Source organism: Pseudomonas izuensis (assembly GCF_002356535.2).
In the GTDB taxonomy this organism is placed as follows: Bacteria; Pseudomonadota; Gammaproteobacteria; order Pseudomonadales; family Pseudomonadaceae; genus Aquipseudomonas; species Aquipseudomonas izuensis.
Window position 1 is genome coordinate 1,429,587 of the sequence record NZ_AP017423.2, and the last position, 111,860, is coordinate 1,541,446.

At 59.9% G+C, this 111,860-nt stretch carries 112 protein-coding genes, 5 tRNA genes and 1 pseudogene (2 of these 118 cut by a window edge); 84 read left to right on the top strand and 34 right to left on the bottom strand.

Annotated features, from left to right (window positions below):
- Positions 1–1,328: the 3' portion of a DegQ family serine endoprotease gene (locus LAB08_RS06420; RefSeq protein WP_096512998.1), read on the top strand. 100 nt of this gene lie to the left of the window's left edge; the window shows 1,328 of its 1,428 coding nt (coding positions 101–1,428); the start codon falls outside the window, past its left edge; it ends in the stop codon at positions 1,326–1,328.
- A gap of 81 nt (positions 1,329–1,409) precedes the next feature.
- Here the strand turns inward: LAB08_RS06420 and LAB08_RS06425 are convergent, their stop codons facing one another.
- A complete protein-coding gene (locus tag LAB08_RS06425; RefSeq protein WP_096512997.1) occupies positions 1,410–2,843 on the bottom strand; it encodes a M48 family metalloprotease in 1,434 nt (477 codons plus the stop codon).
- A 98-nt stretch (positions 2,844–2,941) separates the two neighbouring features.
- Between LAB08_RS06425 and LAB08_RS06430 the strand changes: the two genes are divergently transcribed.
- Positions 2,942–3,181 (top strand): sulfurtransferase TusA family protein, encoded by a 240-nt coding sequence (locus LAB08_RS06430; protein WP_096512996.1) that lies wholly within the window; start codon positions 2,942–2,944, stop codon positions 3,179–3,181.
- Positions 3,182–3,212: 31 nt separating this feature from the next.
- Positions 3,213–4,283 carry an AI-2E family transporter gene (locus LAB08_RS06435; protein WP_096512995.1) on the top strand — a complete coding sequence of 357 codons (1,071 nt, stop codon included), beginning with the start codon at positions 3,213–3,215 and terminating at the stop codon, positions 4,281–4,283.
- 140 nt (positions 4,284–4,423) lie between these two features.
- On the opposite strand, the gene LAB08_RS06440 is transcribed toward LAB08_RS06435, so the two are convergent.
- Complete coding sequence (locus tag LAB08_RS06440) at positions 4,424–4,897, bottom strand: peroxiredoxin (protein WP_096512994.1); 474 nt, start codon at positions 4,895–4,897, stop codon at positions 4,424–4,426.
- An 11-nt stretch (positions 4,898–4,908) separates the two neighbouring features.
- Positions 4,909–5,469, bottom strand: a complete 561-nt coding sequence (locus LAB08_RS06445; protein ID WP_056856013.1) for a glycine cleavage system transcriptional repressor — start codon at positions 5,467–5,469, stop codon at positions 4,909–4,911.
- Positions 5,470–5,798: 329 nt separating this feature from the next.
- Here LAB08_RS06445 and dapA point away from each other — a divergent pair, with 329 nt between their 5' ends.
- From dapA to LAB08_RS06475, 6 genes are all read left to right on the top strand, one after another.
- The gene (gene dapA, locus LAB08_RS06450) at positions 5,799–6,677 is read left to right on the top strand and encodes a 4-hydroxy-tetrahydrodipicolinate synthase (protein ID WP_096512992.1); all 879 of its coding nucleotides are present in this window, start codon (positions 5,799–5,801) and stop codon (positions 6,675–6,677) included.
- Positions 6,678–6,694: 17 nt separating this feature from the next.
- Positions 6,695–7,810 carry an NlpB/DapX family lipoprotein gene (gene bamC / locus LAB08_RS06455; protein WP_096512991.1) on the top strand — a complete coding sequence of 372 codons (1,116 nt, stop codon included), beginning with the start codon at positions 6,695–6,697 and terminating at the stop codon, positions 7,808–7,810.
- Between the two features lie 4 nt (positions 7,811–7,814).
- Positions 7,815–8,573, top strand: a complete 759-nt coding sequence (locus LAB08_RS06460; RefSeq protein WP_096512990.1) for an MBL fold metallo-hydrolase — start codon at positions 7,815–7,817, stop codon at positions 8,571–8,573.
- A 28-nt stretch (positions 8,574–8,601) separates the two neighbouring features.
- On the top strand, positions 8,602–9,315 hold the full coding sequence (gene purC / locus LAB08_RS06465) for a phosphoribosylaminoimidazolesuccinocarboxamide synthase (RefSeq protein ID WP_060541247.1): 714 nt from the start codon (positions 8,602–8,604) through the stop codon (positions 9,313–9,315).
- Positions 9,316–9,399: 84 nt separating this feature from the next.
- Positions 9,400–9,489, top strand: a tRNA-Ser gene (locus LAB08_RS06470).
- Between the two features lie 310 nt (positions 9,490–9,799).
- Positions 9,800–9,991 carry a YegP family protein gene (locus LAB08_RS06475; RefSeq protein ID WP_096512989.1) on the top strand — a complete coding sequence of 64 codons (192 nt, stop codon included), beginning with the start codon at positions 9,800–9,802 and terminating at the stop codon, positions 9,989–9,991.
- Positions 9,992–10,045: 54 nt separating this feature from the next.
- On the opposite strand, the gene LAB08_RS06480 is transcribed toward LAB08_RS06475, so the two are convergent.
- Positions 10,046–10,252 (bottom strand): hypothetical protein, encoded by a 207-nt coding sequence (locus LAB08_RS06480; RefSeq protein WP_096512988.1) that lies wholly within the window; start codon positions 10,250–10,252, stop codon positions 10,046–10,048.
- Positions 10,253–10,485: 233 nt separating this feature from the next.
- On the opposite strand from LAB08_RS06480, the gene LAB08_RS06485 reads away from it, so the two are divergent.
- Positions 10,486–11,412: a LysR substrate-binding domain-containing protein gene (locus LAB08_RS06485; protein ID WP_096512987.1), complete on the top strand. Its 927-nt coding sequence runs from the start codon at positions 10,486–10,488 to the stop codon at positions 11,410–11,412.
- 57 nt (positions 11,413–11,469) lie between these two features.
- Entirely contained in the window at positions 11,470–11,835 is a 366-nt protein-coding gene (locus LAB08_RS06490; RefSeq protein ID WP_096512986.1) for a 5-carboxymethyl-2-hydroxymuconate Delta-isomerase, read from the top strand.
- Positions 11,836–11,843: 8 nt separating this feature from the next.
- On the opposite strand, the gene LAB08_RS06495 is transcribed toward LAB08_RS06490, so the two are convergent.
- The 3 genes from LAB08_RS06495 to LAB08_RS06505 form a co-directional block, all read right to left on the bottom strand.
- Positions 11,844–12,773 carry a LysR family transcriptional regulator gene (locus LAB08_RS06495; protein ID WP_096512985.1) on the bottom strand — a complete coding sequence of 310 codons (930 nt, stop codon included), beginning with the start codon at positions 12,771–12,773 and terminating at the stop codon, positions 11,844–11,846.
- Positions 12,774–12,870: 97 nt separating this feature from the next.
- Positions 12,871–13,788 (bottom strand): DMT family transporter, encoded by a 918-nt coding sequence (locus tag LAB08_RS06500; protein ID WP_096512984.1) that lies wholly within the window; start codon positions 13,786–13,788, stop codon positions 12,871–12,873.
- 14 nt (positions 13,789–13,802) lie between these two features.
- A complete protein-coding gene (locus LAB08_RS06505) occupies positions 13,803–14,987 on the bottom strand; it encodes a cyanate transporter (RefSeq protein WP_096512983.1) in 1,185 nt (394 codons plus the stop codon).
- A gap of 337 nt (positions 14,988–15,324) precedes the next feature.
- On the opposite strand from LAB08_RS06505, the gene LAB08_RS06510 reads away from it, so the two are divergent.
- From LAB08_RS06510 to LAB08_RS06530, 5 genes are all read left to right on the top strand, one after another.
- Positions 15,325–16,974, top strand: coding sequence for a phosphoethanolamine transferase (locus LAB08_RS06510; RefSeq protein ID WP_096512982.1), 1,650 nt, complete (start codon positions 15,325–15,327; stop codon positions 16,972–16,974).
- 72 nt (positions 16,975–17,046) lie between these two features.
- Entirely contained in the window at positions 17,047–17,709 is a 663-nt protein-coding gene (locus tag LAB08_RS06515) for a class I SAM-dependent methyltransferase (RefSeq protein WP_096512981.1), read from the top strand.
- A 123-nt stretch (positions 17,710–17,832) separates the two neighbouring features.
- Entirely contained in the window at positions 17,833–18,966 is a 1,134-nt protein-coding gene (gene rnd, locus LAB08_RS06520; protein ID WP_096512980.1) for a ribonuclease D, read from the top strand.
- On the top strand, positions 18,963–19,256 hold the full coding sequence (locus LAB08_RS06525) for a YcgL domain-containing protein (RefSeq protein ID WP_096512979.1): 294 nt from the start codon (positions 18,963–18,965) through the stop codon (positions 19,254–19,256). Before rnd ends, LAB08_RS06525 begins: the two co-directional genes overlap by 4 nt.
- 121 nt (positions 19,257–19,377) lie before the next feature.
- Entirely contained in the window at positions 19,378–20,310 is a 933-nt protein-coding gene (locus tag LAB08_RS06530) for a D-2-hydroxyacid dehydrogenase (protein ID WP_096512978.1), read from the top strand.
- Between the two features lie 116 nt (positions 20,311–20,426).
- Here the strand turns inward: LAB08_RS06530 and LAB08_RS06535 are convergent, their stop codons facing one another.
- Entirely contained in the window at positions 20,427–21,020 is a 594-nt protein-coding gene (locus tag LAB08_RS06535) for a nitroreductase family protein (protein ID WP_096512977.1), read from the bottom strand.
- 280 nt (positions 21,021–21,300) lie between these two features.
- Between LAB08_RS06535 and LAB08_RS06540 the strand changes: the two genes are divergently transcribed.
- Entirely contained in the window at positions 21,301–21,750 is a 450-nt protein-coding gene (locus LAB08_RS06540) for a YcgN family cysteine cluster protein (protein ID WP_095195502.1), read from the top strand.
- 19 nt (positions 21,751–21,769) lie between these two features.
- Positions 21,770–22,999 (top strand): hypothetical protein, encoded by a 1,230-nt coding sequence (locus LAB08_RS06545; RefSeq protein ID WP_096512976.1) that lies wholly within the window; start codon positions 21,770–21,772, stop codon positions 22,997–22,999.
- 111 nt (positions 23,000–23,110) lie between these two features.
- Here the strand turns inward: LAB08_RS06545 and LAB08_RS06550 are convergent, their stop codons facing one another.
- The 4 genes from LAB08_RS06550 to LAB08_RS06565 form a co-directional block, all read right to left on the bottom strand.
- Entirely contained in the window at positions 23,111–23,488 is a 378-nt protein-coding gene (locus LAB08_RS06550; protein ID WP_096512975.1) for a YgaP family membrane protein, read from the bottom strand.
- 91 nt (positions 23,489–23,579) lie between these two features.
- Positions 23,580–24,050, bottom strand: a complete 471-nt coding sequence (locus tag LAB08_RS06555) for an RNA methyltransferase (protein ID WP_046816778.1) — start codon at positions 24,048–24,050, stop codon at positions 23,580–23,582.
- A 233-nt stretch (positions 24,051–24,283) separates the two neighbouring features.
- Positions 24,284–24,655 carry a YajD family HNH nuclease gene (locus LAB08_RS06560; RefSeq protein ID WP_053156205.1) on the bottom strand — a complete coding sequence of 124 codons (372 nt, stop codon included), beginning with the start codon at positions 24,653–24,655 and terminating at the stop codon, positions 24,284–24,286.
- A gap of 48 nt (positions 24,656–24,703) precedes the next feature.
- A complete protein-coding gene (locus LAB08_RS06565) occupies positions 24,704–25,390 on the bottom strand; it encodes a spermidine synthase (protein ID WP_007898703.1) in 687 nt (228 codons plus the stop codon).
- A gap of 96 nt (positions 25,391–25,486) precedes the next feature.
- Between LAB08_RS06565 and LAB08_RS06570 the strand changes: the two genes are divergently transcribed.
- A complete protein-coding gene (locus LAB08_RS06570) occupies positions 25,487–25,777 on the top strand; it encodes a hypothetical protein (RefSeq protein ID WP_096512974.1) in 291 nt (96 codons plus the stop codon).
- Here LAB08_RS06570 and LAB08_RS06575 read toward each other — a convergent pair.
- Together LAB08_RS06575 and LAB08_RS06580 are read right to left on the bottom strand one after the other, a co-directional pair.
- A complete protein-coding gene (locus LAB08_RS06575) occupies positions 25,774–26,247 on the bottom strand; it encodes a cyclic nucleotide-binding domain-containing protein (protein ID WP_096512973.1) in 474 nt (157 codons plus the stop codon). The two genes, LAB08_RS06570 and LAB08_RS06575, sit on opposite strands and share 4 nt — an antisense overlap.
- Before the next feature lie 203 nt (positions 26,248–26,450).
- Entirely contained in the window at positions 26,451–28,505 is a 2,055-nt protein-coding gene (locus tag LAB08_RS06580; RefSeq protein ID WP_096512972.1) for a S9 family peptidase, read from the bottom strand.
- 200 nt (positions 28,506–28,705) lie between these two features.
- On the opposite strand from LAB08_RS06580, the gene LAB08_RS06585 reads away from it, so the two are divergent.
- The 3 genes from LAB08_RS06585 to LAB08_RS06595 are packed head-to-tail and all read left to right on the top strand — an operon-like array spanning position 28,706 to position 30,569.
- Positions 28,706–29,203, top strand: coding sequence for an MFS transporter (locus LAB08_RS06585; protein WP_096512971.1), 498 nt, complete (start codon positions 28,706–28,708; stop codon positions 29,201–29,203).
- Between the two features lie 33 nt (positions 29,204–29,236).
- A complete protein-coding gene (locus tag LAB08_RS06590) occupies positions 29,237–30,013 on the top strand; it encodes a class II glutamine amidotransferase (protein ID WP_096512970.1) in 777 nt (258 codons plus the stop codon).
- Between the two features lie 13 nt (positions 30,014–30,026).
- Positions 30,027–30,569, top strand: a complete 543-nt coding sequence (locus LAB08_RS06595) for a DUF2937 family protein (protein ID WP_096512969.1) — start codon at positions 30,027–30,029, stop codon at positions 30,567–30,569.
- 95 nt (positions 30,570–30,664) lie between these two features.
- On the opposite strand, the gene LAB08_RS06600 is transcribed toward LAB08_RS06595, so the two are convergent.
- On the bottom strand, positions 30,665–31,579 hold the full coding sequence (locus LAB08_RS06600) for a LysR family transcriptional regulator (RefSeq protein WP_096512968.1): 915 nt from the start codon (positions 31,577–31,579) through the stop codon (positions 30,665–30,667).
- 146 nt (positions 31,580–31,725) lie between these two features.
- Here LAB08_RS06600 and LAB08_RS06605 point away from each other — a divergent pair, with 146 nt between their 5' ends.
- The 4 genes from LAB08_RS06605 to LAB08_RS06620 all read left to right on the top strand — a co-directional run bounded on the left by LAB08_RS06605 (position 31,726) and on the right by LAB08_RS06620 (position 35,462).
- Positions 31,726–33,012, top strand: a complete 1,287-nt coding sequence (locus LAB08_RS06605) for an MFS transporter (RefSeq protein ID WP_096512967.1) — start codon at positions 31,726–31,728, stop codon at positions 33,010–33,012.
- A gap of 73 nt (positions 33,013–33,085) precedes the next feature.
- Positions 33,086–33,838 (top strand): 5-oxoprolinase subunit PxpA, encoded by a 753-nt coding sequence (locus tag LAB08_RS06610; protein ID WP_096512966.1) that lies wholly within the window; start codon positions 33,086–33,088, stop codon positions 33,836–33,838.
- Positions 33,835–34,539, top strand: coding sequence for a 5-oxoprolinase subunit PxpB (gene pxpB / locus LAB08_RS06615; RefSeq protein ID WP_096512965.1), 705 nt, complete (start codon positions 33,835–33,837; stop codon positions 34,537–34,539). Before LAB08_RS06610 ends, pxpB begins: the two co-directional genes overlap by 4 nt.
- Positions 34,536–35,462 (top strand): 5-oxoprolinase subunit C family protein, encoded by a 927-nt coding sequence (locus tag LAB08_RS06620; protein ID WP_096512964.1) that lies wholly within the window; start codon positions 34,536–34,538, stop codon positions 35,460–35,462. The genes pxpB and LAB08_RS06620 overlap by 4 nt, the downstream gene beginning before the upstream one ends.
- 93 nt (positions 35,463–35,555) lie before the next feature.
- On the opposite strand, the gene LAB08_RS06625 is transcribed toward LAB08_RS06620, so the two are convergent.
- The gene (locus LAB08_RS06625) at positions 35,556–36,734 is read right to left on the bottom strand and encodes a vWA domain-containing protein (RefSeq protein ID WP_096512963.1); all 1,179 of its coding nucleotides are present in this window, start codon (positions 36,732–36,734) and stop codon (positions 35,556–35,558) included.
- A gap of 25 nt (positions 36,735–36,759) precedes the next feature.
- Positions 36,760–37,605, bottom strand: coding sequence for an AAA family ATPase (locus LAB08_RS06630; RefSeq protein ID WP_096512962.1), 846 nt, complete (start codon positions 37,603–37,605; stop codon positions 36,760–36,762).
- A gap of 203 nt (positions 37,606–37,808) precedes the next feature.
- On the opposite strand from LAB08_RS06630, the gene LAB08_RS06635 reads away from it, so the two are divergent.
- On the top strand, positions 37,809–38,039 hold the full coding sequence (locus LAB08_RS06635) for a DUF4160 domain-containing protein (RefSeq protein ID WP_172901628.1): 231 nt from the start codon (positions 37,809–37,811) through the stop codon (positions 38,037–38,039).
- Positions 38,027–38,527, top strand: a complete 501-nt coding sequence (locus LAB08_RS06640; RefSeq protein ID WP_096512960.1) for a DUF2442 domain-containing protein — start codon at positions 38,027–38,029, stop codon at positions 38,525–38,527. Before LAB08_RS06635 ends, LAB08_RS06640 begins: the two co-directional genes overlap by 13 nt.
- Here the strand turns inward: LAB08_RS06640 and LAB08_RS06645 are convergent.
- Positions 38,524–39,600 carry a DUF748 domain-containing protein gene (locus LAB08_RS06645; protein ID WP_096512959.1) on the bottom strand — a complete coding sequence of 359 codons (1,077 nt, stop codon included), beginning with the start codon at positions 39,598–39,600 and terminating at the stop codon, positions 38,524–38,526. The genes LAB08_RS06640 and LAB08_RS06645 overlap by 4 nt on opposite strands.
- 128 nt (positions 39,601–39,728) lie before the next feature.
- Between LAB08_RS06645 and cysK the strand changes: the two genes are divergently transcribed.
- The 3 genes from cysK (at position 39,729) to LAB08_RS06660 (ending at position 43,213) form a co-directional block, all read left to right on the top strand.
- Positions 39,729–40,703: a cysteine synthase A gene (gene cysK, locus LAB08_RS06650; protein ID WP_096512958.1), complete on the top strand. Its 975-nt coding sequence runs from the start codon at positions 39,729–39,731 to the stop codon at positions 40,701–40,703.
- Positions 40,704–40,920: 217 nt separating this feature from the next.
- Entirely contained in the window at positions 40,921–41,859 is a 939-nt protein-coding gene (locus LAB08_RS06655) for an aspartyl/asparaginyl beta-hydroxylase domain-containing protein (RefSeq protein WP_096512957.1), read from the top strand.
- 490 nt (positions 41,860–42,349) lie between these two features.
- Complete coding sequence (locus LAB08_RS06660) at positions 42,350–43,213, top strand: DMT family transporter (RefSeq protein WP_096512956.1); 864 nt, start codon at positions 42,350–42,352, stop codon at positions 43,211–43,213.
- A gap of 123 nt (positions 43,214–43,336) precedes the next feature.
- Here the strand turns inward: LAB08_RS06660 and LAB08_RS06665 are convergent, their stop codons facing one another.
- On the bottom strand, positions 43,337–44,245 hold the full coding sequence (locus tag LAB08_RS06665; RefSeq protein WP_096512955.1) for a DMT family transporter: 909 nt from the start codon (positions 44,243–44,245) through the stop codon (positions 43,337–43,339).
- A gap of 158 nt (positions 44,246–44,403) precedes the next feature.
- Here LAB08_RS06665 and aceK point away from each other — a divergent pair, with 158 nt between their 5' ends.
- The 3 genes from aceK (at position 44,404) to LAB08_RS06680 (ending at position 51,554) form a co-directional block, all read left to right on the top strand.
- Complete coding sequence (aceK, locus tag LAB08_RS06670) at positions 44,404–46,122, top strand: bifunctional isocitrate dehydrogenase kinase/phosphatase (RefSeq protein ID WP_096512954.1); 1,719 nt, start codon at positions 44,404–44,406, stop codon at positions 46,120–46,122.
- Positions 46,123–46,228: 106 nt separating this feature from the next.
- Complete coding sequence (hrpA, locus tag LAB08_RS06675) at positions 46,229–50,140, top strand: ATP-dependent RNA helicase HrpA (protein ID WP_096512953.1); 3,912 nt, start codon at positions 46,229–46,231, stop codon at positions 50,138–50,140.
- A 292-nt stretch (positions 50,141–50,432) separates the two neighbouring features.
- Entirely contained in the window at positions 50,433–51,554 is a 1,122-nt protein-coding gene (locus LAB08_RS06680) for a beta-ketoacyl-ACP synthase III (RefSeq protein WP_096512952.1), read from the top strand.
- Between the two features lie 129 nt (positions 51,555–51,683).
- Here LAB08_RS06680 and LAB08_RS06685 read toward each other — a convergent pair whose 3' ends face one another.
- The gene (locus LAB08_RS06685) at positions 51,684–52,733 is read right to left on the bottom strand and encodes a sensor histidine kinase (RefSeq protein WP_096512951.1); all 1,050 of its coding nucleotides are present in this window, start codon (positions 52,731–52,733) and stop codon (positions 51,684–51,686) included.
- Positions 52,733–53,491 carry a response regulator gene (locus LAB08_RS06690; RefSeq protein WP_096512950.1) on the bottom strand — a complete coding sequence of 253 codons (759 nt, stop codon included), beginning with the start codon at positions 53,489–53,491 and terminating at the stop codon, positions 52,733–52,735. Before LAB08_RS06690 ends, LAB08_RS06685 begins: the two co-directional genes overlap by 1 nt.
- 296 nt (positions 53,492–53,787) lie before the next feature.
- Between LAB08_RS06690 and pyrF the strand changes: the two genes are divergently transcribed.
- Positions 53,788–54,486 carry an orotidine-5'-phosphate decarboxylase gene (gene pyrF, locus LAB08_RS06695; protein ID WP_172901627.1) on the top strand — a complete coding sequence of 233 codons (699 nt, stop codon included), beginning with the start codon at positions 53,788–53,790 and terminating at the stop codon, positions 54,484–54,486.
- 139 nt (positions 54,487–54,625) lie between these two features.
- On the opposite strand, the gene LAB08_RS06700 is transcribed toward pyrF, so the two are convergent.
- On the bottom strand, positions 54,626–55,630 hold the full coding sequence (locus tag LAB08_RS06700) for an NADP-dependent oxidoreductase (protein ID WP_096512948.1): 1,005 nt from the start codon (positions 55,628–55,630) through the stop codon (positions 54,626–54,628).
- A gap of 236 nt (positions 55,631–55,866) precedes the next feature.
- Between LAB08_RS06700 and LAB08_RS06705 the strand changes: the two genes are divergently transcribed.
- From LAB08_RS06705 to LAB08_RS30730, 4 genes and pseudogenes are all read left to right on the top strand, one after another.
- Positions 55,867–56,628 (top strand): SDR family oxidoreductase, encoded by a 762-nt coding sequence (locus LAB08_RS06705; protein ID WP_096512947.1) that lies wholly within the window; start codon positions 55,867–55,869, stop codon positions 56,626–56,628.
- 286 nt (positions 56,629–56,914) lie between these two features.
- Entirely contained in the window at positions 56,915–58,264 is a 1,350-nt protein-coding gene (locus LAB08_RS06710) for an aminotransferase-like domain-containing protein (RefSeq protein WP_096512946.1), read from the top strand.
- Between the two features lie 987 nt (positions 58,265–59,251).
- Positions 59,252–59,428: pseudogene (locus LAB08_RS30725) on the top strand (HAMP domain-containing protein); the annotation flags it as partial.
- A 204-nt stretch (positions 59,429–59,632) separates the two neighbouring features.
- A complete protein-coding gene (locus tag LAB08_RS30730) occupies positions 59,633–60,337 on the top strand; it encodes a methyl-accepting chemotaxis protein (RefSeq protein WP_372237725.1) in 705 nt (234 codons plus the stop codon).
- Positions 60,338–60,512: 175 nt separating this feature from the next.
- Here the strand turns inward: LAB08_RS30730 and LAB08_RS06720 are convergent, their stop codons facing one another.
- A complete protein-coding gene (locus LAB08_RS06720; protein WP_172901626.1) occupies positions 60,513–61,271 on the bottom strand; it encodes a hypothetical protein in 759 nt (252 codons plus the stop codon).
- Positions 61,272–61,654: 383 nt separating this feature from the next.
- Between LAB08_RS06720 and LAB08_RS06725 the strand changes: the two genes are divergently transcribed.
- The 4 genes from LAB08_RS06725 (at position 61,655) to LAB08_RS06740 (ending at position 62,067) form a co-directional block, all read left to right on the top strand.
- Positions 61,655–61,730, top strand: a tRNA-Glu gene (locus LAB08_RS06725).
- Positions 61,731–61,732: 2 nt separating this feature from the next.
- Positions 61,733–61,808: transfer RNA gene (locus LAB08_RS06730), tRNA-Gly, on the top strand.
- Between the two features lie 104 nt (positions 61,809–61,912).
- Positions 61,913–61,988 (top strand) — tRNA-Glu (locus LAB08_RS06735).
- Between the two features lie 3 nt (positions 61,989–61,991).
- Positions 61,992–62,067: transfer RNA gene (locus LAB08_RS06740), tRNA-Gly, on the top strand.
- A 116-nt stretch (positions 62,068–62,183) separates the two neighbouring features.
- On the opposite strand, the gene LAB08_RS06745 is transcribed toward LAB08_RS06740, so the two are convergent.
- The 3 genes from LAB08_RS06745 to LAB08_RS06755 form a co-directional block, all read right to left on the bottom strand.
- The gene (locus LAB08_RS06745) at positions 62,184–62,825 is read right to left on the bottom strand and encodes a LysE family translocator (protein WP_096512943.1); all 642 of its coding nucleotides are present in this window, start codon (positions 62,823–62,825) and stop codon (positions 62,184–62,186) included.
- 1 nt (position 62,826) lies between these two features.
- On the bottom strand, positions 62,827–63,597 hold the full coding sequence (locus tag LAB08_RS06750) for a 2OG-Fe(II) oxygenase (protein ID WP_096512942.1): 771 nt from the start codon (positions 63,595–63,597) through the stop codon (positions 62,827–62,829).
- A gap of 92 nt (positions 63,598–63,689) precedes the next feature.
- Positions 63,690–64,316 carry an alanyl-tRNA editing protein gene (locus tag LAB08_RS06755; protein ID WP_096512941.1) on the bottom strand — a complete coding sequence of 209 codons (627 nt, stop codon included), beginning with the start codon at positions 64,314–64,316 and terminating at the stop codon, positions 63,690–63,692.
- 91 nt (positions 64,317–64,407) lie between these two features.
- Between LAB08_RS06755 and LAB08_RS06760 the strand changes: the two genes are divergently transcribed.
- Complete coding sequence (locus LAB08_RS06760) at positions 64,408–65,406, top strand: LysR family transcriptional regulator (protein ID WP_096512940.1); 999 nt, start codon at positions 64,408–64,410, stop codon at positions 65,404–65,406.
- Positions 65,407–65,591: 185 nt separating this feature from the next.
- Here LAB08_RS06760 and LAB08_RS06765 read toward each other — a convergent pair whose 3' ends face one another.
- Together LAB08_RS06765 and LAB08_RS06770 are read right to left on the bottom strand one after the other, a co-directional pair.
- Positions 65,592–65,999, bottom strand: coding sequence for a PA2817 family protein (locus tag LAB08_RS06765; protein ID WP_007972361.1), 408 nt, complete (start codon positions 65,997–65,999; stop codon positions 65,592–65,594).
- Positions 66,000–66,082: 83 nt separating this feature from the next.
- Positions 66,083–68,530, bottom strand: a complete 2,448-nt coding sequence (locus LAB08_RS06770; protein WP_096512939.1) for an acyl-CoA dehydrogenase — start codon at positions 68,528–68,530, stop codon at positions 66,083–66,085.
- Between the two features lie 249 nt (positions 68,531–68,779).
- On the opposite strand from LAB08_RS06770, the gene LAB08_RS06775 reads away from it, so the two are divergent.
- The 4 genes from LAB08_RS06775 to LAB08_RS06790 all read left to right on the top strand — a co-directional run bounded on the left by LAB08_RS06775 (position 68,780) and on the right by LAB08_RS06790 (position 71,948).
- Positions 68,780–69,439, top strand: coding sequence for a transglutaminase-like domain-containing protein (locus LAB08_RS06775; protein WP_096512938.1), 660 nt, complete (start codon positions 68,780–68,782; stop codon positions 69,437–69,439).
- 43 nt (positions 69,440–69,482) lie between these two features.
- The gene (locus LAB08_RS06780) at positions 69,483–70,106 is read left to right on the top strand and encodes a glutathione S-transferase family protein (protein ID WP_096512937.1); all 624 of its coding nucleotides are present in this window, start codon (positions 69,483–69,485) and stop codon (positions 70,104–70,106) included.
- A 133-nt stretch (positions 70,107–70,239) separates the two neighbouring features.
- Positions 70,240–71,172 carry an ABC transporter ATP-binding protein gene (locus LAB08_RS06785; protein ID WP_096512936.1) on the top strand — a complete coding sequence of 311 codons (933 nt, stop codon included), beginning with the start codon at positions 70,240–70,242 and terminating at the stop codon, positions 71,170–71,172.
- Complete coding sequence (locus tag LAB08_RS06790) at positions 71,169–71,948, top strand: ABC transporter permease (protein WP_096512935.1); 780 nt, start codon at positions 71,169–71,171, stop codon at positions 71,946–71,948. The genes LAB08_RS06785 and LAB08_RS06790 overlap by 4 nt, the downstream gene beginning before the upstream one ends.
- A gap of 167 nt (positions 71,949–72,115) precedes the next feature.
- Here the strand turns inward: LAB08_RS06790 and LAB08_RS06795 are convergent, their stop codons facing one another.
- Positions 72,116–72,631: a DUF2062 domain-containing protein gene (locus tag LAB08_RS06795; RefSeq protein WP_096512934.1), complete on the bottom strand. Its 516-nt coding sequence runs from the start codon at positions 72,629–72,631 to the stop codon at positions 72,116–72,118.
- Between the two features lie 136 nt (positions 72,632–72,767).
- On the opposite strand from LAB08_RS06795, the gene LAB08_RS06800 reads away from it, so the two are divergent.
- The 12 genes from LAB08_RS06800 (at position 72,768) to LAB08_RS06855 (ending at position 84,213) form a co-directional block, all read left to right on the top strand.
- Positions 72,768–74,990 (top strand): DNA internalization-related competence protein ComEC/Rec2, encoded by a 2,223-nt coding sequence (locus tag LAB08_RS06800; RefSeq protein ID WP_096512933.1) that lies wholly within the window; start codon positions 72,768–72,770, stop codon positions 74,988–74,990.
- A 98-nt stretch (positions 74,991–75,088) separates the two neighbouring features.
- Positions 75,089–75,724: a MotA/TolQ/ExbB proton channel family protein gene (locus tag LAB08_RS06805; protein WP_172901686.1), complete on the top strand. Its 636-nt coding sequence runs from the start codon at positions 75,089–75,091 to the stop codon at positions 75,722–75,724.
- A complete protein-coding gene (locus tag LAB08_RS06810) occupies positions 75,721–76,149 on the top strand; it encodes an ExbD/TolR family protein (RefSeq protein ID WP_096512932.1) in 429 nt (142 codons plus the stop codon). The genes LAB08_RS06805 and LAB08_RS06810 overlap by 4 nt, the downstream gene beginning before the upstream one ends.
- On the top strand, positions 76,149–77,159 hold the full coding sequence (lpxK, locus tag LAB08_RS06815; protein ID WP_096512931.1) for a tetraacyldisaccharide 4'-kinase: 1,011 nt from the start codon (positions 76,149–76,151) through the stop codon (positions 77,157–77,159). Before LAB08_RS06810 ends, lpxK begins: the two co-directional genes overlap by 1 nt.
- Before the next feature lie 25 nt (positions 77,160–77,184).
- Positions 77,185–77,370, top strand: coding sequence for a Trm112 family protein (locus LAB08_RS06820; protein WP_007945752.1), 186 nt, complete (start codon positions 77,185–77,187; stop codon positions 77,368–77,370).
- Complete coding sequence (kdsB, locus tag LAB08_RS06825; RefSeq protein ID WP_096512930.1) at positions 77,367–78,131, top strand: 3-deoxy-manno-octulosonate cytidylyltransferase; 765 nt, start codon at positions 77,367–77,369, stop codon at positions 78,129–78,131. The genes LAB08_RS06820 and kdsB overlap by 4 nt, the downstream gene beginning before the upstream one ends.
- Entirely contained in the window at positions 78,131–78,595 is a 465-nt protein-coding gene (locus LAB08_RS06830) for a low molecular weight protein-tyrosine-phosphatase (protein ID WP_096512929.1), read from the top strand. Before kdsB ends, LAB08_RS06830 begins: the two co-directional genes overlap by 1 nt.
- Positions 78,592–79,611: a UDP-N-acetylmuramate dehydrogenase gene (gene murB, locus LAB08_RS06835; RefSeq protein WP_096512928.1), complete on the top strand. Its 1,020-nt coding sequence runs from the start codon at positions 78,592–78,594 to the stop codon at positions 79,609–79,611. The genes LAB08_RS06830 and murB overlap by 4 nt, the downstream gene beginning before the upstream one ends.
- A 243-nt stretch (positions 79,612–79,854) precedes the next feature.
- On the top strand, positions 79,855–80,325 hold the full coding sequence (locus tag LAB08_RS06840; protein WP_096512927.1) for a (2Fe-2S)-binding protein: 471 nt from the start codon (positions 79,855–79,857) through the stop codon (positions 80,323–80,325).
- Positions 80,322–82,643, top strand: coding sequence for a xanthine dehydrogenase family protein molybdopterin-binding subunit (locus LAB08_RS06845; protein WP_096512926.1), 2,322 nt, complete (start codon positions 80,322–80,324; stop codon positions 82,641–82,643). Before LAB08_RS06840 ends, LAB08_RS06845 begins: the two co-directional genes overlap by 4 nt.
- Positions 82,643–83,626, top strand: a complete 984-nt coding sequence (locus LAB08_RS06850; protein ID WP_096512925.1) for an XdhC family protein — start codon at positions 82,643–82,645, stop codon at positions 83,624–83,626. The genes LAB08_RS06845 and LAB08_RS06850 overlap by 1 nt, the downstream gene beginning before the upstream one ends.
- The gene (locus LAB08_RS06855) at positions 83,623–84,213 is read left to right on the top strand and encodes a nucleotidyltransferase family protein (protein WP_096512924.1); all 591 of its coding nucleotides are present in this window, start codon (positions 83,623–83,625) and stop codon (positions 84,211–84,213) included. Before LAB08_RS06850 ends, LAB08_RS06855 begins: the two co-directional genes overlap by 4 nt.
- Before the next feature lie 177 nt (positions 84,214–84,390).
- On the opposite strand, the gene rne is transcribed toward LAB08_RS06855, so the two are convergent.
- Positions 84,391–87,612 carry a ribonuclease E gene (gene rne / locus LAB08_RS06860; RefSeq protein WP_096512923.1) on the bottom strand — a complete coding sequence of 1,074 codons (3,222 nt, stop codon included), beginning with the start codon at positions 87,610–87,612 and terminating at the stop codon, positions 84,391–84,393.
- A gap of 701 nt (positions 87,613–88,313) precedes the next feature.
- Here rne and rluC point away from each other — a divergent pair.
- The 3 genes from rluC to LAB08_RS06875 are packed head-to-tail and all read left to right on the top strand — an operon-like array spanning position 88,314 to position 90,939.
- Positions 88,314–89,276: a 23S rRNA pseudouridine(955/2504/2580) synthase RluC gene (gene rluC, locus LAB08_RS06865; protein WP_096512922.1), complete on the top strand. Its 963-nt coding sequence runs from the start codon at positions 88,314–88,316 to the stop codon at positions 89,274–89,276.
- Positions 89,263–89,925: an HAD-IA family hydrolase gene (locus tag LAB08_RS06870; protein WP_096512921.1), complete on the top strand. Its 663-nt coding sequence runs from the start codon at positions 89,263–89,265 to the stop codon at positions 89,923–89,925. Before rluC ends, LAB08_RS06870 begins: the two co-directional genes overlap by 14 nt.
- Positions 89,926–89,949: 24 nt before the next feature.
- On the top strand, positions 89,950–90,939 hold the full coding sequence (locus LAB08_RS06875) for a S49 family peptidase (protein ID WP_096512920.1): 990 nt from the start codon (positions 89,950–89,952) through the stop codon (positions 90,937–90,939).
- Positions 90,940–91,033: 94 nt separating this feature from the next.
- Here LAB08_RS06875 and LAB08_RS06880 read toward each other — a convergent pair whose 3' ends face one another.
- Positions 91,034–91,612: a Maf family protein gene (locus tag LAB08_RS06880; protein ID WP_096512919.1), complete on the bottom strand. Its 579-nt coding sequence runs from the start codon at positions 91,610–91,612 to the stop codon at positions 91,034–91,036.
- A 106-nt stretch (positions 91,613–91,718) separates the two neighbouring features.
- On the opposite strand from LAB08_RS06880, the gene LAB08_RS06885 reads away from it, so the two are divergent.
- The 21 genes from LAB08_RS06885 (at position 91,719) to LAB08_RS06985 (ending at position 109,924) form a co-directional block, all read left to right on the top strand.
- The gene (locus tag LAB08_RS06885; protein WP_007942001.1) at positions 91,719–92,246 is read left to right on the top strand and encodes a YceD family protein; all 528 of its coding nucleotides are present in this window, start codon (positions 91,719–91,721) and stop codon (positions 92,244–92,246) included.
- Positions 92,247–92,259: 13 nt separating this feature from the next.
- Complete coding sequence (gene rpmF / locus LAB08_RS06890; protein ID WP_003179396.1) at positions 92,260–92,442, top strand: 50S ribosomal protein L32; 183 nt, start codon at positions 92,260–92,262, stop codon at positions 92,440–92,442.
- A gap of 4 nt (positions 92,443–92,446) precedes the next feature.
- Positions 92,447–93,457 (top strand): phosphate acyltransferase PlsX, encoded by a 1,011-nt coding sequence (plsX, locus tag LAB08_RS06895; RefSeq protein WP_096512918.1) that lies wholly within the window; start codon positions 92,447–92,449, stop codon positions 93,455–93,457.
- A gap of 126 nt (positions 93,458–93,583) precedes the next feature.
- Positions 93,584–94,522 (top strand): ACP S-malonyltransferase, encoded by a 939-nt coding sequence (gene fabD, locus LAB08_RS06900; RefSeq protein ID WP_096512917.1) that lies wholly within the window; start codon positions 93,584–93,586, stop codon positions 94,520–94,522.
- Between the two features lie 16 nt (positions 94,523–94,538).
- Positions 94,539–95,279, top strand: coding sequence for a 3-oxoacyl-ACP reductase FabG (gene fabG, locus LAB08_RS06905; RefSeq protein WP_096512916.1), 741 nt, complete (start codon positions 94,539–94,541; stop codon positions 95,277–95,279).
- A gap of 196 nt (positions 95,280–95,475) precedes the next feature.
- Positions 95,476–95,712: an acyl carrier protein gene (gene acpP / locus LAB08_RS06910; protein WP_003175607.1), complete on the top strand. Its 237-nt coding sequence runs from the start codon at positions 95,476–95,478 to the stop codon at positions 95,710–95,712.
- A gap of 109 nt (positions 95,713–95,821) precedes the next feature.
- Entirely contained in the window at positions 95,822–97,066 is a 1,245-nt protein-coding gene (gene fabF / locus LAB08_RS06915; protein WP_096512915.1) for a beta-ketoacyl-ACP synthase II, read from the top strand.
- Positions 97,066–97,881: an aminodeoxychorismate lyase gene (gene pabC / locus LAB08_RS06920; protein WP_096512914.1), complete on the top strand. Its 816-nt coding sequence runs from the start codon at positions 97,066–97,068 to the stop codon at positions 97,879–97,881. The genes fabF and pabC overlap by 1 nt, the downstream gene beginning before the upstream one ends.
- Positions 97,882–97,884: 3 nt before the next feature.
- Complete coding sequence (gene mltG, locus LAB08_RS06925) at positions 97,885–99,147, top strand: endolytic transglycosylase MltG (protein ID WP_096512913.1); 1,263 nt, start codon at positions 97,885–97,887, stop codon at positions 99,145–99,147.
- A 19-nt stretch (positions 99,148–99,166) separates the two neighbouring features.
- Positions 99,167–99,799, top strand: coding sequence for a dTMP kinase (gene tmk, locus LAB08_RS06930; RefSeq protein ID WP_096512912.1), 633 nt, complete (start codon positions 99,167–99,169; stop codon positions 99,797–99,799).
- Entirely contained in the window at positions 99,792–100,778 is a 987-nt protein-coding gene (locus tag LAB08_RS06935; protein ID WP_096512911.1) for a DNA polymerase III subunit delta', read from the top strand. Before tmk ends, LAB08_RS06935 begins: the two co-directional genes overlap by 8 nt.
- A gap of 42 nt (positions 100,779–100,820) precedes the next feature.
- Complete coding sequence (locus LAB08_RS06940) at positions 100,821–101,177, top strand: PilZ domain-containing protein (RefSeq protein WP_096512910.1); 357 nt, start codon at positions 100,821–100,823, stop codon at positions 101,175–101,177.
- A 14-nt stretch (positions 101,178–101,191) separates the two neighbouring features.
- Positions 101,192–101,977, top strand: a complete 786-nt coding sequence (locus tag LAB08_RS06945) for a TatD family hydrolase (RefSeq protein ID WP_096512909.1) — start codon at positions 101,192–101,194, stop codon at positions 101,975–101,977.
- 342 nt (positions 101,978–102,319) lie between these two features.
- Positions 102,320–102,958, top strand: coding sequence for a TetR/AcrR family transcriptional regulator (locus tag LAB08_RS06950; protein WP_034149949.1), 639 nt, complete (start codon positions 102,320–102,322; stop codon positions 102,956–102,958).
- Between the two features lie 138 nt (positions 102,959–103,096).
- On the top strand, positions 103,097–104,065 hold the full coding sequence (locus tag LAB08_RS06955; protein WP_096512908.1) for a GTP 3',8-cyclase MoaA: 969 nt from the start codon (positions 103,097–103,099) through the stop codon (positions 104,063–104,065).
- A 195-nt stretch (positions 104,066–104,260) separates the two neighbouring features.
- Positions 104,261–104,869 carry a DUF4823 domain-containing protein gene (locus tag LAB08_RS06960; RefSeq protein WP_096512907.1) on the top strand — a complete coding sequence of 203 codons (609 nt, stop codon included), beginning with the start codon at positions 104,261–104,263 and terminating at the stop codon, positions 104,867–104,869.
- A 15-nt stretch (positions 104,870–104,884) separates the two neighbouring features.
- Complete coding sequence (locus tag LAB08_RS06965; protein WP_096512906.1) at positions 104,885–105,445, top strand: DUF1285 domain-containing protein; 561 nt, start codon at positions 104,885–104,887, stop codon at positions 105,443–105,445.
- 177 nt (positions 105,446–105,622) lie between these two features.
- A complete protein-coding gene (locus LAB08_RS06970; protein ID WP_096512905.1) occupies positions 105,623–106,336 on the top strand; it encodes a GntR family transcriptional regulator in 714 nt (237 codons plus the stop codon).
- Positions 106,333–107,331 carry an ADP-ribosylglycohydrolase family protein gene (locus LAB08_RS06975; protein ID WP_096512904.1) on the top strand — a complete coding sequence of 333 codons (999 nt, stop codon included), beginning with the start codon at positions 106,333–106,335 and terminating at the stop codon, positions 107,329–107,331. Before LAB08_RS06970 ends, LAB08_RS06975 begins: the two co-directional genes overlap by 4 nt.
- A gap of 204 nt (positions 107,332–107,535) precedes the next feature.
- Positions 107,536–109,002: a purine-cytosine permease family protein gene (locus tag LAB08_RS06980; protein ID WP_096512903.1), complete on the top strand. Its 1,467-nt coding sequence runs from the start codon at positions 107,536–107,538 to the stop codon at positions 109,000–109,002.
- Positions 108,995–109,924 (top strand): PfkB family carbohydrate kinase, encoded by a 930-nt coding sequence (locus tag LAB08_RS06985; RefSeq protein ID WP_096515529.1) that lies wholly within the window; start codon positions 108,995–108,997, stop codon positions 109,922–109,924. Before LAB08_RS06980 ends, LAB08_RS06985 begins: the two co-directional genes overlap by 8 nt.
- A gap of 116 nt (positions 109,925–110,040) precedes the next feature.
- Here the strand turns inward: LAB08_RS06985 and LAB08_RS06990 are convergent, their stop codons facing one another.
- From LAB08_RS06990 to LAB08_RS07000, 3 genes are all read right to left on the bottom strand, one after another.
- On the bottom strand, positions 110,041–110,421 hold the full coding sequence (locus LAB08_RS06990) for a Rho termination factor N-terminal domain-containing protein (protein WP_096512902.1): 381 nt from the start codon (positions 110,419–110,421) through the stop codon (positions 110,041–110,043).
- A 33-nt stretch (positions 110,422–110,454) separates the two neighbouring features.
- Positions 110,455–110,793, bottom strand: a complete 339-nt coding sequence (locus LAB08_RS06995) for a hypothetical protein (protein ID WP_096512901.1) — start codon at positions 110,791–110,793, stop codon at positions 110,455–110,457.
- A gap of 84 nt (positions 110,794–110,877) precedes the next feature.
- Positions 110,878–111,860 carry the 3' portion of an MFS transporter gene (locus tag LAB08_RS07000; RefSeq protein ID WP_096512900.1) on the bottom strand. The gene runs 223 nt beyond the window's last position, so 983 of the gene's 1,206 nt are visible here — the last part of the coding sequence; the start codon falls outside the window, past its right edge; its stop codon occupies positions 110,878–110,880.

Sequence of the window (111,860 nt, forward strand, 5' to 3'; positions counted from 1 at the left end):
CCCAGTTGGTCGAGCAGGCCTCGCCGGCGGTGGTGAACATCAGTACCACGCAGAAGCTGCCGGACCGCAAAGTGAACCAGCAGATGCCTGACCTCGAAGGCTTGCCGCCGATGCTGCGCGAGTTCTTTGAGCGTGGCATGCCGCCACAACCGCGCACGCCCCGAGGCGATCGTCAACGTGAAGCCCAATCCCTGGGCTCGGGTTTCATCATCTCGTCCGACGGCTACATCCTGACCAACAACCACGTAATCGCTGATGCCGACGAGATTCTCGTGCGTCTCGCCGACCGCAGCGAAATGAAGGCCAAGCTGGTCGGCACCGACCCGCGTTCCGACGTGGCGCTACTGAAAATCGAAGGCAAGGACCTGCCGGTCCTGAAACTCGGTAAATCCCAGGATCTGAAGGCCGGCCAATGGGTTGTGGCGATCGGTTCGCCATTTGGCTTTGACCATACGGTGACCCAGGGCATCGTCAGTGCCGTCGGCCGTAGCCTGCCAAATGAAAACTATGTGCCGTTTATTCAGACCGACGTGCCGATCAACCCGGGTAACTCCGGTGGGCCACTGTTCAACCTCAATGGCGAAGTGGTCGGGATCAACTCACAGATCTACACCCGTTCCGGCGGCTTTATGGGCGTTTCGTTCGCGATCCCCATCGACGTGGCCATGGACGTTTCCAATCAGCTGAAAAGCGGCGGCAAAGTCAGCCGTGGCTGGTTGGGCGTAGTGATCCAGGAAGTAAGCAAGGATCTGGCCGAGTCGTTCGGTCTGGAAAAGCCGGCCGGTGCCCTGGTCGCTCAGATCCAGGATGACGGCCCGGCAGCGAAGGGTGGTCTGCAAGTCGGCGACGTGATCCTGAGCATGAATGGTCAACCCATCGTGATGTCCGCCGATCTGCCGCATCTGGTGGGTGCATTGAAGGCTGGCTCCAAGGCCAATCTTGAAGTGATTCGTGAGGGCAAGCGCAAGAATGTCGAAGTGACGGTCGGCGCTATTCCGGACGAAGACAAAGAGCTGGATGAGCTACCGAAATCGGGCATCGAGAGCAATAGCAATCGTCTCGGTGTTTCGGTCGTCGAGCTGACCGCCGAGCAGAAGAAGACCTACGACCTCAAAGGCGGCGTGGTGATCAAGGAGGTTCAGGAGGGGCCTGCTGCGATGATCGGCTTGCAGCCGGGTGATGTGATTACTCACCTGAACAACCAGGCGATCGAATCCACCAAGCAATTTACTGACATCGCCAAGGCATTGCCGAAGAATCGCTCGGTGTCGATGCGGGTCTTGCGCCAAGGTCGCGCCAGCTTCATTACTTTCAAACTGGCTGAATGATCCGGTTGCTGACTGAATGAAAAACCGCCTCGAAAGAGGCGGTTTTTTTTGCGCTTGATAAATCAATGATTTGTGAAGTCTTCAGCCCATCATGTCCTTGATCATGCGCTCCTGCTCCATCAACTCTCGCTGACGGGCATCGATTCGCGACGTCAACGGGAAGTTGCTGCCAGCCTTGCGCTTGGCGAAATCCAGTTGCTGGATGGCCTGGCGATAGTCACCGACCAGGGCGAAGTATTCGGCGCGAGCCTGATGCAGGCCGATGATGTTGCCCGACAGACCGCGAGTCTCGGCCACCTGATACCACACGTCTGGATCGTCCGGGCGCGACTTGAGCAGGCCTTCCAGTGCTTTTTCGGCATCGGCGGCGCGGTTCTGTTTCAACAGAAGGTCGACGCGCACCTGGTTCAGCGGATAGTTGCCGGGGTACTGAGTCAACATTCGGTCCACCCGGGTTTGCGCTTCCGCCAGACGATTGTTGGTGATATCCAGATCGATTTGCGCGAGGTTGTAAATGATCTCGTTAGGCGATTTCGCCAGCAGCAGCTTGAGGTTTTCCCGTGCCTCGTTCAGTTGGCCGCCCTTGACTTGGGCGATTGCCAATCCGTAGCGTGCGACATCGCTTTTGGGGTTTTCATCCAGTTGCGCGCGGAAGCGCTTGGCACCCAATCCCGGGGTTTCCTCATAGGTCAGTTGAACCCGTGCGCGAATCAGTTGATAGCGCAGGGAGTCTTCGATGCCGCCCTGCGGCGCCTGTTCAGCGCGGTTGCGGGTGTCGGCGATACGCGATTCGGTCACAGGGTGAGTCAGCAGGAATTCCGGTGGCTTGGCATCGTAGCGATACTGTCGGCCCAGACGCTCGAACATGGTTGGCATGGAGCGGGGATCGTAGCCGGCTTTTTCCAGATTGAGGATGCCGATGCGATCGGCTTCCTGTTCGTTTTGACGCGAGAAGCGCCGCTGTTCCTGAAGCGCCGCTGCCTGAGTACCGGCAATGGCGGCGATCCCGGCATCACCGGCACCGGCCGCGGCAATCACGATCCCGGCCAGTAATGCGGCCATCATGGGCACTTGCATGCGCTGTTGGGCTTCGACGCCACGGGCAAAGTGGCGCTGCGACAAGTGAGCCAGTTCGTGAGCCAGTACCGAGGCGTACTCACCTTCGGTCTGGGCATTGAGGAACAAGCCGCCGTTGACCCCGACAATCCCGCCCGGCGCCGCGAAGGCGTTGAGTTGCGGACTGTTGATCAGGATGAATTCCAGGCGCCGGTCATTGACCTGACTGGTCTCCACCAGTCGGTAGACGCTGGATTCGACATAGTCCTTGAGCTGCGGATCGTTGAGCTGCGATACCTGGCTGCGCAACAGTGCCAGCCACGCGCGGCCCAACTGGTATTCCTGCTGCGGCGAGACAATGGCAGAACTGGCGTCGCCGAGTGACGGCAGGTCGTCGGCGAAGCCCGGTGAAGCGAGCAGGCAAGCGAGCGTCAGCAGGGTAGGGCGCAGGAAAGTCATGCACAAAGCCTTAGTCGACAAAGACCTTACTGTAGCCGGACACCGGCCTTGCGACCAGATATTCTAGGCAACCCAAATGCCTGAACCGGAGTGATGCAATGACCGACGCTGTAGCCCATGACGTTGAGCTGGACGCCAGTGGCTTGAATTGCCCGTTGCCGTTGCTCAAGGCCAAGATGGAACTCAATCGGATGACCAGTGGAGCAGTGCTCAAAGTGATTGCCACCGATGCGGGTTCTCAGCGCGACTTTCGCACCTTTGCCCGATTGGCGGGTCATACGCTGCTTCGCGAAGAAGATGAAGCGGGCGTGTACCGCTATTGGTTGAAAAAAGCCTGAAACCTGCGGCATTTGTTCTTAAGGATTATTGATGTTCAAAGTGTTACGCGACTGGATTCAGCGCTACTTCTCCGATGAAGAGGCTGTGGTTCTGGCAGTTCTGCTGTTCCTGGCGTTCACCGCCGTGCTGACCCTCGGCGGCATGCTGGCACCGGTGCTGGCCGGGATGGTGCTGGCGTACCTGATGCAGGGACTGGTGTTGACGCTCGAACGCCTGCGTATGCCGGGCGGGGCCGCGGTGGGATTGGTCTTCGCACTGTTCATGGGGGTGTTGCTGGTGTTCATCGTGGTCGTGGTGCCGCTGCTCTGGCATCAGTTGATCACCTTGTTCAACGAGTTGCCGGGCATGCTTGCCAAGTGGCAATCGCTGCTACTGCTGCTACCGGAACGCTACCCGCATCTGGTGTCTGACGAACAGGTCCTGCAGGCCATCGAAGTGGCGCGGGGCGAGATCGGCAAGTTCGGGCAGTGGGCGTTGACGTTCTCGCTGTCGAGCCTGCCGCTGTTGGTCAACATGATGATCTATCTGGTGCTGGTGCCGATTCTGGTGTTTTTCTTCCTCAAGGACCGGGCGATGATCGGGCAGTGGGTGCGCGGTTATCTACCCCGGGAGCGAGCGCTGATCACCCGTGTCGCCCATGAAATGAACCGGCAGATCGCCAACTACATTCGTGGCAAGGTCATCGAGATTTTCATTTGCGGTGGCGTGACCTACATCGCCTTTGTCGTGTTGGAACTCAATTACGCAGCGCTGCTGGCATTGCTGGTAGGCGTGTCGGTGGTGGTGCCCTATGTCGGGGCCGTGGTGGTGACCGTGCCGGTGTTTTTGATTGCGCTGTTCCAGTGGGGCTGGAGCGATCAATTCATCTATTTGATGGCGGTTTACGGGATCATCCAGACACTGGATGGCAACGTGCTGGTGCCGTTGCTGTTTTCGGAAGCGGTCAACCTGCATCCGGTGGCAATCATCTGTGCGGTGTTGTTGTTTGGCGGGTTGTGGGGATTCTGGGGGGTGTTCTTTGCGATACCCCTGGCGACCCTGTTCAAGGCCGTGCTGGACGCCTGGCCGCGCAAGGAGCCGGTGGTGGCGCCGTTGTTGTAGCTGGTTGCTCTGATTTGTTCGGTGAGGGCTGATGGCCTCTTCGCGAGCAGGCTCGCTCCCTCAGGTAAGTTCGTGGTGAACACGAAACTAATGTGGGACCGATCCTGCTCGGGAAGGCGTCAGGGCTGGCGCCAGAGAAATCAGGCCTTGTTCAATGCCTGAGCAGCCGCCAGAACAGCATCCACATGCCCCGGCACTTTCACGCCACGCCATTCCTGGCGCAATACGCCATTCTTGTCGATCAGGAATGTACTGCGATCCACGCCCATGTATTCCTTGCCATAAAGCTTCTTCAACTTGATCACGTCGAACAGCTGGCAAAGCGCTTCTTCCTTGTCGCTGATCAGTTCGAACGTGAACGCTTGCTTGGTCTTGAAGTTCTCGTGGGACTTCAGGCTGTCGCGGGACACGCCGAACACTTCGGTGTTGGCTGCTTTAAAAGCTTCAAGCTGATCGCGAAAGCCCTGGCCCTGGGTCGTGCAACCCGGAGTACTGTCCTTCGGATAAAAGTAGATCACCACCTGCTTGCCTCTGAGCGCCGCCAGGCTGACGGTTTGCCCGCTGGTGGCGGGTGCTTCGAAGTCGGCAACCGGTTGGTCGATGGCAACGGCCATGAAAAGCTTCCTTACATTGGGTTTTGTGGGCGCCACGGTTCGATCAGGGCATCCAGGTTCAGCGCATCGGCGAAATCCAGGAACTGATCGCGCAACCAACTGATTTGCACGCCGGCCGGCAAGGTCACGGTAAACGTGGCATTGAGCATGGTGCCGCCGGTTTGCGGCGCCTGATAGGTATCGCAGGTCAGGTTTTCCAGCTCGACGTTGTGATCCATGAAGAACTGGCACAGCTCGTTGATGATGTCCGAGCGGTAGGCCGAGCTGACATACGCAACGTACGGCAGCGCCTGGGGACGGTTCTCCAGGGCGGCGCTGCGCACCACGTTGACGGTGAAGGCGTGCCGTTTTGCCAGCACTGGCAGGCTGCCTTCCAGACGTGCCAGGGCGTCCCAACTACCCGAGACTTCAAGGACCAACGCACTGCACTCGCCGTGACGGGTCAGGCGAGAGGTGACCACGGCGCAACGATTTTCATGGCTGGCGCGGCACAGGACGTTAGTCAGCTCCATGGGGTTGGCGCCGAGGGCACTGATGACAAGGAATTGTTCGCGAACTGTGGGGGTGGACATGCAGCATTCCTAAAGCGATGAGCGGTCGGTACTTCTATCGGCTTGTTTTACCGGGGTACGAGCCTGCGGATGCGAACTCAGAAAGCCCCAGGCGCAGGTCGCAACGTGCTCCAGTATGGCAGGAGCGAGAGGTGGACGCGCTGGAATGGGGCTTGTGATGCCGAAAATGGAGGCTGAAACCCGACGTACGAGCTTGTCAGTACCGATCAAAGTCTGAAGGGTAGCGAAAAGCAGCGCCAAGGGGAATGGCGGCAGCGCAGTACTTCGCTTGTACAAGCATCTTGGCGCCAGTACCATTACGGCTCTCTTTTTCCGGCAGGAGCGGTTGCATGATTGCGGGCAGTATGGTGGCACTGGTCACACCCATGGATGCACAAGGTCGTCTCGATTGGGACAGCTTGAGCAAACTGGTGGACTTTCACCTGCAAAACGGCACCCACGCCATTGTGGCGGTCGGCACCACAGGTGAATCGGCCACCCTTGATGTGAACGAACACATCGAAGTCATCCGTCGCGTCGTGAAGCAGGTCAATGGCCGCATTCCGGTGATCGCCGGTACCGGCGCCAACTCGACCCGCGAAGCCATCGAGCTGACCACCAACGCGAAGAACGCCGGCGCCGACGCCTGCCTGCTGGTCACGCCGTACTACAACAAGCCGACCCAGGAAGGCCTGTACCAGCACTTCAAGGCCATCGCCGAGGCCGTCGACATCCCGCAGATCCTCTATAACGTGCCAGGTCGCACCGCATGCGACATGCAGGCCGAGACCGTGATCCGCCTGTCGACCGTCAAGAACATCATCGGCATCAAGGAAGCCACCGGCGACCTGAAACGCGCCAAAGCGATCATCGACGGTGTCAGCAGCAATTTCCTGGTGATCTCCGGTGACGATGCCACCGCGGTCGAGCTGATCCTGCTGGGCGGCAAGGGCAATATTTCGGTCACCGCCAACGTCGCCCCTCGCGATATGGCTGACCTGTGCATCGCCGCCCTGAACGGCGATGCCGAGAAGGCGCGTGCCATTCATGAAAAGCTGATGCCACTCAATAAAACCCTGTTTATCGAATCCAACCCTATTCCCGTGAAATGGGCGCTGCATGAAATGGGCTTGATGCCGGACGGTATCCGTCTGCCGCTCACCTGGCTCAGCGCTGAATGTCACGAACCGCTGCGCCAGGCCATGCGCCTGTCCGGCGTCCTGGTTTAATTGAGGAAGTACAACGCATGAAGCGAATGGCCGGACTTTCCGCACTTGCCTTGATTATCTCCAGCACCAGTGGCTGTGGGTGGATCTGGGGCCCGGAAGGTTATTTCCGTGACCGTGGTAGCGATTACCTGGAAGCGAAACAGACTGCACCGATGCAAATGCCACCGGACGTCAAAACCGCCAAGCGTCTGGACCCGCTGTTGCCGATCCCGCGCAACGTGGCTGATGACACTGCCAAGGGTGAGTACATCGTTCCTCGGCCGCAGCCATTGTCCGCCGCAGCCGACGCCAGTGCCTATTCCCTGCAGAAGAGCGGCGATTCGCGTTCGATCCTTGCGCAGAATTCCCCGGCTGAGGTCTGGCCAGTGGCTGTCCAGTTCTTCCAGGACAATGGCTTCCGTCTTGATGAACAGCGTCCGCAAACCGGCGAGTTCACCACGACCTGGCAGCATTCCGACGAGCTGTCGGCTGCCATGGCCAAGCGTCTGAGCGCGGCGGGCGTCAGCACCGACAGCGAAACCCGCGTTCGGGTACGTATCGAGCCAGGCGTGCAGCGCAACACCAGCGAAGTCTACGTGGTCAGTGCCGAGCGTCCTGCCGGCAGCACCGCCGACGTGGCCTTTACCAACCGTTCGGTCAATACCGGCCTGGACGCGGCACTGGTCGATGACATGCTCGCGAGCATGAGCCGCAGTTCGGAGAAGGGCGGTTCGGTCTCCATGCTGGCCTCCCGTGATTTCGACACCCCGAGCCGTGTCAGCCTGAGCGTGGACGGCAGCGGTAACCCTGTCCTGAACGTCGGTACCGACCTGGATCGTGCCTGGTCGAGCGTCGGCCGTGCATTGGAACAGGGCGAATGGCGTGTTGAAGACATCAACCGCAGCCTGGGCCTGTACTACATCAACCTGGCTGAAAAAGCCGAGAAGAAGGACGACAAGCCAGGTTTCTTCAGTGGTCTGTTCGGCGGCAAGCCGAACAAGGAAGAACTTGAAGCTCGCGCCGAGCGTTATCAGGTTCGCCTGAGCAAGGTGGGTGACAGCGTCCAGGTCACCGTCGAGAAAAACATCAACACCGTGGCGCCGGCCGATGTGGCGCGTAAAGTGTTGACCGTGATTCAGGACAATCTGGGCTGATCACATGCGTTTTGCCGTTCTCGGCAGCGGTAGCCAAGGGAACGGCACGCTGATAGCCAGCGCTGATACGTATGTACTGGTGGATTGTGGTTTCTCCCTGCGGGAAACCGAAAAACGCCTGCTGCGCCTGGGTGTGAACCCTGCACAGTTGAGTGCGATACTCGTGACCCACGAACATGCCGACCACGTGCATGGCGTGGGTTTGCTGTCTCGGCGTTACAATCTGCCCGTCTACCTCAGTCGCGGCACCTTGCGCGGGATGCGCAAACCCATCGAACCCGCAGGTTTTCTGGCGGGCGGTGAGCAACTGCAGGTCGGCGACTTGAGCATCAGCGTCATTGCCGTGGCCCACGATGCGCAGGAGCCGACGCAATATGTATTCAGTGATGGTGAGCGGCGTTTCGGCCTGTTGACCGACCTGGGATCGTATTGCAACAAGGTATTGGACGGTTATCGGGATCTCGATGCATTGATGATCGAGGCCAACCATTGCCGTGACATGCTGGCTCGCGGTCATTACCCGTACTTTCTCAAGCAACGGGTGGGCGGCGAACTGGGACATTTGAACAACCATCAGGCGGCATTCCTGGTGGCCGAGTTGGGCTGGCAAGGCCTGCAACACCTGGTCCTGGCCCATCTGAGCAGCAAGAACAACCTGCCGCAGCTGGCCCGGCAATGTTTTGTCGACACCCTCGGGTGCGACCCGGACTGGCTGCAACTGGCCGATCAAGATTCAGGGCTCGACTGGCGATATATCGCCTAGCCCATCTACTTAGCAAGCGGAGCCCATCATGGAAAAACGTGAAGAACTCTACCGCGGCAAAGCCAAATCGGTTTACAAGACCGATGACGCTGACCGCTTGATCCTGCTGTTTCGCAACGACACCTCGGCGTTCGACGGCAAGCGCATCGAACAGCTCGACCGCAAAGGCATGGTGAACAACAAGTTCAACGCCTTCATCATGCAGAAACTCGAAGCGGCCGGTGTGCCGACCCAATTCGACAAACTGCTGGGCGACAACGAGTGCCTGGTGAAGAAGCTGGACATGATCCCGGTCGAGTGCGTCGTGCGTAACTACGCCGCCGGCAGCCTGGTCAAGCGCCTGGGTGTCGAAGAGGGCATGAAGCTCAATCCTTACACCTTCGAACTGTTCCTGAAGGACGACGCCAAGGGCGACCCGTTCATCAACGAATCCCACGTCGTGGCATTCGGCTGGGGCACCGCCGAGCAGCTGGTCCGCATGAAAGAGTTGTCGCTCAAGGTCAATGAAATCCTGAGCAAACTGTTCGACGACGCTGGCCTGTTGCTGGTGGATTTCAAGCTGGAGTTCGGCGTGTTCAGCGATGGCTCCATCGTGCTGGGCGACGAGTTCAGCCCGGACGGCTGCCGCCTCTGGGACAAGGACACCAAGAAGAAAATGGACAAGGACCGCTTCCGCCAGGGCCTCGGTGACGTCATCGAAGCCTATGAAGAAGTGGCCAATCGTCTGGGCGTACCGCTTTAATCGACGCAAGCATCTGATAGCACAGAAATATTTCGCGAAAGGGGGTTCGCTTCCGGTGAAAGTGTTGTTATGATGCGCGCCGTTGGAGAGATGCCAGAGTGGCCGAATGGGACGGATTCGAAATCCGTTGTACCTTCACCGGTACCTAGGGTTCGAATCCCTATCTCTCCGCCATACATGAAAAAAGCCCCGTCGCTGAAAAGTTACGGGGCTTTTTTGTTTGTCTGGATTTTCTGTTTAAAAAATTGAGTGTCGGATCAAGCAGTAATCCTGTGTAAGAAAAATATGCCTATCCAAGGGAATAGTGACTCATCCCTGTCGTTCAATTTACTGCCCTCCGAATCCATTGCTCACCCCGCGATTCAAGGGGTTTCCTCACGAAATATCCCCTGACACTCAATCAGTCCACCTATAAAAATCCCCATCTACTCTGGCTCCCACAGATCACTGATCTGTCGTCATCAGCAATCGCAAGGAGCGAGCAATGTATTTTGAGATTTACAGGCAAACCCGTGGCACCGTTCAGCATGGAAAGGGCCAATGGCGGTGGCGTTTGCGGGCGGGGAATCATGAAACGATTGCCAGTGGGGAAGCTTACGTCAACAAGTCTGACTGCGTGCATGCCATCAGCTTGATCAAGGGAACGTGCGATCAGACCCCGATCAAGGAGATCTAGGCTTCAGGCGGTGAAGCTGCTCACTCAGAGCAGCTTCGTTTCAACCGGGCGGTATTACGGTTGCGAGTGGCCCAGTTTTCTCTTGATCAAGTCGTAGACGTCCTTGTGGGTGGAGTTGTGCAGGGATTTGTCCTTGCAGGCCGAGGCCAGGAAGGTTTTCACCTCTTCCTTTGCATGAGGGTAAAGGCCGGCGACGTAGTCAGCTTCGTGAGGCTGGGCGCAGTTGAAGTGTTTGTCGTCTTTCGCTTTATCTCTAGCCATTGAGTAGCTCCTTGAGTTCGGTAAGCCAAGAGCGGTTGCCCTGGGCCTCCTGAGCTTAGGGGCGCACGGGCGTCCCGCCAGGTGTGCAAGGAAATCAGGAAAAGCCTGTAGGACGAGGCGCGTGAACGGATTCGCATTAAACGTAAATGCCCGAGGCTATTTGTTCCGCCGCATAGACGCCGATTGCGGCACCTCCCTACACTGTCGACAGTTAATGCGCGTGGGTGCAAAGGATGAATCGCAACGAACTACGCAAGGCCGACATCAACCTGATGGTGGTGTTTGAATCGCTGATGCTGGAGCGCAATGTCACCAAAGTGGCGAAGAAGTTGTTTCTTGGTCAGCCCACCATCAGCTCGGCGCTCAACCGCTTGCGTACGATGTTCAATGATCCGTTGTTCATCCGCGTCGGCCATCGCATGGAGCCGACGGCGCGGGCCGAGGAGATTTTTCGGCACTTGTCGCCAGCGCTGGATTCGCTGTCCGTGGCGTTGAGCCTGACCCATGATTTCGACCCGAGCAGCAGCACCATGACCTTTCGAATCGGTATGTCGGACGATGTCGAATTCGGTCTGTTGCCGCCGCTGCTACGTGCGTTGCGTCAGGAAGCGCCGAAGGTGGTCTTCGTGGTGCAGAATGTCGATCATTGGCGGGTTTCCGACCTCCTGGCGTCCGGCGATATAACGGTCGCTGTCACCCAGACTCGCGGCTTGCCGGCCAATGCCAAGCGCAAATTGCTGCGACACATCCACCCCGCTGTATTACGTGCAGATGCGTCCGATACGCCGCTGACCGTCGATGAGTATTGCTCGCGACCACATGTACTGGTTTCCCACATCGCCAACGTCAGTGGGTTCGCCGATGAGTGGCTGGCGCAGCTCGGTCGTTCGCGTCAGGTAGTGCTCTCGGTGCCACAGTACAGCTCATTGCCGGCGTTGCTGGCCGGTACGGATCTGATTGCCAGCCTGCCGGATTACACCGCCGAGGCGATGGCAGCCACGGGGCTGTTGTTCAAGGAGCCGTTTCCGTTCAAGACGCCGACCCTCGAGCTGTCCATGGTTTGGCTCAGTCATGTCGACAGTGACCCCGCCGAGCGCTGGTTGCGCTCACGGCTTGAAGCGTTCATGGGGGAGCGCAATCTGTTGTCGCTGTCCCAGTGAACGGAGCAACGCCGTGCTATATGTATGAACTTTCCACCGACCATCAGGAGTTACGTCATGCCTCACCTGCACTTGGAATACACCGCCAACCTGCCTGATCTGAATGCCGATGTGGCCTTGATGCGGCTTAACAATGCGCTGGTGGCTTCAGGTCAGTTCGGTGCCGAATTCGACATCAAGAGTCGTGCGATCAAGGTCGAGACATTCAAGGTCGGCACGGCGTTGGCAGAGCGGGCGTTCGTGCATGTGAAGCTGGCGCTGTTGAGCGGACGTTCGCCGCAGATCAAGCAGCAGTTGTCCGAAAGCCTGCTGGCGGTGGTGAAAGAGCTGTGTGAATGGCCGGTGGGGGTTGAGGTCCAGTTGTGCGTGGAGCTGCTCGACATCGATCGCGAGTCGTATACCAAAACGGCCATCGGCGTTTGAATGTCAGATCACTGCGGCTCGGCGCAGGCCTTGATCACTTGCTCTCGCAACCAGGTGTTGGCACTGTCCTGATCGGCGCTTTGGCTCCACTGCATGTCGAGGGTAAAGCCCGGTAAGCCATTGGGCGCTTCTCTGTGATCGAAGATGGCCTCGTCGGCCAGTAATCGCTGGATGCGCCGCGGCAGGGTGAGGATGAAGTCAGTGCCGGTGATCATCTTCAGTGCCGCGCTGTAGCTATTGGCCCGCGCAACAATCTGCCGCTGCCGGGCCTGCTGTGCCAACCAGCCGTCGACCATGTTGGTGGTGGACGTCCAGGGTGTCGGGAACACATGCCGGCGTTCGACGAAGGTGTGCAGGCTCAGGCGCTTCTCCAGCGGTGCGGCGCGCTGATCGAAGACGCAAACCAGATCATCTTCCAGCAATGTCCGTGCGTTGAAGTCGCCATGGTTGCGATGAAAGTTCGGACCGAATCCAATCACCAGATCGAGACTGCCATCGCGTAGTGCATCGGCCGGGATGTCGGTTTCCAGCTTTTGCATATTGATCATCACTGGAAGTCCGGCGAGTGCGAAGTTTCTCAACAGGCGCGGCAGGACCAACTGCTCGAAGTATTCCGGTGCACAAATGTTGAAGGTCGCCGGTTGCAACGCCGGATCGAACGCTGGCGCGCCGGCGTGGCACAGGTTGATGTTTTCGAGGATCGTCAGCACGTGGGGGTACATGCTGCCGGCTTTGTAAGTGGGGCGCATGCCCGTGCGAGTGTTGATGAACAGCTCGTCTTCGAAGCTGCTGCGCAGTTTTTTCAGGCAATAACTCACGGTGGACTGGCTGACGCACAACGCCTCGGAAACGCCGGTAACGCTGTTTTGCTCATACACGGCGACGAACACCATGAGGTCCTGCATATCCAGTTTTCTTAGCACGTTACTGTTCAGCATCCATTCCGTCTCGAAGTGCTCGTTGCGCTGATCGTGCGCAATCTTGTGCGACTGATCCTAGCGGAATGACGGGGCGAGGAAAACGGCCTGTCAGATTTCAGTTCTGAACCGTGTCGGGCATCGCATTTCGGCTGGACATCAACAGCGCCAGCATACCGACCCCGACCAACATTGCCCCCATCACCTCCAACGGCTGTGGCGCCTGATGCCACCAAAACCAGTGAAACATCGTAATAAACAGCGTGCTCAGGTAGATGTAGGAAATCACCGAGGACGGCGCGATCACGCCAATCGCGCGGTGCAGCAGCCAGAACGTCGCCAGGGTGGCGAACAACGCCAGGTACATCAGCCAGTAAAAATCACTCATCGTCAGCAATGACGCCGACTTCCAGCCGCCACTGAATCCGCAGAACCCCAGCAGAAACAGCGCCCCGAACAGCATGTTCCAGAACGTCATGCCCACCGGTCCGCGACCTTTGAGGCTATCGGCCTTGAGCCGCTGGCTGAGGGGCGAGTAGAGCGCCATCGCCAGGCAACCGGCGCCGTACACCGACAGCGCGTACAGCGAAGGCAGTTCGCCCGGACCGGTCCCCTTCATCACCAGCAGCACAGCCCCGGCAGCGGCAATCAGCATCGGAATCACCCGCTGTTTCAGGTTGCTGCCGGGAATCAACACGGCTTCGAAAGCCAGCGTCAGCAGTGGCACCAGGGTGAACAGCGTTCCGGTGTTGACTGCCGAGGTATAGCGCAGCGCCTCGAACAGCGAGCCGAAATACACCGCCAGCAACAAGCCGAGTGCGCCATGGCCGAGCAGTCCGCGGGCGGTGATGGGGCTATCGCCCTTGATCAGCAGGAGGGGCAAAAACACCAGGGCACAGAACAGCAGGCGCAGACCGGTCAGCAGAACCGGGTCGATGGCTTGACTGACCTGCGCCGCGGCAGCAAACGACGCAGCGATCAACAAGGCCCAAAGCAACATGCCGGCGTGAGCGACGGCGAAACCGCTGTGTTTCATGGTGGGATTCCCGGTCAGTGGATGTGGCGGGCGTAGTGCCGTGGATTGAAGCGCAAGACCATCAGCAGCATCAGTGCCATGACGCCGGTGAGTGACCACCAGGCCCACTCGAAACTGCCGAGTTGGTCGCGGATCATCCCGGCGATCAGGGGTGAGAAACCGGCAATCAGGTAGCCGATGCCCTGCACGAATGCGGTCAGTCCACCGGCGCGCCGGGGATCATCCAGGTGGTCCAGCGACACGATCAGGCTCATCGGAAACAGCCCGCCGATACCCAGGCCCAACAGGCACGGCCATAACAGGGCCAAGTGTTGCGTAGCGAGGATCAGCCCGCAGAAACCCGCCATGATCAGTGCCAGCAACACCATCAGCACCAGGCGCCGATCACGGCTGCGATTGGCGATGACGGGGGTCACCAGGCCCGACAGCACTTCCATGGCCGTCAGCAAGCCCAGCAATAATCCGGCCTGTTGTTCGCTCCAGCCTTTTTCCACGTAGTACGGGGCCAACCAGGCGAGCACGCAGGTGTAGGATGCCGTGCCCAGGCCAAAGAAGGCCGCGAGTAACCAGGCGCGCGCACTGGAGAAGAAGGAAGCGTTGCCAGATGACTTTGCATCCTGCGCCGGTAGTCTTGAGCGCTGGGCGCACCAGAACAGCAGCGCCAGTACTGCCAGCAACGACCAGATCGCCAGGCCCACGCGCCAACTGCCGGTGTGAGCCATCACCAAGGGGGCGAAAGAGGCGGCGATGGCGGCGCCACCCATGATCGACGTGACGTAGAGCCCCATGCAAAGGGCGACGTTGTCGCGGAAGCGGGACTTGATCAGCACCGGCATCAGCGCCTGGATCAACGCAATGCCGATGCCGGCCAGCACGGCGCTGAGGATCAGTTCTGCCACCGAATCGAGAAACAGACGCGACACCGTGGCCACGCCGATAATCAGCAGCGACAGCACGATCGTGCGGTGTTCGCCCAGGCGACGGCTGATCGCAAGACCGAAGAACATCGCAAGTCCCATGGCCACTACCGGTAGCATGGTCAGCAGTGAGGCCAGACTGAAACTCAGCGGGATGTCGCCGCGAATCGCCGACAGCAAAGGCCCGACCGCAGCCATGGAGGGACGCAGGTTCAGGGCGACGATAACAATGCCGAACATCAACCAGTGGGCGGGGCGGGAGAGGGCGCGAATGTTTTCCATGATCGATCCTTGGGCCACAGGGAGTCGATTAGGCGCGCGGAGGCCGGAGGCGGCAAATCAGAAAGTCCGGGGTGGTATTTGGAAATTAAATAATACGGGAGCAACGAAGATCCCCTGCTCGCTTGCGCAGGGGATTTTTCTTACCTTGCGAAGCCTGACCCGCAGCTGAACCATTCTCAAATAAGCTGAACGTTTTAGTCGAATTTCGAGATGAAACCATTCGTTGGCGTCCTTTTCACAAAAAATTGATGGCCGAATGGTTAGACTTTGAGCTGCCGCGAAAAATGAATTTTTCACATTTGCCGGCGGCACTACTATTCAGGAACAGCCGATTACCATGTTGAAGATGAAAGCCGTGCGCCCAGAGTGGGTGACACTGATTGCCAGCACCTTTTTATTGACAGCCTTCAATCTGGTGTTGTGGCAGCACCTGTTTGAAATCACCACGGCTGATGGTAAAGGCATCGTCATGCGCGTGGCTTTCGGGGCGATGATTCTTGCCGCCTTCAACATTGTGCTGACCTTGCTGGCGTTCCGTCCTGTCATGAAGCCGGTCTTGACGTTGCTGTTCATGGTCAGTGCTGGCGTGGCTTATTTCATGAGCCAATATGGCGTGTTGATCGATGCCGGCATGTTTCGCAACTTTGCTGAAACCAATGCCACGGAAGTACGCGATTTACTGTCGATAAAATTGCTTGTTTATATTGTTTTGCTGGGTGTTTTGCCATCGTGGTTGTTGTGGAAAACGCCGATCAATTATCGTCGCTGGCATCGTGAGCTATTAAGTAAAGTTCTGGTGAGCATTGCTTCGGCTGCGGTCATCGGTGGCGTCGCCCTGATTAACTATCAAGGGCTTTCGTCGTTGTTTCGCAATCACCATGAATTGCGCCTGATGGTGGTGCCGAGCAACTACATCGGCGCGTCGTTTGGTTACCTGCGTGAACAGGTCGTCTCCGCACAGCAACCCTTTGTCAAAATCGGTGAAGATGCCCAGCGAAACCCCGCTTGGCAAACCCATGCCCGCAAATCCCTGACCGTCCTGGTGGTGGGTGAAAGTGCGCGGGCCGAGAACTTCGGCATCCTTGGTTACAACCGCGATACCACGCCAAAACTCAATAAAGAGGCGGGCCTGATCGCTTTCACGGATGTGCATTCCTGCGGTACGGAAACCGCGGTGTCGGTGCCCTGCATGTTTTCCAACATGGGCCGTCAGGACTATGACGCCAGCAAGGCGAAGAATGAAGAAGGCCTGCTTGACGTGCTCAAGCGCGCCGGCCTCGATGTCATCTGGCGCGACAACCAGTCTGGCTGCAAAGGCACTTGCAACCGGGTGACTATCGAAGATGTCAGTGACCTGAAAGACCCGGTGCTGTGCGCCAACAGTGAATGCCGTGATGAAATCCTGCTGCAAGGTTTACAGCAGTTCATCGATAAGCTTGATAAAGACACGGTGCTGGTGTTGCATCAAATGGGCAGTCATGGCCCTGAATACTTCAAGCGCTACCCGAAAGAGTACGAGCGCTTTACCCCGGTCTGTGAAAGTAATGCGCTGAACAATTGCAGTCGCGAAAGTATCGTCAACGGCTACGACAACACGCTGGTCTATACCGACCATGTATTGTCCACCCTGATCGATCTGCTGCGCAGCAACCAGGACAAGGTCGATACCGCGATGATGTACCTGTCGGATCACGGTGAATCCCTGGGCGAGTTCAACCTTTTCCTGCACGGCACGCCTTACATGCTGGCACCGGAGCAACAGAAACACGTGGCCATGCTGGCCTGGTTCTCCGACAGCTACCAAAAGTCGTTTTCGGTAGACACCCACTGCCTGGAACAGGGCCGTGACAAACCCTTGAGCCAGGACAACCTGTTCCATTCGATGCTGGGGCTGCTGGAAGTCGACAGCAAAGTCTATGACCCGCAACTGGATATGTTTGCCGGCTGCCGTGGCGCGGCGATCAACGGCGTACTGGCCAAGAAATGAGTGCCTTAACTATTCATCATGCAACGGCCGTTTACCGGCGGCCGATACACCGCTAATCAAGAGCCATCGCAAATGACTGCCCAGTCCCCATCCGCCATTGAGCTTGAGTTCGCCCGGCGCTACGACCAGGAGCACGCCCGCGTCTGCTTGCAGCCGCAGGCGCAGACCCTGGCCGGGCGTTTGGCGTTCTGGCGTGAGGAGCAGTTGGTGCGTCGTGCGCTCAAGGTCGCCGGCGAGCCGGGGTTGATCCTCGATGTGGCCTGTGGTGTCGGGCGCTTCTGGCCGGTGCTGGCCGAGCATGCGAACCGGGTAATTCTGGCGAACGATCCATCCCAGGACATTCTCGACCATGCCCGAACCCATCATCCACAGAGTTTGTTGAAGCGGATCAGGACCTTTCAAAGCTCGGCTTTCACCATTGGTCTGTCGGAAAATGCGGTTGACTGTGTTTTTTGCATGCAGCTGTTCCAACACCTCGCCAACCCCGAGCATCGCCTGGCGATGCTCGGCGAGTTTCACCGGGTCAGTCGCGATACGGTGATTGTCGCGGTGCGGGTCGGAGGTCGATTCAAGGCGCGGCGTACAGACGTGGAAGGGCTTGCAGCCCGACCGCTGGCAAGCAAGGTCGAGGTGGAGGCCGAATTCAGGCAGGCAGGTTTTCACTTGCTCAGCCATCAGGATTTCTTTCCCGGCTGCGCGCCGATGCGGGTTTACGTGCTGCGCAAGGTCGGCTAGCCCGGCTTTGTCGGACTATTCTTTTCGATAAGCAGGTATTTTCGCAAATGCTCTTGTTCAGTGGATGCGCGGAAATCGCCGGGGGCGATATATACTGCGCGCCATTCTTCAAGGGAGAGCCGTGTGGCCATCGATATTCACTGGATTCGCGACAACGATAGCCTCGGCCGGTTTTGCGCCGAGTGGCAGCAGTTGCCATACGTTGCCCTCGACACCGAATTCATGCGGGTCGACACCTTCTATCCGATCGCCGGCCTGCTGCAGGTGGGCGATGGCATGCGCGCCTACCTCATCGATCCGCTGACCATCGACAACTGGCAGCCTCTGGCCGCGTTGCTGGAAAACCCGGCAGTGGTCAAAGTCCTGCATGCCTGCAGCGAAGACCTTGAAGTCCTGCTGCGCCTGACTGGCAGCCTGCCGGCATCGTTGTTCGACACACAACTGGCCGCCGCTTACCTGAACCTGGGTTTTTCCATGGGCTATTCGCGGCTGGTGCAGGAAGTGCTCGGCATTGACCTGCCCAAGGGCGAAACCCGTTCCGACTGGCTCCAACGTCCGCTTTCCGAAACCCAGATCAGTTACGCCGCTGAAGACGCCGTGCACCTTGCGGAGCTTTTCGTACAGCTGCGTCCGAAGCTGTCTGACGACAAATATGCATGGGTCCTGGAAGACGGCGCCGAACTGGTCGCAAACCTGCGCCGCGAGACTGACCCGTACGAGGTCTATCGCGACGCCAAGCTGGCCTGGAAACTGTCGCGCGCCCAACTTGCCGTGCTGCGTGAACTCTGCGCCTGGCGCGAGACAGAGGCACGCGCCCGTGACCTGCCGCGCAACCGTATCATCCGCGAGCATTCGCTGTGGCCACTGGCGCGCACGCAACCGGACAACCTCGGCGCATTGGCGAAAATCGAAGACATGCACCCGCGAACCGTACGTCAGGACGGTGAGTTTTTGCTTGGTCTGATCAAGCGCGCTGGCAGTGTATCGCCTGATCAATGGCCACCCGCTGTGCCGGAGCCATTGCCGGTGGACGCCGCGGCGCTGCTCAAGCGGATGAAAGCCATCGGCCAGGCCGAGGCTGAGCGCCTGAACATCGCGCCAGAGCTGATGCTGCGCAAGAAAACCCTGGAAGCGCTGCTCAAAAGCGGCTTCCCCAACGGTCCCTACCAATTGCCTGAATCGCTGCGTGGCTGGCGCCGCGAGCTGATGGGCCAGGCGCTGCTGGACAGCCTGGCCACCGCCGGAGAACAGCCTTGAAACGTATTTGCTCGATCTACCGCAGTCCGAAGAGAAACGAGATGTACCTGTATGTACTCAAGAGCGATGCACTTGAGCGCGTACCGGAGCCCCTGATGGCCGCTTTCGGCAAGCCTATCCACGCTTTCGACCTGGTGCTGAGCCCCGAGCGCAAACTGTCGCGCGAGGACATTACCGTCGTGCTGGAGAACCTCGAGAAGCAGGGTTATCACCTGCAAATGCCACCGGCCGAAGAGGAATACATCGAGCACTTGCCGGAAGAGTTGTTGCGACGCAACGACCCGATGTAATCGGCAGACAGGCTCTGTTCAGAGCCTTTGTGAAACACTGGAATGATTTTGGCGATGGCCGCGACGACGCAGCAGTCTTGCGTCGACGGTCGTCTGCAGCGCTTTTTTGAAAGGTTGAAGCATGCGCGTTCTGATTGCCGAACACGACCACCCTGTATACGCCCAACTGCTGCGCGAAGCTGCGCCGGAACTGGAAGTGCTGACCAGCGGTGATTCCGCGGAACTGGCCCGACAGGCCGCCGAGTGTCCGGTCTGGCTCGGCCAGCCTGACCTGCTGGCGACCTTGCTACGTCAGGGCCATCAACCGCAATGGCTGCAATCGACCTGGGCGGGCATCACGCCACTGCTGGCCGATGGCCTGCCACGCCACTATCGTCTGACCCGCGCTGTGGGGATATTCGGTCAGGTCATGGCCGAGTACGTGCTCACCTACATGCTCGGTCATGAACGGGAGGTGCTGGCACGGCTGGTCAGCCAGGTCGAGCGCAAGTGGGACAGTCGCCATGGCCAGAGCCTGGCGGGACGCAAGGTGCTGATCGTCGGCACTGGTGATATCGGGCAGACGGTGGCGCAGTTCCTCGTACCCTTTGGTGTCGAGTTGTATGGCGTCGCCAGTGAGGCCCGTGAGCAGGCACCGTTTGTCGAAGTCGGTTCGCTGGCCGACCTGCCACGTTTGGTCGGTCAAGTGGACTACGTGGTCAATTTGCTGCCAAATACCCCGAACACTCACGATATCTACAATGCGGCGCTGTTCAAGCAATTCAAGCCGACCGGGTTGTTCATCAACGTCGGGCGCGGTGTGGCAGTGGTCGATGCGGATCTGGTGGAAGCCTTGAAAGAAGGCCATCTGGCGGGCGCCGTGATTGACGTCTGCCGCCAGGAGCCACTGCCGCAGCGCCATCCGTTCTGGACAGCCTGGGGCTTGCTGCTGACCGGCCACAGTTCGGCGCCGACTTCGCCATCCTTGATGGTGAAGCTGTTTATCGAGAACCTGCGGGCCTATCAGGCAGGTGAGGCGTTGCGCGGGGAAGTGGATTTCGATCGCGGGTATTAAATCCGCCATGACCCCTGTAGGAGCGAGCCTGCTCGCGATGGTGTGTCAGTCGACACCAATGTGGCTGACACTCCATCGCGAGCAGGCTCGCTCCTACAGTAGATCTATGATGTGGATTAAAGGGTGAAATCACCTTCAGCAGCCAGCTCGCTCAGCGGCCGGCGCGGGCTTGGTTCTTCGCGGGCTTGCAGGTACTCGGCCAGGGTAGCTTTGTCACCCAGTTTGCCAATCGCGACGGCAGCGTGCAGTGCATAGCCCTCGGGGACGTTCAGCTCCTTGCGGGTCAGTTCCTGATCGAAACCGGCCATGCCGTGGGTGTGCCAGCCGCTGATGCTCGCTTGCAGCGCCAGGTGGCCCCAGGCCGAACCGGTGTCGAAGGTGTGCCACAGGGCCGGGGTTTCTTCGCTGGCGCCGGGCGCCGTGAAGGTAGTCTTCGAGATCACGATTACCAGGGCCGAGGCGTGTTGCGCCCAGCTGCGGTTGAATTCGTTCAGCAGGCCCAGGTAACGCTCCCAGTTCGGCGTGTCGCGACGCGCGTAAAGAAAGCGCCAGGGTTGCGAGTTGTAGGCCGACGGCGCCCAGCGTGCGGCTTCGAAGAAACTCAGCAGGGTTTCTTCGGGGATGGTTTCACCGGTGAAAGCGCGAGGTGACCAGCGGTCGGTGAATTGAGGGTGGATGGCGTAATCGGCAACGCGTGGGTTTGCACTCATCAAGAGATTCCTTGCTACGTTTGAAAGTGAGGGACGTCTGAAACCTGCGGGCACAGTTGAGCTGGGCGATAAGGTTCCTCGAGAGCCGTGGCGGATCACCGTAATGCAACGCGGTCGGCGTTAATGGCAGGCAGGTCTGGCTCCTTGCGACTGGCAAAGCTACTTGTCGACGCAAAAACTGACAAGCCCCCGATCTACCGGCAGTCGCCAGTGCTTGGCCCGCAGAGCTGCGGGCACTAGACTGGCGGCCTTTTCACCACCTGATGTTGATGCTTGAGCCATGGCCGCCAAAGTCGAACCGTTCTGGATACGCAAAACCCTCGATCAACTCGATCAAGAGGAGTGGGAATCGCTGTGCGACGGTTGCGGCCTGTGCTGTCTGCAAAAACTTGAAGATGAAGATGACAACAGCGTCTATTACACGCGTATCGCCTGCAAACTGCTGGATCTGAAAACCTGCCAGTGCAGCGATTACCCGAACCGTCGCGACTCGGTGCCGGACTGCATCCAGCTCACACCGGGCAAGGCCGACGAATTCAAATGGCTGCCGCCAACCTGCGGCTATCGCCTGGTCAGCGAGGGCAAGGACTTGCCGTTGTGGCATCACCTGGTGTGCGGGGATCGCGATGCGGTGCATCACGAACGCATTTCCCAGTCCGGGCGCATGCTCGCCGAAGGCAGCGTCCCCGAAGATGATTGGGAAGACCATCTGATTTTCCGCGCGGGTTAAGTTTCAACAAGGAGTGTGTATGGCTGTGGGATGGCGGCGGGCGCTGGTCGTTGGGCTTCTGACCCTGAGCTCACCCGTGTGGGCGGCGAAGAAGGTTGATCTGGATTACCACGTGCGCTTGATACCGCAAAGTGACCAGGCTGAAGTACGCCTTACGCTGGCGCAAGGATCGGCGGTCCGTAGCCTGGATTTCGACCTGGGCGACGGCAGTCATTACAGCGATTTCAAGGCCGACGGCCAGTGGCAGCTGACACCGGGTACACAGACCCGCGGTGTCTGGCACCCGGCCACAGACAAGGCCAGCCTGACCTACCGTGTACGCATCAGCCACGGCCGCAAGAGCGGCAGCTTCGACACCCGAATGACCCCGACCTGGGCATTGCTGCGCGGTGACGATCTGGTGCCTGCCGCCAAACTCGATCAGCAGGACGGCATCGAACTGGTGTCACGCCTGGAATTCGAGCTGCCCAACGGCTGGAAAAGCGTCGAAACCGCCTGGCCGCGAATCGGCAAGAACAAGTTCCGCATCGACAACGTCTCCCGATTGTTCGACCGGCCTACCGGTTGGATGCTCGCCGGCCATCTTGGCAGCCGTCGCACCCGGCTGGGAGAAACCGAAGTCACCGTGGCCTCGCCCCAAGGTCAGGGTATGCGGCGTATGGATGTGTTGACCCTGCTGACGTTTGTCTGGCCACAAGTACAAGCCGTGTTCCCTCGCCATCCCACCAAGCTGTTGATTGTCGGCGCCAGCGATCCGATGTGGCGCGGCAGTCTCGCCGCGCACGAGTCGATCTACTTGAACAGTCGCTTGCCACTGGTCAGCGAAAACGGCAGCAGTGCGCTGGTGCGAGAGTTGGCACAGCTGTTCGGACGGATCAACGACGGTCAGCGCAGTGACTGGATCAGCGAAGGTTTTGCCGAGTACTACGCCATCGAACTGGTGCGCCGCGCCGGTGGCATGAGTGACGAACGTTACCAGAGTTTGCAGGGGCGCTTGGCGAAGGACGGTCAGGCCGTCACCACCTTGCGCGGCGAGCAGATCAACCCGGCACAGATTTCAAAAGCGGTGGTGCTGTTGCAGGAGCTGGATCGCGAGATTCGCCTGAAGACCCGCAACAAGCGTTCACTGGATGATGTGCTGCGGGCAGCGATGCGGCTGGAAAGTGTGGATACCAAGGAGTTTGTGCAGCTCAGTGAGAGCGTGATTGGCGACTCCTCCAGGGTCCTTGATACCGAGTTGATTCAGTAACATCGCCATCGCTGGCAAGCCAGCTCCCACAGTAATTGGTGTGCGCACCACATAACCTGTAGGAGCTGGCTTGCCAGCGAAAGGGCCCTAAGCCTCAGCACCGATTCCGGATCAGACCCCGGCTTTCGGCGACTTCAACGAATCATTACCTGTCACCGTCGCGGTTTTGGTCGCTGCCTCGGCATTGGCCTTCAATTGTTTCAAGTCTTCACTGGCTCGCTGGATTTTCGCCCGCACGTTATCCATGTCCTGGCGGCTTTTTTCCAGCAGGCTTTTCGCCGAGCTATGACCGGTGATGCCGCGGGCCAGGGCCACGCCGCCGATGGCCACCTGGATCAAGCCGAAGAGGCCGCCACGACGCAGGCCCTTGCCCACCATCACCACGCCACCAGCCAGGGAACCGATGCGCTCCCAACCTTGAACGTTGTGGTCGGTAGGGGTCTGGAACGGGGTGGATTCGATGCGTTCTACGCGTTTGAGTTCGCTCATGATACGTCTCCAGGCGGGAAGGGCTGTTCGGTCATGGATAGTTAAGCTGACTGCCGCAGCGGCCAGCTTGTTCCATCGGATGTTCGGCAACTCAGCGGAATTTCGGCCCCGAACGGGTATTGAGGCCCTTGGCCATGCGGTCGTACAGCACGACGTTGACCGTGGCGGCCAGGTTCATGCAGCCGGTGGTCGGGATGTAGACCACGTCTTCGCACCAGTCACGGATCTCTTTATCCAGTGAGCCGTCTTCCGGGCCGAAGATGTACAGCGCGCGGTCCGGGTGGGTGTATTCGGGCAACGGGCGGGCGCCGTCGACCAGCTCCACGGCGACCGGAACACAGTTCAGCGGCAGGATTTTCTTCAGATCGTCGATGCCGATCAGCGGGATGTCGTAATGGACGCGCTTGGTATCGGTGACGAAATCGGCGGCGCGCTCATAGCGCTTGCCGGTGTAGAACACCGATGCCACGCCGTAGCAACCAGCGGCGCGCATCACCGAACCGACGTTCTCCGGTGATTTGGGGTTATACAAACCAATGCAGCTGTACCGTTTGTCTGCCACGAGCGGGGTGCCTTTCGGGAAAAAAGCGCGATTATACGGGGATTGGCAGGCCGTGGTCAGTTTGGAGATTGGCGGTGTCCGGGTGATCGCTATCGCGGGCAAGTCGCATCGTCGCACCGCAGCTCCCACAGGGGCTGAGGTGTATACAGAACGCGTGATCACCCCAATCACTGTGGGAGCTGCGGTGCGACGATTCGACTTGCCAGCGATGAGGCCGGGACTGTCGCCGAAAATTATTCTTCTTTCTTCATCAACCCGGCCAGCGCCGCAAACGGATTATGCGTCGCCTTGGCAATTTTCGGGGTGCTCAACGAGCCCTCACCGAAATACTGCTGGTCGGTATAACGCGAGTGTTCGTTATCGTGGCAGTACAGGCACAACAGCTCCCAGTTCGAACCATCCTGCGGATTGTTGTCGTGGTTGTGGTCGCGGTGGTGCACGGTCAGCTCACTGAGACGTTTGCCGGAAAACTCACGGGCGCAACGGCCACACACGTGCGGGTACATTTTCAGGGCCTTGTCGCGGTAGCCCATTTCCTTGTCACGCTGGTTGTCGGCGAGGATGCGGTCCAGCTTCGAGGTGTTGGTTGGGGTGGACGAACTCATGGGTTCACCTTTGTAGAAAGACTAATGACGGTATAGGTGGAGTTTAGCTCAGCCCTTGAGCTTCTCGGCAATCCAGATGGTGTGGCGAGTGCCCTTGTTGCCGTGGGCGAAGACCTGCACTTCCTCGGCCTTGAATCCGGCTTTTTTCAGTTTGTCGGAAAACTGCCGATCGGCGCTCGCAGACCACACCGCCAAGACGCCTTTTGGCCGCAGGGCCTTGGCGCAGGCGCTCAGGCCGCCGGCGGAGTAGAGCCAGCTATTGGCCTTCTGGGTCAGGCCTTCGGGGCCGTTATCGACGTCGAGCATGATCGCATCGAAACCTTGTGGTTCGGCTTGCAGTACTTTGGCCACATCTTCCATGCGGATGACGGTGCGTGGGTCAAGCAACGGGTTTCCGGCCTTCTCGCCCAACGGCCCGCGATTCCATTCCACCACACCCGGAACCAATTCGGCGACCACCACTTCAGCCGTCTTGCCCAGGTGCTTGAGCGCCGAGGCGAGGGTGAAGCCCATGCCCAGGCCACCGATCAATACCCGCGAATTCGGGCGCCCGGCGACCTTGCGGCAAGGGATCTCGGCCAGGGCGTCCTCGGAGCCGTGCATGCGTGTATTCATCAGTTGTCCGCCGTCACCGCCCTGGATCTTGATGACGAAATCTTCGCCGTACTCGAACAGGCACAGGGCACCGCCGTTCTCGGGAATAGGGGTGGTGTCGAGCAGGACGAAACGTTTCATGGGGCTCACTTGAGGAAAAAATGGCAGCAGGGGGGAAGGCAAACGGACGCCGTTGGGAGTAGCCTGCAAATGACAACAAGGCCAACGGAGCCATTGATGAAGCGCACCATTCTAACGGTCATTACCCTGGCCGCGCTTTCGATTACTGCAGTGCAGGCCCAGCCGATGCAAATCACGCCCGTCAGTCCAGCGCCGACGCCCGGTTCGCCTGGCACCGCAACGCCCACGCCCTACCCGCAAATCTCCCCCGCGCCGGTGCCCAAGGTCGGCCCTGGCAGCAGCGGTCCGCCGTTGGTCCCTATCGAGATGCCGAACCCGCCGACCAAGGATCAGCCGGTGCCGGGGATCGAGCAAAATCCGCCGAAGGTCAAGTCGCCAGGCGGTTAAACCTGCTGCGCAAGCAGTTGCCCATCGGCCATGCGCAGGCGCTTGGACAGGGACACGGCGAGGGCACGGATGATCTTGCCGGCGATTTTCGGTGCATCGTTGAGCATCTTTTCCAGGGAATCCTTGCCCAGGTTGAGCAACTGACAGTCACTCGCCGCCACGCAACTGGCCGAGCGACGCTCGCCGTCGAGTACAGCCATTTCGCCGAACGAGCGGCCACTGCGCAACGTGGCAATGGTCACTTGCTGCCCGTCGCTGGTGGTCTTTTGCACAGCCACCTGACCGGTGTGAATGATGCACATGAAACTGCCGGCATCGCCCTCATGGAAAATCTCTTCACCCTGGGCGATGGTGCTGATGCTGAAATAGCCCGAGGCCGCGGCGAAGTCCACCGGCAGCAGCTGGTTGAACAGGCCGCAATCCATCAGCCAGTCGCGAATTTCATTGTTCAAAAAGGTCGGTTCTGACATGTCGTGCGGTCTTTGTTGTTGTGTCTGTTTTCCGGGTTTGACATTGCCCTGTAGGAGCAAAGCTTGCTCGCGATGGCGGCATGTCAGTCAACATTGATGTTGAATGTTGCGGCCTCATCGCGAGCAAGCTTTGCTCCCACGGGGGCAGTGTTGTTTTCGGCGTTGAGGTACGGATTTAAGACCGGCACGCCAGGCCGAGTTCCTCAGGCAACACCCAAAACCTTGAACAAAAATGCATATTCGAGCGCTACGTCACGCAATCCCTGGTATCGACCGCTCATCCCGCCGTGTCCGGCGCCCAGCTCGGTCTTGAGCAGCAGGGGATTGGTGTCGGTTTTGGTCGCGCGTAATTTGGCCACCCATTTGGCCGCTTCCCAATACTGGACGCGGCTGTCGTTGTAGCCGGCAATCACCAGGGTCGCCGGATATGCCTGTGCGCAGACGTTTTCGTACGGGGCGTAGGCCTTGATCCGATCATAGACGTCCGGTTCCTGCGGGTTGCCCCACTCGTCGTATTCGGTGACGGTCAATGGCAGCTCCGGGTCGAGCATGGTGTTGAGCACATCGACGAACGGCACTTCGGCTATCGCGGCACCGAACAGTTCCGGCCGTTGATTGAGCACAGCCCCGATCAACAAACCACCGGCACTGCCACCGCTGATTGCCAATTGTGACGCGGTGGTGAACCCGTTGGCGATCAAGTGCTCGGCACAGGCGATGAAGTCGCTGAACGTGTTTTGCTTGTGCTCCTGCTTGCCGGCGCGATACCAGGCTTCACCCAGTTCACCACCACCGCGCACGTGGGCGATGGCAAACGCCATGCCGCGATCGAGCAGGCTCAGGCGCGCGTGGGAGAACCACGGGTCGAGGCTTTCGCCATAGGCGCCGTAGCCGTACAGATAAAGGGGCGTTGGTTGACCCAGTGCTTCGCGTTTGACGACAAGGCTGATCGGAATTTTCGTACCGTCGGGCGCTGTAGCCCACAGGCGCTGGCTGACGTAGGCATCGGCGTCGAACGGGCCGAGAACCGGGGTTTCCTTAAGCACTTTCTGCTCGCCATTGACCAGTTCCAGCTGGCGGATCTGCGCCGGACGGTTCAGGGCTTCGTAGCGCAGGCGAATCCGTTCGCTGACGAATTCCAGACTGTTCTGCACATGCAGGCTGTAAGCCGCGTCTGGCAGTTGCACCCGGTAGCTCGGCAAGTCCCGGGGGTAGACTTCAATGATCGGCAAACCACCTTCACGCAGGCTCAAGGTCATGGCGCCGGCATTCAGGCTCATGCCGTCGATCATCACCGAGTCGCTATGGGGGATCAGGTTTTGCCAGGTCGATTCGATGGGGGCTACGCCAGTATCGATTGCGGTGTACAGGGCGAAGTTGATGCCGTCGCGGTTGGTGCGGATGAACCAGGCCCATTGGCCGTCGAGCGCGCCGTGGTCGACGTCGTACTCATGGTCTTCAACCCGGGGCGCGATGCAGGTAAAGGCCTGCTGCGGCTGGTTGGCGTCCAGCACCCAGACTTCGCTGGTGGTCTTGCTGCCCAGGGACAGCAGCAATTGCTGCTCGGAACTGGAACGGTAGCAATGCATGAAAAAGCGGCCGTCCGGCTCATGGAACACTTCTTCGGCCGCCGTGCCGTCCAGGCGGTAGCGGAATAGCTTGTGCGGGCGATGGGTGTCGTCCAGTTCGCCGAAAAACAGGGTCAGGCTGTCATTGGCCCACGTCATGCTGCCGTCGCAGTCCTGGAACTCCAGTTCGCTGACGCGACCGTCGGACAATTCCTTCACGAACAGTGTGTAGATCTCATCGCCCGAGGAATCGATGCTGTAGGCCAGGCGCTGGTGGTCCGGGCTGATGCTGAATGCGCCGAGAGAGAAGAAGCCGCCGTTGGCCAGCACGTTCGGGTCCAGCAGCAGTTGTTCCCGGCTTTCATCGAGGGTCAGGCTGTCATCGATCGGGCGCGGGCAGCGGTAGTGCCGGGCGTATTCGTCGCCCGCCGTGGTGCGGGTGTAATACAGGTACGGTCCCCAGGGGGAGGGCAGGGACAGGTCGGTTTCGAGAATCCGGCCCTTGATCTCCTCGAACAGGGTTTCCCGCAGCCCGGCCTGATCGGCGGTTTGCGCATCCTGATAGCGGTTTTCAGCCTTCAGGTAGTCGAGCACCGCATCGGTGTCGCGTTCCTGCAGCCAGGCATACGGGTCAGTACCCTCGTCCTTGCGGGCGATCGGGGCGTCGGAAGCGTTGGCGGATAGGGGCATGAAGGACTCTCGATCAATGTACGAAATAGGGACTGCCACCTGTGGGAGCGCGCCTGCTCGCCAAGAGGCCAGCACATTCACTGTCAATGTTGACTGGCCCACCGCTTTCGCGAGCAGGCTCGCTCCCACATGGATTGCGCTTGGGGCAAGCCTGATGTGCGAAAAGCCGTTATCATAAGCGCCTCTTTGCCTGCCTTGCCATGGACACCATGACCGAGAACGACTATCTGATCGCTTGGGGCCTCTACGCCTTTGCCGCTTTGGGCTGCCTGTTGGTGTGGATGCGCATCACCCGCTGGATGTGGCGTTGGCTGCGCGAGCCGCTGCGGTTGCTGGTGGCGGTGCTGCTCTTCAGCCCGACCATCATTGACCCGGTGAAGGAAAAGGTCGCCCCGGCCATTGCCATTACCGCCCTGGACCTGTTGTTCAAGGTCGGCAACAACGCGTGGCGGGCGATTTCCGACCTGTTCATGTACGGCATGATCGCTTTCGGCATTTACCTGGTGTTCGTGGTGATCCGCTTCCCGATCGAACGCGCCTCCAGGGCACGCAAGGAGCAGGCTGCTGCTGCCAAAGCCGCGGCCCTCGCCGATGAGCCGGAAGAGGTGCATCCGTTCGGGGGGGCCGGGGATGATCGTTATGGTCGTCCACCGGTGCCAAGCAACCCCCAGCGTATGCGGGTCGAACCGCGTTTGTAACTTTTGCCCCTGGCTTGAAGCGAGAGTCCGAGCATGTGTGAGTTATTGGGCATGAGCGCCAATGTCCCGACCGATATCGTGTTCAGCTTCACCGGGCTGATGCAGCGCGGCGGGCGCACCGGTCCGCACCGGGATGGTTGGGGCATCGCCTTTTACGAAGGCCGGGGTTTGCGCTTGTTCCAGGACCCGGCGGCGAGTTGCGAGTCGGAAGTCGCGAACCTGGTGCAGCGCTACCCGATCAAGAGCGAAGTGGTGATCGGCCACATCCGCCAGGCCAATGTCGGCAAAGTCTGCTTATCCAACACGCATCCGTTCGTCCGTGAGTTGTGGGGCCGCAACTGGTGTTTTGCCCATAACGGCCAGTTGGCGGACTTCCAGCCGACTTTCAGCTTCTACCGTCCCGTGGGCGATACCGACAGCGAAGCGGCGTTCTGCGACTTGCTCAATCGCGTACGTGCCGCGTTCCCCGAGCCGGTCGAGGTCGAAGACCTGTTGCCGGACCTGGTGGCCGCCTGCGCCGAGTACCGCAGCAAAGGCGTATTCAATTGCCTGCTCAGCGACGGCGACTGGCTGTTCTGCTATTGCTCGACCAAGCTGGCGCAAATCACCCGTCGCGCACCCTTCGGCCCGGCGCGCTTGAAAGATGTCGATGTGATCGTCGATTTCCAGGCCGAAACCACGCCCAACGACGTGGTCACGGTCATCGCCACCGAACCCTTGACCGAAAACGAAACCTGGACCCGCTATGAACCGGGCCAATGGAGCCTGTGGCGACGCGGTGAATGCGTCAGCCAGGGCGTGACCGAATAAGGATCTGCTCCCCATGTTGCTCAGTTATCTACGGCTGGTGTTGTTCGCGGCGGGCCTGTTGATCGGTGTCCAGGTGCCGGGGTTCATCAACGATTACGCCAAGCGGGTCGAGGCGCATCTGATTGAAGCGCAGGCCGGCTTGAGTGGTTTTCAAGGCACGGCCAATCAGTTCTTCAAGGGTGATATGCAGGCACTGGTGGCCCATTACCGCGCCAGCGAAGACCCGATCTTTCGCAGTGACGCCGACAGCCTGAGCAACCTGCTGACCCGTCAGCTGGCGCTGGACAAGCAGTTCCAGGCGATGCAGGGCCCGTGGTACATCCGCTTCCTGCAAGTGGTGCTGGCGGCCGATCCGGACATTCGCCAGGAAACCTGGAATGGCTACAGCTACCAGATCCTGTTGACGCCGCAAGCGATGATCTGGGGCATGAGCGGCGCGCTGCTGTTGTCGTTTGGCCTGGAATGCCTGTTCCGCCTGATCGACTGGGTCGTGCTGGGTGGCAAGCGCCTGCGCCAGAGCCGGCCGATCGAAGAGCGGGATTTGCGCGGTCTTTAAGAACACCCTTTGTAGGAGCTGGCTTGCCAGCGAAGGCGGTGTGTCAGGCACGCCGCATCGCCTGGTTCGCTGGCAAGCCAGCTCCTACAGGGTCGTCAACGATTCAGGACGATGTAGTTTTCGCCAACTCTGCGCGCATATTCCTCCAGCACCTGCTGGCACAACGCAACAATCTCCTCGACCCATTCCGCACCCACTCGCCACGACACCACCACCTGTAAATTCGGCGGACGTTGATCGATGGCCAGCAAGGTCAATTCCCCGCGCGCCAGTTCCTCGGCTACCAGTACCGGTGGCAAGGCGCCGATGCCGAAACCATCGCGCAACAGCCGGGTAATCGCCGACACCGAATTCACGCAGTTCAGCCTTGGCGCCATGACGCCGTTGGCCTGCATCAGGGCAAGCACCTCCTGATGCGGATGGGAGTTTTTCGAGTAGGTGATGATCCGCTCATTGGCCAGATCGGCGACGCCTGAAAACTCACGGTTGTACAGCGAGTTGCTGGCGACGATCCAGCCCATGGGATGGCTGGCCAGTTCCAGGCTGCGCACGCTTTCCTGGCGCAACAGATCGGTTTGCAGGATGACGTCGAGAAAGCCCTTTTGCAGCTGATCGCAGAGGTTGAGCGACGTATCGGCCACCAACTCGATTTCCACCAAGGGGTAGTGATCGGTCATCTGCGCCACCAACGGGCTGAGCCAGGTGTGGATCACCGTGTCCATCACCCCGATACGCACACGCCCGGCCTTGCTGGAGCGGGTTTCGATCGACTGCTTGAGCGCTTGCATGGTGTCCATCATCTGCTCGGCGTAGTCGAGCACTTTCAGGCCTTCCGGCGTCAGGCTCACCCCCCGCGAATCGCGCAGGAACAGCTTCACCCCGAGCTCGCCTTCGAGCACGGCGATGCGGCTGGAAATCGACGCCTGGGTGGTGAAGAGCTTGTCGGCGGTCAGGCGGAAACTCTTGAGCCGGGCGACCCAGACGAAGGTCTCGAGAAACTTCAGGTTCATGGGATAAAGATTTCTTATGTCTAAGGCGGGTTTTTATTAGTTGGACGCGGCAGGGCGGTGCGCCCAAGAATCAGGCCATCCGGTTCCCACGATAGGCGTCGTCGGGGCTCAGAACAATACCAATAAAATCAGCGCGGAGATTTGCCATGAGTGCGCCCGACACCCCCTTGATTGCGAAAGCCACGGCTCGCCCGGGGCCTTTCGACTGGTATCGCAATATCAATCAGCAGGAACGCCGCACCTTCTGGAGCTGCAAGATCGGCTATGGCCTGGATGGCATGGACACCCAGATGCTCAGTTTCGTGGTGCCGACCCTGATTGCCATGTGGGGCATCACCACCGGCCAGGCCGGGCTGATTCACACCAGTACGCTGATCGCTTCGGCCATCGGTGGCTGGGTGGCGGGCATTCTCTCCGATCGCATCGGTCGCGTACGCACCTTGCAACTGACGGTGCTGTGGTTCGCCTTCTTCACCTTCGTCTGCGGTTTTGCGCAAAACTACGAGCAACTGTTGGTCGCGCGCACCCTGATGGGCTTCGGTTTCGGCGGCGAATGGACGGCCGGTGCGGTGCTGATCGGCGAAGTCATTCGCGCCCAGGACCGCGGCAAGGCGGTTGGCATGGTGCAGTCCGGCTGGGCGTTGGGTTGGGGGCTGACCGCGATTCTGTATGCACTGCTGTTCTCGGTCCTGCCACCGGAAGACGCGTGGCGCGCACTGTTCATTCTCGGCATCGTGCCGGCGATTTTCGTGATTTTCGTCCGTCGATTGGTGAAAGATCCGGAAATCTACCGTGAAGCCAAGGCCAAGGAAGCCCCAAGCAACCCGTCGAAGTTCTACGAGATCTTCGCCCCCGGCATGCTCTTCACCACGATTCGCGCTTCATTGCTGACCACCGGTGCGCTGGGCGGTTACTACGCGATCACGTCCTGGCTACCAACCTTTCTGAAAAACGAACGCGGTTTGAGCGTACTCAATACCAGCGGTTATCTGGCGATGGTGATCGTCGGTTCCTACGTCGGTTACGTCATCAGCGCCTACCTGACAGACATTCTCGGCCGGAAAAAGAACTTCATCCTGTTCGCCGTTGGTTCGTTCACCATTGTCCTGCTGTACACCCAAATGCCGGTCAGCAATGGCGTGATGCTGTGGCTGGGCTTTCCGTTGGGTTTCTTCGCCTCGGGGATTTTCAGCGGCATGGGGGCGTTCCTGACCGAGTTGTTCCCTACGCGCATTCGCGGTTCCGGTCAGGGTTTTTGCTACAACATCGGCCGGGCGCTGGCGGCGTTGTTCCCGCTGCTGATCGGCCTGCTCAGCCAGACCGTGCCGCTGAGCGTGGGCATCGGTGCCTTTGCGGCAGTGTCCTACGGCGTGGTGATCCTTGCGGCCCTGAGCCTGCCGGAAACCCGCGGCAAGCAACTCGACGCGCAGTAACTGATAATCTGCGGGCATGTCTTACAGATATGTCCCGCAGCTAAAAAGAATAAAACCTACAGGAGTGTTCATCGTGAGCCGCCTGCTATTGAACTGCGACATCGGCGAGAGTTTCGGTAACTGGACCATGGGTCTGGACGCGGAAGTCATGCCCTTCATTGATTGCGCCAACATCGCCTGCGGCTTCCATGCCGGCGACCCGAGCATCATGCGCAAGACCGTCAGTCTGGCCCTCAGCCACGGCGTGCAGATCGGTGCTCATCCGGCCTATCAGGACCTGGTGGGGTTCGGCCGACGCTCCATGGCCTACGCCGCCCAGGAACTCCAGGACATCCTGCATTACCAGATCGGCGCCCTCGACGGTATCTGCCGGGCCCAGGGCGGCCGGGTCAGTTACGTCAAACCCCATGGCGCCATGTACAACGACATGATGGCCAACCCGGCACAGCTGCGTGCGGTGCTGCAGGCCGTGGCCGCTTATGACCGCAGCCTGCCCTTGATGTTGATGGCCACCCGCGACAACAGCGCCGCGCAGCAGATGGGTGATGAATACGGCGTGACCCTGTGGTTCGAAGCCTTCGCCGACCGTGCCTATGACAGTGCCGGCATGCTGGTGTCGCGAAGCTTGCCGGGAGCGGTGCATCACGACCCGGAGAAAATCATCGAGCAGGCGTTGATCATCGCCCGTGGCGACCGCCTCACCGCCAGCGACGGCAGCGCCCTGCATTTGCAGGCCAATACCCTGTGTGTGCACGGCGACAACGCCAGTTCGGTTGCGGCCGTAAGACGCATTCGTGAAGCGTTGAATGAGTTGGGTGCGTCATGAAATGGCGGGTGGAAGTAGTCGCGCTCGATTGTTTGATGGTGCGTTTGTTCGATGAAATCGCCGAAGCCAACATGCCCTGGATGCTGGCGGCCAGTGAAAGCCTGCGGGCGGCCTTCGGCGGGCACCTGATCGATCTGGTGCCGTCCTACACGACGTTGATGGTGCATTATGACCTGACCGGGTTGAGTCCGGCCCAGGCACGGGAATTGATCGCCGAAGCGTTCATCGACCTGTCGCCCAACGCGCGGACCCGCGGTACCCGTCACGTGCTGCCGGTGTGGTACGACTTGAGCGTCGGCCCGGAGTTGCGTCTGTTGTCGCAGCGCAGCGGGCTGGCGATGGAGGAGGTGATCCGTCGTCACAGTGAGCGTGAATATCAGGTGTTCGCCCTGGGCTTCGCACCGGGGTTCGCCTTCATGGGACTGGTGGACGAGGTGCTTGCCGCGCCGCGTCTGAACACACCCCGCAAGAAAGTCGCCGCCGGCAGTGTCGGCATTGCCGAACGGCAGACGGCCGCCTATCCGGTGGTGTCACCGGGTGGCTGGAACCTGATCGGCCGTACGCCGGCCAAATTGTTCGATCGCAACCGTGACGGCTACAGCCTGATGCAACCGGGTGACACCGTACGCTTCGAAGCCGTCGGCCATGCCGAGTTCATCAACCTGGGCGGTGACGACACGCCACTGGAGGCCCAGGCATGAGCCGTTTGACGATTGAAGCGAGTACACCGCTGTGCCTGTTGCAGGATGCCGGACGTTTCGGCGTGCGACATCTGGGCGTGACCCAGGGTGGAGGGCTGGATTGGCAGTCGATGTCCTGGGCCAACTGGCTGCTGGGTAACAGCCTTGATGCGGCGGTGATCGAAATCACCCTCGGCGGGTTTACGGTGGTGGCGCAAGACGATTGCCTGCTGGCGCTGGCCGGAGCGGATCTGGGGGCGCAGTTGGATGGCGAGCCACTCAAGCCCTGGCGCAGTTTCAGGTTGAATAAAGGTCAGCGGTTGCAATTCACCCAGCCATTGCTCGGCGCTCGCGCTTATTTGGCTGCGCCGGGTGGCTTCGATGCGCCGAAGGTGCTGGGCAGTCGTGCGACGGTGGTTCGTGAAGAACTCGGCGGTCTGGATGGAATGGGCCGTGCGCTGAGCAAAGGCGCGTGCTTGAGCTATTCGGGCAATTCGGTGATGTTGCTGCGGGAATTATCGCCAGAGCAGCGACCGGACCTGAGCCTCGATGCACCTTTGGATCTGGTACTCGGTGCACAAGTCGGTGAGTTCAGCGGACAGAGTCTGTTCGATGCGTTCAACAGTGTGTGGAGCCTCGACAGCCGGGCTGACCGGATGGGCATTCGCTTGCTAGGCACAGCATTGCAGTACCAGGGGAAACCGATGATTTCCGAAGGTATTCCACTGGGTGCGGTGCAGGTGCCACCGGACGGGCAGCCGATTGTGTTGCTCAATGATCGGCAGACCATTGGCGGGTATCCGCGTTTGGGGGCGTTGACGCCGTTGGCGCTGGCTCGGCTGGCGCAGTGCCTGCCGGGGGCGCAGGTGCGGTTGCGGCCGGTGGTGCAGGAGGTTGCGCATCGAGAACAGGTCGAGTATTTGCGCCGGTATTTGAACCGCTAAAAGTATCGTGGGCAAGCCTTGCTCCCACAGGTTATGTGTGAAACCTGTGGGAGCAAGGCCTGCCCGCGATGGCGTCAGTCCAGACAACCGAGATTACTTGGAAAGAAACCGCATCCCCTCTTCAAGCCCCCGCAACGTCAGCGGATACATCTGGTCCTCGATCAAATCCCGAACAATATTGGTCGACGAGGTATAGCCCCAGGTGTCTTTCGGGTACGGATTGATCCAGATGAGCTTCTTGTACTTCTCCCTGAAACGCTGCATCCACACGTAACCGGCTTCTTCGTTCCAGTGCTCGACACTGCCACCGGCCTGGGTGATTTCGTAGGGCGCCATGGCGGCATCACCGATGAAGATCACTTTGTAGTCGGCGCCGTACTTGTGCAGCAGGTCCATGGTCGATGTGCGCTCGGACGTACGGCGCATGTTGTTCTTCCATACCGACTCATAGATGAAGTTGTGGAAGTAGAAATACTCCAGATGCTTGAACTCGGTCTTGCAAGCCGAGAACAGCTCTTCGCAGATCTTCACGTGGGCGTCCATCGAGCCGCCGATGTCGAACAACAGCAACAACTTGACCGTGTTGCGCCGCTCGGGGCGCATCTGGATATTCAGCAGGCCGGCATCGCGAGCGGTGTGGTCGATGGTGCCATCGATGTCCAGCTCCTCTGCCGCGCCCTGGCGGGCGAACTTGCGCAGGCGGCGCAGGGCGACCTTGATGTTGCGCGTGCCCAGTTCCACCGAGTCATCGAGGTTCTTGTACTCGCGCTGGTCCCAGACTTTGACGGCCCGGCCCTGGCGCTTGCCGGCGTCGCCGACCCGGATGCCTTCCGGGTTGAAACCACCGGAACCGAACGGGCTGGTGCCACCGGTGCCGATCCACTTGTTACCGCCGGCATGGCGTTCCTTCTGTTCTTCCAGGCGTTTCTTGAACTCTTCGATCAGTTTGTCCAGACCACCGAGGGACTGGATAGCGGCCCTTTCTTCGTCGGTCAGGGAGCGTTCGAACTCCTTGCGCAGCCAATCTTCGGGGATCAGTGCCTGCAAGTGGTCGTCTAGTTTTTCCAGACCATTGAAGTAGGCACTGAAGGCCCGGTCGAACTTGTCAAAATGCCGTTCGTCCTTCACCAGGATCGCCCGGGACAAGTAATAAAACTCGTCCATGTCGGCAAAGGTCACGCGCTGTTTCAGCGCGTTGATCAGGTCCAGCAGCTCGCGCACCGAGACGGGTACCTTGGCGGCGCGCATTTCATTGAACAGATTGAGCAGCATGGCGTTGGCCCTTGGTTAGCAGTGCTTAGCGAGAGCCGCGACGGCTCATGAACGCCAGACGCTCAAGCAGTTGCACGTCCTGTTCGTTTTTCACCAAGGCGCCAGCCAGTGGCGGAATGGCCTTGGTCGGATCGCGTTCGCGCAGCACCGCTTCGCCAATGTTGTCGGCCATCAGCAGTTTCAGCCAATCCACCAGTTCGGAGGTCGAGGGTTTTTTCTTCAGGCCCGGCACCTTGCGCACGTCGAAGAACACGTCCAGCGCTTCGCTGACCAGGTCTTTCTTGATGTCCGGGTAGTGCACGTCGACGATCCGCTGCATCGTGCTGCGATCCGGGAAGGCGATGTAGTGGAAGAAGCAGCGGCGCAGGAAGGCGTCCGGCAGCTCTTTTTCGTTGTTGGAGGTAATGATGATGATCGGGCGCTTTTTCGCCTTGATGGTCTCGTCGATCTCGTAGACGTAGAACTCCATCTTGTCGAGTTCTTGCAGCAGGTCGTTGGGGAACTCGATGTCGGCCTTGTCGATTTCGTCGATCAGCAGGATCACTCGCTCTTCGGACTCGAAAGCCTCCCAGAGCTTGCCCTTCTTCAGATAGTTGCGAACGTCGTGAACCTTTTCCGTGCCGAGCTGCGAGTCACGCAGACGGCTGACCGCGTCGTACTCGTAGAGGCCTTGATGGGCCTTGGTGGTGGATTTGATATGCCAGGTGATCAGCTTGGCGCCAAAGGATTCGGCCAGTTGCTCGGCGAGCATGGTCTTGCCGGTGCCCGGTTCACCCTTGACCAGCAGTGGTCGCTCCAGGGTGATGGCGGCGTTGACCGCCAGCTTCAGGTCATCGGTGGCGACGTAGGCCTGGGTGCCTTCGAACTTCATCTGCTAATCCTCGAACGGTAATGCCGACCTGTGTGAGGCAGGGCGGTGCGCAATAAATGGTCAAGCCCGACTATAACTCGGTGTCCGGTCGACTGTGAACGCAGAAGGCTTATTCAGTCTCTGAATGGGGCGTCACATCTTGACTCAGTCTCGGCGGTGGGCCAGTATTGAGATATCGCCATTTTGGCGATAGCTTGCGAGGCATGTCTACTAAATACCGATTTCGAGATACGTACCGCATTCAGTTGCGTGAAAAGGACCATCCGCCACCCCACATCCACCTGACCGGTGGCGGGCTGGATGTCATGCTGAGCCTGGAGACCGTCGAGGTGATGATGGGCAAGGCACCGCCACTGATTATCAAGGAAGCGCTGGAATGGATCAGGGCTGATCAAGCGCAATTGCTGGAGGATTGGAAACGATGTTACCCATGAAACGACCACGGCTGTCGGCGGTGCGGGTGCTGGAGGATTACCGTCTGGCGCTGACGTTTATCGACGGTCAACAATTGTCCCTCGATTTGAGCCGTGACCTGCAGGCTTTTCCGGGGTTGCAACCGTTGCTGGGGAGCGCTTTCGACGGTGCCGTACTGGGCGATAACGGATGGTGTGTGGAATGGCCTGAGGAGGATATCCAGATAGGCGCCGACACCTTGTACCTGGATGCGCTTGCGCAAAACGCATCGGACGAAAACACGCGGATTTTCATCGACTGGCGTGCTCGCACCGGACTGCCCCTCAATCAGGCCGCTGAGGCGTTGGGGGTGAGTGCTCGAAGCATCAGCCGCTACAGCAGTGGGCGAGAAGCCGTGCCGCGTTCATTGGCCCTGGCCTGTCTTGGCTGGGACTTCCTGCAACAGCAATCAAAGTCGTTAAGGGCAGCCGAAGAGAATGGCCGCTATACCGTTACGCGCAAAAGTTAACCGGCATCCGGTTTCGGCCGTTCATAGCGGGCATTGAATGCCTCGATGAATCCATTGCGCAAAATCTGCAAAAACGCCTGGAACGCGCTGATATCTCGCTGGTGAACGCTGCCACTTAATTCGACGCGGGTAGCAAACTGGTTCTTGCTCTGGTTTTTCAGCACGGTTTCGGAGCCGCCGACGAGGGCTTCCCAAATGGAACGGAAAAGTCCCTTGTCCTTGTTTTCCACATCCTGCTGCCAATTGAATACGTCGACATCCCTCAGCAACGGCTTGATGTAGCCGGTCAATTTGGCTTTTTTGGCCTGCGCTTCGATCACTACATCGCCATGGCCGGCATTGAAATCGAACTTGCCGTAGGCCGAAGCGAAGTCGTTCAGACGCTTGAGCTCGATGTCTTTGACCCGTAGACGAAATTCGAAATCTTCAAAGTTGCTCAGCGGGTCGAAGGTTGCGGTGGTTTCCAGCGGCGCATGCCCCAGTAGCAGCGCCTTGCCTTCGAAGCGGGCGTCACGCTTGCCTTTGGTGTCGACCACATTGGTCAGGTTGTAAATGCTGGCGTCGACCTTTGTGGCGTTCATGTTCACGGGAGGTTTGGAGTTGAAATTGCGAAAGCTGATCTTGCCGTCATCAATCCGCACTTCGTTCAAGGTAATCGGCAGCAATTTTCCCAATTGGGCACGCCAGTCTGTGCCTTGGCCGGTCTGGGAATTCTGTTTGTTGGCGCCGCCGTCGACGAAATTCACTTCAGGTTTGAAGAACTGCACTTTGGCCACCACGGCGTGGTCGTACCAGAGGGAATGCCAGCTGACGGAGAGGTCGATCAACGGCGCATTGACGAACGGCACGGGCACCTTGCCATCGACCTTGACGATTTTCAGGCCGTTGATTTTGTAGGCACCACGCCACAGGGCCAGGTCCACGTCTGTGATCTGGCCGCGGTAATCACCCATGTCCGCCAGTTTGTCATTGAGGTAGTCGCGCACCATGTAGGGCAGAGCGAAGTGCAGGGCAATCAGCAGCACAACGAGGCCGGCGAAGGCCCAAAGTGGCCAGCTGTATCGACGTTTCATGGTGGCAAATCTCTGGCGATCTAAAACCATTGACTGCGGCGATAACCGGACGTTCGACCTGACTGGACGACCACGGGCAACAGGCATACCTTTGTGCGCTTATTAAATGCTGTATCAAGGACCCAGCCATGAGCCGTATTTTCGCTGACAACGCCCACTCCATCGGCAATACGCCGCTGGTGCAGATCAACCGTATCGCGCCGCGCGGTGTGACCATCCTGGCCAAGATCGAAGGGCGCAACCCTGGTTATTCGGTCAAGTGCCGGATTGGCGCGAACATGATCTGGGACGCCGAAAGCACTGGCAAACTCAAGCCTGGCATGACCATTGTCGAGCCCACCTCCGGCAATACCGGCATTGGCCTGGCCTTCGTGGCGGCGGCGCGGGGCTACAAATTGATGCTGACCATGCCTTCATCCATGAGTATCGAACGTCGAAAAGTGTTGAAAGCGCTGGGGGCGGAACTGGTGCTGACCGAACCGGCCAAGGGCATGAAGGGCGCGATCGAGAAGGCGGCTGAAATCGTTGCCAGCGATGCATCCCGGTATTTCATGCCAGCGCAGTTCGATAATCCGGCCAACCCCGCTATCCATGAAAAAACCACCGGCCCCGAGATCTGGAACGACACCGATGGTGCTGTTGATGTCCTGGTGTCCGGTGTCGGGACGGGTGGAACCATCACCGGCGTTTCGCGATATATCAAGAATACCCAGGGCAAGCCGATCATCTCTGTGGCAGTGGAGCCAGCGGTGTCGCCGGTGATCACCCAGGCGCTGGCCGGTGAGGAGATCAAGCCGAGCCCGCACAAGATCCAGGGTATCGGTGCCGGCTTTGTGCCGAAGAACCTGGACCTGTCGATCGTCGACCGGGTGGAATTGGTCAGTGACGAAGAATCCAAGACCATGGCCCTGCGATTGATGCAGGAAGAAGGGATTCTGTGCGGTATTTCCTGCGGCGCGGCGATGGCGGTGGCGGTACGGTTGGCCGAAACCCCGGAAATGCAGGGCAAGACGATCGTGGTGATCCTGCCGGATTCCGGCGAGCGTTACCTGTCGAGCATGTTGTTCAGCGATCTGTTTACCGAGCAGGAGAACCAGCAGTAAGGTTTTGCCGATAGGGCCGCAGGTTTTCCTGATGATTGGCTGACTCAGGTCAGCCAGCATTCAGGAGGTGTGTGTTAAGAAGTACTTTATTGCGCAATCCATAATACTGAATGTTTAAACAGGCGGGTTTTTCCCGAAGTGGGTAGTGTTTATCATGATGGCTGCCGCGTCGGGGTAATGGCGTTGCGCAGAGTGTCTCTATACCAAGGAGTTGTTGATGACCTTTTCCTTTGCCGCGAAGGCGTCGGTGTTGCTGCTGTTTCTCGGCAGTACGCTCTATGTGCATTTACGTGGCAAGGCGCGTTTGCCGGTACTGCGTCAATTCGTCAACCATTCGGCGCTGTTCGCACCCTATAACGCGTTGATGTACCTGTTCTCCGGCGTGCCTTCCAAACCCTATCTCGACCGCAGCAAATTCCCTGAACTGGACGTGCTCAAGGACAATTGGGAAGTCATTCGCGACGAAGCCATGCACCTGTTTGATGAGGGTTACATCCGCGCCGCCGAAAAGAACAACGATGCTGGATTCGGCTCGTTTTTCAAGAAGGGCTGGAAGCGTTTCTACCTCAAGTGGTACGACAAACCGTTGCCCTCGGCCGAACTCCTGTGCCCGAAAACCGTGGCACTGGTCAGCGGCATACCCAACGTCAAAGGCGCCATGTTCGCGCTGCTGCCGGGCGGAAGCCACCTCAACCCGCACCGCGACCCGTTCGCCGGCTCGCTGCGTTATCACCTGGGCCTGTCGACACCCAACTCTGACGACTGTCGCATCTTCGTCGACGGTCAGGTTTACGCCTGGCGCGACGGTGAAGACGTGATGTTTGATGAAACCTACGTGCACTGGGTCAAGAACGAAACCGACAAGACCCGGGTCATCCTGTTTTGCGACATCGAACGACCGCTGAGCAACCGCTTGATGACCCGCATCAACCGCTGGATCAGCGGTCTGCTGGGTCGCGCTACCGCGCCGCAGAACCTCGATGACGAACGCGTTGGCGGGATCAATCAGGCTTATGCATGGAGCAAGAATTCCAGCGACAAATTCAGCGGCGTGGTCAAGCAGTGGAAGCGTCGTAATCCGAAGGCTTATCGGGTATTGCGCCCGGTGTTGGCGGTGGTTGTGCTGACCTTGTTGGGGTATTGGTTGTTTGGTTGACGCAAACTCTCTGTAGGAGCGAGCTTGCTCCGGGCGGCGTTCCGACGATGGACTCAAGGGCGACGCGTTTATTCAGGAACAACGCGTTATCGTTGACGTCTATCGCGAGCGAGCTCGCTCCTACAGTGGTCCTTCAAGTTATTGCAATCCACGTCGAGCGCTGGTTATAGTCGGCGCACAGCGAGTTCCCGAACTCGCTTTTTCATCCTTCTACAAAAGATCAGCCCATGCCTGCATCCCTCATCAACGTGGTAGTCGATTCAGCGGTCAACGCTGGCGTCGTGCCGTGCGGGAATCAGCAGCCTGTGCAGATCAGTCATTACCCTCCACCTGTCAGTAGCACGCCGGTGTGCGCAGTCGTATCACCGCCGGGCGTTGGCGTTTGGGGCTGATCAGCGTTTCTCTGCTGACTCCCTGCACCCGCCTGAAAAAAACTACTGAATTTCAGCTTCGGCTGAATTGGCACTTTGCCTGACTACAGGTGGTATTCATGTTTGTCCTTTCTCAAAAGTCCGCGCTCGCGGCGGCTTCCACGAGCCTGTTCGTCCTGCTGTGGAGCAGCGGGGCGATCTTCTCCAAATGGGGGCTGGCCCATGCGGCGCCCTTTGCCTTTCTGCTGGTGCGCTTTGTCATCGCCTTGTGCGGTTTGCTGTTGCTGGTGCCGTTGCTCAAGCTGAAGTTGCCCAAGGGCGCAAAACCGATGCTGTACGCGATGGCCACAGGGGTGGTGTTGCTGGGGGCTTATCAGATTTTCTATCTGCTGGCCCTCGACCTGAAAGTCACGCCGGGTGTGATGGCGACGATCATGGGCGTGCAGCCGATTCTTACGGTGGTGATCATGGAACGTCAGCGATCGGCGAGCCGGATGTTTGGTCTGTCGCTCGGTCTGGCCGGGTTGATCATGGTGGTTTATCAGGGCATCGGTCTGGCCGGCATGTCGTTGGCCGGGATGCTCTTTGGTTTGCTGGCGCTGGCGAGCATGACGTTCGGCTCCATCATGCAGAAGCGCATCACCGACAATCCCCTCGGCACACTGCCGGTGCAATACCTCGCGGGTTTATTGCTTTGCGGGATCTTCGTGCCGTTCCAGCCGTTTCACTTCGAGCACAACAGCGGGTTTATCGTACCGGTGTTGTGGATGGGGCTGGTGGTGTCGGTACTGGCGACCCTGTTGCTGTACCGCTTGATCGCCCGAGGCAACCTGGTGAATGTCACCAGTCTGTTTTACCTGGTGCCGGCGGTGACGGCAGTGATGGACTACCTGTTTTTCGGTAATCGACTGGCGACGTTGAGCATGCTGGGTATGCTGTTGATCATCGTTGGCCTGGTGTTCGTGTTCCGTAAAACCGCGTAAACCCGCGTTGTAGTTTTCGGTGATGGAACCACCGCTTCGCGAGCAGGCTCGCTCCCACAAGGTTTGGTTACAACCTGTGGGAGCGAGCCTGCTCGCGAAGGCGTCATCAACCTCACCGCGAAATTATCGGGCTGACACTTGAGCCTGCTTCACCACGGCCGGCTTCAACACCAACCACAACGCCGCTGCAATCAACACGCCACCATAAATGTGCGCCATCGACAGCGGCTCATCGAGAAACATCGCCCCCCACAACACCCCGAACAGCGGAATCAGGAAGGTCGTGGTCATCGATTTCACCGGGCCAATCGAGCTCAGCAGCCGGAAGTAAATAATGTAGGCAAACGCCGTGCAACCCAGCCCCAGGCCCAGCAACGAAAGCCAAACGTTCCAGCCGCCCCAGCTCGCCGGTGGCTGGCTGATCACGCTGTAACCGAACAACGGCAACAGGAACAACGTGGCGCCGAGCATGCTGCCCAGTGCCGACAAGCGGCTGTCCAAACCACCGGCCTGATCGAGCCAGCGCCGGGCCAGGAATCCGGCAAAACCGTAGCATGTGGTGGCGAGCAGACAGGCGACGGCCCCCATCAACAACCCGAGATCGAACGCCACCGGGCCCGCGCGGGTTAGCACACCGACGCCGAACAGCCCGAGAAAAACCCCGCCGAGCTTCGCGGCGGTGAGTCTTTCATGGAAAAACAGCCCACCGATCAGCACGCCCATCAGCGGCGTGGTGGCGTTGAAAATCGACGAGTAACCGGCGGGCAGCACCTGTGCTGCAACGGAGTACAAGGTCGCCGGGATGCCGGAGTTGATCACCCCGAGCAGCATCACGGTCTTGAGTTTGCCTTTGAAATCCCAGCTGATGCGCATCAAGCCAAGAATCACCAGCAACCCGGCGGCGGCAATCGATACGCGGAAAAAAGCGGTAGGGATGCTGCCAATCACCGGGGCGATAATGCGCATGAACAGAAAACTCGCACCCCAAATGGCCGCCAGTGACAGTAAACGGAAAATATCGATGGGGTTCACAGTGCGTTCCTTCCTTGAGGGAGGGGCGAAAGTGTTGCTGAGTGCATGATCGATGGCAACCGAAAACCGGGCGTTTAATTCGCTGGAAAATTACGCTTCTCCTGCACCCGCTTCACTGGCTAAGCTCAGGGCTCACAAATTCCCGCAGAGGTCTCACTATGCCGCAGCATTGGCCAGCCGCCGACATCGCCCGATTGATCCTCGATGGCTTTGACGATTACCGCGAGCATTTCCGCCAGATCACTGACGGCGCCCGGGCGCGCTTCGAGCAGGCCCTGTGGCAGGAGACGCAGGTCGCCTCGGCGGCACGGATCAACCTCTATGAAGAAAAGGTCAGTGAAACGGTCGAGCGGCTGCGCATCGCATTCGACAGCGACACGCTGGATGTCAGCTGTTGGCCACTGGTCAAAAACGCCTACATCAGCCTGATCGACCTGCGTTTCGACGATGAACTGTCGGAGACCTGGTACAACTCGATTTTCTGCGGGCTGTTCAGCCATGACCTGATCAGCGACGGCTGCATGTTCATTCACACCACCCGGCCGAGCCTGCGGCGGGCCAGGGCCGCGCAAACCCGCACCTATAAACCCCAGGGTCAATTGTCGGGCATGCTGGCGAGCATCTTTGCCGACTACCGCTTCAGCGAGGATTACGCCGACCTGCCCGGTGACCTGCGCCGCCTCGAAGTGCAACTGCGCGAGAACCTGCCGGACTGGGTGTGCAAGGACCCGGATTTGAGCGTCGAGCTGTTTTCCTCGGTGCTCTACCGCAACAAGGGCGCGTATCTGGTGGGGCGTATCTACACCGCCGATGAGCAATGGCCGCTGGCGATCCCGCTGCTGCACCGCGAAGGTCGCGGCATTCAGATCGACGCGCTGATCACCGACGAAGCTGACGTATCGATCATTTTCTCCTTCACCCGCTCGTATTTCATGGTGGATGTGCCGGTGCCGGCGGAGTTCATCGGCTTTCTCAGGCGCATCCTGCCAGGCAAGCACATCGCCGAGCTGTACACTTCGATCGGCTTTTACAAGCACGGCAAGTCCGAGTTCTACCGGGCGCTGATCAATCACCTGGCCAATACCGACGACCAGTTCATCATGGCGCCGGGCGTGCGCGGCATGGTGATGACGGTGTTCACCCTGCCGGGGTTCAACACCGTATTCAAAATCATCAAGGACCGTTTTTCGCCGTCGAAAAACGTCGACCGCGCCACCGTGATCGAAAAGTATCGGCTGGTGAAAAGCGTCGATCGCGTAGGGCGCATGGCCGATACCCAGGAGTTTGCCGACTTCCGTTTCCCGCTGAGCAAATTCGATCCGGCCTGCCTGGAGGAACTGCTGGAAGTCGCGCCGTCCACGGTGTCGGTCGAAGGTGACACCGTGTTGATCCGCCACTGCTGGACCGAACGGCGGATGACGCCATTGAACCTGTACCTGGAAAATGCCAGCGAGGCGCAGGTTCGCGAGGCGTTGGAAGATTACGGTCTGGCGATCAAGCAATTGGCGGCGGCGAACATTTTTCCCGGCGACATGCTGCTGAAGAATTTTGGCGTCACCCGTCATGGTCGCGTGGTGTTCTACGACTATGACGAGATTTGCTTCCTCACCGAAGCCAACTTCCGTCACATTCCGGCACCGCGTACGCCCGAAGATGAAATGGCTTCGGAGCCGTGGTACTCAATCGGACCGCTGGACGTGTTCCCGGAAGAGTTTCCACCGTTCCTGTTTGCCGATGCCGGGCAGCGCAAGTTATTCGATCAGTTGCATGGCGAGTTGTACAACGCCGATTACTGGAAAAGCCTGCAAGAGGCGATTCGGGCGGGGAAGGTGATCGATGTGTTCCCGTATCGGCGTAAAGGGCTCGATAACGAATAACTCGTTTACGACCTGTGGGAATCCAAAATGTTGCAACACTCATTTACACCACCAAATCTGCGACAATCGCGCCCTTGCGCCACTAGACGACTGAATTGCGTACCCGATGACCGACGAATCGCCCTCCATCGACAAACTGCTGAAAAACCTCGATCACGCCATGCTCGCCGACCGCCACCGGCTGCGGCGGCAGTTGCTTGAACTGCGCAAGAAACCCGATGAGGCCAAACTGGCCCAGTGGGTGGCGCGCATGCAGGCGTCCTGTGACCAGGTGTTGGCACGCAAGGCCAGCCTGCCAGTGATTCGTTACGACGACAGCCTGCCGATCGCCGCCAAGCGCGACGAAATCAAGAAGGCGCTGGAAAAGCATCAGGTGCTGATCATCGCCGGCGAAACCGGCTCGGGTAAAACCACCCAGCTGCCGAAGATCTGCCTGGAAATCGGTCGCGGCCAGCATGGCCTGATCGGCCACACCCAGCCGCGCCGGATTGCCGCGCGCAGCGTGGCGAGCCGGGTGGCCGAAGAGCTGGGCACGCCGTTGGGCGCGCTGGTCGGTTATCAGGTGCGGTTCGAGGATCAGAGCGATTCCAACACCCTGATCAAGCTGATGACCGACGGTATTTTGCTGGCGGAAACCCAGAACGATCGCTATCTGGAACGCTACGACACGATCATCGTCGACGAAGCCCACGAACGCAGCCTCAACATCGACTTCCTGCTCGGTTATCTGAAAACCCTGCTGCCGCGCCGTCCGGACCTGAAAGTCATCATCACCTCGGCGACCATCGACCTGGAGCGCTTCTCCAAACACTTCGACGATGCACCGATAGTCGAGGTCTCCGGCCGAACCTTCCCGGTGGACACCTGGTATCGCCCGCTGACCCTGGAGCAGGACGAAGAGGGCAACCGCGTCGAAGACGACCTGACCGTGGATCAGGCGATTCTCGCCACTCTCGACGAAATCGCCGCCTATGAGCGCAGCGAACGCCGTAGTCCCGGCGACGTGCTGGTGTTCTTGCCCGGCGAGCGCGAGATTCGCGACGCCGCCGACATGTTGCGCAAGGCCCAGCTCAAGCACACCGAGATCCTGCCGCTGTACGCGCGCTTGTCGCCGGCCGAGCAGCAGCGGATTTTCCAGTCGCATCCGGGGCGTCGTGTGGTCCTGGCGACGAACGTCGCGGAAACCTCGCTCACGGTGCCGGGCATTCGCTACGTGATCGACAGCGGCACCGCGCGCATCAGCCGCTACAGCTACCGCGCCAAGGTTCAGCGCCTGCCCATCGAAGCGATTTCCCAGGCCAGCGCCAACCAGCGCAAGGGCCGTTGCGGGCGGGTCGAGCCGGGCATCTGCGTGCGGCTGTACAGCGAAGAAGATTTCCTTGGGCGTCCGGAATTTACCGATCCGGAAATCCTGCGCACCAACCTCGCGGCCGTTATCTTGCAGATGCTGCACCTGCGCCTTGGCGAAGTGACTGCGTTTCCGTTCATCGAGCCGCCGGATGGCAAGGCCATCAGCGATGGTTACAACCTGCTGCAAGAACTCTCGGCGGTGGACCGCAACAGTCAGTTGACCCCGCTCGGTCGCCAGCTGGCACGGCTGCCCGTGGACCCGCGCATGGGGCGCATGCTGCTGGAAGCGGCGAAGCTCGGCAGCTTGCAGGAAGTGCTGATCGTCGCCAGCGCCATGTCGATCCAGGACCCGCGCGAACGCCCGCCGGAACGCCAGCAAGCGGCGGACCAGGCCCATGCACAATGGAAAGATGCCGACTCGGACTTCGCCGGGCTGGTCAACCTGTGGCGGGGTTTCGAAGAGCAGCGCCAGGCATTGACCGCCAGCCCGCTGCGCAACTGGTGCCGAAAGAATTTCCTCAACTACCTGCGTTTGCGCGAGTGGCGTGATTCCCATCGACAGTTGAGCCTGATCTGCCGCGACATGCAGCTGAGCCTCAACAAAGAGCCGGCGGATTACCCAAAACTGCACAAAGCGGTGCTGGTGGGGTTGCTCAGCCAGATCGGCCAGAAGACCGAAGACGGCGATTACCTCGGTGCCCGCCAGCGGCGCTTCTGGATTCATCCCTCATCGGGGATCGGCAAAAAACGTCCGCAATGGTTGATGACCGCCGAACTGGTGGAAACCACCAAACTCTATGCGCGCATGGTGGCGAAGATCGACGCCGACTGGATCGAACCGCTGGCCGGGCACCTGATCAAGAAAAATCACTTCGAGCCCCATTGGGAGAAGAGGCGCGGCCAGGTGGTCGCCTTCGAGCAGATCACCCTGTTCGGGTTGATCGTGGTCGGACGCCGCCCGGTACATTACGGGCCGGTAGACCCGGTGGTGTCGCGGGAGCTGTTTATCCGCGAAGGGCTGGTGCGTGGCGAGATCCAGTCCAAGGCCAAGTGCCTGACAGCGAACAAACAGTTGCTGGAGCAGCTCGATGAGCTGGAAGCCAAGGCTCGTCGTCGCGACATCCTCGCTGATGAGGAAACCCTGTACGCCTTCTACGATGCGCGGCTACCGGCGGAGATTCACCAGACCGCGACCTTCGACAGCTGGTACCGGATCAATAGCCAGAAAAACCCGCAGCTGCTGATCATGCGCGAAGAAGACGTGCTCGCCCGCGAAGCGAGTGAAGTCACTGCCCAACACTATCCGGACACCCTGCACATCGGCGATCTGGAGTTGGCGCTGAGTTACCACTTCGAACCGAACCACCCGCGCGACGGCGTGACCCTGCGTGTACCCGCGCCGCTGTTGCCGATGCTGCCGCCGGAACGTCTGGAATGGCTGGTGCCGGGTGTCATCGAAGCCAAATGCATTGCGCTGGTGCGTAACCTGCCCAAGGCCCTGCGCAAGAACTTCGTGCCGGTGCCGGACTTCGTCAAGGCTGCCTTGCAGCGCATGACCTTTGCCGAGGGGTCGTTGCCCCAGACCTTGGGTCGCGAGCTGCTGCGCATGACCGGCGCTCGTGTCAGCGATGAAGCCTGGGCCGAAGCGGCACAACAGGTGGAGAACCATCTGCGCATGAACCTGGAAATCGTCGACGCTCAGGGCAAGTTCCTGGGTGAAGGCCGAGATCTGGCCGAACTGACGGCGCGCTTCGCCGAAGCCAGCCAAGCGGCGCTGGCCGTACCGCAAACCGCGAAAAGCCAGCAACCGGTGGAGCCGAAAGTGTTCGCCGCCGTGGCCGAGAAAACCCAGCAAAAGATTGCCGGGCTGTCGATGACGGTCTACCCGGCGCTGGTGGAGGAGGGCGGTACGGTCAAGGAAGGGCGTTTTTCCACGCCGGCTGAAGCCGAGTTCCAGCACCGACGCGCTCTGCAGCGCTTGCTGATGCAGCAACTGGCGGAACCGGCGAAGTTCTTGCGCAGCAAGCTGCCGGGCCTGACCGAACTCGGTTTGCTGTACCGCGACATGGGGCGCGTTGACGCGCTGGTGGAAGACATTCTGCTGGCCAGCCTCGACAGCTGCATTCTCGACGGCGAAGACCCGTTGCCCCGTGATGGCGCCGGGCTGGCGTCGCTGGCCGAGCGCAAGCGCGGTGCCTGGACCGAACACGCCGAACGCGTGGCGAAGCTGACTCTGGAAATCCTCAAGCTCTGGCATGGTCTGCAAAAACGCTTCAAGGGCAAGATCGACCTGGCGCAAGCCGTGGCCCTGAACGACATCAAGCAGCAGCTCAGCCATCTGGTGTATCCGGGCTTTGTTCGCGAAACACCGATGCAATGGCTTAAGGAATTGCCGCGTTACCTCAAGGCCATCGAGCAGCGCTTTGAAAAGCTCGGATCTCAGGTGCAGAAGGACCGGGTATGGAGTGGCGAATTGGCCAATCTCTGGACTCAGTACCAGACCCGCGCCAACAAGCACGCCCAGGAAGGCAAGCGCGATCCGCAACTCGAGCTTTATCGCTGGTGGCTGGAGGAGTACCGGGTGTCGCTGTTCGCCCAGCAACTGGGAACCAAGGTGCCCATCTCCGACAAGCGCCTGAGCAAGCAGTGGACCCAGGTCGAGCTCTGAGCGGAAAACCTGTAGGAGCAAAGCTTGCTCGCGATAGCGATCTCAGGGACGCCATCGCGAGCAAGCTTTGCTCCCACAGGAATTGCGTTGTGCTTGAGAAAGGCGCCAAAAGCTGACGTTTATGGCAAACTTCGCGACCATAAACGCCGTTTTCGCGACCCAGAGCCTTCGGCCATGTTGCGTGACGGAATGAAGCGATGCCAGGTTTGCGTCCCCAGGATGGGAATAGACCCTTTGTGTATTGGTACGTCGGTGCCAATGCTTTCTGCCTGAACAGATTAGAGACACGACCATGCATAACGTCGTCATCAGCGGCACCGGCCTTTACACTCCGGCCAACAGCATCTCCAACGAAGAGCTGGTGCAGTCTTTCAATACGTATGTAGCGCAATTCAACGCCGACAACGCCGATGCCATTGCTCGCGGTGAAATCGAAGCGTTGACCGAATCCAGTGCGGCGTTCATCGAAAAAGCCTCCGGTATCAAGAGCCGCTATGTCATGGACAAGGACGGCATCCTCGACCCTCAACGCATGGCGCCGCGCCTGCCGGAGCGTTCCAACGACGAGTGGTCGGTACTTTGCCAAATGGCCATCGGCGCGGCCGAACAAGCCTTGCAACGCGCGGGCAAGACTGCGGCGGATATCGACGGCGTGATCGTCGCCTGTTCCAACCTGCAACGCGCCTACCCGGCGATTGCCATTGAAGTTCAGGAAGCGCTGGGCATCCAGGGTTTCGGTTTCGACATGAACGTGGCGTGTTCTTCGGCCACCTTCGGTATCCAGACCGCCGCCAACAGCGTCCAGCTGGGCCAGGCCCGGGCGATCCTGATGGTCAACCCGGAAGTCTGCACTGGCCACCTGAATTTCCGCGACCGCGACAGCCACTTCATCTTCGGTGACGCGGCCACTGCGGTGATCATCGAGCGCGCCGACCAGGCCACGTCCAAGTATCAGTTCGACATCGTCAGCACCAAGCTGCTGACCAAGTTCTCCAACAACATCCGCAACAACTTCGGCTTCCTCAACCGCGCAGCGGAAGAGGGCGTTGGTGCCAGGGACAAACTGTTTGTCCAGGAAGGTCGCAAGGTGTTCAAGGAAGTCTGCCCGATGGTTGCCGAGCTGATCGGTGCACATCTGGAAGAGAACCAGCTCAACATCAGCGATGTGAAGCGCTTCTGGCTGCACCAGGCCAACCTCAGCATGAACCACCTGATCGTCAAGAAACTGCTGGGCCGCGATGCCACAGAGCAGGAAGCCCCGGTGATTCTGGACACCTACGCCAACACCAGCTCCGCCGGTTCCGTGATTGCGTTTCACAAGAATCAGGACGACCTTCCGGCGGGTTCGCTGGCGGTGCTCAGCTCGTTTGGCGCCGGTTACTCGATCGGTAGCGTGATTCTGCGCAAGCGCTGAGTCTTCAGCTCACCCGGAACCCTGTGGGAGCAAAGCTTGCTCGCGATGGCGGACATTCAGTCGACATCTCTATTGAATGTGCCGACGTAATCGCGAGCAAGCTTTGCTCCTACAGGGGGGAGTGATTTTTCAGGTTCGCGGCAAGCGAATGACCGCAGTCAACCCGCCCCCCGGGGTTTCTTCCAGGCTCAACTGCCCACCCAGCCGTTCCGCCGCTTCGCGGGCGATGGTCATCCCCAGGCCGACGCCACCGGAATTGCGATTGCGCGAACCTTCCAGGCGAAAGAACGGTTCGAACACCGCTTCGCGTTGCTCCGCGGCGATTCCCGGCCCGTGGTCAATGACCCGAATCAGCAGATGTTCGCGATGGTCTTCCAGGGAGATCAGCGCCTGGCCGGCATAACGCAAGGCGTTGTCCAGCAGGTTGTTGACGCAGGAGCGCAACGCCATCGGCTGAACTTGCAGCGGCGCGCAGTGGCCGCTGGCCTGAACATCGGCACCCTGGTCCTGGGCGTTTTCGCTCAGGGACTCCACCAACGCCTGCACATCCATCCACTGCGGCGCCTCACTGGTGCGCTGTTCGTGCAGGTAAGTGAGGGTGGCATCGAGCATGCTGATCATGTCGTCCAGGTCTTGGCGCATCTGGCCCTGCAACCTGTCATCGTCGATCTGTTCCAGCCGCAGCTTGAGCCGCGACAGCGGCGTGCGCAGGTCGTGGGACACCGCGCCGAGCATCCGTGAGCGTTGTTTTACTTGCTCGATGATGCGTCGCTGCATTTTGTTGAAGGTGTGCGCCGCTTGCCGCGCTTCCCGTGGGCCGGACTCCTCCAGTGGCGGGCTGTCGAGGTTTTCGCTCAGGCGCTCGGCCGCGTCGCTCAGCCGCTGAATCGGCCGGCTCAGTAATTTGGCGCCATACCAGGCGGCGATGATCAGTGAGATCAATTGAAACGTCAGCGGTACCAGCGGCCCGCCGAACCACGGCCGGGGTGGCCGATTGGCGAAACGCGGGGCCGGTGGCGGGATTTGGCCGTCAAAGCCTTCGGAGAACGCGGGTGGCGGCGGAGGTGGTGGTGGGCCGTAATGGTGAAACCAGGCAAAGGCCAGCAAATGCGCGAGGATGATCGCCAGCAACAGCACGCCAAACAGGCGGCCGAACAGCGTATCGAAGCGCCCGCGCATCAGCCGATGTCCCGGGCGTCGAACAGGTAACCTTCGCCGCGCACGGTTTTGATCAGTTGTGGTGCTTTCGGGTCATCACCGAGTTTCTGCCGCAGGCGTGACACCAGCAGGTCAATGCTGCGATCAAAGGCTTCGATCGAGCGGCCGCGGGCGGCGTCCAGCAATTGTTCGCGGCTCAGCACCCGGCGCGGACGTTCAATGAACACCCAGAGCAGGCGAAATTCGGCGTTGGACAGCGGCACCACCAGGCCATCGGCGGCAATCAACTGGCGCAGTACGCTGTTGAGCCGCCAGTTGTCGAAACGGATGTTCGCCCGTTGTTCGGTGCGATCATCGCGTACCCGGCGCAGGATGGTCTGGATGCGCGCCACCAGCTCCCGGGGTTCGAACGGCTTGGCCATGTAATCGTCGGCGCCCAGTTCCAGGCCGATGATCCGGTCGGTGGGTTCGCAACGGGCCGTGAGCATCAGAATCGGGATGTCCGACTCGGCGCGCAGCCAGCGGCACAGCGACAGGCCGTCTTCGCCGGGCAGCATCAGGTCCAGCACCACCACGTCGAAATGTTCCGCCTGCATGGCCAGGCGCATGGCCGCGCCATCGGTGACGCCGCTGGCGTGGATATTGAACCGGGCCAGGTAGTCGATCATCAGTTCGCGGATCGGGACGTCATCGTCGACGATCAGGGCGCGAATGCTCCAGCGTTTGTCGTCGCCAGGCGCTTTTTGCTCGTCGTTCACAGGTGCGTGGGTGTTGTGCATGCGTGCGTTCATCTGCCAGGTTGGCTGCCAACCACAAAGATAGGCCGCGAGGGAGTGGTTCCAGCATAGGCGTCCGGCCCGGGGGCGGGAAGTGCTGTTGTAAGGGCTTATTGCGGCTGGCGAGGGTAGCGGGCGAGGGTGTTGTGGGCATGTCAGCTATGTACCAGGTTCGACACAATGGCCGCAAAGGCTAGTCTTGCCTGAGCGATCTTGACGATTTACCGATCATCGGGTCCCGCAGCGGCGCTGGTTCCGCTACAATGCGCGCCGATTTCGACTTGCCTGAGAGCCCACTCATGTCCGCCTGCCAGACTCCTATCATCGTCGCCCTGGATTTCCCCACCCGTGACGCCGCACTGAAGCTGGCCGATCAGTTGGACCCGAAGCTGTGCCGGGTCAAAGTCGGTAAGGAACTGTTCACCAGCTGTGCATCGGAAATCGTTGGCACCCTGCGTGACAAGGGCTTCGAAGTGTTCCTGGACCTCAAGTTCCACGACATCCCCAACACCACCGCCATGGCCGTCAAGGCTGCAGCGGAAATGGGCGTGTGGATGGTCAACGTGCACTGCTCCGGTGGCCTGCGCATGATGGCAGCGTGCCGTGAGGTGCTGGACAAGCGCAGTGGCCCGCAGCCGCTGCTGATCGGCGTAACCGTGCTGACCAGTATGGAGCGCGAGGATCTGGCCGGTATCGGCCTGGATATCGAGCCGCAGGAACAGGTGCTGCGCCTGGCTGCCCTGGCGGAAAAAGCCGGAATGGACGGCCTGGTGTGCTCGGCCCTGGAAGCCCAGGCCCTGAAGTCGGCGCACCCATCGCTGCAACTGGTGACCCCGGGTATTCGCCCGGCCGGCAGCGCCCAGGATGACCAGCGCCGCATTCTGACCCCGCGTCAGGCTCTGGAAGCCGGTTCCGACTACCTGGTGATCGGCCGTCCGATCAGCCAGGCGGCGGACCCGGCGCAGGCGTTGGCCGACGTGGTGGCCGAACTCGCCTGATCAAACGCTGAACAACCCATTGTGGGAGCGAGCCTGCTCGCGAAGAGGGAGTGTCAGCCGACATCAATGTTGACTGATACACCGCTTTCGCGAGCAGGCTCGCTCCCACAGTTGTTTGGTGGTGATTTTGGTTATTGGGTTAGACCTTCAGCACCAACTTCCCGAAGTTCTCACCGCTGAACAACTTCATCAGCGTCTCCGGGAACGTCTCCAGTCCTTCCACGATGTCTTCCTTGCTCTTGAGCTGACCCTGGGCCATCCAGCCGGCCATCTCCTGCCCGGCGGCGGCGAACTGCGCGGCGTAATCCATCACTACAAAGCCTTCCATCCGCGCGCGGTTGACCAGTAGCGCCAGATAGTTGGCCGGACCCTTGACCGCTTCCTTGTTGTTGTACTGACTGATGGCGCCGCAGATCACTACCCGCGCTTTCATGTTCAAGCGGCTCAGCACCGCGTCGAGAATGTCGCCGCCGACGTTATCGAAGTACACATCGACGCCTTTAGGGCATTCGCGCTTGAGGCCGGCGATGACGTCTTCGTTCTTGTAGTCGATGGCGCCGTCGAATCCCAATTCATCGATCAGGAATTGGCACTTGTCCGCGCCGCCAGCGATGCCGACTACGCGGCAGCCCTTGATCTTGGCAATCTGCCCGGCAATGCTGCCCACCGCGCCGGCTGCGCCCGACAGCACCACGGTCTCGCCAGCCTTGGGTGCGCCGACGTCGAGCAGGGCGAAGTAAGCGGTCATGCCGGTCATGCCCAGCGCGGACAAGTAACGCGGCAGCGGTGCCAGTTTCGGATCGACCTTGTAGAAGCCACGCGGCTCACCGAGGAAATAATCCTGCACCCCCAGCGCCCCGTTGACGTAGTCCCCGACCGCGAACCCAGGGTTGTTCGAGGCCACGACCTTGCCGACACCCAGGGCGCGCATCACTTCACCCAGACCCACCGGCGGGATGTAGGACTTGCCCTCATTCATCCAGCCGCGCATGGCCGGGTCCAGCGAGAGGTATTCGTTTTTGACCAGGATCTGACCCGCAGCCGGCTCGCCGACCGGTACTTCCTGATAGGTGAAGGTCTCGCGGGTAGCCGCGCCAACGGGACGCTTGGCAAGCAGGAACTGGCGGTTGGTCTGGGTAGTCATGACAGGCGCTCAAGATGAATGAAGCCTTGTTGATAGCCCTTCATGGGCGATGCCGCAAGTTTGGCTGATACGGCGAATGCAGGTTGATCCAGAGCAGTGATAGTTGGTACGGAAGTCCCATCACTGCAACTCATGGGGGTTCAACCGGCCTTTTGATAGTGCTGCCGCGACAGGGCTCGCCGTGGCTAGACTGAAAAAATCCGATCTCCCGTAAACTTCTCTTCGAGGACATAACAATGAGCATGACGTTTTCCGGCCAGGTCGCCGTAGTGACGGGCGCCGCCAACGGTATTGGTCGCGCGACTGCCCAGGCGTTCGCCGCCGAGGGCTTGAAGGTGGTTGTGGCTGACATGGATACGGCAGGCGGCGAGGGGACGGTGGCGTTGATTCGGACGGCGGGCGGCGAAGCGACCTTCGTGCGCTGCAACGTCACTGTGGAAAACGACGTGAAAAACCTGATGGCGGAGGTGGTCAATACCTACGGCCGTCTCGACTATGCCTTCAACAATGCCGGTATCGAGATTGAAAAGGGCAAGCTGGCCGAAGGCACCGTCGACGAGTTCGATGCGATCATGGGCGTCAACGTCAAAGGTGTCTGGTTATGCATGAAGTACCAATTGCCGCTGCTGCTGGCCCAGGGGGGCGGCGCCATCGTCAATACCGCCTCGGTGGCCGGTCTCGGTGCCGCGCCGAAAATGAGTATCTACGCCGCCTCCAAGCACGCGGTGATCGGCCTGACCAAATCGGCGGCCATTGAATACGCCAAGAAAAAGATCCGGGTCAACGCGGTATGCCCGGCGGTGATCGACACCGACATGTTCCGTCGCGCCTATGAAGCCGACCCGAAGAAAGGCGAGTTCGCCAATGCCATGCACCCGGTGGGCCGTATCGGCAAGGTCGAGGAAATCGCCAGCGCGGTGCTGTACCTGTGCAGCGATGGCGCAGCGTTCACCACCGGGCACTCACTGGCTGTGGATGGTGGGGTTACGGCGTTCTGAAGCCACGCGCTGATACGCGGTCAAAATCGAACCTGTGGGAGCGAGCCTGCTCGCGAAGAGGGAGTGTCAGGCAACATCAATGTTGTCTGATACACCGCTTTCGCGAGCAGGCTCGCTCCCACAGGTTTTTCCTTTTCTTGAATAGGGTCTTTCCATGGTTCCGTGGAGACGGCTGGCAGTGTGTTTCAAATGATTGAAACCGGTGATCCTGACGGCGTTGTCGCACATCCCGGCCAACACTCCTGTGATTTACTGGTTTGCGCAAACCAACAGGAGTTGCTCGCTCATGGAATTGAGAATCGATCGACGGGCCTTGGTGCCAGTCGTGCAGCAAATCGTTGACGCGTTAACCTGCTGGATCCGTTGCAATGACGTAGCCCCCGGCACGCGTTTGCTTTCCGTGCGGAAAATCGCGCACATCAATTTGCTCAGTCAATCTTGTGTCGTCGAAGCCTGTGAGCGATTGGTCGTAAAAGGCGTGCTGGAGTCGCGTCATGCCGCCGGTTACGTCGTGGCTTCTCCAGTTTCGAGCTCGGCGCGGCAAACGCACACGTCCTTGTGCCAGTTGCCATTGGGCGATGGCGGCTTGCCCGAAAGCTGGCGCGAGACGGACGATCTGGCGTACGCAATCCGAGAGGTCAGTCGCACTGACATGGCCAGTTTGTTCAACTACAGTTCGCCGTTGGGCCTGCCCGCTTTGCGTCAACAGATACTGAAGTGGCTGAAACAGCGGAAAATCAACGTCGAGGACAGTCGAATCCTGACAACGGCGGGGGCCAGTCAGGGGCTGGACCTGATCGTGCGGACGCTGTTTAAACCGGGAGACTGCGTGGTGGTGGAAAGCCCCGGTTACCCAGCGTTGTTCGATCTGCTCAACCTGCACGGTATCAGCATGCTTGAGGTCCCACGAACTCCCTGCGGGCCGGACCTGGCCGCGTTGGAAGCGCTGATGCTCAAGCACCGTCCTCGCGGATTGTTCATCAACAGCTTCCATCACAATCCGACCGGTTGCAGCCTGACGCCCGAGGTGGCGCAGCGGGTTTTGCACATGGCGAAAGAACGGGGCGTGCAGGTGATCGAAGACGATGTTTATGCGGACCTGCACAGCGGCCCCGGCAAGCGCCTTGCCGCACTGGATGACGGAGTGATCTATGTAGGCAGCTATTCAAAAACCCTCAGCAGTTCCTTGCGGGTCGGTTTTGTAGTCGCCAGTGTCCAGATGATTGTGCGATTGGCCGAGGTCAAGATGATCAGCAGCATGGGCGCCTCGCGATTTTGCGAGTCGGTGGTGGCCTGCCTGTTGGCTAACGGCACCTATCGCCAATTGGTGCAGCGTCAGCGGCAGCGCTTGAACAGTGAACGCCAGGTGATATTGCAGCTGCTCGAAGACGCCGGGTGGGAGGTGTTTGGCAAGCCTGTAGGAGGCCTGTTCATCTGGGCGCGGTCGCGGATGCAGGACGACGCTCAAGTGCGGGTTCAGGCCCGACGCTTCGGCGTCTTGCTGTCATCGACGACGGCCTTTAGCCCCACCGGCGCGGCCACTGACTGGCAGCGCATCAATGTGGCCTGTGCTTGTGATCCGCGAGTCCGGGCATTTTTTCAGGCTACCGCTCCGGATCGACCTCAAGCGTTCTGAAAACGACGCAGACGTAGCTTTTTGCCATTATTCCGACGCCAGAGACTTGTGTTGCCACAGGCCCATTGCGAATCTCCGTCTACAGACAATGGCAGGGGACTAAGTGCAATGATTTCGGCCGTGCAAGGACGTTTTGCCAACCTCGGTATGGCAAAAAAACTGGGTATCGGGTTTGTGCTGGTGCTGTTGTTGACCGCCCTGGTGGCGGCTATCGGCGTGTGGTCCCTGCAAACTATCAGCCAGCGCTTCGACGGGCTCAAGCAGATGTCGTCGCTCAACAGCGGTTTGCTGAAGGTACGCCTGCTGGAGCAGGAGTATGCCTTGCACGGCGACTCGAAAACCGCTGACGCCCTGCACGAAGGCGTTGATGGCTTGATCGCCCTGGCCAACCAGCTCAAGACTGAATCTGCTGCGAACGTGCCGGTGATGAATGATGTCGAGCAGTCTCTCGGCGCCTACCGCAAGGCGTTCGACGAGTTTGTCTCGCTCAGTCAGGCCAAGGACCTGGCGCTGGAAATGGCCAGTTGGTCGGTCTCCAGCGTGGCCAATAACCTCGACGTGCTGCAGGCCGGGCTGGCCGATGACGGTACCTACACCCTGAAAAACTCAGAGGGCAAGGACGGTGCGCAATTCATCGAACAGGCCAGTCAGGTCAGTCAGGTGTCCCGGTTGATGCTGCAAGCCATGAACGAAGCGCGTGTGCGCCTGGACCAGAGCCGCAAGGGCGATGACAGCGCGGGGCAAGGCAAGATCGAGCAGGCGAGCCAGGCGTTGACCCAGGCCGAACAACTGAAAACCACGGTCAAGGATGAGGGGTACCAGACAGTCCTCAATGAAGTGATCGGCCATATCTCCAGTTTCAGCGACAAACTCGCCGAGTACACCGGCCTGCTGGAGCAGGAAAAGACCGTCTATCAGCAACTGCATCAACGCGCGGCCCAGGTGGTGGAGCGGGTCGATCAAGCCTATGTCGCCGAAGACCGGTCGATGCAGGCTGAGCTGAAAAAGAACTCAATCTTGATCATCGGCTCTTCGGCACTGGCGTTGCTGGTTGGATTGATTGCAGCCTGGGTGATTACCCGGTTGATCGTGGGGCCGCTGCGCAGTGTGATTCGTGTGGCACAGCAGATTGCCTCAGGGGATTTGAGCGGGACGGTCGAAGTGACCCGTCGGGACGAAATCGGCCAGTTGATGCAGGCGATGCAGCAGATGGGGGCGGGATTGAGCCGCATTGTCAGTGGTTTGCAGGCGGGTATCGAACAGTTGGCCACTTCCGCGCAATCGCTCTCAGCGGTGACTGAGCAGACCAATCTTGAGGTCAGCAGCCAGAAGGAGGAAACCGAACAGGTCGCGACCGCAATGAACCAGATGACCGCCACCGTGCACGACGTAGCACGAAACGCTGAAGAAGCCGCCGTGGCGGCGCAAACGGCGGACGGCAAGGTCGAAAGTGGCCAGCTTGTGGTGCGTCAGAGCATGGCCCGGATCGAACAACTGGCGGATTCGGCGACCTCGGCCAGTTCAAGCATCGAGAGCCTGAGCGCGGAAATCCAGAACATCGGCACCGTACTCAGTGTCATCAAAAGCGTGGCCGAACAAACCAACCTGCTGGCACTCAACGCGGCCATCGAGGCCGCACGGGCCGGCGAGCAGGGCAGGGGGTTTGCGGTGGTCGCCGATGAAGTGCGCGCACTGGCCAAACGGACCCAGCAATCGACCGAGGAAATCGAGCGATTGGTCAGCGCCTTGCGCTCGGCGGCGCAGACGTCGGTGCAGCAGATTCAGAGCAGTGGCGACCTGGTGAAACTGGCGGTCAGTGATGCGCTCCAAACCGAAAGTGCGCTGGGCAGTATTGCGGCGGCGGTGTCGTTGATTCAGCAGATGAACCAGCAGATCGCCGCCGCTGCCGAGGAGCAGAGTTCGGTGGCCGAGGAAATCAACCGCAGTGTCACGAGCATTCGTGCCAGTGCGGATCAATCTTCGCTGGCGATGCAGGGAAATGCGGCGTCGAGTATCGAGCTGGCGCAGTTGGGGGTTGAGTTGAAGGGGATGGTGGGGCATTTCAGGCTTTAATAGCTACACCGCCGGACCCTGTAGGAGCGAGCCTGCTCGCGATGGACGTGAACGATGACGAGGGCAGCCAGGATGAACGCGGCGGCGCTCTGACGTTCATCGCGAGCAAGCTCGCTCCTACACAGAGCAAAAAAAAGCCACCGGTCTCGGTGGCTTTTTTGCATTTGTTCGATGATCAGTCGTAGATCACTTTCTTCTTCCAGTCCGCATCGGCCTCGACGTCTTTGAGGCCCTCTGTCAATTGGTTCACTTCGCCTTCAACCGGGGCGATGCGATCCATGACTTGTGCGTTCGCACGGGCCAGGAGTTTTTCCAGGTATTCCAGTTGTTCGGCATAGATTTGTGGCTCCTGCTGCTTGCGCAGGTATTGCACCCCGCGTTCGAACGCCAGGCGCGCCTGGCCCGGCTGGTTCTGTTGCAGGGAATGCTGGCCAAGGTTGTTGAAGAATTCGATGTGCAACAGCACCAGAATATGGCGGACCTCGCGGATCCAGCGCTTGGCTTCGTTGGGCGGCAGGAAGCCGTCCTGTGCCGCGCGGGTGATCTGGCCGTGCAGGGCTTCAAGCAGGAAACGCACGTCCTTGGCCTTGGCCTCTGTCTGGATCGGTGCCGGCGGGTTGTTGACCGGGATCGATTCGCCTTGGGCTACCAGAGCCTCAAGCTCGGTAATCCGTGCCTTGAGGTTGGAGCTGGTCTTTTCCAGATTCAGCAAGCGCTGGCAGACATTCAATTCCAGACGGGTGAGCAGCAGCTTGAGTGCCGGTGTCATCAACTGACCGGGGAAGGTTTCGGTGATCTCGCCGCAACGACGCAGGCGGTCGTTGAGTTCAACCTTGGTACGGGCCCTTTCCAGCTTATTGTTTTCCACCACATGGTTGATGTAGCCAATGGCGATCAATAATGCGATCCCGGCTACAACGAGCAGGGTGATCATGAGTGGTGTCACCGGTAAGACCTCTTATAGGGTTCGCGTGCGAGTGTAGTGGCTTGGCATTTAAGCGCCTAGAGCCGCTCGACGAGTTGGTTCGACAAGGCTTAACCTGTATCGGCTGCAGCCTTGCTTTATAAATGCTGGCACTCACGGAGCAGATTGCCATCACTCATCATGGACTATAGCGTCTTGGCGGGCGTCAGAATATAGGCGCCAAACACCGGGCAGCGGAAAATCCGGATGGGTGCCAAAAAGCAGGGCCAAGTCATTGATTTAAAAAAATTTAATACAGGGGGTTGACGACCTCTCATTCCATCCATAGAATGCGCGCCACTTGCAGCGTAAAGCACACAGCGAAACGAAGCAGGGAGTGAATGTTGTAGTGTGTCCCCTTCGTCTAGTGGCCTAGGACACCGCCCTTTCACGGCGGTAACAGGGGTTCGAGTCCCCTAGGGGACGCCAATGCGGGAATAGCTCAGTTGGTAGAGCACGACCTTGCCAAGGTCGGGGTCGCGAGTTCGAGTCTCGTTTCCCGCTCCAATTTTAAACAGCGTTGCTTTCGGGCAGGGCTGAGTGAAACCAGAACCAAGTCTTAGGATGCGGTTCTGGACACCGAAACACACACCATGTGTTCCGGGTAGCGTGTCCCCTTCGTCTAGTGGCCTAGGACACCGCCCTTTCACGGCGGTAACAGGGGTTCGAGTCCCCTAGGGGACGCCATTTGCGGGAATAGCTCAGTTGGTAGAGCACGACCTTGCCAAGGTCGGGGTCGCGAGTTCGAGTCTCGTTTCCCGCTCCATATTTAACGAAAACGCCGCTCAATCGAGCGGCGTTTTTGTTTGTGCGTGATTTGTATCCAGCAGAAAAAAGAGCCCGCCAGTCAGACTGAGCGGGCTCTTTGCATTTCCGGCGATGTTACATCGACAGGATCAACCGCCCTGCAAACAGGATAAGAATCACGCCCATGGTGCGTTCGAACCAGTGCCCCATGCGCAGGAACAGCAACCTCACCTTGCTGCTTGAAAAGAACAGCGCAACGATCACAAACCATGATGCGTTCACAAAGCACATCCAGATACCGTACAGCGCCTGAATTTCCAGCGGTGTGGTGCTGCTGATGAGGGTGGTGAAAATCGCCAGGAAAAACAGGGTAGCCTTCGGATTGGTGGCGTTGGTCAGAAAACCCGTACTGAATGCCTTTAGTAGTGTTTGTTCAATGACCGGCTCATCCGCATCTTTTTCGCCTTCAAGCACGGATTTGGGTTTGCTGCGCAGCAGGCTGATGCCCAGGTACAGAATATAGGCACCACCGATAACCTTGGCCACGGTCAGTAACCAGGGCGTTGTGTGCATCAACGCCCCGACGCCCAGCAGGGTGTACAGCACATGCACGGAAATGCCGGCACCAATGCCCAGCGCCGTGCAGATACCCACCCAGCGGCCAAAACGCACACTCTGGCGGATGGTTACGGCGAAATCCGGACCGGGGGCGACGACGGCCAGGAAATGGATCGTCGCCAGCGCCAGAAACTCGCCCAGGTAATTCGAAAACTGCATTTCAACTCCAGAAAGTAAGGGGTGAGGCGTTGCCGCGATAGCCGACAAAGAATGAAAGGCTCAATCGTGGATCGGCCACACCCGGCGTCACCGAGTGCATGCGGCGCGAATTGAACATGATGAAATCGCCTGGTTCGGGGCGAATCTCCAGGGTCGGAGTACCCAACAGGGCCGGATCGATGCCGTAACTGTCGCCGCGCATTTCGTCGAATTGTTCCGGGGATATGTCGTGGTCCCACATCTGTAGAACACCGCCTTCGGTGGGCATGTTCAGGTAGACGTTGCAGGCAAATTGCGCTTCCAGGCTCCTGGCTTGAAAACTGTCCGGGGCGTCCTTGGCGAAAATGTCGTGATGGGCGAGAAAACACACGCCGGGTTTCACCACCCGGGACAGTCCGACATACATCTTGCGGCCATAGAGGTTTTCCAGATGCGCACCCGCTGGCCAGGACTCATCGAGCATGCAGCGCAAAGTGTCGACCGGGGATGAGTAAGGCGCACAGCGGTTGCGCAATTCCGCGATGTTGCGGGTAGCGCGCTCGAAGTAATCCTCGATCAGCAGCGGCTGGTTTTCCGCTTCATAAAACGCCATGCCGATGCGACCGATGCTCGGCGCGTTGATATAGCCTTCAAAACCCGGCGCGAGGATCTTGTCGCCGATCTCGACCGCCAGCGGCGGGGCCAGCCAGCCTTTGATGCGGATGGCGAGGATTTCTTCGTTGGCCAGCTTTTTTATGCACGTCTCATCGAGACATTCGGCGTCGAGCATCATGTCTTGGGTCCATCCAGAGAAGCGTTAACGCAGCCTGCGAATGCAGGCTCCTGCTGTATCGGGCGATGCCGGCAGCGGCATCGCCGGAAAACTCAGTCCACGCGGTAGTGGACGGACAGCGTCCCTTTCTTGTGCGAAAGGGATTCGATCGTGACCGCGCCCAGATCCTTCAGGCTACGTACATGGGTGCCGCCGCAACCGTAGGCGGGCAGCTCACCGAAACCGATTTCCCGGGCACCTTCGCGCGACGAGGTCAGGCGCGGCAGGTCATGGGCGATCCACTGTGCAAGGCCGTGCTGCAGCGTTTGCACATCAACTTCCTGTGCGCAGTCCGCCGGTTTGAACTGCACTCTTGCTTCGCCCGGCCAGTGTTGTGCCTTGATCGGCATCCAGCCCATGGCCTGGACGAAGTGACCGATCAGGTGACCGGCGGAATGCATGCGCGTATTGAACCGGCGCCGTTCTTCGTCGACGCGAATCTGCGTCATGCCGGGTTCTACCGGGCGGTCGACGAAGTGGACGATCCGGTCCGGGTCCTGCACCACGCGCAGTACCCGGCTTTCGCCGATCCAGCCGGTGTCACAGGGTTGTCCGCCACCTTGGGGGTGAAAAAGCGTTGCACGCAACACCACGGCGAATTCGTGCTCGTAGGGCGTGCATTCGAGGATTTCCACATTGGCCTTGAGGTCATCGCTGTGGAAAAAGAGGCGCAGCGTCATATTGCAGGCTCACATAAATGTTTCTAATTTTTATTATATGGAGCGTGCTGGTGCGTGATAATCCGGTCAAACATCAAAGGACTGTTGCTTCGTGAGCATAAATCTTCCACTACCGCTGCTGGGTGAAATGGCGATTTTCGTCAAAGTCGTCGAGACCGGCAGTTTTTCCGAAGCGGCCCGTCAACTGGGTTCTTCGCCTTCGGCGGTGAGTCGCAGTATTTCGCGACTGGAGAAGGCGCTGGCGATACGTCTGCTGCAACGAACCACGCGCAAACTGCGCCTGAGCGATGGTGGCGAGGAAGTGTTCAAGCGTTGTCAGGACATGGTCAGCGCGGCCCGGTCGGTGATGGAAATCAGTGGTCAGTTCACCGAGGAACCCGAGGGTGTGGTGCGTATCAGCGTCCCGAAAGCGGTTGGCCGAATCGTGATTCACCCGCATATGCCGGAGTTTCTGCGCCGTTATCCCAAAGTGGATGTGGAGATGTTGCTCGAGGATCGTCAGGTGGATCTGATCGACGATCACGTCGACCTGGCGATTCGTATCACCGATCGGCCGCCAGCGGGGCTGGTGGGGCGGCAATTGCTGACTATCGACCATTTGCTCTGCGCGACACCGCAGTATCTGGCCGAGCACGGAACGCCGACTCATCCCCATGACTTGCTCAACCACAGTTGCCTCTACCTGGGTGAAACGCCGAGCGATGCGCGCTGGAAGTTCAAGAAGGGCAACAAATCTGTGACTGTTGGTGTACGTGGGCGATATGCCGCCAATCATACGGGCGTACGTTTCGGTGCCGTATTGCAGCACATCGGCATTGGCAGCCTGCCGTATTTCACGGCGCGCCGTGCCCTGGAGAAGGGGTTGATGGTGCAAGTGCTGCCGGACTGGACCTTTCTGGCGTCCTACCACGGAGGTGCCTGGTTGCTGCATTCGCCAACCCGATACCTGCCACCCAAGCTACGCGTGTTGATCGATTACCTGGTGGAGTGTCTGGAGAAGGAGCCGACGTTGGGGCGGCCGGGCAAGTCGAGCCCTCCGAATATTGCCGTTTCGGAGTATGAATTGCCTGAAAGTGATGGGTTGTTCTGACCGGTCTCTTCGCGGGCAAGTCGGGTCGCCGCATCGCTTGCTCCCACAAGGGCTGAGTCGTGCACAAAATTTTCGGTGCACTCCGATCCTGTGGGAGCAAGGCTTGCCCGCGATGGCGTCCTCGGCAACCCACAAAAAAGGCCCGCATGTTCACCAGGCGGGCCTTTTGTGTTTCTGACCGTGGATCAGTGCTTGCTGTCCTGGTTCGACAATGCCAGCAGCTGTTTTTCCTGATTCCAGTCAAAGGGTTCATCGTTCTGTTCGGCTTCGAAGCGACGTTCTTCCAGTGCCTGGTACAGGTCGATTTCATCATCGGGCATGTAATGCAGGCAGTCGCCGGCGAAGTACCACAGCAGGTCGCGTGGGACCAGGTGGGCGATTTGCGGGTAGCGGGTGATCACCTGGCACAGGATGTCCTGGCCCAGGTATTGGCTTTCGATCGGGTCGACCGGCAGCAGGGCAAGCAGTTCGTCAAAACGCTCCAGGAACAAGGCATGGCTTTCGTCGGGAACCTGCTCGGCCTCACCCACGGCGACCAGGATGCTGCGCAGGTGGTCGAGCAAAACGAGATGATCGGCAACGATGTTGGACACGAGATAAGTCCTCAAGAGCAAAACGGGCGCGGGAGTATAAAGCTCCTGCGCCCTTTTTTACATGCCACACAAGGTTGGCTGGATCAGCGGACCTTCTCCTCGGTCAGCGCTATTTCCTTTTTATCGAAATCATCGACATCGATCACCTTGCGCCGTGCCGCCTCGGCCTCACGCAGGGTGTGTGCTTCGCCCGGTTGCAGTACTCCAGCTTCCAGCGCGGCATCGATGACATGCTCGCCGGCCACCGGTTTGACCTGACCGCTCTTGAGCGCCACGTGCAGTTTCTTTTGCAAGGGTTGTGCAGCGTTCAACAGATTGCAGGCGTGTTGCAGGGCGCCGACCGGATCTTCGTTCGATTGCGGGCGGTAGCAACCCCAAAGCACTTCTTCGAGGGTGGGATCGCCCTTGGCGCGACCGATCACCCCTGCGACCGCGGCACCGAGTTTGTCCGACGGCCCTTTGTGGCGGCGACCGAACGGGAACACGATCACCCGCAACAGGCACGCCATTACTTTGTTCGGGAAATTGTTCAGCAGTTCATCCATGGCCCGTTCGGCCTGGCCGAGACTTTCCTCCATGGCCCAGCAAAACAGCGGTTGCATGTGCTCCGGCGCATCAAGGTCGTTGTAGCGTTTGAGCGCGGCGCTGGCCAGGTACAGATTGCTCAATACATCGCCGAGCCGCGCCGAGAGACGTTCGCGACGTTTCAGTTCACCACCCAGCAACATCATGCTGAGATCGGCCAGTAGTGCGAAGGCGGCAGCCTGACGGTTGAGGGCACGGAAATAGCCCTGGCTGAGCTTGTCGCCCGGCACGTGTTCCAGATGACCGAAGCCGAGGTTGAGCACCAGCGTGCTGGCCGCGTTGCCCACGGCAAAACCGATGTGCCTGAGCAGCAGGTTGTCGAACTCGGTCAGTGCCTGATCCTTGTCCTCTCGGGTGGCCAGCGCCATTTCCTTGAGCACGAAGGGATGGCAACGGATGGCACCTTGGCCGAAGATCATCAGATTACGCGAGAGAATGTTCGCGCCTTCTACGGTGATGCAGATGGGTGCGCCTTGCCACATGCGTCCGAGATAATTTTTCGGCCCCATGATGATCGCCTTGCCACCATGCACATCCATCGCATGGCTGATGCACTCGCGACCGCGTTCGGTAAGTTGGTACTTGAGAATCGCCGACAGCACCGACGGTTTCTCACCCAGGTCCACCGCGTTGGCGGTCAGCATGCGCGCGGCGTCCATCATCCAGGCGTTGCCGCCGATGCGGGCCATGGCTTCCTGAATGCCTTCGAACGCCGCAATCGGCACATTGAACTGCTCGCGTATCTGCGCGTACTGCCCGGTCACCAGGCTGGTGAACTTGGCCATGCCGGTGCCCACCGCCGGCAGGGAGATCGAGCGCCCCACCGAAAGGCAATTCATCAGCATCATCCAGCCCTTGCCGAGCATTTCCTGGCCGCCGATCAGGAACTCCAGTGGTACGAACACGTCCTTGCCGGAGTTCGGGCCATTCATGAAGGCAGCACCCAGAGGCAAGTGCCGGCGACCGATTTCCACACCGGCAGTGTCGGTTGGAACCAGTGCCAGGCTGATGCCCAGGTCTTCTTTCTCACCCAACAGATGATCGGGGTCGTAGGCCTTGAACGCCAGGCCGAGCAGGGTGGCCACCGGGCCAAGGGTGATGTAGCGCTTTTCCCAGTTCAGGCGCAGGCCCAGGGTTTCCTGGCCTTCCCATTCACCCTTGCAGATCACCCCGGTGTCGGGCATGCCGCCGGCGTCGGAACCGGCCAGTGGCCCGGTCAGGGCAAAACACGGAATGTCGTCGCCGCGCGCCAGGCGTGGCAGGTAATGATTGCGCTGTTCGTCGGTGCCGTAGTGAAGCAGCAGTTCGGCCGGACCGAGGGAGTTGGGGACCATCACGGTGGAGGCGAGATCACCACTGTGGCTCGCCAGTTTCATCGCCACTTGCGAGTGGGCATAGGCCGAGAAACCCTTGCCGCCAAACTCCTTGGGAATGATCAGGGCGAAGAAGCCATTGTCCTTGATGTAGGTCCAGGCCTCGGCCGGCAGGTCCATGGTTTGACCGAGTTGCCAGTCGCTGACCATGGCGCAGAGTTCTTCGGTCGGGCCGTCGATGAACGCTTGTTCTTCTTCGCTCAATTGCACCTTCGGGTAGGACAGCAGCTTGTTCCAGTCCGGACGCCCGCTGAACAGTTCTCCATCCCACCACACGGTGCCGGCTTCAATGGCGTCGCGTTCGGTTTGCGACATGGGCGGCAGGGTTTTCTGGAACCAGTTGAACATCGGCGCGCTGAAGAGTTTGCGGCGCAGATCAGGCAATAACAGCGGTGCGGCCACGGCGGCGATCAGCACCCAGAAAATCAGCAGCAGCCAGCCCGGTGCGCGACTGAATGCGCCCATTGCCAGCAAGTAGACAGCCACGATGCCCAAGGCAGGCAGTGGCGCGACACGACGGTGGGCTAAATAAGCTATCCCGACAACCAGAACCAGTATCCACAACAGCAGCATATTTAATCCTCCGTGAAACCAGGGCGAACCAACCCACAGAGCTTAGACGGCATCCGTGAAACAGGGTGGTCGGGGCGAGGTGATTGAAAACGTGGGAAACCATGGATGATTTTGTAGGCCCGGATGAACGACAAACCGTGAAAAATCGTCCACAGAACGGGCGGCAAAGCGTCCATATTTGGCCGAAACGTCGTTATCTCTGTGCTGAACCTCTCGCTAGACTCGGGGCTTCCCCAGGAGATTGCCCACATGCACGAGTACCTGAGCCCCGGCCGTTTCATCGATAGTGACCATCCCTCAGTGGTGGAGTTCGCCGAAAAACACCGTGGTGCCCGTCGCGACCCGATTGAGCAGGCGATCCATCTCTATTACGCAGTGCGCGAGGCGGTGCGCTACAACCCGTACACCTTCAGCCTCGATCCACAGACCCTGCGCGGCAGTTACGCACTGGCGACCGGGGAGAGTTATTGCGTGCCCAAGGCCACGCTGTTGGCAGGCGCGGCGCGGCATTGCGGGATTGCGGCGCGCATTGGTCTGGCGGATGTGCGCAATCATTTATCGACGCCGCGCCTGCTCGAGTTGCTCAAGAGCGACGTGTTCGCCATGCACGGTTATACCGAGCTGTATCTGAACGGGCGCTGGGTCAAGGCCACGCCGGCGTTCAATCAAGGGTTGTGCGATTTATTCAATGTGGCACCGCTGGAGTTCGACGGAATAAACGACAGTGTCTTCCACCCCTTCAATCGTGACGGCGAGAAGCTGATGGAGTACCTGATCGACCACGGCCAGTTCACCGACGTGCCGGAAGCGTTCTTCTTCGAGCATCTGCGCAAGTGCTATCCGCATCTGTTCGGCGAGCAAACACAACCACTGCTGGGGGACATGCAGAGCGATTTGAGTCGCGCCTGATCCGGCGTATGCTGCCTGCGAATTCATCAATCGAGAGGCGGTCATGCTGAAGATCTGGGGTCGGAAAAATTCGTCGAATGTCAGAAAACCATTGTGGGCCGCCGAAGAACTTGGCCTGGCCTATGAAGCCATCGATGCGGGCGGCGCTTTTGGCGTCGTCGATACGCCCGAGTACCGCGCCATGAACCCCAATGGCCGCGTTCCGGTGATCGAAGACGACGGTTTCGTGTTGTGGGAATCCAATGCCATCGTTCGTTACCTGTTGGCCAGGCATGCAGCGGATACCCCGTGGTACCCGGCGGATTTACAGGCGCGGGCCACTGCCGACAAGTGGATGGACTGGACCACCTCCAGTTTTGCAGGTCCCTTCCGCACCGTGTTCTGGGGCGTCTTGCGTACCCCCGCAGATCAGCAGGACTGGCCCGCCATCAAGGCGGCGATCAAGGAGTGCGACACACTGCTGGCAATGGCCGATCAGGCGCTGGCCGCCAAGCCCTTCCTGTCCGGTGAGCAGATCGGCATGGGCGACATTCCCCTGGGCAGTTTTATTTATGCCTGGTTCGAGATGCCGATCGAGCGTGCACCGCAGCCGCATCTGGAGGCCTGGTACGCAAGGTTGAAACAGCGTCCGGCCTATCGCAAGGCGGTCATGACCGCGTTGACTTAATACTCACTATCGACACACTTGACTGTACTTGTGTGGCGGCGACAAGCACCATTGTGCTAATGCGTTGCGGTTGCGTTGATTGCCGCCCACCGTTACTTATCCCTTTCTTTCCTTCTTGGTGCGTAAATCCGATATGAGTTCCGCTCTGTCCATCCGGCAGCTAACCAAAACCTACGGCAACGGTTTCCAGGCCTTGAGTGGTATCGATCTGGACGTCGCCGAAGGTGACTTTTTCGCCTTGCTCGGCCCGAACGGTGCCGGCAAATCCACGACCATCGGCATCCTCTCGACCCTGGTGAACAAGACCAGCGGCACGGTGAATATCTTCGGTCACGACCTGGACAAGAACCCGGCGGCGCTCAAGCGTTCCATCGGCGTGGTGCCCCAGGAATTCAACTTCAACCAGTTCGAAAAGACCTTCGACATCGTCGTGACCCAGGCCGGTTACTACGGCATTCCCGCGAAAGTCGCCAAGGAACGCGCCGAGCAATACCTGACCCAGCTCGGCTTGTGGGACAAGCGCGATGTGCCGTCGCGCTCGCTGTCCGGCGGCATGAAGCGCCGGTTGATGATCGCCCGCGCGCTGGTTCACGAACCGCGCCTGTTGATCCTCGACGAACCGACTGCCGGGGTGGACATCGAACTGCGTCGCTCGATGTGGACCTTCCTCACCGAGCTGAACAAGAAGGGCATCACCATCATCCTCACCACCCATTATCTGGAGGAGGCTGAGCAGTTGTGCCGCAACATCGGCATCATCGACCACGGCACCATCGTCGAAAACACCAGCATGAAGCAGCTCCTGAGCCAGCTGCATGTCGAGACCTTCCTGCTGGATTTGAAGAGCAGCCCGAGTGCACCACCTCAACTGATCGGCTACCCATCACGGTTGCTCGATGGTCACACCTTGGAAGTGCAGGTCGACAAAAGCATGGGCATCACTGCGCTGTTCACCCAGCTTGCCCAGCAGAACATCGAAGTGTTGAGCCTGCGTAACAAAACCAATCGCCTCGAGGAGTTATTCGTGTCCCTGGTGGAGAAAAATCTGTCGAAGGTGGCGGTATGAGTTCCGAGCTGCAACCCAACCTCGTAGCCCTCAACACCATCGTTTACCGAGAGGTCCGGCGCTTTACCCGGATCTGGCCGCAGACACTGCTGCCGCCGGCCATCACCATGGTTCTGTATTTCGTGATCTTCGGTAACCTGATCGGTCGGCAGATCGGTGATATGGGTGGTTTCACCTATATGGAGTACATCGTGCCGGGGCTGATCATGATGTCGGTGATCACCAACTCCTACGGCAACGTGGTGTCGAGTTTCTTCGGCAGCAAGTTCCAGCGTTCCATCGAAGAACTGATGGTGTCGCCGGTCTCGCCGCACACCATCCTGATCGGCTACACCCTGGGTGGCGTGCTGCGCGGGTTGATGGTCGGGATCATCGTGACGCTGTTGTCGCTGTTCTTCACCCATTTGCAAGTGCATCACCTGGGCGTGACCATTCTGGTGGTGGTGCTGACAGCGACGATCTTCTCGCTGCTGGGTTTCATCAACGCGGTGTTTGCGCGCAATTTCGATGACATCTCGATCATCCCGACCTTCGTGCTGACGCCACTGACATACCTGGGCGGGGTGTTTTACTCGATCTCGCTGCTGCCGCCGTTCTGGCAGACCGTGTCCCTGGCCAACCCGGTGCTGCACATGGTCAACGCATTCCGCTACGGCATCCTTGGCGTGTCGGATATCCGCATCAGCATTGCGATTACGTTCATGCTGGTGGCGACCGTGATTCTGTATTTCGGTTGTGCGCGGTTGCTGGTGAGCGGGCGGGGGATGCGCACGTAATATCAATGGCTGCATTCCCCCTGTGGGAGCAAAGCTTGCTCGCGATGACGGTAGTCCAGTCATCAATGATGTCGCCTGATACTTTGCAATCGCGAGCAAGCTTTGCTCCTACAGGGTGTGCATTCACCACAAAAAACGGCCTCCCAATCGGAGGCCGTTTTGCATTCTCACATCCTGCTTTGCTTGCGCCGCTTCCACTGTCGCGCCACCCACCAGCGCCAATACATCATCACCAGACAATAGGCCAGCGCCCCAAGCACCAATCCCGTCACTACGGACCCCAGCAAAAACGGCTGCCACAAGGTCGAGAGCTCACCACTGATCCATTCCCAGGTCAATTCGTCGGGCAGGTGTCGGGCGGGAACGTCCATCAGCCAGGCACCGGTCTGGTAGGTGCAGTAGAACACGGCGGGCATGGTGATCGGGTTGGTCAGCCAGACCAGGCTGACGGCAATCGGCATGTTGCCGCGCACGACGATCGCGAGGATGGCGGCGACCAGCATCTGCAACGGAATCGGCAGGAACGCCGCGAACAGACCGACCGCCATGGCACGGGCGACGGAATGGCGGTTGAGGTGCCAGAGGTTCGGGTCATGCAGCAGCGTGCCGAGAAAGCGTAAGGACTTGTGTTCCCTGATGCTGGTCGGATCTGGCATGTAACGTTTGAATAAGCGCCGGGGCATAAGGCTTCTCGGTCGGTTCAGGCGGCAAGTATGTCTGGATTCTATGAACCGCCCATTCAGACTTTGTGACAATTGATAACGACGGTCGTGCGCTCGACTGGCTATTCCTAGGGACGGGACTCTCAAGGACGGGCGTATGCGCACAGGGATGGTGGCGTTGGCGCTGGGTTTGCTGGCCCTGCGTTTTTTACCGGCGTTGCCGTCGGTCGGGTGGTGGCTGTTGATGCCGGTGGCGGGTTTGATGTTGCTGCCGTTCAGGACGTATCCGGTGGCGTTTTTCCTGTTCGGTTTGAGCTGGGCCTGTGCGCAGGCGCAATGGGCGCTGGATGATCGATTGCCGTCGAGTCTGGATGGCGAAACGCGCTGGATTGAAGGGCGGGTAACGGGATTGCCCCAGCACGGCGAGGCCGTCGTGCGATTCGAATTGGCCGATGCCCGGTCACGACACGCAAAGGTGCCGCGGCTCATGCGCCTGGCCTGGTACGACGGGCCGCCGGTGAACAGCGGTGAACGCTGGCGACTGGCGGTCAAGTTGAAGCGTCCTGCCGGTTTGCTCAATCCGCATGCCTTCGATCACGAGGCCTGGCTGCTGGCGCGTCGTATCGGCGCGACCGGGAGTGTCAAGGGCGGCGAGCGACTTTCCGAGGCACGATGGGCCTGGCGTGACGGTATTCGTCAGAAGTTGCAGACCGTGGATGCCCAGGGTCGAACCGGCGCGCTGACGGCATTGGTGCTGGGGGATGGTGCCGGGCTCAGTCGCGAAGACTGGCAAGTGTTGCAGGACACCGGAACCGTGCACCTGTTGGTGATTTCCGGGCAACACATCGGGTTGCTGGCGGGGCTGGTGTATTTGCTGATTGCCGGGCTTGCCCGTTATGGCCTGTGGCCAAACCGCCTGCCGTGGCTGCCCTGGGCCTGCGGTCTGGCATTCATGGCGGCCTTGGGGTATGGGCTGTTGGCCGGCTTCGAGGTGCCGGTGCGCCGTGCCTGCCTGATGATCGGCCTGGTGCTGTTGTGGCGTCTGCGATTTCGCCACCTCGGTGCCTGGTGGCCGCTGTTGCTGGCATTCAACGGCGTTTTGCTACTGGACCCGCTGGCCAGTCTGCAACCGGGATTCTGGTTGTCCTTCGGGGCGGTGGCGGTGCTGATCTTTACCTTCGGCGGTCGCCTGGGGCCCTGGCGATGGTGGCAAACCTGGACCCGCGCCCAATGGTTGATCGCCGTGGGCCTGGGTCCGTTATTGCTGGTGCTGGGGTTGCCGATCAGTCTCAGCGGGCCGCTGGTCAATCTGCTGGCGGTGCCCTGGATCAGCATGCTGGTACTGCCACCTGCCTTGCTCGGGACCCTGCTGTTGCCCGTGCCTTATGTGGGGGACGGGCTGCTGTGGCTAGCCGGCGGAATGCTCGACTGGCTCTTCAAGGGGCTGACGGTGATGGCCGGGCAGATTCCCGCGTGGGTGCCCGTGGCGGTTCCCTGGTGGGCATGGAGCCTGGGGGCACTCGGCGCGATCCTGCTTTTGCTGCCCCAAGGCGTGCCGCTACGGCCCTTGGGTTGGCCTTTGCTGCTGGTGCTGGTTTTTCCGCCCCGACCCACACTGCCTGACGGCATGGCCGAAATCTGGCAGCTGGATGTGGGGCAGGGGCTGGCCATCCTGGTGCGCACTCGCCATCACGCGCTGCTCTATGACGCCGGGCCGCGTGTTGGCGATAACGATCTCGGTGAGCGTGTAGTACTGCCGACGTTGCGCAAACTGGGCGTGGACGGTCTTGACCTGATGCTGATCAGTCACGCCCACGCCGATCATGCCGGCGGGGCGCGGGCGGTCGCCAAGGGACTGCCGGTGAAGCGTGTCATCAGTGGCGAACCCGGGGAGCTGCCGACGGAACTGCAAGCCGGGGACTGCGAGTCCAGCCGGCAATGGACGTGGGACGGTGTGAACTTTGAACTCTGGCGATGGGCGGATGCCCGGGAAAGCAATCCAAAATCCTGCGTGCTGCAGATTGAAGCCAATGGCGAGCGATTGCTGCTGACCGGCGACATCGACACGGCGGCCGAACGAGCGCTGCTCGACAGTCCGTTGGCCGTGGCCACCGACTGGTTGCAATCGCCGCACCACGGCAGCCGCAGTTCGTCGTCCGCAGTGTTGCTCGCCACGTTGCAACCCAAGGCGGTGCTGATCTCCCGTGGCCAGGGCAATTCCTTCGGCCATCCCCATCCCTCCGTTATTGCACGCTATCGGGCCCGGGGCATGGCGATCCATGACAGCGCCGAACAGGGCGCCATCCGTCTGCAACTGGGGAACTTCAAACCGCCGTGGTCAATGCGTCAAGAACCGCGTTTCTGGCGCTCCGCGAAATGACCGCAGGTCATGAAAGCCCGACCGGATGCGACATCACGGTCTTCGGTGCGTCCAACCCCTATGTTAGAGTGGCGCACTTTTTCGAGGGGACTGTCACTGTGTGGGAATTGGTCAAATCCGGCGGCTGGATGATGCTGCCGATCATCCTGAGTTCCATCGCGGCAATGGCGATCGTTGCCGAGCGCCTCTGGACCCTGCGGGCCAGCCGCGTGACCCCGGAGCACTTGCTGGGTCAGGTCTGGGTGTGGATCAAGGACAAAAAACTCAATAAAGAAAAACTCAAGGAACTGCGCGCCAACTCCCCGCTGGGCGAGATCCTGGCGGCGGGCCTGGCCAACTCCAGGCATGGTCGCGAGATCATGAAGGAGTGCATCGAAGAGGCCGCCGCCCGGGTGATCCACGAGCTGGAGCGCTATATCAACGCGCTGGGTACCATCGCCGCCATGGCGCCGTTGCTGGGTCTGCTGGGCACCGTGTTGGGCATGATCGACATCTTCAGTTCGTTCATGGGCACGGGCATGACGACCAACGCCGCAGTGTTGGCCGGCGGCATTTCCAAGGCCTTGATTACCACGGCTTCCGGCCTGATCGTTGGTATCCCGTCGGTGTTCTTCCACCGGTTTTTGCAACGGCGCATTGATGAACTCGTCGTAGGCATGGAGCAGGAAGCCATCAAGCTGGTTGAAGTGGTTCAGGGCGACCGTGACGTTGATCTGGCCGAGGGCAAAGCGTGAAGTTCCGTCGCAAACAGCGGGAGAACGTGGACATCAACCTCGTGTCGCTGATCGACGTGGTGTTTGTCCTGCTGCTGTTTTTCGTGGTGACCACCACGTTCACCCGTGAAACCCAGTTGCGTGTCGATCTGCCGGAAGCGGTCAGCGGTTCACCTGCCGAGGATCAGACCAAACAACTGGATATCGCCATCAGTGCTGACGGCGTGTTCTCGGTGAATAATCAGATTTTGCCGAAAAGTGATTTGGCGACCCTGATGGACGCGCTGCAGAAAGAGTCCAATGGCGATACCAGTCGACCGCTGTCCATCAGTGCCGACGGTAAATCCCAGCATCAGTCCGTGATCACCGCCATGGACGCTGCGGGCAAGCTCGGTTTCAGCCACTTGCGCATGACCACAGTCGAGGCGGCGCCGCCCGCGCCCTGATGGCCATGTCCGAACGCCTGCTCGCCGCGTGGTACCGGGGGCATCCGGCCCTGAAACTGCTGCAGCCACTGGAGTGGCTGTATCGACGCGTGGTCAACAACAAACGCAAGCGCTTCCTGGCGGGAGAAGGTGCAATCTATCAGCCGCCGGTGCCACTGATCGTGGTCGGAAACATCACGGTCGGCGGTACCGGCAAGACACCACTGATCTTGTGGATGATCCAGCATTGCCAGCGTAGCGGCTTGCGGGTCGGCGTGGTCAGTCGCGGTTATGGTGCTAAACCGCCACAATTGCCGTGGCGGGTCGAGGCGGATCAAAGCGCAGGCGTTGCCGGCGACGAACCGCTGTTGATCGTCCAGCGCACCGGCGTACCGTTGATGATCGACCCGGACCGCAGCCGCGCCGTCCAAGCCTTGCTGGCAAGCGAGCCGCTGGACCTCATTCTGTCCGATGATGGCATGCAGCATTACCGCCTGGCCCGGGATCTGGAGCTGGTGCTGATCGACGCTGCCCGTGGCCTGGGCAACCAGCGTTGCCTGCCTGCCGGGCCGTTGCGTGAACCGGTCGAGCGCCTGCAAAGTGTCGATGCGGTGCTTTATAACGGCGCCACGGCTGACCGTAGCGACGGTTTTGCCTTCCAGTTGCAACCGACGGCACTCATCAACCTGCGCAGCGGCGAACGACGTTCCCTCGAACACTTTCCCGCAGGCCAGGCGATGCATGCCGTGGCCGGGATCGGCAACCCCCGGCGTTTCTTCAAGACCCTCGAAACGCTACACTGGAAGCCAATCGCGCATCCATTCGCCGACCATGCCGAATACAGCGTGCAGGCCTTGAGTTTCACCCCGTCATTGCCGCTGGTGATGACTGAAAAGGACGCAGTGAAGTGCCGTGCTTTCGCCGCCGCCGATTGGTGGTACCTGGCGGTGGATGCTGTGCCGTCACCGGCTTTCGAGGCCTGGTTCGATACACAGTTGATGCGCCTGTTGCCGGCGCGTCTGTTGCCTTAAATCCGTTTTTATCCAGGGAATGTTCATGGACACCAAATTGCTCGACATCCTCGCTTGCCCGGTCTGCAAAGGCCCGCTCAAGCTCAGCGCCGACAAGACCGAGCTGATCAGCAAGGGCGCCGGCCTGGCGTACCCGATTCGCGACGGTATCCCGGTGATGCTCGAAACCGAAGCCCGCACCCTGACCACCGACGAGCGTCTGGATAAATGACCAAAGCCTTTACCGTTGTCATTCCTGCACGCTACGCCTCCACCCGTTTGCCGGGCAAACCGTTGCTGCTGATCGCCGGCAAGCCGATGATCCAGCACGTCTGGGAGCAGGCGAGCAAAAGCAGCGCCCAGCGCGTAGTGGTTGCGACTGACGATGCGCGCATCCTCGAGGCCTGCATCGGGTTTGGCGCTGAAGTCGTGATGACCCGCGAGGATCACAACTCCGGCACCGATCGCCTGGCGGAAGTCGCGGCGAAACTGGGTCTGGCGCCTGACGCCATCGTCGTTAACGTCCAGGGCGACGAACCGTTGATCCCGCCGAGCGTGATCGATCAAGTCGCCAACAACCTTGCAGCCCACACTGAGGCGCGCATGGCCACCCTGGCCGAGCCGATCGAAGACGTCGAAACCCTGTTCAATCCCAACGTGGTCAAGGTCGTCAGCGACCTCAATGGCCTGGCACTGACGTTCAGTCGCGCTACATTGCCATGGGCACGGGATGCCTTTGCCCAGAGTCGTGACCTGCTGCCGGAGGGCGTGCCGTACCGTCGCCACATCGGTATCTATTCCTACCGCGCCGGTTTCCTGCATGACTTCGTCAGCTGGGGCCCGTGCTGGTTGGAAAACACTGAATGCCTGGAGCAGCTACGGGCTCTCTGGCACGGCGTACGGATTCATGTCGCCGATGCGCTGATCGCGCCGCCGGCCGGTGTCGATACCGTTGAAGACCTTGAGCGCGTTCGTCGCCTGCTGGAGGCCTGATGCGGGTTCTGTTTGTCTGCTTGGGCAATATCTGCCGGTCACCCACCGCCGAGGGCGTGCTGCGACACAAACTTCGTGAGGTGGGCCTGGCCGATCAAGTCGAAGTCGCCTCCGCCGGTACCGGCGACTGGCACGTCGGCAAGGCGCCGGACAAGCGCAGCCAGGCTGCAGCGAAGCTGCGTGGCTACGACCTGTCGACCCAGCGCGCCCAGCAAGTGACTCGTGCCGATTTCGCCACATATGACCTGATTTTGGCGATGGACAACAGCAACCTGCGCAACCTCAAGGCTTTGCAACCGGACAAAGGCAAGGCCGAGCTGGACCTGTTCCTGCGCCGTTATCAGTCAGATGTCGATGAAGTGCCGGACCCGTACTACGACGGCGACCAGGGTTTCGAGCAGGTGCTGGACCTGATCGAGCGTGCGAGCGATTTGCTGGTGATCGAATTGAAGGGACGGTTATGAGTCTGCAGGTGCGCTCACAGGTTTCGCTCAAGCCGTACAACAGTTTTGGCGTGGACGTTCAGGCTCGCCTGTTTGCCGAGGCCCATAGCGATGCCGACGTGCGTGAGGCCTTGGCCTATGCACAGGCGCATGACGTGCCGCTATTGGTGATTGGCGGTGGCAGCAACTTGCTGTTGACGGCCGATATCCAGTCACTGGTGCTGCGCATGGCCACTCGCGGGATTCGCGTGGTGAGCGACGACGGCAACAAAGTGGTGATAGAAGCCGAGGCGGGCGAGCCATGGCACCCGTTCGTGCAACACACCCTGGTGCACGGGTTTTCAGGCCTGGAAAATCTCAGCCTGATCCCTGGCACCGTCGGTGCGGCGCCGATGCAGAACATCGGCGCCTACGGGGTCGAGATCAAGGACGTGTTCGCCGGCCTGACCGCCCTCGATCGCCAGAGTGGCGAGTTGCGCGAGTTCACCCTGGAAGAATGCAACTTCGCCTACCGTGACAGCCTGTTCAAACAGGAACCGGGACGCTGGTTGATCCTGCGCGTGCGTTTCATCCTCGACCGCACCGCACACCTGCATCTGGAATACGGCCCGGTGCGTCAGCGCCTGACCGATCAAGGCATCGAGCATCCGACGGCCAATGATGTCAGCCAAGCCATTTGCAGCATTCGCAACGAAAAACTTCCGGACCCTGCGGTACTGGGCAACGCCGGCAGTTTCTTCAAGAATCCCTTGGTGCCGGCGGCGCTGGTTGCACAGCTCAAAGGCGAGTACCCGGATCTGGTGGCCTACCCGCAGCCCGACGGACAGATGAAACTGGCTGCCGGATGGCTGATCGAACGGGCAGGGTGGAAAGGTTTCCGCGAAGCCGATGCCGGCGTGCATAAAATGCAGGCGCTGGTATTGGTTAACTACGGCGATGCCACCGGTCTGCAACTGCTGAATCTGGCGCAGCGCATCCAGAAAGACATTTCCGAGCGTTTCCATGTCGACCTGGAAATGGAGCCGAACCGGTATTGAAGCTAAGCTTTCAAGGTTCAACCCAAAGCCCTGCACTGATGAACAGTGCAGGGCTTTTTTGTTAATGCTGCGTTAACTTAGCGAGCTAACGATGCAAGGCATTTCCTCATCAAAGGCCCGGTGCAGACGGTTTCGTCGGCATAAGAGAGCCCCTTTAGCCTGAGCCGATCTGCGTGATGCCAACCGCCGATTTTCGGCGGCAGATTGCTCGACCCCATAACCCAATACTATGCGGGCGTGCCCATGATTACCCTGAAGCTCAATGGTCAAGACCATCAACTCGACGTCACCGAGGACATGCCCCTACTTTGGGCGATCCGTGACGTCGCCGGCTACAACGGCACCAAGTTCGGCTGCGGCATGGGCCTGTGCGGTGCCTGCACCATTCATATCGAAGGCGCTCCGGCGCGTAGTTGCATTACGCCGATCGGTTCCGTTGTCGGGCAGAACATCACCACCATCGACAACCTGCACGCCGACCCGGTCGGCAAAGTCGTGCAGCAAGCCTGGCTCGATACCGCCGTAGCCCAATGCGGTTACTGCCAGGGTGGGCAAATCATGTCCGCCACCGCATTGCTCAAGACCAATCCGAACCCAAGCGACGATCAGATCGAGGAGGCAATGGTCGGCAACATCTGCCGTTGCGGTACCTACAACCGCATCAAGATCGCCATCCGCCAGGCCTCCACTCACCTGAAGGAGGCCAAGGCATGAGCCGGTTACCGAATGATTTTGCCCTGAGCAACCTCAGCCGCCGTGGTTTCCTGAAAGGTGTAGGCGCGACCGGTGCCCTGGTAGTCGCCGCGAGCTGGGGCTGGCAAGACGTTTTTGCCGAAGAAAAAGAGAAGAAATTCGGCGCCGACGGCATGCCCAACGGTTGGGTCGATGACCCCAAGGTGTACGTCAGCATCGCCACTGATGGCACGGTGACCGTGGTTTGCAACCGCTCGGAAATGGGCCAGGGGGTACGCACCAGCCTGACCATGGTCGTGGCCGATGAGCTGGAAGCCGACTGGGCCCGGGTCAAAGTGCAGCAGGCGCCGGGCGACGAAGCCCGCTTCGGCAACCAGGACACCGACGGTTCGCGCAGCATGCGCCACTGGTATGAGCCGATGCGCCGTTGTGGTGCCGCCGCGCGGACCATGCTGGAACAGGCCGCTGCCGACCAGTGGCAAGTGCCGGTCGACGAATGCCACGCGCAACTGCATAAAGTCATTCACAAACCTTCCGGCCGTGAACTGGAGTATGGCGCCCTGGCCGCCGCTGCCAGCGCCCTGGCCGTGCCGGCGCGTGACAGTCTGCGGCTCAAGCAGCCATCGGAATTCCGCTACATCGGCAAGGAAGGCACCAAGGCCATCGACGGTGATGACATCGTCAACGGTCGTGCCGTGTATGGGGCCGACGTGCATTTCGACGGCATGCTGTTCGCCACCATTGCCCGGCCAGCGGTGTATGGCGGCAAGGTCAAGAGTTTCGATGCTTCGGCGGCGATGAAAGTCCCCGGCGTGGTCAAGGTTGTGCAGATCGAGAGCCGTCCGCTGCCGTCGGAGTTTCAGCCACTGGGCGGCGTCGCCGTGGTGGCCAACAATACCTGGGCGGCGATCAAGGGGCGCGAGGCACTGAAAATCGAATGGGATGACGGTGCCAATGCCAGTTACGACTCGATCGCCTACCGCAAGGAGCTGGAAGCGGCGTCCCTCAAACCGGGCAAAGTCGTGCGCAATACCGGCAACATCGACGAAGCCATGAGCAGCGCCGACAGCACGCTGGAAGCGTCCTACTACCTGCCGCATTTGTCTCAGTCGCCGATGGAGCCGATGGTCGCCATCGCCCGGTTCAAGGATGGCACGTGCGAAGCCTGGGGCCCGAGCCAGGCACCGCAAGTCACCCGCGAACGGATCGGCGAGCGCCTGGGCCTGCCATTCGACAACGTCACCTTCAATGTCACCTTGCTCGGCGGCGGTTTCGGTCGCAAGTCCAAGCCTGACTTCATCATCGAAGCGGCCATCCTGGCCAAGGAGTTCCCCGGAAAAGCGGTGCGCGTGCAATGGACCCGTGAAGACGACATCCATTGCTCGTATTTCCACACCGTGTCCGTCGAATACCTCAAAGCCAGCCTGAACAAGGATGGCCTGCCGTCCGGCTGGTTGCACCGTACGGTGGCACCGAGCATCACCGCGTTGTTTGCGCCGGGCATGAACCACGAAGCGGCCTTCGAGCTGGGTATGGGCTTCACCAACATGGCCTACGCCATTCCCAACATCCGCCTGGAAAACCCTGAAGCGGCCATCCATACCCGCGTGGGCTGGTACCGCTCGGTGTCGAACATCCCACATGGCTTCGCGATTCAAAGCTTCATCGACGAGTTGGCGCACAAGGCCAAGGAAGACCCGCTCAAGTACCAGATCAAGTTGCTCGGTCCGGACCGTCAGATCGATCCGCGTACCTTGAGTGAAGAGTGGAACTACGGCGAATCGCCCGAACGTTATCCGATCGACACCGCGCGGTTGCGCACAGTGCTGGAAACCGCCGCCAAAGCCGCCGGTTGGGGGCGTGAGTTGCCGAAGGGGCGAGGCCTTGGCCTGGCGGTGCATTACAGCTTCGTGACCTACGTGGCGGCGGTTATCGAGGTCGAAGTCAAAGACGATGGCACATTGATCGTACACAAGGCCGACATCGCTGTGGATTGCGGGCCGCAGATCAATCCCGAGCGGATCCGCGCACAGTTCGAGGGCGCCTGCGTCATGGGCCTGGGCAACGCGGTGCTGGGCGAGATCAGCTTCAAGGATGGCAAGGTCCAGCAGGACAACTTCCACATGTACGAGGTGGCGCGCATGTCTCTGGCGCCGAAGGAAGTCGCTGTGCATCTGGTCACGCCACCGGGCACGGTGCCCTTGGGGGGTGTCGGCGAGCCGGGTGTGCCACCGATTGCCCCGGCGCTGTGCAATGCGATCTTTGCCGCCACCGGCAAACGCATCCGCAACCTGCCGGTCCGTTACCAGCTGCAGGGCTGGAACAAGGCTGGGGCCTGATGGACAGCGTCGATCTGAATGTCCTGCGCAGCGTGCTGGAGTGGCGTCGCGCCGGTCAGGGGGTGGTGTTGTATAGCGTGGTCCAGACCTGGGGCACTGCGCCCCGGGCCCCTGGCGCCATGCTGGCGCTGCGCGAGGATGGCGTGGTGATTGGTTCGGTATCCGGTGGCTGTGTCGAGGATGACCTGATTGCGCGGTTGCACGATGGTCGTATTCCGGCCGACGGCCCGCCGGTGCAACTGATCACCTATGGAGTGAGCCGTGAGGAAGCGGCGCGCTTCGGTTTGCCCTGCGGTGGCACATTGCGGTTGACCGAGGAGCGCGTAGGCGACCCGGCATGGGTTGCCGAGCTGCTGGCGCGCTGTGAGGCTCATGAGATCGTGGCGCGTTCGCTGGATATCGCGACCGGTGAAGTGGTGTTGCAGCCGGCTAGCAAAACGGACGCGCTGGGGTTTGACGGGCAGACCTTGCGCGCAATCTACGGTCCGCGATGGCGTTTGCTGCTGATTGGTGCGGGGCAACTGTCACGTTATGTCGCCGAGATGGCCAGGCTGCTGGATTTTGAAGTGTTGATCTGTGATCCGCGCAGCGAATTCGTCTACGGCTGGGAGGCGCAGCATGGCCGATTTGTCTCCGGCATGCCCGACGAAGCGGTGTTGAACATCCAGACCGACGAACGCACGGCTATCGTCGCCCTGACCCATGACCCGCGCCTGGATGACATGGCGCTACTCACGGCCCTCGACTCCAGGGCTTTTTATGTCGGCGCGCTGGGCTCGCGGGTCAATAGCCAGAAACGCCGGGAAAACCTGGCTCAACTGGGCTTGTCGCCACAGGCCATCGAGCGGCTGCACGGTCCGATCGGCTTGCCTATCGGCAGTCATAGCCCGGCGGAAATCGCCTTGTCGCTGATGGCCGAGATTGTGGCGATCAAGAATGGCGTGGAGCTGAAGCAGAAAAAGACGTTGCGGGAGGGGGCATGAGTAAACCTATTGGTGTCATCGTTCTGGCCGCGGGGCAGGGCAGTCGGTTTCGACAGGTCGCGGGCGATGAAAAGGACAAGCTGCTGGCGGACTGTACGGGGCGTGATGGCGCTGTTCGCTCGGTGATCGAGCACGTGCTGGTGAATCTGCCGACTGAACTGGACAGGCGTGTACTGGTAACCACTGCGGATCGCCCGCAAGTCATCCGCATGGCCAAGGCCTATGGTTGCGAGATCGCGCTGGTCGAATCGACCGGAATGGGGGACAGCATTGCGGCCGGGGTAGCAACGTGTGCGCAGCTCAATGGCTGGCTGATGGTGCTGGGTGATATGCCGTTCATCCTGCCATCCAGTATTGAGCAGGTCACGGCGCAGGTAATGGATGACTGCATCAGCGTGCCGGTGCAGGAAGGCGATTACGGGCACCCGGTGGGTTTTGGACGCGACTTCGGCCCGGGATTGATGGCGTTGTCGGGTGATCGTGGGGCCAAGGCGTTGTTTGCCCAAGGGCGGGTCGTTGAAGTGGCGGTAGATGATCCCGGAGTGTTGTGGGATGTGGATGTGCCTGAAAAGCTGGTCTTCAAGTAGGCGCAAATCCAGTGTGGGAGCGAGCCTGCTCGCGAAAGCGGTTTAGCATTCAACATTAATGGAATCTGATTCACCGCTATCGCGAGCAGGCTCGCTCCCACAAGGGACTGATGTGCTTCAGACATAAAAAAGCCCCGCCTGGCTTTGCCAGGCGGGGCTTTTCAGTGGCTGATGGAATCAGGCGAGCGGTTTAGGCTCGTGTTCTTTTTCCTTGGCCTGTTCGTGTTGCTCTACCGCTTCCTGAACGGAGCGCGGGGCTTCGTGGATCACGGTTTCAGCGGGCTCGGCAGCGACTTCGGCAGCCGGGGCAGGTGCTGCCTCGACCACGTCAGCAACAACCGGTGCCGGCTCGGCAGCGACAACTTCTTCCGCCGGAGCAGCAGCGGCAGCCAGTTCGGCTTCCTTCTGCAGACGCTCGGCTTCACGCTTGCGACGACGCACTTCACGTGGATCGTTCGGCGCACGGCCGCTCGGCGTCAGGGCGCTGACAGGGGCGGTTTCGGCCACTGGAGCAGGCGCTTGGGCGACAACCGGCGCTTCGACTGCCGGAGCAGGTTCGGCAGCGGCAACCACTGGCTCGGAGACCATCGCTTCAGCCACTTCGGCTTCAGCGGCAGGTGCCGGTGCCTCGGCAACAGCTGGCTCGGCAACCCAGTTGAATGCCGTTTGCTCTTCGCGAACTTCGCGAACGGCTTCAGTCACGGTTTCGATCACAGGTTCTGCAGCCACGGCAGGTGCTTCGACGACGATGGCAGGCTCGGCGGCAGCTTCAACCACAGGCTGTACCTCAGGCGCTGCTGCCAGTTCGATTTCCGGCGATGCAGTGGCTTCAACCGGCGTTGTCGCTTCGACGACCGGTGTTTCGACCGGAGCCGTTTCCTGGGTAGCGGCAGTGGCGCGTTCGGCTTGCTCGTTGGCTTGTGCTTCGGCCGGAGCGCTGATCACGGAGCTGGCAACGGCTGCGGTAACAGCCAGGCCGGCGGCCAGATCGGCTGTGCTTGGTGCTTCGCTGCCTTCGCCGGACTCGGACTCATCCGAACCTTCGATGACGTTGCCATTGGCATCACGCTGACGCTCGCGACGGTTGCTGCGACGACGCTGGCCACGGGAACGACGGCGTGGGCGATCGCCTTCGGCGCCGTCCTGACCCTCTTCCTGCAGTTGCTCTTCGTTGGTTGGCAGTTCTTCTTCGGCAACGGCAGCTGCCGCTTGCTCGGCACGCGGTTGACGCTCTTCACGCGGTGGGCGTGGAGCACGTTCTTCGCGTGGCTGGCGGGCTGGGCGTTCTTCGGTAGCAGCAGCGGCAGCCGTAGCAGCGGCTGGAGTGGCATCCAGAGGTTCGCGCAGTTCGCGTACACGCTCTTCACGCTCGCCACGTGGCTTGCGATCTTCACGTGGAGCACGCGGTGCACGTTCTTCACGCGGTGGACGTGGAGCGCGTTCTTCACGAGCGACTGCTGGCGTTTCTTCGCGGACTTCGCGGACTTCGCGAGGCTGGCGCTCTTCGCGTGGTTCCCGTGGTGCGCGCTCTTCGCGCGGTGCACGTTCTTCGCGAGGCTTGCGCTCTTCATCGCGGCGACCATTACGGTTGCGGCTCTGCTGACGACCGGTGCGACGCTCTTCGTTGCGGGCAGGACGCTCGGCAGCCGGTTTTTCAACCACGACCGGAGCGGCAGGCTCTTCCTTGGAGGCGAACAGGCTGACCAGCGATTTCACCAGGCCTTTGAACAGGCTTGGCTCTGGCGCGGCGACCGGTGCGGCAACCGGAGCGACGACTTCGGTCGGAACCGGAGCATTGGCGCGGGCCGGAGCTGTCTTGACCGCGGCTTCCTGGCGAACCAGGGTGCGGGTCGCAGCGGCTGGCTGGACTTCTTCCACTTCGGCAGCGGCAGCGGCGATTTCGTAGCTGGACTGGTTGGTGGCGGCTTCCGGGCTGTCATCGCGCAGACGCTGAACTTCGAAATGCGGCGTTTCGAGGTGGTCGTTCGGCAGAATGACGATGCGGGCGCGGGTGCGCAGTTCGATCTTGGTGATCGAGTTGCGTTTTTCGTTGAGCAGGAACGCGGCCACCGGGATCGGCACCTGGGCGCGAACTTCGGCGGTGCGGTCTTTCAGGGCTTCTTCTTCGATCAGGCGCAGGATCGCCAGCGACAGCGATTCGACATCACGGATGATGCCGGTGCCGCTGCAGCGCGGGCAAACGATGCCGCTGCTTTCACCCAAGGATGGGCGCAGGCGCTGACGGGACATTTCCAGCAGGCCGAAGCGCGAGATACGGCCGACTTGCACGCGAGCGCGGTCGGCTTCCAGGCATTCGCGGACTTTCTCTTCCACGGCGCGCTGGTTCTTGGCAGGGGTCATGTCGATGAAGTCGATGACGATCAGGCCGCCGATGTCACGCAGGCGCAACTGACGGGCAATTTCTTCGGCGGCTTCAAGGTTGGTCTGCAGGGCGGTTTCTTCGATGTCGCTGCCTTTGGTGGCGCGCGCCGAGTTGATGTCGATGGACACCAGGGCTTCGGTCGGATCGATAACGATGGAGCCGCCGGAAGGCAGTTCGACGACGCGCTGGAAGGCGGTTTCGATCTGGCTTTCGATCTGGAAACGGTTGAACAGCGGAACGCTGTCTTCGTACAGCTTGATCTTGCTGGCGTACTGCGGCATGACCTGGCGGATGAAGGTCAGGGCTTCGTCCTGGGCTTCAACGCTGTCGATCAGCACTTCGCCGATGTCCTGGCGCAGGTAATCGCGGATGGCGCGGATGATCACGTTGCTTTCCTGGTAGATCAGGAATGGCGCGGAACGATCCAGCGACGCTTCTTTGATGGCGGTCCAGAGTTGCAGCAGGTAATCGAGGTCCCACTGCATTTCTTCGCTGCTGCGGCCCAGGCCGGCAGTGCGCACGATCAGACCCATGTCGGCCGGGGCAACCAGGCCGTTCAGGGCTTCGCGCAGTTCATTGCGCTCTTCGCCTTCGATGCGACGGGAGATGCCGCCGGCACGCGGGTTGTTCGGCATCAGTACCAGGTAACGACCGGCCAGGCTGATGAAAGTGGTCAGGGCTGCACCCTTGTTGCCACGTTCTTCTTTTTCGACCTGAACGATGACTTCCTGGCCTTCGCTCAGGACGTCCTTGATGTTGACGCGGCCTTCGGGGGCTTTCTTGAAGTATTCGCGGGAGATTTCTTTGAGGGGCAGGAAGCCGTGGCGCTCAGAGCCGAAATCGACAAAGGCAGCTTCAAGGCTTGGTTCGATGCGAGTGATCCGGCCTTTATAGATGTTGGCCTTCTTCTGCTCGCGTGCACCGGATTCGATGTCCAGGTCGTAGAGGCGCTGGCCATCTACCAGTGCAACACGCAACTCTTCGGGTTGAGTTGCGTTAATCAGCATTCTTTTCATGTAGTACCGTCGGTTTCCGGGCTGCCGGAAACGGCGTTCGGCACACACGACTTCTCACGGTCGGTGTCAGGTGCGTCGGGAGTGGTTGGCCATTCCCGTGTCCAGCGATGTCCGGCCAATGTGGGCCTGCATCGCGACGTACGCGTCCTGCTTGCTGTGGCTACTTAAGCACTCAGTCAGGAGGAGGAATCAACCGGCGGCTGTGGACGAGATGAAGCGTCTTGATAAAGCCTATTGCTACACAGTCCAGCGGTTGTGCATCTCCACCCTACACGTATCCCTGATAATTCGGGTGCTGCCGCGCGCAGAATCCGCAGCGGGTTGGCATTTACCGTGAGCTCTGAAAGGGGAGGTCACGCATCATGGCTAATTTAGGCGTTGTTTCCGAAGTGTTCGCTCGGGGTCATTCGCAGCTGACTGCACTTTGTGAACTGGCCGTGAATATGGGCTCGCGTGGCGAGTGAAAACTCTGCTTTGCGGCGTGATTCAGGCCTCATGTCACCTGCGCTCGTTACAGCTGAAAACTCCACCGTTACGTAGCGAAAGCCCCGTAGGACGGCCTCGCGTCCTGGTGAATTGCGTTGGTCAGGGCCGGTTTTTGACCGTTGGTCCGCTGTCCAGGCCGCTTTTGGCGACGTTCGCGACTATAGCAGTAATGATTAAGTGCTTCAATTCCATAAAAAATTGATATCATCCGCGCCATGACGACTACTGCCCCCCCGACCCCAGGCGTACAACTGCTTGAGGTCTCGCCGGAATATGCCGGCCAACGTATTGATAACTTCCTTCTCGCTCGGCTCAAAGGCGTGCCCAAGACCTTGATTTACCGCATTTTGCGCAAAGGCGAAGTGCGAGTGAACAAGGGCCGGATCAAGCCCGAATACAAGCTGCAGGCGGGCGATATCGTGCGCGTGCCGCCGGTTCGCGTGCCTGAACGTGACGAGCCGGTGCCCCTCGCCCAAGGGCTGCTGCAGCGCCTCGAAGCCTCGATTGTCTATGAAGACAAGGCGCTGATCGTGGTCAACAAGCCGTGCGGAATTGCCGTGCATGGCGGCAGTGGCTTGAATTACGGGGTGATCGAAGCTTTTCGCCAATTGCGCCCGGATTGCAAGGAGCTTGAACTGGTTCACCGTCTCGACCGTGATACCTCAGGCCTGCTGATGATTGCCAAAAAACGCAGCATGCTGCGTCACTTGCATACGGCACTGCGCGGCGATGGCGTCGACAAGCGCTACATGGCGCTGGTTCGCGGTAATTGGGCGTCTTCGATCAAGCAAATCCGTGCGCCGCTGGGCAAGAGCAACCTGCGCTCCGGTGAGCGAATGGTCGAGGTCGACGAGGAGGAGGGCAAGGAGTCTGTGACCGTGTTCAAGGTCCTGCGCCGCTTCGGTGACTTTGCCACCATGATCGAAGCCAAGCCGATTACCGGCCGGACTCACCAGATTCGCGTCCATACCTTGCACGCCGGGCACTGCATCGCCGGCGACACCAAATACGGCGATGACGATTTCAGCAAGGAAATCCGTGAGCTGGGCGGTAAGCGCCTGTTCCTGCACGCCTACATGCTGACCGTGCCGCTGCCTGATGGTGGCGAACTGAAGCTCCAGGCGCCAGTCGATGAAATGTGGGCCAAGACCGTGGAGCGCCTGAGTGCACCCATCTGATTACAAGCTGCTGATTTTCGATTGGGATGGCACGCTGGCCGATTCCATTGGTCGGATAGTCGAGGCGATGCATGTGGCATCCGAGCGATCCGGTTTTGAATTGCGCGATGATTTTGCCGTCAAAGGCATCATCGGCCTGGGGTTGCCCGAGGCGATCCGCACGTTGTATCCCGATATCGGCGATGCCGAACTGGTAGCGTTTCGTCAGCATTATGCGGACCACTACATCGCTTCGGAGGCAGTGCCGTCTCCGTTGTTCGAAGGGGTGGTCGAGTCGATCGAGGCGTTTCGTGCCGAGGGTTATCATCTGGCTGTGGCGACCGGCAAGGCGCGTCGCGGGCTGGATCGGGTGCTGAAGTCTCACGGTTGGGAAAATTACTTCGACATCACTCGTGCAGCCGATGAGACCGCCAGCAAGCCGCATCCGTTGATGCTTGAGCAGATTCTTGCCCATTGCGAGGTTCGCCCGGAGCAGGCGTTGATGGTTGGCGACTCGTCTTTCGATTTGCAGATGGCGCGCAATGCCGGCATGGATTCGGTGGCTGTCAGCTATGGTGCCCAGTCGATCGAGGCGCTGAAGTTGTTCGAGCCGCGGCTGGCCATTGACCGCTTTTCAGAATTGCATGCCTGGCTGAGTCAGCGGGCTTAATAAGTTTTTGCCGGGGTGGATAGTATGGCCGACGAATGGAAAGCGCCTGCCAGGGCGAGCGCAGAGAGCGGTGACGAAAAAAGCTGGAAGCTGCTGGAAAAAACACTGCTGGCTAGTGTGCAGGAGCAGCGCCGGTCCCGTCGTTGGGGCATTTTCTTCAAGCTGCTGACCTTCGTGTACCTGTTTATTGCGCTGGCGCTGTTCTCGCCATTGATGGACATGGAAAAGGCGGCCACTCGCAGCGGTAACTATACGGCGCTGATTGACGTGACCGGCATGATCGCCGACAAGGAGCCGGCCAGTGCTGACAACATCGTGGGCAGCCTGCGTGCCGCCTTCGAGGATGACAAGGTCAAGGGTGTCATCCTGCGTATCAACAGCCCGGGCGGAAGTCCGGTGCAGTCGGGTTATGTCTATGACGAAATCCGCCGTCTACGCGGCCTGCACCCGGATACCAAATTGTATGCGGTGATCTCCGATCTCGGTGCTTCCGGTGCTTACTACATTGCCAGTGCTGCCGATCAGATCTACGCCGACAAGGCGAGCCTGGTGGGCTCCATTGGTGTGACTGCGGCGGGCTATGGCTTTGTCGGTACCATGGAAAAGCTGGGTGTCGAACGTCGCACCTACAATGCCGGCGAGCACAAGTCGTTCCTCGATCCGTTCCAGCCACAGAAGCCTGAAGAAACCGCCTTCTGGCAGGGTGTGCTCGATACGACTCACAAACAGTTCATCAATAGCGTCAAGCAAGGCCGTGGCGACCGTCTGAAGGACAAGGAGCATCCGGAGCTGTTCTCCGGGCTGGTCTGGTCCGGCGAGCAGGCACTGCCACTGGGGCTGATCGATGGCCTGGGCAATGCCAGTTCGGTTGCGCGTGATGTGATCGGCGAGAAAGAGCTGGTGGACTTCACCGTTCAGGAATCGCCGTTCGATCGCTTCTCCAAGAAGCTGGGCGCCAGCGTTGCCGAGCATTTGGCCATGTGGATGGGGTTTAGCGGTCCATCGTTGCACTAACGGTCCGGTTGCACAAAAGATCGCAGCCTTTGGCAGCTCCTGCAGGTGGATGTGAATCCTCGTAGAAGCTGCTGAAGGCTGCGATCTTTTGCTTTCAGGGGATTGGCACGCCTTCGGCCAGCAACATGTCCACGAGTCGGATCAATGGCAAACCGATCAGGCTGGTGGCATCAGGGCCTTCTGTGCTCTCGAACAGGCTGACCCCCAAGCCTTCGGCCTTGAAGCTGCCAGCGCAATCGTAGGGCTGTTCCGCGTGCAGATAGCGTTCGATGCGTGCCGTGTCGAGTGTGCGCATGTGTACGGTGAAGGGCACCCAATCGACCTGGCAATGGCCGGTTTGGCTATTGAACAGGGCCAGGCCGGTCAGAAAGCTCACGCTGGCGCCGCTGGCGGCCAGCAGTTGTTCGCGGGCTTTTTCGAAGGTGTGGGGTTTGCCGATGATCCTGTCGCCCAGCACGGCAACCTGGTCGGAACCGATAATCAGGTGAGCGCCATGGCTGTCGCTCAGTGCCCGTGCCTTTGCCTCGGCGAGGCGTTTCACCAGATCGACGGCGGACTCGCCAGGGCGATGGCTTTCGTCGATGTCTGGTGAGCTGCAGATGAACGGCAACCGCAAGCGGGCCAGCAAATCCCGGCGATAGACCGAGCTGGAAGCGAGTAATAAAGGCAGCATGGGTATCTCCTGAAGGCAGGTTCGGATTCTAGCGGAGCCTTGCAAGTGACGGACAGGGCTGAATTTCCTTTGACATGGGCGGGTGCATCCCTATAATGCTGCGCCTATGTTGAATGACCCGATTCCACCTCACGTTGACCCGCGCAAATTGGCTGACCGTGGCACCACCCTCCAAGGTGAAATGCTGCTGGCCGATTTGGAGAGACTCTGCGACCCGCTTTCCGACAATGTCGGTACGGTGCAGGCTAAATTCGTTTTTGAACGAGATGAACGTAAATCTGTGGTCATCCACAGCTTTATCGACACTGAAGTCAAAATGGTTTGCCAGCGTTGTCTTGAGCTGGTCACCCTGCCGATCCATAGCGAATGCAGTTATGCTGTGGTGAAGGAGGGTGCGAATACCCAGTCGTTGCCGAAAGGTTATGACGTGCTGGAACTGGGCGAAGATCCATTGGATCTGCAGTCACTGATCGAGGAGGAGCTTCTGCTCGCCTTGCCCATTGTGCCTGCTCATCATCCGGAAGAATGCCAGCAGCCGGCGGGAGCAGATGAGCCCGAACCGAGCGAGGACGAGGTAACGCGGTCCAACCCGTTCAGTGTATTGGCGCAGTTAAAGCGTGACCCAAACGTTTAGGAGTTAATCAATTATGGCTGTTCAGCAGAACAAAAAATCCCGCTCTGCCCGTGACATGCGCCGTTCGCACGACGCTCTCGAGGCTAGCACCCTGTCTGTAGAAAAAACCACCGGTGAAGTTCACCTGCGTCACCACGTATCGCCAGAAGGCGTATACCGTGGCCGTAAAGTGATCGACAAGGGCGCTGACGAGTAATCACTTGTCCGCTCAAGTCATCGCGATTGACGCAATGGGCGGGGACTTCGGTCCCCGCAGCATTGTTCAGGCCAGCATTGCTTGTCTGTCTGCTACGCCCTCGTTGCATCTGACCCTCGTCGGTCAACCCTCCCTCCTTGAAGAATTGATCGCTGGCCAATCGGCTGTGGATCGCGCGCGCTTGTCGATTGCACCGGCGTCCGAAGTCATCACCATGGATGAAAAACCTGCACAGGCCCTGCGCGGAAAGCCCGATTCGTCGATGCGCGTGGCGCTTGAGTTGTTGCGCGACGGCAAGGTCCAGGCCATTGTCAGTGCCGGCAATACCGGGGCGCTGATGGCGCTGTCGCGATTCGTGCTCAAGACCCTGCCGGGGATTGACCGGCCAGCTATGGTTGCAGCGATTCCGACGCAGAAGGGTTATTGCCAGTTGCTCGATCTGGGTGCCAATGTCGATTGCAGCGCCGAGCATCTGCTGCAGTTTGCGGTGATGGGCTCGGTTGCAGCGGAAACCCTGGGCATCGTTCGTCCGCGCGTGGCATTGCTGAACATCGGCACCGAAGACATCAAGGGCAACCAGCAGGTCAAGCTGGCTGCAACCTTGCTGCAACGCGCACGTGGTATTAACTACATCGGATTCGTCGAAGGTGACGGTTTGTACCGTGGCGAGGCGGATGTGGTGGTGTGCGACGGTTTTGTCGGCAACATCCTGCTCAAATCCAGTGAGGGGCTGGCGACCATGATTGCCGGGCGCATCGAGGCGTTGTTCAAGAAGAGCCTGCCGTCGCGCATGGTCGGTGCATTGGCTTTGCCGCTGATGAAGCGTCTGCAGGCCGACCTGGCGCCTGCGCGGCATAACGGTGCCAGCTTCCTCGGGTTGCAGGGTATCGTCGTAAAAAGCCACGGTTCTGCCGGGGTGCAGGGGTTTCAGAGTGCAATTTCCCGTGCCTTGATCGAGATTCAGGAAAACCTGCCGCAGCGTATTCACGGTCGTCTGGAGGATTTGTTGCTTTAGGCGTTTTCGTCGGACAATGCTTAAATGTGACCGCTCAATTCATTTGGCCATCCAACTGTCAGTTTCTTGCGTCCCCCCAAGCGGGACGTCAATTCTCCGACGACAAGATCATTAGGGGCTTGTTACATGTCTGCTTCCCTCGCATTCGTCTTTCCAGGACAGGGTTCGCAGTCCCTCGGCATGCTGGCCGAGTTGGGCGCGCAACATCCGGTTGTCCTCGAAACATTCAAAGAAGCTTCCGATGCTCTGGGTTACGACCTGTGGGCACTGACCCAGCAAGGGCCGGAAGAGCAACTCAATCAAACCGATAAAACCCAGCCGGCCATCCTGACCGCCTCGATCGCCCTGTGGCGCCTGTGGCTGGCCGAAGGTGGCGCGCGCCCGGCTTACGTTGCCGGTCACAGCCTGGGTGAATACAGCGCACTGGTCGCGGCGGGCAGTCTGAGCCTGGGCGATGCGGTGAAGCTGGTCGAGCGCCGTGGTCAACTGATGCAGGAAGCCGTACCGGCAGGACAAGGCGGCATGGCTGCCATCCTGGGGCTGGAGGATGCCGACGTCCTGGCGGCCTGCGCCGAAGCGGCGCAAGGTGACGTGGTCAGTGCCGTCAACTTCAACTCCCCGGGCCAAGTGGTTATTGCCGGTGCCAAGGCTGCGGTCGAGCGCGCCATCGAAGGCTGCAAGGCTCGTGGTGCAAAGCGCGCCATGCCGTTGCCCGTCAGCGTGCCATCCCATTGTGAATTGATGCGTCCGGCGGCCGAACGTTTCGCCGAATCCATCGCCGCAATCGACTGGCAAGCGCCGCAAATCCCAGTGGTACAGAACGTCAGTGCCGATGTGCCGGCTGATCTGGAAACCCTCAAGCGCGACCTGCTTGAGCAGCTTTACAAGCCTGTTCGCTGGGTCGAATCGGTCCAGGCGCTGGCAGCCAAGGGCGCGACCAATCTGGTCGAGTGCGGCCCTGGCAAAGTGCTGGCTGGCCTGAACAAACGCTGCGCCGATGGCGTATCGACTTCCAATCTCAATACCCCAGATGCTTTCGCTGCCGCCCGCGCAGCGCTGGCCTGAATCAGGAGAAACTTGCATGAGTCTGCAAGGTAAAGTTGCACTGGTCACCGGTGCGAGCCGCGGTATCGGCCAGGCTATCGCCCTGGAACTGGGTCGTCAGGGTGCCATCGTTGTCGGCACCGCGACCTCTGCCTCGGGTGCCGAGCGCATTGCCGCCACCCTCAAGGAAAACGGCATTCAGGGCACTGGCCTGGAGCTCAATGTCACCAGCGACGAATCCGTGTCGGCTGTGTTGGCGAGCATCCAGGAGCAGTTCGGCGCACCGGCGATCCTGGTGAATAATGCCGGTATCACCCGCGATAACCTGATGATGCGCATGAAAGACGACGAATGGTATGACGTCGTCGATACCAACCTGAACAGTCTGTATCGCCTGTCCAAGGGTGTTTTGCGCGGTATGACCAAGGCCCGTTGGGGACGAATTATCAGTATTGGTTCGGTTGTGGGTGCCATGGGCAACGCAGGCCAAGTAAACTATGCCGCCGCCAAGGCCGGTCTGGAAGGTTTCAGCCGTGCGCTGGCACGTGAAGTCGGTTCGCGTTCGATTACGGTCAACTCGGTGACCCCAGGGTTCATCGACACCGATATGACTCGCGAACTGCCGGAAGCGCAGCGTGAAGCCTTGCAGACGCAGATTCCGCTGGGTCGTCTGGGGCAAGCTCAAGAGATCGCGTCTGTGGTCGCTTTTCTTGCATCCGACGGTGCAGCCTACGTGACCGGGGCTACAATCCCGGTGAACGGCGGGATGTACATGTAAGTTAAATGTGACGGATTGCTTCAAAAAAATGTCATACGAGCTGTCTAAAATCCGTTATAAAGCTGCAATCTATTTATAGGCAGAGGGTCACCGGGTTTGAGGAGTGAAGCTTTCAGTTGAAAAGCTGAAAAGTCTTTCTATACACTTACCCACTGGCCAGCTGCCTGAATTTGTCCATTAGGAGTGAAAACAAGGTATGAGCACCATCGAAGAGCGCGTCAAGAAAATCGTTGCCGAGCAACTGGGCGTTAAAGAAGAAGAAGTGGTCAACACCGCTTCCTTCGTTGAAGACCTGGGTGCTGACTCCCTTGACACCGTTGAGCTGGTGATGGCTCTGGAAGAGGAATTCGAGACCGAAATCCCTGACGAAGAAGCCGAGAAGATCACTACCGTACAAGCTGCAATCGACTACGTTACTAGCCACCAGGCGTAATAGTTTGTAATCGTTGCTCGCTGTCATGGAAAAAACCGCACTGCCACTTGGCGTGCGGTTTTTTCTTTAGGCCTGATGCAAAGTCGTCATTTGAAAAAAGGAGAGTGCTGTGTCGCGTAGACGCGTCGTAGTCACCGGTATGGGTATGTTGTCGCCACTGGGCACGGATGTGCCGAGCAGTTGGCAGGGCATTCTGGCTGGCCGCAGTGGCATTGGTCTGATCGAACACACCGACCTTTCTGCCTATTCCACCCGTTTTGGCGGCTCGGTAAAGGGCTTCAATGTCGAGGAGTACCTGTCGGTCAAGGAAGCTCGCAAACTCGACCTGTTCATTCAGTACGGTCTGGCCGCAGGCTTTCAGGCAGTACGCAATGCCGGCCTGGAGGTCACTGACGCCAACCGTGAGCGCATCGGCGTTGCCATGGGTTCGGGTATCGGCGGCCTGACCAATATCGAAGAAACCAGCCGCACGCTGCACGAGACCGGTCCACGACGGATTTCTCCTTTCTTCGTGCCTGGCTCGATCATCAACATGATTTCCGGCTTCCTGTCGATCCATCTGGGTGCACAGGGGCCCAACTATGCCATCGCCACGGCTTGTACCACCGGTACACACTGCATTGGCATGGCTGCCCGCAACATCATGTACGACGAAGCCGACGTGATGATTGCCGGCGGTGCCGAGATGGCGGCCTGCGGTCTGGGCATGGGCGGCTTCGGTGCCTCCCGTGCACTGTCGACCCGTAACGACGAGCCAACCCGTGCCAGCCGTCCATGGGACAAGGGCCGTGATGGCTTCGTGCTGTCCGATGGCGCCGGTGCGCTGGTTCTGGAAGAGTTGGAACACGCCAAGGCCCGCGGCGCGACCATCTATGCCGAGCTGATCGGCTTCGGTACCAGTGGCGACGCCTACCATATGACTTCGCCGCCAGCCGATGGCGCGGGTGCTGCGCGTTGCATCACCAATGCCTTGCGCGATGCGAAGATCAATGGCGACCAAGTGCAATACATCAATGCCCACGGCACTTCGACTCCCGCAGGCGATCTGGCCGAAGCCAATGCGATCAGGTCGGTGTTTGGCGACCACGCCTACAAACTGGCAGTCAGTTCGACCAAGTCCATGACCGGTCACCTGCTGGGTGCGGCGGGTGCGGTCGAGGCGATCTTCAGCGTGCTGGCGATCAACAGCCAGGTAGCGCCACCAACCATCAACCTTGATGAGCCGGACGAAGGTTGTGATCTCGATTTCGTACCTCACACCGCGCGCAACATGGATATCGATGTGGTTCTGTCCAACTCCTTCGGTTTTGGCGGTACCAATGGCTCGCTGGTGTTCCGCCGGTTCGCAGGCTGATGGACACCTGGGTCGATGGTCAGCCGGCTGACGCTCTGTCGCTGAAAGATCGCGGCCTGGCTTATGGCGATGGTCTGTTCGAGACCATTGCCGTGCATGATGGCTTTCCAGTCCTGCTGGATCGTCATCTGGTGCGGCTGGCCAGGGGCTGCCGGCGGTTGGCTATCAATCTGGATCATGCTGCTGTGGTCGCGGAAGTGTTGACCTATGCCGAGCAACTGAACGAAGGTGTACTCAAACTGATCGTTACCCGTGGCGACAGCCTGCGTGGTTACGCTTTCGATCCTTCGGCCCAGGCCCGTCGTATCCTGTCGGGCAATCCTCCTGCGGTTTACCCGGCCGTCCATGCAGAGCAGGGCATTCGCCTGTTCCCGTGCACCACACGACTTTCCTTTCAACCCCTTCTCGCCGGGCTCAAGCACTTGAACCGTCTTGAACAGGTGATGGCGCGCGCCGAATGGCAGGACACCGAACATGCCGAAGGCTTGATGCTCGATCAGGCCGGTCGCGTGATCGAGGGCGTGTTCAGTAACCTGTTCATGGTGCGTGACGGCGTGTTGATCACAGCGGATTTGAGCTGCTGCGGTGTAGAAGGTGTGATGCGTGCCGAGTTATTGTCTCAGGCCGAATCTTTGGGCATCCCCATACAAATCACCGATATCTCGCTTGAGCAGCTGCAAGGCGCTGACGAAGTCTTTGTCTGCAACAGCGTGTATGGCGTTTGGCCGGTGCATGCCTATGCCGCACTGAGCTGGCCGGTTGGGCCGCTCACCCGTAAACTCCAAACCATTGCCCGTGCGCTACTGGATGCTTGATACGTGAGACGTAAATTCTTGCTGCTGCTGGAAACCGGACTGGTTCTGGCGGGGCTGATGTTGGGCGCTTCCGCCTGGAAAATTCATTCGGCGCTGGTCCAGCCACTGAACATAACCCAGGAAAAGCTGCTGGAGGTGCCCAAAGGCACCACGCCCAATCGCACTTTCCTGCGACTCGAAGCCGATGGCGTCATCAAGGACGCTTTCTGGTTGCGGGTGTACTGGCGTTTCAACCTGCCTAAACAGCCACTCCACAGCGGCGAATACCGCATGGTTCCCGGCATGACCGTCGAAGGTCTGATCGAACTGTGGAAGCGTGGGGAAATGGTGCAGTACAGCGTGACCCTGGTCGAGGGCTGGAATTTCCATCAGGTCCGTGCAGCCCTGGCCAAAGAGGAAAAGCTCGAGCATACCCTTGCCGGCTTGAGCGACAGCCAGGTCATGGACAAGCTCGGCCACACCGGGATTTTCCCCGAGGGGCGATTCTTCCCCGACACTTACCGCTTCGTGCGTGGCATGACCGACGCCGAGTTGCTGAAAACAGCTTACGACCGCCTCGACGAAGTGCTTGCCAAGGAATGGGATCAGCGCTCGGCCGATGTGCCGTACACGGAACCCTATCAAGCGCTGATCATGGCCTCGCTGGTGGAGAAGGAAACCGGCGTGCCGCAGGAGCGTGGGCAGATTGCCGGCGTGTTCGTGCGGCGCATGGCGATCGGCATGCTGTTGCAGACCGATCCGACGGTGATCTACGGCCTCGGTGATCGATACAGCGGAAAGTTGACTCGCGCCCATCTCAAGGAGCCGACGCCGTACAACACTTATGTGATTGCCGGTCTGCCGCCGACTCCTATTGCGATGGTCGGTCGCGAGGCAATTCATGCCGCACTGAATCCCGTGGCGGGCAACAGCCTTTATTTCGTTGCACGCGGTGATGGCAGCCACGTGTTCTCCGATGACCTGGACGCCCATAACAACGCCGTGCGAGAGTTCCAGCTCAAGCGTCGCGCCGATTATCGCTCCAGCCCGGCGCCGGTCACCGCACCTGAAACACCGCAAACCCCGGCTGAGGAATCCCGGCTTGGGGAGTCCGAATCCCAGGCGCGGCAAACTCAGGCTGAACAGGATCAGACACCGATCCCGGCCGCTTCGCCCGATACCGCGCCCGAGGCTCTGCCGTCGGTACCGCCGCAAGAACCCGCGCCTGAACCTGCACCTGCGTCCGCCCCCGAGCCGGAAGCAAACGCCCCGAAAAGCCCGCAATGACTCTGACTAAGGACTGCCTGTGACTGGCTTGTTTATTACTCTTGAAGGCCCCGAAGGCGCTGGCAAGAGCACCAATCGCGAATACCTCGCCGAGCGCCTGCGTGCCGCCGGGATCGAGGTTGTGCTGACCCGCGAACCGGGTGGTACGCCCCTGGCCGAGCGCATCCGCGAAGTGCTGTTGGCGCCGGTCGACGAAGTGATGAATCCGGACACTGAATTGCTGTTGGTGTTCGCTGCACGTGCACAACACCTGGCCGAGGTGATTCGCCCGGCACTGGCCCGCGGTGCCGTGGTCCTGTGTGATCGTTTTACCGATTCTACCTACGCTTACCAGGGCGGCGGCCGCGGCTTGTCACTGGAACGTATTGCCACGCTGGAAACCTTCGTTCAGGGCGATCTGCGTCCCGACCTGACCCTGATCTTCGACCTGCCGGTTGAGGTGGGCCTGGCCCGAGCCAGTGCCCGTGGACGCCTGGATCGCTTCGAATTGGAGGGTCGGGCATTCTTCGATGCCGTGCGCAGTGCCTTCCTCAAGCGTGCGGCGGCGGAGCCGGCACGTTACGTGCTGATCGACGCCGCGCAACCGCTGGCACAGGTTCAGCAATCGCTGGATGGTTTGTTGCCGCGTCTGCTGGAGTTGACCCGTGGCTGAAGCCTATCCCTGGCAGGACGGTTTGTGGCAGCAGTTGGCCGGTCGTGCGCAGCACGCTCATGCCTATCTGTTGCATGGCCCGGCCGGGATCGGCAAACGGGCACTGGCCGAGCGCTTGATGGCCAGTTTGCTGTGCCAGCGCCCAACCGCTCAGGGTGCGTGTGGCGAATGCAAATCCTGCCTGTTGCTCAAGGCCGGCAGCCACCCCGATAACTACATTCTGGAACCTGAAGAGGCCGACAAGGCGATCAAGGTCGATCAGGTTCGCGATCTGGTCAGCTTCGTGGTTCAGACCGCGCAACTGGGCGGGCGCAAGGTGGTGTTGATAGAGCCGGTCGAGTCGATGAACATCAACGCCGCCAACGCCTTGCTCAAAAGCCTGGAAGAGCCGTCAGGCGATACGGTATTGCTCCTGGTCAGCCATCAGCCCAGCCGTCTGTTGCCGACCATCAAGAGCCGCTGTGTGCAACAGGCTTGCCCGCTGCCGAGTGAAGCCATGAGTCTGGCCTGGCTGGCCAAGGCACTGCCGGACTGCTCGGAAGAAGAGCGCATCGAATTGCTGACCCTGGCTGCCGGTTCGCCATTGGCCGCCGTCAACCTGCACGCCCAAGGCGTGCGCGAGCAGCGCGCACAGGTGGTCGATGGGGTGAAGAAGCTGCTCAAGCAACAGCAATCGCCGACGCAACTGGCCGAAGGCTGGAATGCGATTCCGTTGTTGCTGCTGTTCGACTGGTTCTGCGATTGGTCGAGCCTGATCCTTCGCTATCAATTGACCCAGGATGAAGAAGGGCTCGGGTTGACGGACATGCGCAAGGTGATTCAATACCTGGCGCAGAAAACCGGGCAGGATAAGGTCCTGAACATCCAGGACTGGATCCTCGCCCAGCGCCAGAAAGTGCTGAGCAAGGCCAACCTCAATCGGGTGTTGTTGCTGGAGGCGCTGCTGGTGCAATGGGCGTCTTTGCCTACCCAGAGATAACCGTTCACGCCTAGACTCTGAGCATCAGCCGTGGAGGTCAGCATGAATGAACCCGTCAGCTCCGGGCCGCGCAATGGCATTTTGTCCCTGACCATCCAGGACAAGTCAGTGCTGTACGCGGCCTACATGCCGTTCATCAAGAACGGTGGCCTGTTTATCCCGACCAACAAGAGTTACAGGTTGGGCGATGAGGTATTCATGCTGCTGCACTTGTTTGACGAGACGGACAAGATCCCCGTGGCCGGCAAGGTCGCCTGGGTGACCCCGAAAGGCGCCCAGGGTAACCGCGCCGCTGGCGTCGGCGTGCAGTTCAATGAAGGCGACGACACCGCGCGCAGTCGAATCGAAACCTACCTGGCCGGAGCCCTGAAGTCCGACCGTCCCACTCATACGATGTAAGTTGCAGCCCTTTTATGCTCGTAGATTCCCATTGTCACCTTGATCGCCTCGACCTTGCCGCCCATGACGGCTCCCTGGATGCTGCCCTCGATGCGGCCCGCCAGCGCGGGGTAGGGCACTTCCTGTGTATCGGCGTCAGTGCCGACAACGCCGCCGACGTCAAAGCCCTGGCCGAGCGCTATGACGATGTCGATTGCTCGGTTGGTGTGCATCCTCTGGATGTGCAACCCGGTGCGGCGCCTGCGCTGGATTGGCTGTTGCAGGAGCTCAATCATCCGCGCGTGGTCGCCATCGGTGAAACCGGCCTGGACTACCACTACGAGCCGGAAGCGGCAGCGCTGCAGCAAGCGTCCTTCAGATTGCACCTGCAAGCCGCGCAGCAGACCGGAAAACCGGTCATCATCCATACCCGTGGCGCCCGCGCCGATACCTTGAACCTGTTGCGTGAAGCGGCGCTGCCCCAGGCGGGCGTACTGCATTGCTTCACCGAGGACTGGGACATGGCGAAAGCCGCTCTGGACATGGGGTATTACATTTCCCTCTCCGGGATTGTCACATTCCGCAATGCGGACGCGTTGCGTGATGTGGCGAGCAAGGTGCCGGCCGACCGCTTGCTGGTGGAAACCGACTCACCGTACCTGGCACCGATCCCGCACCGTGGCAAGCCGAACCTGCCGCAGTACGTACGCGAAGTAGCGGAATTTCTGGCAATGTTGCGGGGTGAGACCTATGAGCGATTTGCCGAGCAGACGACGGAGAATTTCAAGCGGCTGTTCCCGCTGGCACATGTGAAAGGTTAAATCGCAGGCAAAAAAAACCCGGGTTCTGGGGGGTGAATCCGGGTTAAGACCATTAGGAGTAAAACAATGGTACGCGGTCCGTTGGTACCAATATCGGCGCGACACTTGGGGGAGATGCCCCGCCGACAGTTCAAGTATTGATCAGTATTTCACCCAGTCCAGTTTGTCGGCCCCGGTTTTTAAACAAATTTGGAATACGGGCGCTTCAGAAGAGTTCTCATCCAGTGGCGACCCTGCGGGAAATCATCAAGAAACACAGATATGGTCGGATGATCCGTGCATTTTTGCGCAATTTAGGCATAATACGCGGCTTCGAATTTTGACCCCTACAGACCTTTTCTTATGCATAAAGAACCTCGTAAGGTCCGTGAGTTTCGTCGCCGCGAGCAAGAAATTCTCGATACCGCGCTCAAGCTGTTCCTCGAACAAGGTGAAGATAGCGTCACCGTCGAGATGATCGCTGATGCCGTCGGTATCGGCAAAGGCACGATCTACAAGCACTTCAAATCCAAGGCCGAGATCTACTTGCGCCTGATGCTCGACTACGAGCGCGATTTGAACGAGTTGCTGCACTCCGCCGACGTCGACAAGGACAAAGAAGCCCTGTCCCGCGCCTATTTCGAATTCCGCATGCGCGATCCGCAACGGTATCGCTTGTTCGATCGCCTGGAAGAAAAGGTGGTGAAGGGCAACCAGGTGCCGGAGATGATCGAGGAACTGCACAAGATCCGTGCTTCGAACTTCGAACGCCTGACCTTGCTGATCAAGGGCCGGATCAGCGAAGGCAAGCTCGAAGACGTGCCACCTTACTTCCATTACTGCGCGTCCTGGGCGTTGGTGCATGGTGCCGTGGCGCTGTACCACTCGCCGTTCTGGAGCAATGTGCTGGAAGATCAGGAAGGCTTCTTCCAGTTCCTGATGGACATCGGCGTGCGCATGGGCAACAAGCGCAAGCGCGACACCGACACCCCGAGCAGCTGAGCCATTCAGCAGCCTGATGGCGCCATTATTTCGCTACTTGGCGCCTTACCGCAGGAATATACTCAGGCGTGGGACTTGCTAAAACTTGATTTGTCAGTCAATTTTTAGCGGTCCGAATATTCTTCCGCCGGAGTGATCATGATCGTTGATCGTCAAGGCAGGCGTTTTCGCAATTTGCGAGTCAGCCTGACCTCAGCCTGCAATTACGCCTGTACCTACTGCGTGCCCAACGGGAAGCGGCTGGTAGCTGCGCAGGATGAGCTGTCGGCCGAAGCCATGGCGCGCGGTGTGGCCTATCTGATCGAAGCCGCGGGCATCGAGCGCTTACGCATCACCGGTGGTGAGCCGCTGGTCAGCCCGAAACTCGAAGCCTTTATGACCGCTGTCGGACAGATGGGGCTGGAAGACATCAGCCTGACCACCAACGGTCAATTGCTGGCGAAAAAGCTGCCGTTGCTGGTGGACGCTGGCATTCGGCGCATCAACGTTTCCCTCGATACCCTGGACGCCAGTGCATTCCGCGGCATTGCCCGTGGCGGCGATCTGGCCACTGTGCTCGACGGTATGGTTCAGGCCCGTGCGGCCGGCATCAAGATCAAGGTCAATATGGTGCCGTTACGCGGTCAGAACCTCGATCAGGTGATGCCGCTGCTCGATTACTGCCTGGAGCGTGGCTACGAGTTGCGCTTTATCGAACTGATGCGCATGGGCCACCTGGCCAGCGACTCCAACGCTTTCCTGCAACAGTTCGTCAGCCTTCAACAGTTGCTGAGCCTGATCGGCGAACGCTATGAGTATCTGCAGGCTGATGCGCCGGTGGATGCGACGGCGGTGCGTTATGAAATTCCGGGACTGGGGCATTTCGGCGTGATCGCCAACGAAAGCGTGCCGTTCTGTCGTACCTGTTCCCGTTTACGCCTTTCTTCCACGGGATGGCTGCATGGCTGTTTGTCGTCGAGCAACCGCCACTATATCGGCGATTTGCTGGACAAACCGCGTCATCAGGCATTGCCTGCCCTGCAGAGACTCTTGGTGAAAGCCTTGGGTGACAAGCAGGAAGTGGCGTTTTCCGGTGGTGCCACCGTCATGAAGATTATTGGCGGCTGATCGGGCCTCATCGCGAGCAAGCTTTGCTCCCACAGGATTGGATTAGGTCACAAAAACTGTGGCCGCTCGAAATCCTGTGGGAGCAAGGCTTGCCCGCGATTGCATTTCACCTGCCGCCGAAGATCACGAGCTGGCGCAAAATCTGCATCCAATGGCCATTCGCCGGTTTTCCGTCACCGGCCTCTGGAGGATAGGATGCGTAGCCTGGTTTTGCTGCTGGCCGTTTTGGCGCTCGGTGGCTGCATGAATGTCAGCGATATGGCCGAAGGGACTCGCTACCATATGAGCGACGCAGGTCTGCTGGATCATAGCGACAGCCGCCGCGTGAATAATCTGCGCATTCAGCCGGACTCGTTTGTCTACATTGCCCAAGGCGCCTTTGTGCCGCCGGGCAGCGCGATTTATCCTCGACCTAACGTGATCGCCGAAGTCGCCTTCGACGGTTTTGTCGAATACTTCCCGATGGTCCGCCGCGCGCACACGCCGGAAGGTCTTGACCAGGCCATGAGCGAAGCCCGTGCGGTCGGAGCCCATTACTTGCTCTATACCCGTTTTGCCAAGTCCGATGACCGTATCGGCAACTCGGATGAGTGGCTGGATCAGGAAGCCCTGGATCGCCTCGGCATCGACACCGGTGTGATTCAGATCATGTTGATCGAGACCAGCACCCAGTATTTGATTGATACTGCACGTATCAAGAGTCGTGGCGGTTTGCTGACGTTCCACGATGAAAAACCAGAAGACCTGATGGGCCCGCCGCTTGAGCAATATGCTCGTGGCCTGTTAGGGCTCAGTGACCAGTAATCCAAGGAGATCGCCATGAGTGGCCCGCAAAAAGCCAACGACCTGTTGGGGCAAATCCCCAAAACCAAAGGCTTGCCACCGGTCCACCTGTGGAACCCCGACTTTTGCGGCGACATCGACATGCGCATCGCCCGCGACGGCACCTGGTATTACCTGGGCACGCCGATCGGGCGCAAGCCGATGGTCAAATTGTTCTCCACCATCATTCGCCGCGACGGCGATGATTACTTTCTCATTACCCCGGTCGAGAAAGTCGGCATCAAGGTCGACGACGCACCCTTTGTGGCGATTGCACTGGAGGTGTCAGGCGCGGGCGAGGCGCAAGTCCTGCGTTTCACCACCAACGTCGATGAGACCGCCGAGGCCGGTGCCGAGCACCCGATTCGCGTGATGATCGATCCCGACACTCAAGAGCCGGCGCCTTATGTGCATGTGCGCAGCAACCTTGAAGCGTTGATACATCGCAACGTGTTCTATCAGCTGGTGGAACTGGCAGTGAGTCGTGAGATCGACGGGCAGCGTTGGCTCGGTGTTTGGAGCGGCGGCGAGTTCTTCCGCATCGGTCTTGAGCCCTGACACATAACCCTGTGGGAGCTGCAGATCAGTCAATGCAAATGTCGGCTGATGCACCGCCTTCGCTGGCAAGCCAGCTCCTACAGTCCGCGTTACAGCCACTATTGGCTTCCCCCCTTCCGTCACTTCCCCCCAAATATCCCTTGCCCGCCCCAACCCGATTCGGGTATCAATTTGTACATGATTAGACAGGTACGATTCGACAAGAAACAACGGGTGGTCGACGAACTCATCCGGCGCATTGAAAGCGGTCTACTGGAAGACGGTTTTCATCTGCCGGGCGAGCATCAGTTGGCTCAAGAATTCAAAGTCAGCCGAGGTACTTTGCGTGAAGCCCTGGCCGAATTGAAACGGCGCAACTACATCGCGACGCAAAGCGGGGTGGGCTCCATCGTCACGTTCGACGGTGTGGCGCTCGACCAGCGCAGCGGCTGGGCCCAGGCCCTGGCCGACAGCGGCGCGCTGGTCAATACCGAAGTGCTGCGGCTGGAGGCGGTGACCCGTCCTGACCTGCTGCCACGTTTCGGCACCGACCAATTCATCACCCTCGACCGTCGTCGCCGTTCCAATGACGGCACGCTGGTTTCCCTCGAACGTTCATTGATGCCCGCCACCGGAGGCCTGGAAAGCCTGCCGCGGGTCGGTTTGATCGACAACTCCCTGACCATCACCCTGGCCGCCTACGGCTATATCGGTGAACGCGGCGATCAATGGATCGGCGCCGAACCCTTGAACGCCGAAGACGCCGAATTGCTGGGGCGTCCGGTCGGCACGGTGTTCCTCAAGGCCTTGCGCACCACCTACGACCGGCAAAACCGCTTCATGGAGCAGGTGGAAAGCTTGCTCGATCCTGTGCATTTCCGTCTGCACCTGCAATTTGGAACGATGAGATGACTGCGTTCAATCGTGCCTTGGGCGCGTTCTACGGCCTGGCCCTGGGCGATGCGCTGGGTATGCCGACTCAATCCCTGAGCCGCGACGAGATCAAGGCGCGCTTCGGCGAAATCATTGACCTGCAGGACGCCGGTCCCCATCAGCCGATTGCCGCCAACATGCCCAAGGGCTCGATCACGGACGATACCGAGCAGGCAGTCCTGGTTGGCCAGCTGTTGCTCGACGGCAAGGGCCGGATCGAACCGGCGCTGCTCGCCCGGCGGCTCATCGAGTGGGAAGCCGGGATGCAGGCCAAGGGCTCGCAGGATCTGCTCGGCCCTTCGACCAAACGCGCGATCGAGATGATCCTCGCGGGCCATTCGCCGGAAGAGGCGGGGCGCTATGGCACCACCAACGGCGCGGCAATGCGTATCACACCCGTCGGGATTGCCGCGGACGTGGCCGATCCCGAACGCTTCATCGACGCCGTGGTGCAGGCCTGCCAGGTCACCCATAACACCACACTGGGCATTTCCAGCGCGGCGGCGGTGGCGGCGGTGGTCTCGGCCGGAATCAACGGCCTGGACCTGGGCGAGGCGTTGAACCTCGGCCAGCAAATCGCCCAGCAAGCGCAAAGCCGTGGCCACTGGGTTGCCGGTGGACGCATCGCATCGCGCATCAGCTGGGCGCGGACCATCAGCGTCGACAGCGACAAGCGGATGCTCGCCGATTTGCTGTACGACGTGATCGGCACCTCGGTGGCTTCCCAGGAGTCGGTGGTCGTGTCGTTTGCCCTGGCCCAGCAAGTGGCCATCGGTGAAATGAATGCCTTCGAAGCGCTGTGCATGGCGGCGAGCCTGGGGGGAGACACGGATACCATCGCGGCGATTCTGGGGGCGATGCTGGGGGCTTGCCTGGGGCTCGAGTGTTGGCCGGTGGCGATGATCGAGAAGGTCAAGGCCGTCAATGATCTGGAGCTGGAGCCGTTGGTGCAGGGGCTTTTGGCTTTGCGCTGACTGGACTGGCGTCTTCGCGAGCAGGCTCGCTCCCACAGGGGGGACACCGTACTTGTGGGAGCGGGCTTGCTCGCGAAGGGTGCACCGCCGATTTAATTTGATATCCCGCAATGGAAAGCACCAACAAGGCCAGGACGGCCGGTATGTTGAGTCGATTTCCCTCATTGCCCACAACCACAAAAAATGGCAACAGGAGCATTTTTCATGAGTTCATCGAACGCCGGGCAAAACGCCGGGCAACTGGAAACCCGTGGCATCGAGCCGGTGCCGGAAGCCGAATGCAAGGGGCATCCGTTGCAGCTGTTCTGGGTCTGGTTCGCGGCCAACATTTCCATCCTTGGCCTACCGTTGGGCGCGACCCTCGTGGCCTTTCGCGGGTTGGCGATCTGGCAGGCGATCATCGTCGCGATCCTTGGCGCTGCGGGTTCTTTCGCCGTGGTCGGGATCATCTCCATCGCCGGTCGTCGTGGCCGCGCTCCAAGCCTGACGCTGTCACGTGCCATCTTCGGCGTGCGCGGAAACATCGGCCCGACCCTGGTGTCACTGATGTCACGCCTGGGCTGGGAAACCGTCAACACCACCACGGCCGCGTTCGTGCTGCTGTCGCTGTGCTCGATCCTGTTCGGCTCGCCGGTGGAAGCGAAAAGTGCGCCACTGCTGACGCTGGTGTTCATCGCGATTTTCGTGCTCCTGACCTTGTCGGTGTCCGGCCTCGGTCACGCCACCTTGCTGGTGATTAAGAAGTGGGCGACATACGTATTCGGCGCGCTGAACATCCTGGTCGGCGGCTTCCTCTGCGCCACCATCGACTGGAGCGCGGTGTTCAACGCCACGCCTGCGCCAATGAGCGCGATGATCATCGGTATCGGCACCATGGCGGCTGGCACCGGGATTGGTTGGGCCAACGCCGGCGCGGACATGTCGCGCTATCAGCACCGCAGCGTCAAAGCCGTGCGCCTGGTGGCGTCGGCGGCATTCGGCGCGGGCATTCCGCTGGTCCTGTTGATCACCCTCGGCGGCCTGCTGTCGGTAGGCAACAACGACCTGGCCCAGGCTACCGACCCGATCATCGCCATCCGTGACATGTTGCCGACCTGGATGGCCGTGCCGTACCTGATCACCGCATTCGGTGGCCTGCTGTTGTCGAATAACCTGTCGGTGTACTCCGCCGGCCTGACCACGCTGACCCTCGGCCTGAAGGTCAAGCGTGTCTACGCGGTGGTGGTGGATATCGTCGCGATCTTCGCCGGCTCCATCTACTTCATGCTGATCGCAGACAGTTTCTACGGTCCGTTCATTACCTTCATTTCGCTGCTGGCGGTGCCAATCACGGCGTGGGTCGGGATCTTCGTCGTCGACCTGATTCATCGTCATTATTACAGCCCCGTAGATTTGCTGGACGTCAGCCCGAGCAGCGCTTACTGGTATCGCGGTGGCGTCGAATGGCGCGCGTTCGGTGCCTGGGCGGTGGCAATCGTGCTCGGTTTCAGCTTCACCACCATTGGCACCACGGCGGAAAATGTCTGGTTCAAAGGCTTTCTGTCCGACTCCTGGTTGGGCCATAACGGCCTCGGCTGGATCGTGACCTTTGTGGTCGCCGGCGGGATTTACTTTGTACTTGGCGGGGCGAAGGATCGTCGCGCTGCGCGGGTCGAGAATGCTCATGCCTAAGATGTTGTATACCGGCCAGGTCATCATCGACCTGGTCATGGCTGTGGATCAGCTGCCGCAAGCAGGCGGTGACGCGCTGGCGCAGTCCGCCAGTTTCGAGGCGGGCGGCGGCTTCAACGTGATGGCCGCCGCGCAGCGTAATGGCTTGCCGGTGGTCTACCTCGGTCGCCACGGCACAGGGCGTTTCGGCGACCTGGCCCGCGCAGCGATGCTCGCCGAAGGCATCCACATCGGTATCGCTCATCCCGCCGAGCGCGATACGGGGATATGCGTGGCGATCACCGATGCTTCAGCCGAGCGCAGTTTTGTGTCCTACATCGGTGCCGAAGGCGAAGTGACGGCCCAAGACCTGGCCAGCGTACCGGCCGAGGCGGGGGATTATGTCTGCGTCAGTGGTTATAGCCTGCTGCATGTCGGCAAGGCACAGGCGCTGGTGGACTGGGTGCTGGACCTGCCGAGCGACATCAACGTGGTGTTCGATCCGGGGCCGTTGGTGGATTCGCCGGATGCGCCGTTGATGAACGTCTTGTTGCCGCGCATCAATTTGTGGACCAGCAACAGCGTCGAGGCGTTGCGGTTTACCGGGGCGTCGGACATTGGTGAAGCGCTGGCTCGCCTGGCCGGGCATCTGCCGGCCAAGGTGTTGATGGTGGTGCGCGACGGATCGCAAGGTTGCTGGATCAGTCAGGGTTCCGAGCGTCGACATGTGCCGGGCTTCAAGGTCGAAGCGGTAGACAGCAATGGCGCTGGTGATGCCCATGCCGGGGTGTTTGTGGCGGGGTTGGCGCACGGGTTGTCGGCGTTCGATGCGGCACGTCGGGCGAATGCGGCGGCCGCGTTGGCAGTGACTCGGTGGGGGCCTGCGACTTCGCCGGGGGCTGCTGAGGTGGACGAATTAATCAGGAAGACCTTCGGCGCCTGATCCATCGCTTTCGCGAGCAGGCTCGCTCCCACAGGGGATCTGTGAACGACACAAATCCCTTGTGGGAGCGAGCCTGCTCGCGAAGGGGCCCAAAAATTCAACACATGAATCTGGCTCTATCCAGCCTTGCGTAACGCCTCGATCAACTCCTGTTTACGCATGCCGGACCGCCCCGGAATATCCTTCGCCCGCGCCTCCTTTCTCAAACTGTCCACGGTCTGCGTATCACGCGAAGCCTGGCTATTGCGCGAATGCCCTTTGCGGCTCGCCACCGCGCGTCGTGCCGACTCCTTGCGGTCTTGCGACTTGGCGCTGGCCGGCTTCTTGCGGCCCGAACCACCGGCCCGTTCGCCGCCTCCAGACTGCTTGTTGACCGTGGCCCAGGCCCGCGCTTCGGCTTCGTCCTTGGACACGCCTTTGCGCTCATAACTGTCTTCGATGTGCTCGGCCTTACGTTTCTGCTCGGCGGTGTATTTGTCTTTGCTTCCACGAGGCATGGGATTTCTCCTGGCTTATGTTGGCAAACCCGATTACTGGCTCACGCCGCCTTCGGAGTCCGAACCACCGGTAGTGGTTTTCGAACCGATGCCAGAGCCGGCGTTATCGGGTGTTCGAGTATCCGGCAGGTTCAAACCGCCCTGACGGCCCGCGTCATTGCCTTGAGTCCGCGGGTCGGTGCCGGTGGACGGTGGCAGGCTACTATCGACGCCCGTGCCATTGGTGTTCATGCCGGGGGCGCTCTGGATGGCGGGTGCCTTGGGGCTTTCGACCGGGTTGGTCGGGCCGGTACCGGACGTGTAGGTCGCGGCGATTGCGAGCGGGGACAGCAGGACGGCGAGGGTGAGGGCGGTCAGCCGGGACAAGATCATGGAGGTGTCTCCCTTGATTTAGAGTCCTTACCTGATGTTGGTCCGCCCCCGTTTCGAATTGGTGCCTGATGAACGACGAATGGTTCAGGCCTGTTGCAATGCCCTGGCGGTGACGACCCTGCGCCAGATCAGGCGAGCCACTGTGATCAGCCAGTTGATCGAGGCGATCGCCAGCACGGTGAGCAACAACGTCGCCATCCCGTGCTCGACGATGATTTTTCCGGCGAGCAGCGGGAAGCCGAATACACCGATGAAATACGACAAACTGAACAGCAGCAAGGACTGTGCGGTGGTGCCATTCGGTGCTTCATTGGCGGCCAAGCCGTTGATGACCGAATAAGTCAGCCCGTAACCGACACCGAGCATCACCGCTGCAAGCAAGTAGCTCAAGCCATTGTCGACCACGAAGCCAAACAGCAGGATCGAGCCCATCATCAGCCCCGACAGCACGCACGACGCACGCAACGGATCGCGCTTGACCACGATGCCGGCGATCAGCATGCGGCTGCTGATCGCGGCACTCATGAAGCCCAGGAAGAACAGCGAATAGTCAAGCGAGCGTGCCGCGGCATAGCTGGTCTGGAAGCTCGACAATCCACCGAAAACACAACCGCCCAAGCCAACCATGATGATCGGGAACAGCGCCCGGGACGACAGCACTTGCCCCGCGGCGAGCCAGGAAATCCGTGACACCGTGGTCGATTGCAACGAGGCGTTTTTCAAGTGTCGATCCAACTGCCAAAACAGCAGCACGCCAATCAGGCTCGCCAGCGCGGCGAGATAGAACGCCGCCGTCACCGGATAGCCCAGGGCGCTCGCGGCGCGTCCCAGCAATGGGCCGCTGCCGATCCCGGTCATCATGCTGCCCGACAACAAGGCAAAGTATTTGGCGCGCTGCGAGGGGGTGACCAGGCTTGCAACGATGATCGGCCCGAGGGTGTAGAACACGCCCCAGCCCAAACCCAGCAGCAGCCCGAAAAACAGCAACAGATTGCCGAAGCCCGGCGTCAGTGCGAAACCCAGGCTGGCGGCCACCAGCAGGACGCCGAACAGTGCCACCGAACGTG

Bases quoted from the DNA above. Each gene is read 5' to 3' on its own strand.
- LAB08_RS06775 (WP_096512938.1), top strand. From the start codon at position 68,780: ATGCACGAGTACCTGAGCCCCGGCCGTTTCATCGATAGTGACCATCCC.
- rne (WP_096512923.1), bottom strand. From the start codon at position 87,612: ATGAAAAGAATGCTGATTAACGCAACTCAACCCGAAGAGTTGCGTGTT.
- LAB08_RS06750 (WP_096512942.1), bottom strand. From the start codon at position 63,597: ATGATGCTCGACGCCGAATGTCTCGATGAGACGTGCATAAAAAAGCTG.
- LAB08_RS06660 (WP_096512956.1), top strand. From the start codon at position 42,350: ATGTTTGTCCTTTCTCAAAAGTCCGCGCTCGCGGCGGCTTCCACGAGC.
- LAB08_RS06530 (WP_096512978.1), top strand. From the start codon at position 19,378: ATGCGCGTTCTGATTGCCGAACACGACCACCCTGTATACGCCCAACTG.
- LAB08_RS06755 (WP_096512941.1), bottom strand. From the start codon at position 64,316: ATGACGCTGCGCCTCTTTTTCCACAGCGATGACCTCAAGGCCAATGTG.
- LAB08_RS06620 (WP_096512964.1), top strand. From the start codon at position 34,536: ATGAGCCGTTTGACGATTGAAGCGAGTACACCGCTGTGCCTGTTGCAG.
- acpP (WP_003175607.1), top strand. From the start codon at position 95,476: ATGAGCACCATCGAAGAGCGCGTCAAGAAAATCGTTGCCGAGCAACTG.
- LAB08_RS06985 (WP_096515529.1), top strand. From the start codon at position 108,995: ATGCCTAAGATGTTGTATACCGGCCAGGTCATCATCGACCTGGTCATG.
- LAB08_RS06550 (WP_096512975.1), bottom strand. From the start codon at position 23,488: ATGAGCGAACTCAAACGCGTAGAACGCATCGAATCCACCCCGTTCCAG.
- LAB08_RS06830 (WP_096512929.1), top strand. From the start codon at position 78,131: ATGCGGGTTCTGTTTGTCTGCTTGGGCAATATCTGCCGGTCACCCACC.
- LAB08_RS06960 (WP_096512907.1), top strand. From the start codon at position 104,261: ATGCGTAGCCTGGTTTTGCTGCTGGCCGTTTTGGCGCTCGGTGGCTGC.
- LAB08_RS06945 (WP_096512909.1), top strand. From the start codon at position 101,192: ATGCTCGTAGATTCCCATTGTCACCTTGATCGCCTCGACCTTGCCGCC.
- LAB08_RS06745 (WP_096512943.1), bottom strand. From the start codon at position 62,825: ATGCAGTTTTCGAATTACCTGGGCGAGTTTCTGGCGCTGGCGACGATC.
- LAB08_RS06710 (WP_096512946.1), top strand. From the start codon at position 56,915: ATGGAATTGAGAATCGATCGACGGGCCTTGGTGCCAGTCGTGCAGCAA.
- LAB08_RS06585 (WP_096512971.1), top strand. From the start codon at position 28,706: ATGGACACCATGACCGAGAACGACTATCTGATCGCTTGGGGCCTCTAC.
- LAB08_RS30730 (WP_372237725.1), top strand. From the start codon at position 59,633: ATGACCGCCACCGTGCACGACGTAGCACGAAACGCTGAAGAAGCCGCC.
- LAB08_RS06955 (WP_096512908.1), top strand. From the start codon at position 103,097: ATGATCGTTGATCGTCAAGGCAGGCGTTTTCGCAATTTGCGAGTCAGC.
- LAB08_RS06655 (WP_096512957.1), top strand. From the start codon at position 40,921: ATGACCTTTTCCTTTGCCGCGAAGGCGTCGGTGTTGCTGCTGTTTCTC.
- LAB08_RS06460 (WP_096512990.1), top strand. From the start codon at position 7,815: ATGCGTTTTGCCGTTCTCGGCAGCGGTAGCCAAGGGAACGGCACGCTG.
- LAB08_RS06595 (WP_096512969.1), top strand. From the start codon at position 30,027: ATGTTGCTCAGTTATCTACGGCTGGTGTTGTTCGCGGCGGGCCTGTTG.
- LAB08_RS06485 (WP_096512987.1), top strand. From the start codon at position 10,486: ATGAATCGCAACGAACTACGCAAGGCCGACATCAACCTGATGGTGGTG.
- LAB08_RS06540 (WP_095195502.1), top strand. From the start codon at position 21,301: ATGGCCGCCAAAGTCGAACCGTTCTGGATACGCAAAACCCTCGATCAA.
- LAB08_RS06990 (WP_096512902.1), bottom strand. From the start codon at position 110,421: ATGCCTCGTGGAAGCAAAGACAAATACACCGCCGAGCAGAAACGTAAG.
- purC (WP_060541247.1), top strand. From the start codon at position 8,602: ATGGAAAAACGTGAAGAACTCTACCGCGGCAAAGCCAAATCGGTTTAC.
- LAB08_RS06980 (WP_096512903.1), top strand. From the start codon at position 107,536: ATGAGTTCATCGAACGCCGGGCAAAACGCCGGGCAACTGGAAACCCGT.
- pabC (WP_096512914.1), top strand. From the start codon at position 97,066: ATGGACACCTGGGTCGATGGTCAGCCGGCTGACGCTCTGTCGCTGAAA.
- dapA (WP_096512992.1), top strand. From the start codon at position 5,799: ATGATTGCGGGCAGTATGGTGGCACTGGTCACACCCATGGATGCACAA.
- LAB08_RS06500 (WP_096512984.1), bottom strand. From the start codon at position 13,788: ATGAAACACAGCGGTTTCGCCGTCGCTCACGCCGGCATGTTGCTTTGG.
- LAB08_RS06705 (WP_096512947.1), top strand. From the start codon at position 55,867: ATGAGCATGACGTTTTCCGGCCAGGTCGCCGTAGTGACGGGCGCCGCC.
- LAB08_RS06440 (WP_096512994.1), bottom strand. From the start codon at position 4,897: ATGGCCGTTGCCATCGACCAACCGGTTGCCGACTTCGAAGCACCCGCC.
- LAB08_RS06840 (WP_096512927.1), top strand. From the start codon at position 79,855: ATGATTACCCTGAAGCTCAATGGTCAAGACCATCAACTCGACGTCACC.
- LAB08_RS06445 (WP_056856013.1), bottom strand. From the start codon at position 5,469: ATGTCCACCCCCACAGTTCGCGAACAATTCCTTGTCATCAGTGCCCTC.
- aceK (WP_096512954.1), top strand. From the start codon at position 44,404: ATGCCGCAGCATTGGCCAGCCGCCGACATCGCCCGATTGATCCTCGAT.
- LAB08_RS06950 (WP_034149949.1), top strand. From the start codon at position 102,320: ATGCATAAAGAACCTCGTAAGGTCCGTGAGTTTCGTCGCCGCGAGCAA.
- LAB08_RS06780 (WP_096512937.1), top strand. From the start codon at position 69,483: ATGCTGAAGATCTGGGGTCGGAAAAATTCGTCGAATGTCAGAAAACCA.
- LAB08_RS06490 (WP_096512986.1), top strand. From the start codon at position 11,470: ATGCCTCACCTGCACTTGGAATACACCGCCAACCTGCCTGATCTGAAT.
- LAB08_RS06505 (WP_096512983.1), bottom strand. From the start codon at position 14,987: ATGGAAAACATTCGCGCCCTCTCCCGCCCCGCCCACTGGTTGATGTTC.
- LAB08_RS06965 (WP_096512906.1), top strand. From the start codon at position 104,885: ATGAGTGGCCCGCAAAAAGCCAACGACCTGTTGGGGCAAATCCCCAAA.
- hrpA (WP_096512953.1), top strand. From the start codon at position 46,229: ATGACCGACGAATCGCCCTCCATCGACAAACTGCTGAAAAACCTCGAT.
- bamC (WP_096512991.1), top strand. From the start codon at position 6,695: ATGAAGCGAATGGCCGGACTTTCCGCACTTGCCTTGATTATCTCCAGC.
- rpmF (WP_003179396.1), top strand. From the start codon at position 92,260: ATGGCTGTTCAGCAGAACAAAAAATCCCGCTCTGCCCGTGACATGCGC.
- LAB08_RS06510 (WP_096512982.1), top strand. From the start codon at position 15,325: ATGTTGAAGATGAAAGCCGTGCGCCCAGAGTGGGTGACACTGATTGCC.
- LAB08_RS06850 (WP_096512925.1), top strand. From the start codon at position 82,643: ATGGACAGCGTCGATCTGAATGTCCTGCGCAGCGTGCTGGAGTGGCGT.
- LAB08_RS06545 (WP_096512976.1), top strand. From the start codon at position 21,770: ATGGCTGTGGGATGGCGGCGGGCGCTGGTCGTTGGGCTTCTGACCCTG.
- LAB08_RS06720 (WP_172901626.1), bottom strand. From the start codon at position 61,271: ATGATCACCCTGCTCGTTGTAGCCGGGATCGCATTATTGATCGCCATT.
- LAB08_RS06570 (WP_096512974.1), top strand. From the start codon at position 25,487: ATGAAGCGCACCATTCTAACGGTCATTACCCTGGCCGCGCTTTCGATT.
- LAB08_RS06430 (WP_096512996.1), top strand. From the start codon at position 2,942: ATGACCGACGCTGTAGCCCATGACGTTGAGCTGGACGCCAGTGGCTTG.
- LAB08_RS06680 (WP_096512952.1), top strand. From the start codon at position 50,433: ATGCATAACGTCGTCATCAGCGGCACCGGCCTTTACACTCCGGCCAAC.
- LAB08_RS06880 (WP_096512919.1), bottom strand. From the start codon at position 91,612: ATGCTGCCTTTATTACTCGCTTCCAGCTCGGTCTATCGCCGGGATTTG.
- kdsB (WP_096512930.1), top strand. From the start codon at position 77,367: ATGACCAAAGCCTTTACCGTTGTCATTCCTGCACGCTACGCCTCCACC.
- LAB08_RS06855 (WP_096512924.1), top strand. From the start codon at position 83,623: ATGAGTAAACCTATTGGTGTCATCGTTCTGGCCGCGGGGCAGGGCAGT.
- rluC (WP_096512922.1), top strand. From the start codon at position 88,314: ATGACGACTACTGCCCCCCCGACCCCAGGCGTACAACTGCTTGAGGTC.
- LAB08_RS06560 (WP_053156205.1), bottom strand. From the start codon at position 24,655: ATGAGTTCGTCCACCCCAACCAACACCTCGAAGCTGGACCGCATCCTC.
- LAB08_RS06605 (WP_096512967.1), top strand. From the start codon at position 31,726: ATGAGTGCGCCCGACACCCCCTTGATTGCGAAAGCCACGGCTCGCCCG.
- LAB08_RS06480 (WP_096512988.1), bottom strand. From the start codon at position 10,252: ATGGCTAGAGATAAAGCGAAAGACGACAAACACTTCAACTGCGCCCAG.
- LAB08_RS06940 (WP_096512910.1), top strand. From the start codon at position 100,821: ATGAATGAACCCGTCAGCTCCGGGCCGCGCAATGGCATTTTGTCCCTG.
- LAB08_RS06875 (WP_096512920.1), top strand. From the start codon at position 89,950: ATGGCCGACGAATGGAAAGCGCCTGCCAGGGCGAGCGCAGAGAGCGGT.
- LAB08_RS06635 (WP_172901628.1), top strand. From the start codon at position 37,809: ATGTCTACTAAATACCGATTTCGAGATACGTACCGCATTCAGTTGCGT.
- fabG (WP_096512916.1), top strand. From the start codon at position 94,539: ATGAGTCTGCAAGGTAAAGTTGCACTGGTCACCGGTGCGAGCCGCGGT.
- LAB08_RS06475 (WP_096512989.1), top strand. From the start codon at position 9,800: ATGTATTTTGAGATTTACAGGCAAACCCGTGGCACCGTTCAGCATGGA.
- LAB08_RS06845 (WP_096512926.1), top strand. From the start codon at position 80,322: ATGAGCCGGTTACCGAATGATTTTGCCCTGAGCAACCTCAGCCGCCGT.
- LAB08_RS06975 (WP_096512904.1), top strand. From the start codon at position 106,333: ATGACTGCGTTCAATCGTGCCTTGGGCGCGTTCTACGGCCTGGCCCTG.
- LAB08_RS06700 (WP_096512948.1), bottom strand. From the start codon at position 55,630: ATGACTACCCAGACCAACCGCCAGTTCCTGCTTGCCAAGCGTCCCGTT.
- LAB08_RS06970 (WP_096512905.1), top strand. From the start codon at position 105,623: ATGATTAGACAGGTACGATTCGACAAGAAACAACGGGTGGTCGACGAA.
- LAB08_RS06625 (WP_096512963.1), bottom strand. From the start codon at position 36,734: ATGCTGCTCAATCTGTTCAATGAAATGCGCGCCGCCAAGGTACCCGTC.
- LAB08_RS06640 (WP_096512960.1), top strand. From the start codon at position 38,027: ATGTTACCCATGAAACGACCACGGCTGTCGGCGGTGCGGGTGCTGGAG.
- LAB08_RS06425 (WP_096512997.1), bottom strand. From the start codon at position 2,843: ATGACTTTCCTGCGCCCTACCCTGCTGACGCTCGCTTGCCTGCTCGCT.
- pyrF (WP_172901627.1), top strand. From the start codon at position 53,788: ATGTCCGCCTGCCAGACTCCTATCATCGTCGCCCTGGATTTCCCCACC.
- lpxK (WP_096512931.1), top strand. From the start codon at position 76,149: ATGGCCATGTCCGAACGCCTGCTCGCCGCGTGGTACCGGGGGCATCCG.
- LAB08_RS06575 (WP_096512973.1), bottom strand. From the start codon at position 26,247: ATGTCAGAACCGACCTTTTTGAACAATGAAATTCGCGACTGGCTGATG.
- LAB08_RS06590 (WP_096512970.1), top strand. From the start codon at position 29,237: ATGTGTGAGTTATTGGGCATGAGCGCCAATGTCCCGACCGATATCGTG.
- LAB08_RS06435 (WP_096512995.1), top strand. From the start codon at position 3,213: ATGTTCAAAGTGTTACGCGACTGGATTCAGCGCTACTTCTCCGATGAA.
- LAB08_RS06645 (WP_096512959.1), bottom strand. From the start codon at position 39,600: ATGAAACGTCGATACAGCTGGCCACTTTGGGCCTTCGCCGGCCTCGTT.
- LAB08_RS06515 (WP_096512981.1), top strand. From the start codon at position 17,047: ATGACTGCCCAGTCCCCATCCGCCATTGAGCTTGAGTTCGCCCGGCGC.
- LAB08_RS06995 (WP_096512901.1), bottom strand. From the start codon at position 110,793: ATGATCTTGTCCCGGCTGACCGCCCTCACCCTCGCCGTCCTGCTGTCC.
- LAB08_RS06820 (WP_007945752.1), top strand. From the start codon at position 77,185: ATGGACACCAAATTGCTCGACATCCTCGCTTGCCCGGTCTGCAAAGGC.
- LAB08_RS06790 (WP_096512935.1), top strand. From the start codon at position 71,169: ATGAGTTCCGAGCTGCAACCCAACCTCGTAGCCCTCAACACCATCGTT.
- fabD (WP_096512917.1), top strand. From the start codon at position 93,584: ATGTCTGCTTCCCTCGCATTCGTCTTTCCAGGACAGGGTTCGCAGTCC.
- LAB08_RS06800 (WP_096512933.1), top strand. From the start codon at position 72,768: ATGCGCACAGGGATGGTGGCGTTGGCGCTGGGTTTGCTGGCCCTGCGT.
- LAB08_RS06535 (WP_096512977.1), bottom strand. From the start codon at position 21,020: ATGAGTGCAAACCCACGCGTTGCCGATTACGCCATCCACCCTCAATTC.
- cysK (WP_096512958.1), top strand. From the start codon at position 39,729: ATGAGCCGTATTTTCGCTGACAACGCCCACTCCATCGGCAATACGCCG.
- LAB08_RS06685 (WP_096512951.1), bottom strand. From the start codon at position 52,733: ATGCGCGGGCGCTTCGATACGCTGTTCGGCCGCCTGTTTGGCGTGCTG.
- LAB08_RS06770 (WP_096512939.1), bottom strand. From the start codon at position 68,530: ATGCTGCTGTTGTGGATACTGGTTCTGGTTGTCGGGATAGCTTATTTA.
- LAB08_RS06795 (WP_096512934.1), bottom strand. From the start codon at position 72,631: ATGCCCCGGCGCTTATTCAAACGTTACATGCCAGATCCGACCAGCATC.
- LAB08_RS06630 (WP_096512962.1), bottom strand. From the start codon at position 37,605: ATGAAGTTCGAAGGCACCCAGGCCTACGTCGCCACCGATGACCTGAAG.
- LAB08_RS06565 (WP_007898703.1), bottom strand. From the start codon at position 25,390: ATGAAACGTTTCGTCCTGCTCGACACCACCCCTATTCCCGAGAACGGC.
- LAB08_RS06785 (WP_096512936.1), top strand. From the start codon at position 70,240: ATGAGTTCCGCTCTGTCCATCCGGCAGCTAACCAAAACCTACGGCAAC.
- LAB08_RS06885 (WP_007942001.1), top strand. From the start codon at position 91,719: ATGTTGAATGACCCGATTCCACCTCACGTTGACCCGCGCAAATTGGCT.
- LAB08_RS06580 (WP_096512972.1), bottom strand. From the start codon at position 28,505: ATGCCCCTATCCGCCAACGCTTCCGACGCCCCGATCGCCCGCAAGGAC.
- LAB08_RS06690 (WP_096512950.1), bottom strand. From the start codon at position 53,491: ATGCACAACACCCACGCACCTGTGAACGACGAGCAAAAAGCGCCTGGC.
- pxpB (WP_096512965.1), top strand. From the start codon at position 33,835: ATGAAATGGCGGGTGGAAGTAGTCGCGCTCGATTGTTTGATGGTGCGT.
- murB (WP_096512928.1), top strand. From the start codon at position 78,592: ATGAGTCTGCAGGTGCGCTCACAGGTTTCGCTCAAGCCGTACAACAGT.
- LAB08_RS06495 (WP_096512985.1), bottom strand. From the start codon at position 12,773: ATGCTGAACAGTAACGTGCTAAGAAAACTGGATATGCAGGACCTCATG.
- LAB08_RS06600 (WP_096512968.1), bottom strand. From the start codon at position 31,579: ATGAACCTGAAGTTTCTCGAGACCTTCGTCTGGGTCGCCCGGCTCAAG.